The sequence below is a fragment of the Oceanotoga sp. genome, assembly GCF_030445905.1.
In the GTDB taxonomy this organism is placed as follows: Bacteria; Thermotogota; Thermotogae; order Petrotogales; family Petrotogaceae; genus Oceanotoga; species Oceanotoga teriensis.
The window spans coordinates 1-106,015 of sequence record NZ_JASUSU010000004.1 but is presented as its reverse complement, the minus strand read 5'-3'; the positions used below and the strand labels follow the sequence as shown (position 1 = coordinate 106,015).

The window sequence follows — 106,015 nt, the reverse complement described above, 5'->3', positions numbered from 1 at the left end:
CTTAACAATTTAATTATAACCTATGGAGGTAAATATCCCTTTTAACATCGTTTAAAATTACTTTAAATAAACGTTTTTAGAATTTAGAAAGATACTATTGAGACCTATAAAAATAAGGAGGTTTTTCATTATTTTTTGAAATATCAATAACACTTAAATAAAGTAACAATTCAAGTATTTTAATCTGAAAGTACTGTTTTTTAATATCATTTGGTACTGAATATAATTCAGAAAAAATATGTTCAATGGATTTTTCAGATCTTAAAACAAAATAATCAGTTTTATTTAAGAATTTATTTTTTAATGATCCAATATTAATTGGGAATCCGTCAAGTGCTTTTTTTATTGAATATTCAGCTTTATCCAAATAAAAACATATAGTAATACCATGATAATGCTTTATTGGAAATTCAAAAGTTTTTTTATGATTATCTCTATCATCAATTCTTAAGTCTCCTTGTTTTAAGTACATGAACAAATCATCTTTAATATTCCATTGTATTCTTCCTTCTCTACAATGATCAATACAAAAAATATTTTCGGGAGTTTCGAATTTTGATTCAGTTTTTTCCATATAAAAATCATTATACATTAATGATATTCCAGGAAAAACATCATATAAAATCATTTTTCCATCTCCAGTATCATTATGCATTTCAAAAACTGTACAATCTTCATTCTCACAAATTTTATTCACATTATCTCCAAGATTATTTTTATTATAAATCATAAAAATCTCCTTTTATCTTCAATTATTTAAAAATTGTTCATCTGTAAAATTTTTGAACAAGTATTATTCAAAAATTCTATATCATGAGTTATTACAATAATAATATGATTTTTAGAAAGTTTTTTTATCATAGAACTAACTTTAATCATATTATCATAATCTAATCCACTTGTTGGTTCATCAAATATAAGTATTTTTTTATTTGATAAAATACCTGTAGCAATTGCAAGTCTTTGTTTTTGTCCGCCAGAAAGTGACATTGGATGAGAATCTTTAAAATCGATTAAATTAAAATTATTTAAAACATTTTCAATATCCAAATCGTTAGAATGACCATCGATATTACATTCATTCCATACACTTTCACTAAAAAGCTGATGATTAACATCTTGCATTATCATATAACAATAATCTATTCTTTTTTTATGATTCAGTTTAATATCATTGAATTTTATATATCCTTCATATTCTTTAATAAGTCCAGTAATACATCTCATTAAAGTACTTTTCCCAGAACCATTTTTCCCTAAAACTCCAAGAATTTCACCTTGTTTAACTTCAAAAGATATATTATTAAAAATTATTTTATTTTTAATTTTACATGAAAGATTATTAACTTTTAAAATATTTTTAGAATAAACATTAGGAGTATTTTTTAAATTTATAGTTTCTTTATTTATAGATCTTAGTCCCATATCAACTCTATTTTCAAAATTTAAAGAAAAAAATCCTTAGAGTTAAAAATTTTAGAAATATAACCATCTTTCATTAAAACTACTCTATCAACAATATCTTTAAGATAAAAAAGTCTGTGTTCAGCTATTATAATTGTTTTTCCTTCAGATTTTATTTTTTTTAGTATGTTTTTTAAAACTGATATAGATTCTTCATCCAAATTGGCAGTAGGTTCATCTAATACAAATACTTCAGGATTCATTGCAAAAACTGAGGCGAAAGCAAGACTTTGTTTTTCTCCGCCAGACATTTTAAATATATTCCTGTTCAATAATTTCTCGATTTTTAAAGAATTTATAGTTTCTTTTAATCTTAATTCTATGTTTTTCTGAGGTATACCATTATTCTCAAGCCCAAAGACAATTTCACTATTAGAATCAATATTAAAAAATTGAGATTTTGGATTTTGAAATACGGATCCTATAATTCTTGAAATTTCATACATTTTATGATTCTTGATATCAAAGTCATTACATAAAACTTTTCCATTAAAATAAAAATTTTCAGTCAAATGTGGAATTATACCATTTATAAGTTTAGTTAAAGTTGTTTTACCTGAACCACTTTTACCACATAATAAAATACATTCATTTTTTAAGATATTTAAATTAATATTTTTTAAAATTATATTATCTTTATTATAACCAAAAACAATATTTTTTAATTCAATCATTATATCACATTCTCGATTCTTAAAATTATAGACACAAAAAGAAAAATTATACCAATTAAAAGAGAAAAAAAATCAATATAATGAAAATTCAGATCTATTAAAGAAGTTTTTTTTATTGGATTTTCTATTCCTCTTGTCACGGCTGCAGCACTTAATTCTTCTGAAGTATTTGTTGCAGAAATCATAATTGGAACTAAATAAGACTCAAATTTTTTAAATCCTTTAATTCCTCTTAATTTAAAAGCATCTTTAATATGATTTCTTTCTTCTTTTAATGCGGGAAAATATCTTATAGTTATGGCCAAAGGTATTATAATACTTTGTGGGATTTTCCATTTTTGTAAAGCTAAAATAAAAGTTCTTACAGGAGTTTTTTTTATTATCAAAGTTCCAAACATTAAACAAGGGAAAATTTTTCTTGAATACATAACAATTATAGAAAATAAATTAATAAATATACTCGGTGCAATTGGAAACAAAAAATATTGAATTATTAATAAAAATAAAAAAGATAATAACCAATAAAAAGAATGTTTTCTACAGCCACACAAAAAAAGAAGAGTAGCTATAAAAAAAACTAAAGAAGTTTCTATATAAATCGAGCGTTGCATAAATGCAACGCCATTTATAATAAATAAAAGAAGTATTTCTGTTCTTGGATCTAAAGTAAAACTATTGTTTAAATCAAACATCATACAATACCAGCCTTTTTAAAATGTTTATTAAAAAGTTTTTTAGTTATCCAAGCTCCTATAAATGCACCTAAAATTGGTGCAATGAATAAAACTGCAAGCATACCATTGGAAGCAATAGAATTCAATGTACTAACATATTCTTCTGGCATACCTTGACTTGAAATTTGAGCTAAAAAATCTTCTTTAAAAAGCCATATTGGTAAAGGTGATCCAATCATTCCTAGTGAAAAAAATACGAAAGAAAACATATTACCTTTAAAATTTTTATACTTCGAAATATAACGAATTAGTTCGGCAATTCCACAAGAAATAATAAATGTAATTAATATAACAATTGTAAATTGACCAGTTATAAAATATAATAAACCAGTTATTAACCCCATAATAAAAATTGCTCCAAACTTTTGAACTTTAGAAATCATTATCATATAAGGTATACCTGTAAAAATAGCTATTAAACCAGGCATTAAAATCCATATATAAGGTGAAAAACCAGATAATAACATAAACATAAAGTTTATAACGAAATAAATGGCCGAAAAAATTCCTATAGTTATTAAATCTTTACCCTTCATAAAAACCCTCCTAAATAAATTATAGTTAGAATATCATAAATTATTATACTTATTAAAAGGGTTTCTTTCTGCTCCATATTGACTTTTATATACCGAAAAGACAATATTATATATATCTTAAACTAAATTTAAACTCGTCTCCAAAAATTAGTCTGAGCTAACTTTCAAATATTTTCCAGTATAACTATTAATATTTTCAGAAACAATTTTGGGAGTTCCTTGAACTATAACTTCACCACCAAATTCTCCACTTTCTGGGCCTATATCAATTACCCAGTCGGCATTTTTGATAACATCTGGATTATGTTCAATTATTATTATGGTACATCCTTTGTCTGTCAGTTTTCTAAAAAGAGTTAATAAATTTTGAATATCAGAAAAATGAAGTCCTGTAGTAGGTTCATCTAACAAGTAAAGATCATTTTTTCCAGAAGATTTACAAAGTTCTTTAGCAAGGTTAAGCCTTTGAGCTTCGCCCCCAGATAATGTGGCTGAATTTTGTCCTAACTTCAAATAACCTAATCCAACATCCATCAATATATTTAGAACATTGTATATTTTTTTATTTTTATTTTTATGAAAAAAATCAAAAGCTTCTTCTATAGTCATTTCAAGAATATCAAATATATTTTTTCCATCAAAGTCAAAATCTAAAATCTTTTTCTTATATCTTTTACCATCACATACTGGACATTTTGACCAAGTATTTATAAAATCTATTTTAATTTCACCACAACCTTTACAATTATCACATTGTCCATCAGGTGAATTAAAGCTAAAATAACTTGAATTTATATTATTTTTTTCAGAGAAAATATTTCTAATTTCGTCCATTATACCTATATAAGTTGCTGGTACACTTCTTGGAGTTCTTCCAATAGGTGATTGATCAGCAAGAATTATTTTTTTAAATTTTTCTCTTACAGTATATTTACAATTAATCTCTCTATTTTTATTAAAAGTAGGAAATAAAACGCCTTCCAATAAGCTTGATTTACCACTACCACTTACTCCTGTAATACAAGTTAATGATTTAAGTGGAATTTTTATAGATATATTTTTTAAATTATTATATTTAATATCTTCAAATTCTATGAAATTAATATTTTTATGTTTGTTTTTTGGAATAAATAAATTTTTATCATTTTTTATATACTCTATAGTTTCAGAGACATTATTATTATTATTTAAAATATCATTTATTTCTCCATCTAAAACAATGTTTCCTCCATCTTTGCCTGCTTTAGGCCCAATATCGATTATTCTATCTGAACTTTTAATAATAGTTTTATTATGTTCAACAAGTAATATAGTATTTGAATTTTCCTTTAAATTTTTAATTATTTTTATTAATTTTTCATAATCTTTTGGATGAAGTCCAGCTGTAGGCTCATCCATAACATAAAGAACACCAGAAATATTATTTCCAAATTGAGATACTAGTTTTAATCTTTGAAGTTCTCCACCTGATAGAGTCGTAACGGATCTATCTAAAGAAAGATAATCTAATCCAAGTTCTTTACAGGTATTTAAATCATAAATAAGTTTTTTCAAAATAGGAGATATAAAATCATATTGATAATCAGTTATAGTGGAATATAAAGATTCACACCACTTTTTTAGTTCTTTTAGAGACATTGATAATATTTCTGGGTATCTAATTTTATTTATAGTAACAGATCTTCCTTCAATATTAAGTCTTTCACCATCACAATAATTACACTTGATTTCTTTCATATAACCAATATTCGATTTTGAGGCTTTTTCATCCGAAACAAGTCTTTTTATTATATGATAAGCACCCTCAACAGGTCTTGTAATATTCCCGTTTCTTCCACTTTTATTATTACTAAATTTCAAAGTCACATTTCTTCCATTACTACCATAAATCGCTTGTTTTTTAAACTCTTCGGGAAGATCTTTCCAAGGAAGATTTAAATCAATATTCATTTCATTTGCAAGAGCTATTATTTGACCTCTTATCCAATTATGATTTGGATTCTTTAAAAAGACTCCTAGTTTACCCCAAAGTTTTGAAGCTCCATCTAAAATAGAAATTTCTGGATTTTGTATAATTGAGTCAACATCAACATCATAAATTTCACCCTTTCCATTACATACAGGACACATACTTTCTGGATTTGTATAACTAAACATAGAAGGAGAAATATCAAAAAGAATTTTACCGCATTTGCTACAAGTATTATTTGTTTGTAAAACCATTTTTTTATCTGAAGCAAAAATTAAATAAAAAACACCTTTTCCTATATTCAAAGCTAATCTAAAATCATTATGAGTTTTTCCATAAATATCTTCTATTTTATAATTATCTAATTTTAATAATATATTTTCTATAGTATCTTCAGTCATTGGGATAACAGGATTTCCACATTTTGGACAATGTCTTATACCAATTGTTGAAAAAAGTATTCTTAATTGATTTATCATACCAGTTGTAGTACCAACAGTTGAATATATATTTTGTCCTAATGAATTTTGAGAAATTGCTATTGCAGGAATAATACCTTCTATACTATCAAAATCAGAATTATCATTTAAAGAATTTTCACCAGAAGCATCGAGAAATCTTTTTCTACATTCAGAATATAAAGTATCAAAAGCTAAGCTTGACTTACCACTGCCACTCACACCAGTAATACTCGTTATTGTTCCATAAGGAATTTCAACATCAATATTTTTTAAATTATTATGTCTTGCTCCATTAATTTTAAGACTATTTTTTTTATAAAAGTTTTTTTTATTTAGTTCCAATTTTCTCTTTGGATTAGAATAGTTAAAAATAGTATCTTCAAGATAAGAATTTATTATATTTAACTTTCCATCAGAGTATTCATTTTCTTCTATGCTATCTCTCCAATGAGAGAGCCATTTAGGTATTTTAGCATTTAAAATAGAATCATTATTGTTATAAGGCAGTATACCGATTAAAGGAGTATGATCAAAACATTCAAGTTCAGTAACATATATTTCATCTTTTTTTATATCAATTATCTTAGCAATTGTCAAAGCTATAGGAGTAGGTCTTACAGGAGATCTAGAAGCAAAAACACCAGTTTTTGGAGCATTTTCATAAGGGGGATTACAAATTAATGTTTTTCTATATTTTACTTTATCAAATCTGTCAAACCACCAAAATATTTTTATATATGAATTAATTTCAAATAAATTTAAAAAATCATTATTCTCTATTTTTAGTTTATATTTTCCATTTTCTTTTAAAATAAGCCCTTTTTGTTCTATAGAAAGATTTTTAATATTTGAAATATTTTCAAAAAGATTTGGATTAAAATTAAAATCTTTTATATTATCTTCTGAAGGAAAATAAGGCTTTATATCATAAACTAATAACTCTTTATTTTCTAAACCTTCTAATTTTATATATCCAAGTTTTGAATCAATATTCTTTATTTTGAATACTCTTTCTTTTAAAATATACAATTCATCAGAATATATAAGTATCAGATGACTAAAATTTTCAATATATTTTAGACCTTTTAAGAAATCTTTTTTTACTTTTAAAACACCATTTTTTGAAACATCTCCGATTATTTCAAGTTTAAATGATTTATTCAATAAAATCACCTCCGTTTTAAAAACAGTATAACATCTAACATCATGTTAGGGTCAAATTTTTAATACAGGAATTTGTATTTCTGTTAAATAATTTTCAGGGTTTTTATTATAAAAAGGTTCTTCATTTGAAACATGACAAATTTGTCGACTTTTGCCACAAATTTTATAATGATTATGTGAATTAAGCCAATAAATTAAAAATTTATAAGCTTTTTCTAAATTAGTATAAGGACCTTTTACCATCATACATGCCATTAAATTTACCTTTCTTGTATTTCTAAATATCAATTTTTCAAAGTCAATATATTTTTTTTCTATTATATATCCAACTTCTACATCAATACTATTTTTAACAAAATCATCATTATGAAAAATACATAAATTATTTCCTATACCTTTTTTCAAAGTAATATTATATTTATTTACAAGAAAATCTAATTTTTCCCATAACTTTTTTTCATCATTATAAGAAGAAATAGTTTCTCTTATAGAAACTATGTTATATTGTGGAATACTTTTAAAATTTATATTAAAATTAATACAAATATTATTTTTCTTAATATCTTCTATGGCAGTATTTATGTTATTTATTTTATTATATAAAGAATTTATTTCATTTAAAATGATATCTTTTCTTTTGTTTAAATTTTCAATCAAAAAATTATTTTCCCAACTTTCCAGTATTTTTTTTATTTGTTTTATAGAAAAGTTCATATCTCTCAATAAGATTATTTTTTGAATGATAGGAATCTGCTCTACACAATAAAAACGATAACCTGTAAATTCATCTATTTTAAAGGGTTTAAAAATTCCTTGTTCATCATAATATCTAAGCATTCTAATTGATACTTCGGTTAATTTAGAAAAATCTCCAATTTTAAAAAGAACAGAATTATCTTCTATCATTCTATTAAAAACACCTCCAAAAATATAGTTAAATATATCTATTTTTAAACTCATTTTTTGCAATAGATGTATATTTTTTTATAAAATCAGTCTTTGATTCTGTATATGCATTTCTGTTATTTTTATATTTGAGCATAAGAGATAATTTTAATTTTTCATATTCTTTTGCAATGTTAGGATATTTAATTAAATAATCTCTAAAATAAAGTTCGTCATTATCTCCATAAGGTCTTATATGCAGATGATAAACTTTCTTAGCAAATCCTTCTGGTGTATATCCTTTGTTTAAAGATAATCTAAAATCTTTTGAGTTATTGTTTGACATAATAGTCCAATCATTTTTTAAAAGAGGAATTATAAAATTATTTATGTCAATATCATGTAAAGTTTCTATAAGAATATCTATTGTAGGTTTTGCTATTAATCCTTCAACGGCGGTACTTCCAATATGACTTAATCTTTTTATATATTTATTTTCTAATAAACTCAATAAAAGCTTTTTTTCATCATTATACCACTTTTTGTACTCTGGATTATGTTCTTTTAGAATTATTGGAAATAATATCCAAAGTTCTTCTAAAGTCATTTCAGATAATTTTTTATTCATTATTATCATCTCCTGTTTTAATATGTTAAAGTATTCCTTTGTATTATACAACAAATTAAATTTATTTTTTTAAAATAATATAAAAAAATAAAAAATATAGAAGATTAAAAAATCTTCTATATTTTTAAAGAAAAATCTATATAATTTATTTCAGTAGTTAAAATTCCCATTGATATAATATCTATATCATTAGATAAAAATTCCAAATAATTATTTTCAGAAATTCCTCCAGAAACTTCAATTAAAATATTATTATTTAAAGATTTTAATTTTTTAGCAGTTTCTTTTGCTTCGTAAGAATTAAAATTATCAAGCATAATTATATCAACATTATAATTTAAAGCTTCTAATGCCATATTTAAATTGTTTACTTCAATTTCTAATTTTTGAGTGAAGGATTTAAACTTTGATACAGCTTCAATAGAATTCTTGATTCCACCATATAAAGAAATATGATTATCTTTTATCATTATTGTATTATATAAATTAAGACGATGTGTATCTCCACCACCAATCATAACAGCATATTTCTGAATTTTATTAAGTCCAGGAATAGTTTTTCTTGTTGCAGCAATTTTTGTTTTAAATCCCAAATCAAGTATTTTTTCATTGATTTTATTTGTTTTAGAACTTATAGAACTCATAAAAGATAATATATTTAATATAGTTCTTTCACATAATAAAATATTATAAGCATCACCAAAAATACTTCCTATAATACCTTTTTCAGCAATTTCTCCGTCATTATAATTAAAAGATCCATTTAAATTAAAAGATTTTAGAACATCATATATTATATTAATTCCACAAATACAAACCTTATCATCCTTTAAAAAAATTTTAGCTTCAAAATTTTTGTTTTTAAGTTCATAAGAGGCAAGATCAATAAAATTTTCATCATTTCTTATGTTTTTTATAATATTATTTATTTCATCTTTCACTTTATTATACCTCCATAAGCTTAAACATATTTATTATAGAACGTCTTGAATCATTTATCAAATTTCTATCTAATAAAATTTCATTAATTTCAAAATTTAAGACATTATAGATATCTTCTAATTTATTTTTTTTCATATCATGACAAATTGCTTCATTATTAAATGGAATTATTTCAACATTTTCAAACATATTTTTTAATACGTCCACCATACCTATCTCAGTACCGATAATATATTTTTTATCAAGATTTTCAGATATAAACTTAGGCATTTGACCTGTTGAGCCAACTTTAAAAGACTTATCTCTCAAATTTTTTTTACACTCTGGATGAACTATTAAATTAAAATCAGAGAATGATTTGAGATTCAAACTATTGTTTTCTATGGAATCATGCACATAACAAAATCCATCTTCTCCCGGTATAGCTAAAACATTTTTTTTAGTTTTTTCTTTAACATAATTAGCCAAATTTTTATCTGGTCCAAATAAAATATTATTATTATCAATAGCATTAACTATTTCTACAGCATTTGCTGAAGTGCAAACACAATCAGCATATCTCTTACATTCAGCTGTTGAATTAACATATAAAACAATCGAATAATTCGGGAATTTTGATTTAAAATACAATAATTTTTCAGGAGATAATGAATTAGCCATAGGACATGTAGCAGATTTATTGGCAACAAAAATTCTTTTTTCTGGATTAAGAATTTTCATAGTTTCAGCCATAAAATCAACGCCTATAAAAAGAATATTTTTTTCTTTATTAATATTTTGAGCAACCTTAGCAAGACCTAAGGAATCACCATTATAATCACATAAATCAAGAATATTTTTTTCTACATAATTATGACCTATAAAAATAAAATTTTTCTTTTCTTTCAAATAATTAATTTCTTTTAATAAGTCCATTATTAAACACCAACCTTAATACTATTATTAAATTTTTTTAGAAATCCAACTACAGATAATGGTGCCATTAAACTTGTTTTTGGATTATTAGAAGGATTATTTTCAATTTTTATTTCATATTTACCTGCTTTTGAATCTATAAATATTTTATGAATATTTTTAATTATTTTTGGATCAGAAATAATTTTTACTTTAACTTTATCAAAACTTTCAACGGCCATTGAAAGAGTGATAGCAACATTAATATTTTTAGGATAATTTTTAATAGCTTCTTCGGCAGTTCCATAAAAAATAAGTTCTTCTTTTGTATTTATCATATTAAAACTTAATGGGGGTTTACGAGTTTCTATAGTAATAGAATTAATTTCATCTTTCAAAGAATTAATAATATCAATTCCACCAATAGCTCCAGATGGAATAAATATTTGAGACCTTGAATTTTTTAAAATATTTTCAACATTGTTTCGAAAATCAAAATCTGAAAAAGCGCCACTTGATAAAATAATAATATTCTTATTATTCCTAATTATGTTTTCAGTATATTTTTTCACAGCTTCAACACTCGCACATTCCACATAAAAATCAATATCATCAGAAATAAAAAAATCGGATTCAATACAAAAATGAAATTTTTCTTTTAAAAAATTAATTTTTTCAACATCATAATCTAATAAATAAGCTTTTTTTATACAATTCTGCATTTTTTCAAGAATTATTTCAGTACAATTTCCTGCCCCAATAAAAAAAATATTCAATAAAAACATCTCCTTTGTATATACTGTATATACAGTAACATTATACTTCAAAGTATAAATTTAAATAACGAATAAATGAAAATTGTATAAACAAACTGTTTAATAAAATTGTGATATAATATTAAACATAAAAATAAGGGGGATAAAATATGAAAAAAATTCTAATTATTTTAATCTTTATAATTTCATTAAATATTTTTGGAGTTGAATATACTGAATATATCAACAATAACAAAGATTTTTTATCTATGACATCAAAAAATTTTGAGACACTTATAACTTACAAATTAAAAAATAAAGAATATAACTTTTTTATATGGGATATTAAAGAAAGAAAAATTCCTGAACATAAATTTATATTTAGTTCAACAGATAGAACTTATTCGATTTCTGGAGATGGTCAAAAAATAGCTTTTAGAAGTAATAATATGATTCAAATATTCCGTAAAAATGGTATAATGATTAAAAATTTTGTTCCAAACAATTTTTATAAAACTTCTAATATATCGAGTATAAATTTAGATTATAATGCAGAAAAAATAATAATAGCTTTTAAAAATTATAGTATAACGACTAATGATTATATACACTATTTGCAAATATATGATATATCAAGTGGAAATATGATCTCAGAATATAAAGGAAATTATGAAAGTCTTTATGTTAGTGATATAACAAAAGAAAGTTTTATATTATTTCAACAAAATAAAAGCAATAAATATAGCGTTTCAATAATTAGTATAAAGAACCCAAAAAAATTTTTATATTCAGCAAATTATTCAAATTATATACATCCAAAATTTTTTGATGATAAAAATCTAATAATAGAATATATTAATGGCATAAAAAAAATAATAAATATAGAAAATTTTACTGAAAAAACTTATAAAATTGGAGGAGTTTATTATTTTGTAAATGAAGAATTAATATATAGCAAAGAAGAAAATGGGATAAACCAATTCATAACAGATGGTAATTCATTACTAAAAGTAAAAACAATAAAAGGAAATTATTTTATATATACATATGATAGAGAAGAAAAAAACTTTATATTGATAGACAAAGATGGAATAAAAAAATATCCGGCATTTGATTTAAATTTAAAAACATATATTCAAAAATATGATAAAGGAATAGAACTTCTTCAAATTGGATTTGATGATGGAGTGGAAGAAATAAAAGCTGCATTGGAGAAAGAAGAATTAAGTTTTTTATCACAAAATAATGGGATTTTTTTAAGTCAAAATCTTCAAATCGACGAATTTATTAGATCAAAATTAATTGTTATGGAATATTATAATCTAATAAAAAATGGAGAAGTTATGGACATATTATATGCACATAGAAAACTTCTTGAATATATAATGATATCTTGTAAAACAAATAATATAGAACTCGCTGAAAATGCGTTAACAAAACTAAAAAATTTAAAAAAAGAATATCCAAAAACATTAAAATGGGAAAATATAGAGAAACATATAGTTTTATTTGAAGCTTTAATAATATCAACAAAAGATAACTCTAAAGAAGGATATTATCACATTTTAAATAATAATGGAATATTATACAATGATCAAAACTATGTGCTTTTTTATCTCATTGATCATCCAGAATATTTTTCTCCTTTATATGAAGATAAAAAGAAATTATCATATTTTACGAATATACAAGAATCAAATTTAAAAAATCCTAAACCATTTTCTAAAGAACAAAAAGAAATATATAACATTGATGAAAATCCATTTTTGTGACAATTTTGTTGCATTCTTCTTTGTAAATAAATAATTAAAATTAAACGACATTAACGACAAATATTTAAAAAAATCAAAAACAAATCAAACTTTTTTAAATGAATACGATATTATAAAATCATATGACTGAACATTAAATTGGAGGTGTAGTATGAAAAAATTACTTGTATCCATTTTTATTATTATATTAAGTTTGACAATTTTTGCAAATGAAAAAGTTGGTGCATACACAACTTTAGAAGAACCATTAGCGAAAGAACTTTTTGATGAATTTGAGAGAGAAACTGGAATAAAAGTTGAATGGGTAAGATTATCTACTGGAGAAGCAGTTGCAAGAATGGAAGCGGAAGCAAACAATCCTCAAGCCTCTATATGGGTTGGTGGAGTAGGTCTTGGACATATTGAAGCAAAACAAAAAGGATTAACGACTCCATACAAATCACCGATGGCGAGAAATACACCAGATAAATATAGAGATACTGAATCTTATTGGATAGGACTATATGTTGGACCTTTGGCTTTCGGTATTAATACAGATAGAGCAAAAGAACTAGGTATAAAAGCTCCTGAAGGATGGTTTGACATAATAGATTCTAAATATACAAAAATGGTAAGAGTCGCTAATCCTGGGACATCCGGAACTGCATATAATGTAGTTACAAATATAATCTCTCTTTTTGGTGGAAATGAAGATCTTACATTTACATATTTAAAAAAATTAGATAACAGTATAGATCAATATACAAAGTCTGGATCAGCAGGTGGAAAAAGTGCTGCAATAGGAGAAATACCTATTGCAATTGGATACTTACATGATCTTGTAAAACTAAAAGCTGGGGGAGCTCCTCTTGAAATAGTTATACCAAAAGAAGGTACAGGATTCGAACTCGCTTCTATGTCATTGATAAAGAATGGCCCTGATTCATTAAATGCAAAAAAACTTTATAATTGGGTACTTGGTGAAAAAGCACAAGCAATGATAGCTGCATGGTATGTAATTCCAGTATCAAAAATAGCTCCAAAAGACAAAGTAGTTGTTGAAATAGATACCTTAAATACAGTAAATCAAGATTATGAATGGGATGCTTCAAATAAAGAAAGATTAGTTGAAAGATGGAATAAAGAAATAGGCTCTAAATAAAAAATAGCGGCTTTTTATAGCCGCTATTGTAAATATATTCAGAGGTGATTAAATGTTTACTAAAAAAAAGGTTATCATATATATTTTTACAATATTAATAATAGCTATACTTGATATATGGATATTCAACAGTATAAAAAGTTCATTCGCTGATATAACAAATGAAAATAATAAAAATATAGTCTCATTAATAGATACAGTTCATTTAGATCAAGATTATTCTAAATGGGTGAAAAATATATCTGAAAGTTATGAAAATTTAAATCTAATATATTTAAACGGAGTGCCTGGATTTGATGAATTAAAAGCATATGTTAAATCTGAGGAATATTTAAAATTTTATGATGAAAATATAAATACTGATGATTTTCAAAAAGGATTAGAATATGCTTCTTATAGTGAAGTATATAAATTACCTTCTCAATATACTTTTCAAAATAAAAAAATAGATATTTATTTTTCACCTATATTTGATGAAGATGAATATATTGTAGGAGTTGGGATATATCTTTTTGATAATTCAAAAAATAATGATTTTTTTAAACTGCTGGATATATTTTCAATAGGGATATTAATAATTGTATCAGTATTCATATATCTTTCAAGATTTACAAGAGATCCAGTAATGAGTTATATAATACTTGGTTTGTTTATTATAGTTGGCATATTTGTAGTATACCCTTTATACGAAGCGATAAGACTTACATTTATAAAAAATGGTGTGTTTTCATTTGATATATGGAAAACGATATTAACAACCAATCAATATATGCAAGCATTTTGGGGTAGTATAAAACTTGGGTTATTTACTGCAACTTTATCAACAATAATTGGATTTTTATTTGCTTTTACCTTAAGCAGAACATCTATAAAAGGTAAAAAATTTATATCAACTATGGCAACATTACCTGTAATATCACCACCATTTTCTTTAACTTTATCTATAATACTTCTTTTTGGAAATAATGGTTTAATAACAAAGCAATTACTTGGAATAACAAATTTTTCAATATATGGGCTTGGTGGGCTTACACTCGTACAAACAATGGGAATGTTTCCTATAGCATATTTAACAATGGTAGGAGTCTTACAATCTATTGATTCAACACTTGAAGATGCTTCTTTAGATTTAAATGCATCAAAGAGTAAAACATTTTTTAAAGTTACTTTACCATTATCTGCACCAGGAATTTTAAGTGCTTGGTTATTAGTTTTTACAAATAGTCTTGCAGATTTTGCAAATCCTTTAATACTTGGGGGAAGCTACAAAGTCCTATCAGTTGAAGCATATATAGAAGTAACTGGAATGGGAAGACTTGGTAATGGAGCGGCTTTATCTCTGTTATTATTATTACCAACAGTAACAGCATTTCTTATACAAAGATTTTGGGTAAGTAAAAAATCTTTTGTAACGGTTACTGGGAAACCATCTGGAAGATTAACAGAACTCGTATCAAAACCTATTAAAATAACACTCAATACATTAATAATTTTAATAATAATATTTTTAATAGGTCTTTATGGAACTATAATAGCTGGTAGTTTCGTAAAAAACTGGGGAATAGATTATACATTCACTTTAGACAACTTTAAAGAAGCATTGCAAAGAGGAAAAGAAGCAATTGGTGATACAGTTACACTTGCAACAATAGCCACACCAATAGCCGGAATTCTTGCAATGTTAACGGCTCTTGTAGTAGTCAGAAAAAAATTCCCAGGTAAAAAATTGATGGAAATACTTGTTATGGTTCCGTTTGCAATACCAGGAACATTGATAGGTATAAGTTATATATTAGCTTTTAATAAACCACCAATATTAATAGTGGGAACAGCTTTCATAATAATAATAAACTATGTAATAAGAGAATTGCCTGTTGGAGTTGAAGGCGGAGTTGCTGCATTAAGACAAATAGATCCAGCAATTGAAGAAGCTGCAGCAGATTTAGGGGCAGATGTTCCAACAATATTTAAAACAATAGTTCTGCCTCTTCTAAGACCGGCATTTATATCGAGTTTATCATATACATTCGTGCGTTCAATGACAGCTGTAAGTGCAGTTATATTCTTAATATCTGCAAAATGGTATCATATAACAGTTTTAATATATAATTTTTCAGAAAACCTGAGATTTGGTTATGCAAGTGTTCTTGCTACGACACTTATAATTATAGTACTCATAGCATTTGGACTTATGAGATTATTGATAAAAGATAACAAGAACTTAGAAAAAACAATATCTTAAGAGGTGACTGATAATGATAAAAACAAGTGCTTCTGTGAAGCTTGAAAATATAACAAAAATATTTAAAGATCCTGCTGGAAAAGGTGAAGTATATGCCGTAAATGATGTTAACTATGAAATACAACCTGGAGAATTGATAACTCTTTTAGGACCATCTGGATGTGGAAAAACAACAACTTTAAGAATGATAGCTGGATTTGAACTTCCAACAAAAGGAAAAATAATAATATCTAATCAAGATGTAACACAACTTCCACCAAATAAAAGAGATACAGCAACAGTATTTCAAAGTTATGGATTATTTCCACATATGACAGTTTTTGAAAATGTAGCTTATGGATTAAAATTAAGAAAAATAAATAAAAATGAAATAGAAAAAAGAGTAATGCAAACACTCGATATGGTTGGTTTAAAGCATCTTGCACATAGATCTCCATCGAGGCTCTCTGGTGGTCAACAACAAAGAGTTGCACTTGCAAGATCTATAATAGTAGAACCTTCAGTACTTTTATTAGATGAGCCACTTTCAAATCTTGATGCTCTTTTAAGAGAACAAATGAGAATAGAAATAAGAAGAATACAAAAAACACTTGGAATAACTGCAGTATATGTAACTCATGATAGGGTAGAAGCCATGAGTTTATCAGATAGAATTGTATTGATGGATTCTGGTAAAATAATTCAAACAGGTACTCCAAATGAAATATATGAATCTCCAGAATCAAAATTTGTTGCCGGTTTTGTTGGAAAAGTAGCTTTTATAAATATAGAGATAAAAGAAATTTCTGAAAATATAACAATAAAGCTTGAAGATAAAATTTTAAATATAAAAAAATTTCAAAAAAATTTAACATTAGAAGATAAAGCAGTATTAATGTGTAGACCAGAATCCATGAAAATAGCAGAGTTTGGAAAAGGACATATAGATGGAATTGTAAAAAATAATGTGTACCTTGGAAATAGTATTGAAAGTTTTATAGAAACAAAATATGGAGAATTACTCGTTCAAATAGATAATCCTTCACAAAAAACAGTATATTCAGAAGGGCAAAAAGTTGGTATAGAAATAGTTCCAGAACTATCAAAAGTTTTAAAAGATCAAGATTAAAACGACAAATTGGAGTTTATGTATTCATAAACTCCAATTTGTTTTATATATTTATATCAAAACTATATTTTTGTAATAAATTTTTGTTAATATTTTTTTTATACTAAAAAAATGAGAGGGATAAACATGTCGAGTTTTTATAAAAGATTATTTTACTTAGCTTTACCAATAGCAATACAACAACTCATATCTACAGGAGTAAATTTTATAGATACTCTTATGATGGGTCAACTAGGAGACATTGCAATAGCAGCTGTAGGACAAGCAAACAGAATATTTTTTCTTTTTTCATTATTAATGTTTGGAATATCAAGTGCGGGTTCTATATTTATATCACAATATCATGGAAAATCAGAAAAAGAAAACATATCAAAAACTACAAGTTTAATGTTTATATTTGCTTTCTTAGCCTCTCTGATATTTTTTATACCGGCATACTTCAAGCCAGAATTTGTGATGAGTTTTTTTAGTCCAGATTCTGAAGTAATAAACGCAGGAAAGCAATATTTAAAATTAGTATCGATATCATATCCTATCATGTCTATAATATTTGTTTTCGAAACTGCATTTAAAAGTACAGAACATACAACAATTCCAATGATATCAAGTTCTTTAGCAATGGGAATAAATATAATTTTGAATTATATATTCATATTTGGAAAATTTGGAGTTCCTCAAATGAACGAAGCAGGAGCAGCTATAGGAACATTATTTGCTAGAATAGTACAAGCAATATTTTTAGTATATTACATAATAAAATTAAAACATCCTGCCTTTTTTAAATTTAAAAGTATCAAATATATATCAAAAGATTTTGTTATAAGATTTATAAAACATGCAGCACCAGTTACAGGAAATGAATTCTTATGGGCTGCAGGGGTAACAGCATATTCAATAATATTTGCTAATATATCGACAGAAGTAATAGCAGCAAAAAATATAGTAGATACTATTGAGCAATTTATATGGGCATTTTTATTTGCTTTGGGATCATCAACTGCTATAATAATAGGTAAAGAACTTGGAGCATCGAGATTTGAAGAGGCACAAAAATACTCTAAAAAACTTATAAAATTAAATTTTATATTTAGCATCATATTAATATTATTACTAATATCTATATTACCTTTAATATTAAAAGCATTTAACGTATCTCAAGAAGTAAAACAAATGATAAAAACTATATTATATATATCTTTTTTATTCATACCATTAAGATCATTCAATCTTATAAATGGTGTTGGTATACTAAGAGCTGGTGGAGATACTAAAATAATGTTTTACGCAGAAATAATAACTCTTTGGGGACTAGGTGTTACAGCGGCATTTATTTCAGGAATAATTTTAAAACTCGATTATTATTGGGTATATCTCCTTACAATGCTTGATGAAATAGCCAAAGCAATAATACTTGGACATAGATATTTAACAAAAAAATGGGTAAAAAATGTTATAAATTGATCTATAAAATTATTTTAAATTATTATAATAGTTAAAACTCTCCAAAACCTTATACTCAGTATAGGGTGAAAATATAAAATAAAGTTAAAAAGTGGGGATTATAATGGAAAATTATCTAACTATTGGAGAACTATCAAAGTTAACTTTTATAAATAGACAAACAATATTATATTATGAAAAATGTGGTCTCATAAAACCAAAATACAAACATGAAAATAATTATAGATACTATAGTTATAAAGATATGGAAAGAATAGAAGCAATATTAATATTGAGAAGACTTGATTTTTCAATAAAAGAAATAAAAGAATATTTTTTAAATGAAGATATGAAAACTTTAAAAGTAGCTTTAAAAAATAAAAAGAAAAAAATAAAAAAAGAAATATTAACACTTTTAAACAAAGAAAGCATAATAGATGAAATAATGGACAATATGGATATATTGAATGAAAAAAGAAATGAAATACATTTAGAAACTATAGAAGAAATAAATTATATAGAATTCCCAGCAGATTATAAAAATAATATAATAAATTACAATAAAATAAAGGAATTTAATCAAAAAATAGAATATGACAAAAACAGGTTAAAAATAAAAAGTATAATGTTTTTTGATTTAAATGATAAAAGTTATAAAGAAACTTATTTTGGATTTATTTTTGATAAAAATTATTTCATAATAAATAATATAGAATATAAAACAATAAATAAAAAAGAATATTTAACTTATTATTTTTTTGAAAATGAAGAAATAATAGGACAAAAAATAAAAGAAATATTAAAATATATAAAAGATAAAAAATATCAAATAATAGACATACCTTTTGTATTAGATACAACCAATCCTTTTTTAATAAATACTAATGATAGATACTTTGGAAAACTTTGCATACCAGTCAAAAAATTAACTTGACCTTATATCAAGTATATACTTTAAAATCTCAACGGAATAAGTTGAGGTGATAAAAAAATGAATTCAAAAGTTGATATGGGAAGAATGGATATAAAATATTTATTTTTTAAATTTGCAACACCAGCTGTTATATCTTCTATTATAATGTCATTATACACAATAATAGACGGTATATTCATTGGAAGGGGAGTTGGATCTGTAGGGCTTGCAGCAGTAAATCTTGCTATGCCTTTTATATTTTTTATATCTGCTTTTTCTATAATGGTTACAATAGGCGGTGGAACATTCATAGGAGTAAGTTTAGGTCAAAAAAACAAAGAAAATGCTAATAATGCTTTTTCTGTGTCATTTTTCATATTAGTTATTTTCTCCATTTTGATAACAATATTCACAAATTTATTTCTAAATAAAATAACCTTATTCTTAAAGGCAGATGAAATTACATTCGAACATCTAAAAAATTATTTAAAAATATTAAGTTATTTTTCATTTGCTTTTTCAATAACTTATTTGCTCGAATTAAGTATAAGAAGTCAAGGTTATCCGATATTTGCCATGATATTTACTTCTACTGGAGCAATATTCAATATATTTCTTGATTATATTTTAGTGATAAAATATAACCTTGGTACATATGGAGCAGCTTGGGCAACTGGAATATCACAATTCATACCATTCATAGTATTTTTTATATTCATAATATCAAAAAAATCAATAATAAAATTTAAAATTCCAAAATTTCAAAAAAATATGATAATAAAAATATTCTATAATGGTTCATCAGAATTTTTATCTCAAATTTCAGTTGGAATAACAACATTTTTATATAATTGGGTACTAATAAAAAATCTTGGAAATATAGGAGTTAGTGCCTACTCTATAATTTCTTATATAAGTGTATTTATAATATCCTTTATAATGGGAATATCTTCAGGAATAGCACCAATTATAAGTTATAATTATGGCGGTAAAAATATTAAAAGAATAAAAAAATTGATGAAATATGCTGTAATTACTGGTTTTATGATAGGAATAATCTCTTTAATAGTTGTATTACTATTTTCAGAACAAATAACAAAATTATTTATAACTAATAATGTAGAACTTCTAAAGATAACAAGTGAAGCAAATAAAGTATATTCAATAGGTTTTGTTCTTATGGGATTTAATATAATAGCCTCTTCTTTTTTTACGGCAATAACAGATGCAAAAACCTCAATATTAATATCTTCCTTGAGAACATTAATATTATTCATAATAAACTTGTTGATTCTTCCAATTATAATAGGATACTGGGGTTTATGGCTTGTTGTACCAATAACAGAAACTTTCACATTTTTTTATTCAACATATAAATATAAAAAATTCAAATTAAAATATGAAAATTAAATATAAAAAAAGAGCAATAATCATATGATACTTTCAAAGTAAACATATAATTAATGCTCTTTTATTTAATAGATATATTATTAATTTATTAAATAATACTCATAGATCTTTTTAAAGATTCATTGAAAAAATACCAATCATGATTTCCATCAAATTCATCATAAAAAAAATCAAAATTTAAAGACTTCATCTCATTAGCAAGTCTATTACAATCCTTAATTAAACCATCGCTTAATCCACATGAAATATAAATTTTTGGTTTCTCTTCAAAATCATTTATTTTATTCATCAAATCTAATATTTCATAACTTGAATTCCATAAAAGTTCTTCTCCAAAAATAGACTCAAAATCATTTACAATTCTTTCACCAAAAAATTCTCTAACCTTTTCTGGATTATTTCTTTGAAAATCAAGTCCTTCTTTTAGAAATAAACATGCTGGAGAAAATGAACAACATACGCCATATTTTTCTGGAAAAGTTAAAGCTGATTTTAAAGCACCATATCCTCCCATTGAATTACCAATAATTGAAGTATTCTCTCTACTGGTATTTATATTAAAAATATTTTTACATAAAGTTGGCAACTCTTCATTTACGTAAGTGAAATATTTAAGGCCGTATTTCATATCAGTATAAAAACTTCTCGAAGCATCGGGCATTATAAAAATAATATTATACTCTTCAGAAAAAATAGGAAGTTGTGTATAATCCAGCCAATCTCCACTACTACCACATAAGCCATGAAGTAAATAAGAAACTTTACATTTGCTAATATCTTTTGAATTATTTGGAATAACAACAGTTAAATTTGTTTCCATTTCAAAAATGCTTGAAAAAACTTTACCTCTAAATATCATTATTTCATCCCCTTTTATATTATTTAAATTGATTTGGGGAACTTTTTTTACATTTTAAACACCTCGATATTCAATAATTTGAAAATAATTATAATCTAATAATATTATAACTTATTATTTCTAAAATCATCAAGCCATTTGGTAAAAGCTTTTAAAAACATTTTTCTATTTTTTGAAATATCATCTGGTAATTTAGAAACAAGTTCTGCTTTTTTTTCAGCTCCAAAATTACCACATTCCCATATTTTATTAGTAGTTACAAAACACATTGGAATATCAGAATTTCCATCCCAACTTTCTTGGATTTTAAATCCAAGAGAAGACAACTTAGAATCTAAAGTTAAATCTACTTGAATCCATCTATTATTGTTCATAATCATTAAATAATTATGAAAGTCAATAATTTCATATTGATATAAGAAATCTTTAAGGGGCTCAGCAAATTCAATTATTTTATAAGAATCATTTTCAAACCAAGTCAAATCTTTCCATCTTTGAAGACAAATCATATCTTTAGTTTTTATACCTATATAATTAAAAAGATCTCTTGCTAGAAAATGCTTTCCAGAACAAGTACCCATATTATTTTTAAAAACATCATAGGGAGACCTTGAATTTATATTTCCATATGGTATATCTCTCACATTCTCAAAAATTTTTATTATTTTATTATTTATATTTAAATCATTAATATTCCAAAATTTAAAAATTTCTTTTATTTGCGGTTCTATTAGTGAATAGCTCATATATAAACCTCCAAAAAATATTTATTCCAATTTAGTTTATAATGTTTATTAAGTTAGTATTGATTATATATTTCATAATTTCCATCACCCAAAAATTTTAAAATGTTATTATCTCTTAATATTTGTAATTGTTGTCTTATCTTTGCTTTTATGTTTTTATTATTTGGGTGTTTTTTAGCTAATTCATTTTCAAATTTATATATATCTTGTAAATTAAATTTTTTATCAACTTTATTAATACAATTTAATATATCATATAGCCAACCTCTTGCGTTATAATTATCTTTTTTTATTATATTGATGTTTTGCCAATTATTCATTATTATCGTTTTTTCTAGAAATTCATAATTTTTTATATAATATACTTTTGATATAGAGGGTATATTTTTAATTAATATATTACTTCCTATCCATCCAGATCTTTTAGCAGTTTTTTTTAATTTATTTCTTTTTTCTATAATGTCTGATACGAAAAATTTTTTTGGAATTATAAAAATTTCTTCGATTATATAGTCTTTTTTATCATATAATAGAAAAATAAAATTTGGATTATTTAGACTGTTTATTCTTTCAATCATTTTTTTATAAGAACCAGAAGTTATTTTTTTGCCAAAACTTTTACCGCCTTTTGATTTTAATTCAAATTCTTCTTTACAATTTTTACAATAAAAATCAGCTACTGGTTTATTATTTTTAAATTTTTTTAAATTATTTCCACATTTGGGACAAAAAATATTTTTTTCTACCCAGTTTTCTGTAATTATTCTTATCTTTTGACTATTATTTTTATAATTATTTGCTAAGTTTATATTCAATTTATTTTCCATATAATACTCCGATCAAATATATTGATATTAATTAAAAAGTGATCCTCTGTTGAGAGAATCACATTATTTATGATTAGATTACATATATTATTTCATCATCTAAAATAATTATAACACAATTAAATAAAAAGTATTTATTTTTTTAAAACAACAAATTCAAAAGGTTTTAAATCAACAAAATTTTCAATATTTTTTTCATCTATCAAATTAACAAAATGTTTATCAGTATCATACTTTTTGACTTTATTAGAAATATTTAAAATAAATTTTATACTATTATTTCTTTCAAAAGATATAGTTTCATTATCAATATCTAATACTTTCATAGATACAAAAGGATCAAAGTCTATATTATTAGATCTGATAGATAATATTTTTTTCATTTTATGAAATATTTTATATCTTAGAGTTTTTGGGTTTTTTAAATCGATTATTAAATTTTCATAATGAAGTTTTTCTCTATTTATAGATCTATATTGACCAGTTTTTTTAACACCATCAAAAAAATTTTCAGATCCTAATAAAGAATGTATGTATATTCCAGGTACTCCAGGCATAAAACAAGCTATTGCATAAGCTGAAATGAATTTTCTTATACTTAAATCAAGATCATCATCTTTAAAAGCACTGAAAAGGTTTATATTTAATTCATAAGGAGATTTTGAACCGTCAGAATTCTTCTTATAAGAAACGAAACCATTATGTCTTATGATATCTTCGATTAAATTTTTTTTATCATTATCATCTATAATTCCTTCTAAAGGTCTTAATCCAATTCCATCATGTGAAGCAAGAAAATTAAAATAAGTTGCATACTTTGAAGGAGATTTAATAGACTTAAGCCATTTTAAAAAGACTCTACTATCTTGTTTAAAAAATGTATATAAAATGAGTGGTGGTAATGTAAAATTATATATCATATGAGCTTCATTATTACCATTACCAAAATATTTTATATTATCTTCATGTGGTACATTTGTTTCTGTTATTATTAATACATCTTTATAAGTCATTTCAAAAATTTTTCTTATTAATTTTATTATCAAATGAGTTTGATTAAGATGAATACACGTTGTATATTTTTCTTTCCATAAAAAACCAATTGCATCTAATCTTAATAATTTTGCACCTTTTTCAGCATAAAAAATCAATATATCTATTATTTCAAGTAATACTTCTGGATTTTTATAATTCAAATCTACTTGATCTTCACTAAAAGTAGTCCATATTTTTTTAATACCTTCCGATGTTTTAAATTCTGTTAATAAACTATGTGTTCTGGGTCTTACAACTTTTGAAAGTCCTTCATCATTTTCGCATTCTATAAAGTATTTTGAATATATCTTATTTCCATTAAGAAATTCTTGAAACCAATAATTTTCTTTAGATATGTGATTTATTACAGCATCAAACATTAATCTATAATTTTCTGATAAATATTTAATATCTTCCCATGAACCATTTTTTTCATTTATTTTTTTATAATCTATTACTGAAAATCCATCATCAGAAGAATAGGGAAAAAATGGAAGTATATGTATTGTATTAATAGAATTTCCAATAAATTCTTTTGAAAATTTGTTAAGTGTTTTCAAACAACTTTCATTTTTTGTATATATATTATCTGCGTAAGTTATTAATACTGAATCTTTATTTGAAATTTTATAAAAATTATTTCTTTTAGTTTTTATAGAATTTATTTTATTTTTTATTGAATTATATACATAATCAGAGTTATCTCCATAAATAGATAAAATAATATCTTTAATTTCTTTTAAAGTATTTGATTGCACAGGTTAACAACTCCTATTTATCAAATTTTTTTGTTTTTATAACTTTATTTATATTTTCAAAATGCTGTTTAAGATTTCTCTTTTTTAAAAGTACATTATATATAAGATCAAAAATAAACATTTCACCTATTCTAGTTTCTTTAAATTCATTTTCATTTGGTGCATCGGCAACAGTATAAAGTACTTTATCAGCAACAGAAGATAAAGGAGATCTTACACCAGAAGTAATTGCTATAGTATATGCACCAGCATTTTTTGCAACTTCTGTTGATTTAAAAACATCTCTTATAAATCCTGAATGACTAACTGCTATAACTGTATCTTTTGAACTTAAATTTGCTCCAACTATTACTTGCATGTGTGGATCTGAAAAGGCATTTGCTATATAACCTAAAGAATTTAATTTAAGTGATATATCAAGAGCTACTGGATATGAACGACCTACAGCAAATATAATTATTTTATTACTATTATCTATCCTATTTGCAATTTCTTCTATGAGATTTTTATCGAGATTTCTATTTATTGTATCTATTATTAAAGAAACTTTTGAATGATAACTCTCAAAAATATCTTTATCTTGGTTTACTTCCATACTTGGTGAACTCAATTCTTTTACAAGGTCAATTTTAAATTCTTGATAACCTTCATAGCCGATTTTTTTAACAAGCCTGTATATAGTGGTTTCACTAACTCCAGACCAATTTCCAAGTTCTGTAATACTATAATGTATAGCATCATCAGGTCTTTGAATTATATAATCAGCAGCTTTTTTTTCAGTTTTTGTTAAGGATTTATATATTCCTTTTATTTTGTTTATAACCATAAAGTCACCTTCTTAATTTTATCTATTCTTTGACTCCGCCAGCAGTTAAGCCACCAACAAGATATTTTTCCATAGTCATAAATAATATTATAACAGGTATAGAAGTCATTACAGATGCGGCCATCATTTTAGTCCATATTGCATGATCTGAATAAAATATTTCATTCAAACCTATAGGAAGCGTATAAAACTGTGGATAAGGTCTTATAAATATAGAGGCAAATAAATATTCATTCCAACCAATCATAAAAGCATATATAAAAACTGTTATTATAGCTGGCAATGAAAGAGGAATAATTATTTTTGTTATTATTCCTATTCTTGAACTTCCATCAATTATAGCGGCTTCTTCTATTGTTTCAGGTATTGTTCTAAAATAATTTCCTAACATATAAAGTGAAACAGGTAAAGTTTGTACAAGATATATTACAAAAAGAGAAACAAGTCCTTTATAACCATTTCCTGTCATTCCTATTTTAACAAATATTTGGTAAAGAGGCACAGCTAATATTGTTCCACCAAACAGATAAACAAGAAGTACTGATTTTTGAATAGTGCCTCTACCTGGGAACTTTATCCTACTAAAAGCATATGCCCCAAAGATAGAAATTATGACACTAATGAGTGAACTTAATCCTGCTATTAACAGACTATTAAGAAAAAATCTTAAAAATGGAAAAGACTCTTTTTTCCTTTGAGAATATATTTTATCTAATATGGGTTTTTGTTGTTCTTCTGGTAAATCTTTTACAAGATCAAGCAATTGTTTTTCTTCATTAGATAATTCATCTCTTATAGATTCTTTAAGTCCCAAAAGTTCCATATAAGCATTAATTGTTGGTCTTTTAGGAATTACTCCAGGATCAAATGCATCTGAATCATATCTGAAAGATACAGAAAGCATCCATATAAAAGGATAAACTACAAATATAACTAATGCAAATATAGCAAGATAAAATAAAATACTTTTTAAGATGGATTTTCTTTTTACCATTTTAACACCTTCTTGACATAAACGCCGATCAGACTCATCATAAATAAAAATAATAATGTAGCTATAGCGGCTGCTACACCTTGTTGGGGAATTCCAGTGAAGGCTTTTTCATAAATATATATAGGTAATGTATTGGCAAATTTTGACATAAGATAAACTTCATCAAATTTATAAAAATTCCATATACCTCTTAAAAGTGCCACAGAACCAATAACAAAATATAATTCAGGAAGTGTTATATGTAAAAATTTTTGCCATGAATTTGCACCATCAATTTCAGCAGCTTCATAATAATCGTCATTTATAGATTGAAGTTTTGAAAGTATCATAAGATAAATAAAAGGAAAATTTCTCCAAATATTAAATATAGATACAACAATAAATGAATTATTAGGATCATTTATTATATCCATTCCAGAACTAAATCCAAAAAGAGTAAGAAATTTTGTTAAAGGACCATCGATTGGTAAAAGAACATATTTCCAAGAAAAAACTATCGCAATTAATGGAGTTACATAAGGTAATAATAATAAAGATCTTACCAATGTGCGACCAAAAAATTTTTTATTCATCAAAAGAGCCACACCAAGTCCTAATAATATACTTCCAACAACAGTTATAAAAGTAAATAATAATGTAATTCCAAAAGATCTCCAAAACGTTATATCTTTAAGAATATTAATATAATTTGAAAATCCCACGAACTTATTATTTTCGCCTAAAGAAAGAGAAACATCAAAAAAACTAAGATATATATTATAAAATACAGGATAAAGTATTAAAAGAGAAATTAATATTACAGTTGGAGATACGAGCTTCCAACCAAAAATAGCTTCCTTTTTCTTTAGAGGGGAATAATTATCTAAAATTGCCATTTTTAACCTCCCAATCATTAAAAAATAAAAGGGGACAGCCCCTTTTATTTTATTTACCTAAAACTCTTTTTGCTTCAGTTTGAGCCCATGCTGCTGTCTGTTGAGGACTCCAATCATTTGCGAACATATAATTTATAGCCTTTCCTATAACAAAATTTGCATCGAGTTTACTCATATCAGTAAGAACTTTACCATCTATAAACTCAAATCTTTCAACTTCATTAAGAGCTGCAACTATTTCAGCCATCTTTTCTTTACCATATCTTTGAAGTATAGGATTATCTAAAAATTCATCGCTTCCAGCTATACTACTTCTCGTAGGATTCATTCCACCGGGAGCCATATGTAACCAGTAAACATAATTTTTTGGTGACATTAAAAATTTAATAAAATCTTCTGAATTCGATTTGTCTTTTGATGTATTCAAAATACCTATTCCTACCATTTGTCCATAAGAAGTAGGTCTAATATTAATCATTTTATTAGCAAAACCTGTATGTACCACAAGATCGGCATCAAATTTATCAATTCTTGATTTTTGAACTTCTTCAACAGCAATATCATCCATTATATAAGTTGAATAAAAAGTCATTGCAGTTTCTCCAGAAAGATACCCTTTTAATGCATCAAGAACATCTGTATAACCAGGTTTAGAATATTTACCTAATTCTTTATAAAATCTAAAAGATTCAATCATCTCTTTAGAATTAAAAAGAAGATTACCTTGAGCATCCATTGGTCTAGCTCCATTTGCAAGCGCTATTTCAGTAAATACTTGTTGTGTAAAAGCATTAGCTTTTTTAGGAATTATTATTCCATAAACACCCTTTGCAGGATCATTTAAAGCTTTTGCAGCAGTTAAAATGTTATGCCAACTATATGGATTACCTAAATCTCTTGGTTCAAACCAATCTTTCCTATACCATAAACCTTGTACCCAGGCATGAAAAGGTACTGCAAAAGAAGAACCATCAGCATCACTTAAAAGTTTTTTTGCGCCTGGATATATATCTCCAAAACTATCCACTATTTTTGTGTTCAAATCTTTATCCATGAAATTTTCAGAAGCAAGAAGAAGTAAAGGTTCAATACCAGCTTCTAAAATATCTGGAAGTGTACCAGAATTCTTTGCAACTGGAATTTGAGTCATAAGATCATTTTCTTCAATAGGAACTACATTAACTTTAATTCCAGTTTGAGCTTCATAAATAGTAGCTAAAGCCTTAATTCTTGTTTGCCTATTTGATTCTGTTTCTGTTGTCCAAAATGTTAATTCAGCCATTACAGAAATTGATAAAACAAAAATCATGATTAATAAATAAAATTTTTTCATCAGAAAAATCCCCCCTTTTCTTTTTTTTGTTGAAAAAATTATTTTTTTTTAATAAAAAACTGAATATTTTCTTCAAAATTATAAAATATAATTTTCTATAATCAAAACATAATTAAATTATGTTTCGACTAATTAATTAAAAATATACCTAAAAAATCATTAAAATCTTTCTTTTACTAACATATTCATAAATTAACATAAATACGATTTTAAAAGAAATAAAAAGTTAAATATAAATAATTGCTTTATTATAATTAAAAAAGCCAAAAATTCAATTTAAGAAAATTTATTTTTTATTTTATAATTAAAAAGAATATTTTCAACAAAGAGGTGATAAAATGAAAATAGGATTACTTCATTATAGAGTCGGAGAAACAGATGGAGTATCACTCGAAATGGAAAAATGGAAAGATGTTTTAACAAAAATGGGAAATGAAGTTTTTTTAATTGGAGGAGAAATTGGAACAAAAAATGCAATAAAAATCCCTTCATTATCTTATAGAAATGAAGAAAATATGATTTTAAAATCATGGATATTTGAAAAAAATGAAAAATCAGAAGAAGAAATTTTGAAAAAATTAAACGAACTCAAAGAAAAAATATATGAAGAACTTCATATTATTAAAAATTTTGATATATTAATTGTTAATAATCTTTTTTCACTTGCTCATAATATACCTGCAGCACTTGCTGTTTATGAATTTTCTAAAGAAAATAAAATAAAAGTTATAGGTCATCATCATGATTTTTATTGGGAAAGAGATTATTATGATAATATAAATAGTCAAAAAATAAAAAATATACTAATAAAATACTTTCCACCTAAAGAAATAAAACATGTAGTTATAAATTCAATTGCAAGAAATAATCTTTTAAGTAAAAAAAACATTGAATCTAAAATAATACCAAATGTATTTGATTTTTCAACAAAAGAATGGAAAAAAGATAAATATAATTCAAAAATATATAGTGAATTAAATATTGATGAAAAACATGATATAGTATTTTTACAGGCTACAAGAATTGTAAAAAGGAAAGGTATAGAAATGGCGATAGATGTACTTTCAAAACTTAATGATAAAATTCATAATTACAATAATAAAGAAACATATAATAAAAAAATAATAAATGATAAAAGTTCTATATATTTAATTTTACCTGGACTTAATGAAGAATCTGAATATTTTGAAAAATTAATAAAATATGCAAATCAAAAAAAAGTTAAACTCAAATTCTGTTCTAAAATATGTTCAGATAAAAGAGAAAAAAATAAATTTTCTTTATGGGATTTTTATGCTATATCTGATTTTATTACCTATCCAAGTTTGCTGGAAGGTTTTGGTAATCAATTTCTTGAAGCTGTTTTTGCAAAGAAGCCTATATTAATATATGAATATCCTGTTTATGAAAAAGATATATCAAAAATAAATTTTAATATAGTAAGTCTTGGTAATAATGCTTATATAAAGGATAGCTTATATACTGTTAGCGAAGAAAAATACGAAACTGCCGCTGAAAAAATATTAAAAATTATTTTTTCAGAAAATATAAATGAAATTTCAAACAATAATTTTAAATTGGGTAAGAAATATTATTCTTATTCAAGATTGGAAAAAGATCTTAGAAATTTAATAAATTAAACCTTGGAACTAAAATCAGTAAATGTAGTGATAATTAGTGTTTTAGCATATTGATGATTTCTGGAATCCTTTATTCATGACTCTCTCTAACAATAACAAGAATTGTATTTAAATACTTCAATCTTAAAAATCAAGATGGTTTTAGAAAATTAGCGTATCTATATAAAAAAGTTAATTCAAAGTTTGTTTTTGATGAGAATGATTTGGATGATTTTTTAAGTATATAATTTTTCACTTTAGGTAAAGCAACAGCTAACAATCTGCGTGGTCTAGTCATACCTACATAAGCTATTCTCATTAATTCTGAATCTAAGGAACCTTTGTTCAAAAAACTAGGCGTTAATGTTTTTTTAGACTTTGTATATATAACAATAGTGCCTCATAAGTTTCACCTTTGACACCGTGAACTGAGGAACGAGTATAAGTAGTATAATTTTTCTTTTCAAAAAATATTTTTATAGGTTTATTTTTAAAATCTTTAAATTTATTATCTCGACTTTTTATTTTCACAATATTATTAATTTCTTTATCCTTTTTAGGGACAAGTTGATAAATCTCTAGTTGCTTCTTTAGAATACCCTTAAACTGTTCAATCCAATCTCTAATAGGAGTATTTAAATTTGGACACTCAATTAAAATATCTATAATGCATTTTTTCCATTTATCATAAGGAGTCAGTTTATTAATAGCACTTATAATATATTCTGTATCTTTTATATTCCCAATAAGCATAGAATAAATGGCTTGTTCACATAGATTGAAAGTTTTCTTTCTTGAACCAAGATTCCATTCATACGCTGATTTTGCAAACATCTCTATTTTAGAACTTTTCCATAAACCCGTAATATCAGAATCTGAATGAATTCTATCTCTATAAAAAAAGTAGAAAAATAAAATATAGACTTTTTTATAATATTAAATGATATAAAAAATGAATATAACTTTGATTATACTAAAATGTTTTTATGTGTAAAAAATAAAAATATAAAAGATAAAATCAAAGAATACATAGATGAAAATAAATTATCAAAAATATTATTATATGGAAGAAAAAAAGCATCAAGAAAAAGTCAAATAATGTATAAAATAATGAATATTATAAGTATTAGGATAAAAATGAAGACGACAATAATTGGTTAAAACACTATTCAAAAGAAATATATAAAAAAAACCAATAAATTACAAATACTGTTAATAGGTGAATTAGATATAGATTATAAAACTATAATAAATTATGATGATTTCATTATATTGGATATAATAAAAGAAATAGTAAAATATTCTTATTATCCTCAATATGAACAAAAATATTATTCACTAACAGATTCATGTCATTGTGAATATATAATACATCAAAACAATGAAATAAAATATGGCCCATATATAGAATTTGAATTAAATAAAAAAATAAAACTCTTTGATTTTTTATCAAAGAGTTTTATTTTTTTACAATGAATTTATGAAATTTTTTTGGTATATTATCTAAATTATCTGTATCATCCTTATGTATAGCACATGTTCCTGCTTTTTTAGATGTTTCATAAAACCAAGTCTTATAATTCAACATATCTAGCATATCTTGAAATTCTTTTATTTTATTTTCTACAATATTACGCTGTGAACTTATAATATCTAATCTTTCATCAATTTTAGAATCACCTTCCATAGAATAATCTATAAAAACCTTAATATCTTTAATAGACATACCAGTTTTTTTCAAACACTCTATAATATTTAACCAAGGTAAATCTTCATCTTTAAACATTCTAATACCACCTTTTGAACGTTCTACAAAAGGTAATAAACCTTCTTTGTCATAATATCTTAACGTAGAAGCTGAAACTCCCATTTGTTTTGCAATTTCGCCTACTGTATAAATCATATTTTGCCTCCAAATAAAAAAAATACAAAAAACTGCTTGACTTAAAGTTGACTTTAAGTTGTATACTTTAAAAGAACTTGTATTATTTAGTCTATCATTAATTATTGTAAAAGTCAATTACTTTAATTATTCAAGGAAGGAGAATTGAAATGAAAAAACAAACAGCTGGCAGAGATGCTTTAGGAGAATTTGCACCAAAATTTGCACAATTAAACGATGATGTTTTATTTGGAGAAATTTGGTCACGCGAGGAAGAATTATCTTTAAAAGAACGTAGTATTATTACTGTTACCGCATTAATAACAAAAGGAATATTTGACAATTCATTAAAATATCATATTATGAATGCTAAAAATAATGGAGTAAGCAAAGAAGAAATGGTTGAAATATTAACTCATTTAGCTTTTTATGTAGGGTGGCCAAATGCTTGGGCTGGGTTTTCTTTAGCCAAAGAAGTTTATAAATAATATAAAAGGAGAGAAAAATAAATGAATAGAAAAGAATTAGAAATGATATCAGATTTTCCTTTAGGAGAAGAAAATAAAAAATTTGCTGAATATTTTATAGGTAAAAGTTATTTAAGTTTTTTAAATGATAAAGAAGTATATATTTTTAATATTACATTCGAACCTGGTTGTCGTAATAATTGGCATATTCATCATGGTGCTGGTCAAATATTAATATGTACTGGTGGAAAAGGTTGGTATCAGGAACAAGGAAAAGAAGCTAGACTTTTAAAAAGCGGTGAAATAGTTTATATTCCGCCAGAAGTAAAACATTGGCATGGTGCAGTAATTGATGAAGGATTTGCTCACTTATCATTAGCTTTACCAGCAGAAAATTCAAGTAATGAATGGTGTGAACCAGTAACAGATGAAGAGTACGAAAAACTGAATTATAAAAAATAGGAGGTAATTTTATGAATTTTGATTTTACATATGAAAATCCAACAACTATACATTTTGGAAAAAATGCAATGAATAATTTAGAAATAGAGTTATCAAAATATGGAGATAATATACTTTTAGCTTACGGTAGAAATTCAATAAAAAAAATAGGATTATATGATCAAATTATTACTATTTGTAAAAAACTTAATAAAAATGTTTATGAACTTTCTGGAATTATGCCAAATCCAACATATGAAAAAGTACAAGAAGGATCTAAATTAGTAGTTGAAAACAAAGTAGACTTAATACTCGCAGTAGGAGGCGGTTCTGTTATAGATTGTGCTAAGGCTATATCTGTATCAGCTTATTGTGAAGGAGATGCTTGGACAAAATACTGGTTACAATTTGAACCTGTTAATAATAAAATAGTACCAGTTGGATCTGTACTTACCATGGTTGGAACAGGATCTGAAATGAATGGTGGTTCAGTAATTACTAATGAACAAATGAAATTAAAAATAGGAAGAGTATATCCATTTAATGTAAACCCTAAATTTTCTATATTAAATCCTGAATATACTTATTCTGTATCAAAATATCAAATGGTAAGCGGAATTTTTGATATGATGTCACATCTAATGGAAGCATACTTTGCAGGAAATGATGACAGTGTATCAAATTATATAATTGAGGGTATATTACGTTCAGTAATAGTTAATGCAAAAAAAGCTGTTGAAAATCAAGAAGATTATGAAGCTAGAAGTAATCTTATGTGGAGTGCTTCGCTTGCTATGAATCCAATTGTAGGGTTAAGTAAAGCTCAAGACTGGGAAGTTCATATGATAGAACATCAACTTGGTGCTTATACAGATTGTGCTCATGGAATGGGACTTGCTGCTATTTCATTACCTTATTATAGATATATTTATAAATATGGTTTAGATAAATTTGTTCGTTTTGCAAAAGTAGTGTGGGAAATTGAAGAAAAAGATAAAACAAAAGAAGAAATAGCTTTAGCAGGTATAGATGAATTAGAAAGATTTACTAAAGAATGTGGAATCATAACTTCTTTAAAAGATTTAGGAGCTACACAAGAAATGTTACCATTAATAGCTGAATCTACAATAGTACTAAATGGGGGATATAAAGAATTAACAAAAGAAGAAATATTAAATATCCTTAAAGAAGCTTATTGATAAATAAAAATAAAGTTAATGAAGATAATAATATTTTATTAGAAAAAGGTTCATTCATTATGGTAAATGATAATAAAGACTATTATGAAAAATCGGCCCAAAAAGTAACTTTGACATATGATTATTATATAGCAAAACATGAAACAACATTTGAAGAATACTATGAATATTGTGAAGATACTAATAAAAATAAACCGAAAGACTTGGGCTGGAAAAGAGGAAAAAAGTCTGTAATATATGTTAGTTGGTGGGATGCAATAAAATATTGTAATTGGAAAAGCAAAAAAAATGGAATATCAATAGCCTATGATTCAAAAGGAAATTTATTGGATAAAAATAGTAAAATAACAACTGAACTATCAAAAGTAGAAGGATACAGATTACCAAGTGAAGCAGAATGGGAGTATGCCGCAAGAGGAGGGCAAAAAAGTAACTCATACAAATATTCAGGAAGTAATTTAGCAAAAGAAGTTACTTGGTACAGTAAAAACTCAAAATTTAAAACTCATGAAATAGGGAAAAAGTTACCCAATGAGTTAGGATTATATGATATGAGTGGAAACGTTTGGGAATGGTGTTATGATTGGTATACAGATTACAACAAATCAAATCAGATAGATCCATTGCATCATAGTTTAGGAAAGTATCGTGTTGTACGTGGTGGAAGTTGGTTTGTAAATTCTCATAACGTTCGTATTGTTAACAGATATAATAACCTTCCCAATGCTACTGTGAGTGATGTAGGATTTCGATTGGTTAAAACGTTGATAAAAAATAAATAAAATAAAGAAAAATTTAAACATTAACTAATAAATGTATGTATAGAAATATAATTGATAAAATTTGAGTTATAAATTTATAATTCAAAAGAGTTATAATATTAATATAACTTTTTTTGGAGATGTATTAAATGAATAAAAAAAATATAAAAATGAATAAAAATTGATTGACAGTCCTTGAAAAAGGACTGTTTTTTTATTAATTAATCAAGTTGAAGTGATTAATTAACGGATTAGCCTATCAAAGGGGGAATGGGAGAATGGAGAAATATTTTTTTATTATTTTGGAATTAAATTAAAAATGAAAATGAGTACGATAATTTTAAATTGAGATAATGAATTTTATATTTTTATAATATATATTAACTTATTATTATTTTTTAATACTTAATAATATTTTTATTAGTGAATTTAACAATTATAGGTTGATTTTTAGTTGTTTTAAAATTATAAAAGGAGGAATGAAATGGATGAGAAATTTGAAGAAATAATTAAAAAGTGTCAAAAGTACTTAGAGAATATTCCTACAATTATCATTGGTTCAGGATTTTCAGTGCCTTTTGGACTGCCATCGATGTGGGCGTTAGGCGAAGAAATAAAGACTAAACTTAATTCAAAATACTCAAGTGAGGAAGCGTGGATCAGTTTTATTGAATTTTTAGATAGTACGCAAAATCTTGAATTAGCGATGCATAAAGCACCATTAACACCTAATATGTATTCAGATATTATTAGAGTTACTTGGGAGCTCATAAATTCAAAGGACAAAGAGGTTTTTAGTAATATAATGAACCAGACTGAGGGCACTGTGTTAAGCAAAATATTCTATAAGTTGCTTCAAAGCCACCCAAGGAAAGTAAAAGTTATAACAGCGAACTATGATAGATTAGTTGAATACTCTGTTGACAAAATTTCGGCAAATATTGAAACTGGTTTTCAGGGTGAATGTACAAAACAATTTACTGGTTTGCAAAAAAGCAATGAATTGAAAGAGAACACTGTGCTTCTATGTAAAGTTCATGGTTCCTTAGATTGGTTTAAAAATGAAAGAAGTCTTCAATTAGTTTCTATGCCGAACTCATTTAAAATATATGATGGATTTACACCTGCGATAGTTACTCCAGGTATTCAGAAATACCAAGAAACGCATAATGAGCCATATAGATCTTTAATAGCTACAGCAGATGAATTTATTTCAAGTGCATTATCATTTTTATGTATTGGTTATGGTTTCAATGACGAACATTTACAGCCTAAACTGATTGATCATATTCAGCAACGTAGTAAACCGGCTGTGATTGTAACTAAGAAATTGTCTGATAAAGCTAAAGAAATTCTAGAAAATGCAAAAAAGTACATTGTCTTTGAAGAAGATTCTAGTGGGAAGACTAAAATTACAGTTGATGGTGTAGTCGAAGTTGTTGATGGTGATTATTGGCAGTTAGATAAATTTATAGAATTATGGTTATAATTTGAGGAGGTAGATGATGGGAATATTTGACTATGAAAGTGAATACGCAATAGGTACTGTAAATAGTGTTGATACATCAACTGTTGTTATTTCTGTGGAAGATGATAGTAAATTAAAACAGCTTCAGGTTAATCATCTTCTTGTAATAAGAAGTTCAAAAACAAGTCAACACTTGATCGCTATTGTTTCAAAGATACTCAGGAAATCAATGATTGAGCAAATATCAGATGAAGAACAACAGGTTGTTGTTGAAAATATTATCAAAGCAACATTGATTGGAACACATGTTGATAAGGTTGGAACAAAAGATAATGTATTTAAGCGTACTTTGGAAAGTGTACCAGAGATTAACGCTGAATGCTTTGTATTAAATGGGGAAAAACTAACAAGATTTATGCAAGCGATATCGAATCAAGCTGCGTCTTCCGCTACGCCATTATCTTTAGGTAAATACATACTTGATGAAGAAGCCGAAGCATGGCTAGATGGAAATAAGTTTTTTCAAAGACATGCAGTTGTAGTTGGAAGTACTGGATCCGGTAAATCATGGTCAGTGGCACGATTACTAGAGCAAGTATCGGAATTGAAAGCAGCAAATGCATTAGTTTTTGACATCCATGGTGAATATGGTTCTATGAATACGGAAGGATTTCATCATTATAAAGTTGCTGGACCAAATGATCAACCTGATGATAAAACCATTTATCTGCCTTACTGGTTATTAACATATGAAGAAATGCTTTCAATGCTACTCGATCGCTCAGATAATAATGCACCTAATCAAGCGATGATGTTCTCTAATACTGTACTAAAGTATAAGGAAGAGTTACTTAGTAGCAAAGGCTTAATTGAGGAATACTCTAGTTTTACACTTGATAGCCCGATACCTTACAATTTAACAAAAGCTATAAATGACTTGATCAGTATAGATAAGGAAATGGTTCCAGGTGCAAATAATAAATATAAACAAGGACCTTATTTTGGTAAGTTAACAAGATTTATTCAGAGATTAAGCTCAAAAGTTTCTGATAGAAGATTAAATTTCCTGTTTAATCAGAACGAAAGTTTATTGGAGATGAATTATCTTGATGACCTAATCGAAAAGTTAATTGGTTGTAAATCAAGTGTAAAAAAAGGGGTAAAAATTGTTGATTTTTCAGAGGTACCCTCAGATATCCTCCCATTAATCATAGGACTTGTAACTCGAATTATTTTTAGTATTCAGCAATGGACTGAGAAAGAAAAACGTCATCCGATTGCGCTGTTTTGTGATGAAGCCCATTTGTATATTCCATCAGATTCAACAAGTAATATTGATGCAACAGCAAATCAGACATTTGAGAGAATTGCAAAAGAGGGTCGAAAATATGGTGTAGGTCTCGTTGTTATTAGCCAACGACCTTCAGAAGTAAATAGAACTGTACTGAGCCAATGTAATAATTTTGTTGCCCTTAGACTAACAAATATTGAAGATCAAAATGTAGTCAAACGTTTATTACCTGATAGCCTAGGAAACTTTGCGGAATTACTACCAATTCTTGATATTGGAGAAGCTTTAGTAGTTGGAGATTCTTCGTTATTACCGAGTAGAATTAAGATACAAAAACCAGCTCTTAAGCCAACATCTGGTACAATAGATTTTTGGGATGAATGGGCAAAAGATAATATTGAAACGAACGTACCAAAGGCAGTTAAAGCATTAAGAAAACAATCAAAAATGTAAAATTAATAAAAATGTTTTGAATTTGTTTGTTAACTTCAGAATGAAATAATTGAAAATATAAATTATTTTGAAATAAAGGATATATAAAAAAGAAGTGATTTGATAAAAATCGCTGGAGATTGGAGAAGTAATAAGCAGAATTTTGAGTGAATTCAAGGTATAGTATTAGATACAAGATATATTATGTATCAATATATCGGCAGTTCACAGAGATTAAAATAGCATTAGCTGACTGTATTGAGACTGTTTTATCAAGACAAGCCGTACCTCCAAAAGGTGTAAACTTAATAGCAAGAGATGTAAAATCAAGAAGAAAAAGGTTCTTTCTAAAATTAGTTGTATAACTTTGGAAAGAACCTTTTTCTTTTACCATTTACAAAATTAGCAAAGAGTCTTTCTAAATAATTAGAAATCAATATTTTTGTGGTCTTTTGTTATTCAAAGTCCTTAATATTTAAGATTTCTCCATTATAAACCTTACTACTTAATTCATCTAAATTTAGCCTACCTTTCCCAAATACATTTACTAAAAAATCCACCCATTTATCAGTATACAAATAATCTTTATGTGCTTCATCATAATAACAATAATTAGTATTGGTATCAAAGAGGTCTTCTGTATCAGTACTGGGTCTTACATTAAATAACTTCCAGCAATATGTATGATGTGGATTTGATTTAAAATCAGTAATCCCACTTTCCACTACCATTTCTGCTACAATGCTTGGTCTGTATCTTCCAGAATTTACTCCTTCAACTTTAACAACTTTATCTTTTACAATAGCTGTAAGCTTCTGAACGTTTTCTTGCTCTTCTGGAGTTAATGAATCCCATTTTAGAAACTCTACCGATAAGTCATTTCTACTAGCACTAGCAACTTTAGGAATAGCAATCAGCTTCACTGAGTATTCTTGGCTATTAAATACTTCATCTGATAATTCTGATCTATATTTATCGATGTATTCAACTAGGCTTTTTACTTCTTTAGATAATAGATTTTTCTGTGCTTGTCTTTGTTCTTTAGTCATAACTCTTGAGAATTGTAAGGAAAATGCTAGATTCTCATTAATGCTATAATCATCACCGAAAAGCTTTACCAAAGTATTTTCATAATTATAGAGTAGTGCCTGACATTCTCCGAAAATAAGAGTATCAAGAGTCTCTTTCTCGATGTGTCTATGTTCTATTTTATTTCTTAACTTAATAAAGAACTTCAGGTTATCAGACTCTGCTTGTGACAAACCATTATAGTGTTTTAAGCACTCTGTTAATTCCCAAGCTTTCTTTTCATTATCAACTCTTATATAGTTTCCACTTTTATTTTTATAAAAGTATTTCTCACCTATAGTATTATTGAAATGTGCATGAAAAAGACGAGTCCAAGCAATAATCATTAATAATATATAGTTTTCTACTCGAAAAGTGGTTCTAGGCTTATTATATACTTCAACTGCTAATAAGACACTATCGATTGAACTTTCTAGTATAGATTTTGTTTTTCCTTTCCTTAAACTCATAAAATCACCACCTATTTATTTTTTAAGAAGGCTTTTACTTGTTCAATAGTATAAGGTTGTCCTGATTTAGAATGAATTATCATATGACAATTAGGGCATACAGGAACTAAATCTTCTTTTTGATTAAATGGAAATTTCTCTATAAATTCTGTTCTTTTTTTCTCAATTGATTTAAACGTTTTTTCCAAATTATAATATTCAGATTCAAAAAACACTTTTATTGCATCATCGATTTTCATCTTTATTTTCACCTCCAATTTTAAAAGAATAATCCATGATTAAAGGATAGTAGACTAATTACTTTATAGTCGTTACCCTCATTAAGGAATTAATAAGTATTCACCTGACATTAATAAAATTATAAATTATTATTTTTCCACTAAGCCAATCTTTTTCAGTCAAAAACTAATTAGCATATTCCATGTTATTCATAATAAAACCTTCTTTTTAAAATTGTATATAATAATTATATACCTAATTTTTTAATGTTAAAATATGATTATAAAAGAAATTAATTAATTATTTTAAAATAAATATGAATATGAGTTTATATTATTTATGTTTATAATATAATAAAATTAAATAGACAAAAGCAAAATGTATTATTAACTATTAAAAGTAAAAAAATAAAAAACTAATTTAATGATACTCAAATATTAATTTCAATACATGAAGAAAATTTTTCTAGTTATTTGTGTTATAAATATAGTAAGTCAGGTAATAGTTATAAAAAATCAAGATATTGGAAAGAATTGTATGAATTTTATAACAATTGAAATTTATGAATATATTATTGAAAATATTAAAAAATAATCTTTTGGGAGGAATATTTTTTGTATAATATTAATAGAAAACAAGCAGATAGAATTGAACCAGTAACTTTTTCAGATCTGAATATGACTGAAAACGATATAGAAGAAATTTTAAGAAATAGTATAGATATGATTTGTGAAGAAGAAGAATCCATGCTTATTGTAGGAAGACAGGTTAGAAATGAAAAAAATGGAAGAAGCGATTTGACGGCAGTCGATAACAACGGAAATATAGTTCTTATTGAAATAAAGAGAGATCGTAAAGATATTGAAAATCGTAAAGAAGCTTTTGAATTTCAAGCAATAAGATACGCTGCTAGTTATGCAACTATTAATAATTCAGACGATTTAGTTAAAAAAGTTTATTCTTCATATATTGAAAAATATAAAAATGAATTTGAAATTGGAGAATTAACGTCTTATGAATTAGGGGTTAGAAAATTAAATGAATTTCTTAAAGAAAATGATGCAGAGAAAAATTTTAATGAAAAACAAAGAATAATTCTTGTTGCATCGGATTTTGACGAACAAACTCTTTCTGCCGTTGCTTGGCTTAATAGTAATAATGTTGATATAAGCTGTTATAAATTAATACCCTATAAAATAAATGAAAGTATTTATTTGAATGTTGAAAAATTATTACCTATTATAAATTATAATGATTACTATGTAAATTTAATGGGAAATAAAATAAAATCTTTATCAGTGGAAAATGACAAAAAAATTACACGTAGAGCATTACCTAAGATTGATTCTATGCTTGAATGGGGGATTGTTAAAGAAGGAGATGTAATAATAGCTAAAGGTAGGGGAAATGAAGCAACTCTTCTTTCTAATGGTAATGTAATGGTAGATAAAGAAGAAAAATCCATGCAAGCTTGGTTAAAAAAAATATTTGATTGGTCTACTATTAATACTTATATTTTTGCAGTTCATAAAGAAACAGGAAAAACATTATATCAACTTAGAGAAGAATATATGTCACAAAAAGAAATAAATGATATATAAAAAACAAGTGATTTGATAAAAATCACTTGTTTTTAGATTGTAAGAGACAATGGTTACATGCAAATAGAATAAATTTAGAAAATGAAAATGAATTATTGAATATTATGAAAAATATGAATGAATTAATTAAAGGGGATATACCAGAAGTTAAATTAATCAAAGGTTGTAAAAATTGTGCTTTTTATGAATATTGTTTTTTATAGGAGATGTTTTTATGAAAACAAAATATTTAATGAGCATGGGAACATTATCGAAAAAAGATAATTCTTTAGATTTTAAAAATGAAAAAGGTCATAATTATATTCCAATAACAGAAATTAGAGAAATATATTTAGTGAATGAAAATTCTTATACTCTCACAAATAATTTTTTATTTTTTAATAACCAAATTCTATTTTTTTGATTATATTCTTTGAACTCGATATCAAATCTATCTTCTATTTCAAAGTAAGGTGAAATCAATTCATCAAATAAATTGTCGGATATATTATAAAGATATAATCCGCTTGTTTCTTTATAAAAATTCTTTTCTAATTCTTTTTCAAAAGTTTCTTTGTTGTTTAAGATATTTTTATCAGATATAAAATCATTTAATTTAATGAATATTTTTGCATCTTTTTTAAGTATTCTATTTAATTCTTTTAATAATAATTTAGCATCTTTTGGAGATATATTATCTAAAATATTTGATAATATAGCACTATCAAAAGAATTATCTTTTGAATTATATAATGTTTCTATACCGCCATTATTAAAAATAAAATTTTTAGCATTATTTAATTTAGCAGATTTTATACTGGCTTCAATTGCTTTTTTACTTATATCTATTCCCAGACCTGAATTTATACCCAAATAAAAACATCTTAATATTAAAATACCGTTGCCACATCCGAATTCTATAACATTTTTTGAGTCTTTTGATAACCATTCTAATGATTTTTCTATTTCTTTATAGGGCAAAGGTTTTTTTAATTGTATTTCTTTTTTATTTTCAAAAATATTATCCCAAAAATTAGAAATTTCTTCATACATAATTTATCCTCCTGTCTTGAATATAAAATGATTATAACATAATTTTTATCAAAAAATATATATGAAAATTCGATCGTTTTAAAAATAATTATAATATTGAATTTTATTTAAAAATTTTACTTCAATATTGACAGAATTAAGAAATGGAGCAACAAATGCAAATGAAGCAACATTAAAAACGGCTAATATGATAATATATCAGAACAAATAAAAAAATCAGTACAAGCTATGAATCTCCAAACTGAAGGAGTTCAAAATATATCGGCTAATTCTGAAGAATTAAATGTATTAACTGAGGAATTAAAAGAACAAGTAGAAAATAAAGCGTCTTCAAAAGTCTCGTCTTCATAGTCTACTCATAAAATTTTTAATTAAATTATTTTTTATATGTTAACATTTTATTTTTTTGTGTGTTATAATTAAGTAGAATTAATATCAATAATGCAAATGAAATATTAATAATTATATGACTTTAGAGGAGGGAGAATTTTTAAACTCATGAGAAGATGAAAGGTATTTAAAAAATTTATAATAAGAAAGTGAGGATTTAAAGTGATTAGATTGGAGAATATTAGTGAAGATAATTTTTATAAATGTATTAATTCAAAATTTGCTGAATATTGTGCACCAAATATGTATTCATTAGCACAAGCATATTTATATCCTGTAGCAAAACCTTTTTGCCTTTTTAATGATGATGAATATGTGGGTTTTGTTATGTATCTTAGAGATCCAGATGATAATGAGGTTTGGATTTGGAGATTTAATATAGATGAAAAATTTCAAGGAAAAGGTTATGGAAGAAAGGGTATGGAAGAAGTTTTAAAGAGAATTATTGATGAATATGATGACTTAGATAAGATATATTTGAGTACTGAACCAGAGAATGAAAAGGCTATAAAACTTTATGAAAGTCTTGGCTTTATAAATACAGGAAAAGTTGAAGAAGGAGAAGTTGTTTTTATTAAAAAGATTTAATTTTAAGTGTTTCATTTAATAATAAAAAAGTATTGTAATTATTTTAGTTACAATACTTTTTTATTTATTATCAAAGAATAAACCTTTATAATCAGCATCAGAGATATTTTTTATTGTTAATATTATACTTTCTTCAATAGTAGCAATTAAAGATAAAGATATTAAAGTTAATATAATAATATTATTTGTTTTGAATAGTATTATTAATGGAAAAAATACTCCATAAAGTATTCCTATTGATTTATTTAGATAAGTATGATATATTAAAAATTTTTTATATTTTATATACGCTATTATTATATTTAATAATCTTATAAAAACAATTATTAATATATATAATAAAAAATCAAGTATTAAATATGGGTTAAAATAATATATAAAATATAATGTAGATATGTACAGTATTAAATCACCAAATGAATCTAATTTTTGACCTAATTTTGTAATTTTATTAAATTTTCTTGCTATATAACCATCTAATATATCGGTAATGCATGCAATTATATAGAATATCAGGAATAAAAAAATATTTTTTTTGAATAAAAACATTAATATAACAAATAAAATTCTCATTATTGACAAAGTATTTGGAATGTTCATTTTTTTAAATTTTTTGACATTTTGTACAAAAATATGAAGTTGAACCTAATATGCTTTTGGCTTGTATTAAATTGCCACATTTTATACAAGGTTTATTTTTTGCTCTTTTTCCAGGATAATGAATATATTCGCCTTTATTTCCAAATAGATCGGTTTCATCGATACTACCATTTAATTTTATTGATTTTTGTATTATTTCTTTTGTAAAATAATACATTGATTCATAGTCATTATTATTTAAATTTTCTTTTTTCCTTTTTGGATTTATCCCACTATGATAAAGTATTTCTGTCCAATAACCATTACCAATTCCAGCTATTTTATATTTAACACCATATAAGTTCATTTGTTTTACTATTTTTCTTTTATCTTCTTTAAAGCAATTTATAATATAATCTACTGTAAATTTTTCATCTAAAGGAGATATACCTGTAGATTTGATTTCTTTTTTTAGGTTTTTTTTATCAAAAGCATATGCAAGACCATATAACGTTGGATTATATGATATTTTTGTATTATCTTCTAATATTATTATGGCTTTTGAATTTTTAGGGTATTGTTCATTTTCTTTATGAAAGAGTATTTTTCCAATCATTTCTCCGAATTTTAATGCAAAGTTATCTAATTCGAGGAATATATAATCACCATTATGAATGATATTGTTTATTTTTTGATTTTTTATATCTATTTTATGTAAATTTAAAAAGCCCCATTGTATAGTTTTTGTTTTGATATCTGGTATTATTACATCTATAATTTTTTTTCTTAATAAGTTTTTTTTCATTTGATTAGCTATGATCATAGCTTCTGTGAATTCTATAGCCATAATTTCCCCCCTTTTTCTTTTTAAAAAAATTAAACCAAAAAATAGAATATTTTAGATGATATAATGAATATATATAATAAAAGGATGGTGTCAAAATGAAGTTTGAAAATTTTATATGGGATTTTGATGGAACTCTTTTTAATACATATCCAGCAACTCTTGATGCTTTTGAAATCACTTTGAAGGACTTTGGAGTTTTTGAATATTCAAGAGATGAAATTTATGATGATACAAGAAAGACTATAACTTTTGCTTTAGAGAATCTTATAAAAAAGTACGATTTAAATAGAATTTTTGTTGATAAATTTTGGGAAAATGCAAATAAAGTTCATCCGAAATATAATGTGCCTTTTGAGAACGCTATTATCTGTTGTAAAAAAATAAAGGATAATAATTTAAATAATTTCATAATAACTCATAGAGACAAAAGATCTACGCATGAAATATTGAGGTATTATGGGGTATTTGATTTATTTAAAGAAATAATCACTGAAGAAAATGGTTTTGAAAATAAACCTAATCCAGAGAGCTTTCTATATGTTATAGATAAATATGATTTAATTTTGTCTAAGACTTTGTGTATAGGAGATAGAGAACTTGATATAAAAGCTGGTAAGAATAGTAATATAAAAACTTGTTTTATGAATTTTGATAATTCTGATAATTTATTGGAAGCTGATTTTGTTTTTAATAGTTTTAATGAATTTATTAATAAGTTTATTTAGTATTCCTATGTATAAGAATATTATACTACAAAAAAATAATGAATCAAAATAATGATAAAAATACCTCCAAAATAATTTGGAGGTATTTTTTTTCAAGTATTTTTAATTATGAATCCAAGAAGAATTGAATTTAATTCTTTATATTTTTCAAATATTGCTACATGTCCACAATCAGGAATTGTAATATATTCTGAATTTGATATATTATCAGAAATTATTTTAGAGAATTTTTTAGGTTTTAATATATCTTCTTCTCCACATATTATAAGTGATGGACATTTTATTTTTGATAATTCTTTTGTCATTTCAACATCATTTAAAAATGTATTATATAGTTCTATCTGACCTTCGAAATAATCTTTTGATATTTTTTCTAATGCTTCTGCTCTTTTATCAAGCATTTTTAAATTATTTTTTATAAAAGTATTGCTATAAATAGAAGGCATCATACCATAAAAGAAATCTTTTCCATTTTTATTAGCTGCTAATTTTTTCCAACCTTCTAAAAAATATTTTAAAGTTTCATCTAATTCACTTACTGAATCTATTATAGATATACTTTTGACATATTGGGGATAGTCTATTGTAAATCTTAAAGCTACTTCTCCACCATAAGAAGTTCCTATTATGTGAACTTTTTTTATGTCTAATTCGTCCATTAATAGTTTTGATTCATAAGCATGTTCTTTGAATGAATAAGGTCCTTTAGGTTTTTCAGATTTTAATTGACCTTTAAAATCATGTAATAAAATTTTGTAATTCATTTTTTCAAAAATAGGTATTTGATAGTTCCAACTATTTGTTGAAGCCATTACTCCATTAAAAAAAACTATTGTTTCTTTACTTTCAAGATTTCCTTTTAATTCATAATATAAATCAATTCCATTGATATTTTTTATCATAGAATCCCCCTTATATTAAATTGTAATTATTTCATAAATTTATTTATTAAGTCGCAGAACTCTGACATTGTTTCAAAAAATAAAGCATGACCAGTATCTTTTAGTTCTATATATTCAGAATTTTTCATTTTAGAATGCATATCTTTTATATTTTCTGGTGGAGTTATTATATCTTTTTCTCCTGCTATTAATAATATTTTATGATCTATTAAATGAATTTTATTTTTAATATTAAAAGTTTCATTAGAAGAAGCAAGGCGAGTAAAAGATTCAAACCAACTTTTAGTTAAAGAATCTTTAAACATTTTTCTTCTGTTCATTAACCATTCCATATTTTCATTATAGAATTTGGGTGAATATATATAAGGTAAAGATATATCAAAAAATTTTTCTCCATCATTTAAAGAAGCTGCAACTTTCCAAGCATTTCCAATAGAAGATAAATAATTATCTACATGATCTGTTGAATTTGGAAGGATCATTTTTTCTATTCTATTAGGATATTTTAATGCAAATAATTGAGCTACTTGTGAACCATAAGAAACACCAAGTATATTTACTTTTTGTATTTGCAGATGGTCGAGTAATATCTTTAAGTCTTCTACATGAATATCGATATCATAAGTATTGTTTAATTTTGATGATTTACCTTGATCTCTCATATCATATCTAATTATTTTTAAATCTTTATCAAATTTTGGAATTAATTCATTCCAACTTGCAGTACTCATCATTATTCCATTTAAAAATATTAAAGGAGTTCCATCTTTGTTTCCATCAATTTCATAGTATATCCCTGGATTTTCTAAAAACATATGAATCACCTCTCATTTAGTCTTTTATATTTTATCACTTTTAAGATATATTGTTAAATATCAATTTTAATAGTTTTAGGTATTTATAAATAAATATTTATGTTTAAAAGATTAAACCTCGAACTTATTTAATAACTATATTATATAATACTTGAACGAAAGAGTTATTTTCATATAGAGAAAATAACTCTTGGTGAGCTATAAATACCAAGAGTTAGTCTTGAGTTGTATTTTGTTTTCATTTTTTGATATATTTAGAGTTTCAATTTTATAATTTATTTTTTCTATATTGTTTTTTAAGTTATCTATATCTGAGTTGAATAAATCTATATTTTGATCGAGTCCTATTTTTAAGTTTACGTTTTTTTCTACAATGAATAGGTTTATATCTACTACTCCGAAAGTTTGTGTGGGTAATATTAATCTTAATTTACCATAATCTTTGTTTTGACTATAATTTGTGTCATTCTTTACTTTATTATATGAAAAGTATACAGGATAATTCATTATGTTAAATAAAAAATAATTGTTTTCATTATTAGTTTTTATATTTTCTAAGTTTTTATATGCTGATATTGCTTTTTCTAAATTTTTTGATATTAAAGTGCTTTCTGATTTATTATTTAATAATTCATTGGAGTTTTGTTTTATGACTTTTTCTGAATTTTGTTGAATTTCATCAGATTTATGAAATATTAATTTTAAATTATTTTTTAATATATTTTGTTGATCATTTTTTAATGGAATGTTTTGTTCTTTATTTGTTAAAATAAATTTTATAGTGTTTTTTATAGTTTGATTTGCATTTTGATTTTTTATTAATTGTTTTTGATTAGTTTCGGTATTTTGATTTATATTTTTAAAGTTATTTGTATTTTGGTTTTTTATTTGATTTGGTTTTAAAGTTTTTTGAGGATTTGATAGCAATATTTGTTGGTTTTTATTTATATTTGTATTTGTAGATAAATTTTCTTTTAGAGTTTGTTTAGGGATTTTTATATTTAAATTTTCTTTTGATAATGGAAGTAATAATTTTTTTAATGTTTTATTTTTTATGTTTTCAAAATTGTTTTCGTTTGTCGAAATGTTTTTTTCTGAATTTGTTATTATTGTATTTTTCAATAATGATATTAAATCTTTTTTTGAAATATTTTGTAAGATATTTTTAAATTGGTTTATTGAAATTGATTTTGTTTGATTATTTTTATTTACTTCAACATTTATATTTTTTAATATATTATTTGTTTTTTGCTCTGTTATATTTTGAGTATTTAACTTATTTTTATTTATGTTTGTATTTGTTTGATTATTTTTATTTTGAATATTTTGATTTGTTTTATTTGTATTATTACTGATGAATTTATTTTGATTTTTTATATCATTTTTTTGTAGAGTATTAGAATTGCTATTTTGTATTTTTGATTCATTTGTTTTTTTATTTAAATTGTTTTGTTTTGATAATAATTCTTTTTTTTCTGGATTTAATATTGTTTTTTGTTTTTGATTATTTAAATTGTTTTGATCAGATTGGATATTTTTTTGTGCTTCATTATTTTTATTTTGAAGATTAATATTGCTATTAGTATTATTTTTGTTTTGAGTATTGTTGTTATTTTTAGTGTCATTTTCTTTCATATTGTTTTCTTTTTGTATATAATTTGATATCATTTTTCCCAAATTTTTTGCAAAAGTTATAGGATCTGGATAGGTTATTTTGTTTTGTTTAAATACTTTTGAAAAATCATCCATGATTTTTATGAGGAAATTTTTTATATTATTTTTTGTATTATCAGACATATTTTCTTTTATGTTTTCTGGTATTTCATTGTTTAAAGTTTTTATGAAATCTGAAATCCAATGAAGTATTTTATTTTGGTCTGAAAATTTTATTTGTGATAAATCAAATTCAATAGGTATTTTTTGTCCAAGTTCAAGATTCATTAGCAATTTACCATTAAATAATTCTCCCAATTCTTTTGTTAAGATTGCATCTATATTGTTGGAGCTATTTTTATCGAGTACAAGGTTTATGAACTGGCCTTCTTTTAAGCTAATGTTATTTAAATTGTTTAGTAATATTAATTTTCCTTTTAAATCTACTATTGCTGTATCTTTATTGGCAAATATAACTTTCCCAATATTTTTTTCTTGGTTATTCGTATTTAAATATTTTTTTAGCATATTATCTATATTTTTAAGATTTATACTTATATTCATGTTTTAACTCCTTATTTTATAGTCATTATATTATCGTCTTTTATATTTTGATTTGTAATTATATATTATTTTATTATATAATACTTATAAGAAAAAAAATTTTTTAGGAGAGAATTTTATGATAAAAACTTATATTAAGGGTATATTTAATACTTTGTCTGAAAAAGAGAAAGAAATTGCAAATTTTATATTGAATAACTCTGAAGAGATATTAAATTGTACTATTTCAGAGTTTGCCAAGAAAGCTAAAACCAGTGATTCAACTGTTTATAGGTTTATTAGAAAAATAGGTTTTTTGGGTTATCATGATTTTAAATTATCTTTAGTAAAAGAGTTATCTTCCGAAGTCCCTGACTCAGTTTCAAATGATTTGCCAGAGGAACTTGTTAGTGTTATTAATAAAAATATTCATCTTATAGATGAGACTTTATCTATTATAGATTATAAAAAATTAATGGAAACTGTAGATAAAATTTCCATTGCTGATAGGTTGTTCTTTGTTGGAGTTGGTAGTTCAGCTTTTATTTGTGACTATGCATCAAAAAAATTTAATGTTCTTGGTAAAACAGCAATTTATTATTCTGACTTACATACTTTTAATTCATTAATTCCAATAATTAATGAAGATGATCTTGTTATATTTATAAGTCATACTGGAGTTACTAAAGATGTTGTATCACTTGCAAAAGCTGTTCATGATTATAATGTTACTACTATTTCTATAAGTTCAGGAATTGAATCTGATTTGGCAAAAAATACAGATATACTTTTGAGTACTTCTTTTGCTAAGGATGATTCTAAAATTGAATTCTTGAGTTCAAGAATAAGTGAATTTATGGTAATTGAAATATTAATTAATTCTTATTATAATAAAATAGAGAGAAATTCTCCAAAAGAACTTGAAAAAATTCTTTCTAAAATAAATGCAAAAAGGTTTTTATGAATTAATATAAAAAACTTAATCGTTTTTAAAAAATAACATGTTATTAAAATAAAATTAAAGTAACGATTGTATAATTAATTCAAAGCATGCAAATTCCCCTAACCCCCAATATAGTATAAATTATACTTCCCGGCTAAAGCCGGGATTTTTTATTCTTCATCATCAAAAAGTCCAAGTTTTAAAGATTTTTCAATAGATTTATATCTTTTTATTTTTGAAGTGATTATTTTATCTTCATTTACAATCTTTTCTTTTAGCATCATATACCTTACTTTTTCAGGTTCTGTAAAATACCAATTGTTTTTTGCTGAAAATTCTGGAACATTTACTTTGAATTTTGTTCCTATAACAGCTCTTGATTCTATTTTTTCAATAGCTTTTATTTTTTTAAAATATGATATGGCATTATGAGTTCTACCAACTGAAATATTTAAATTTTTTGCTATTTCTCTAACAGATGTATGAAATACTGTATAATTTTTGCCTATTCCATAACTTAAATTGTATAAGTATAAATATACTTTAGCAAATGATGAAGGAGTTAAATTTAATATATACATCATTACTTTTTCAGGGATTTGAATAAAAGGTCTTACAGGTCTGTAATCTGGTTCTAAATTATCTTTATTCATTTTTCCACTCTTCTTTGGTTATCACTGTTCCATTAATTAATTCAAATGATGTTTCTTTTAGGTTTTCTTTAAATGTAGCTTTTAATTGTATTTTGTTATTACAATTACTTCCTATATATTCTTTTTCTATTTTGAATCCTCCGTTTTCATAGTCTCTTAATAAATCATATGAAAGTCTTAGATGACTTATAAATTTTTCATCACATTTATTACACTTGAAATATAAAATTAAAGCATCTTTTTCTCTATAAAAATTTTTTTTAGTTTTGTTTTTTTTGAAGAAATTAAACATTTTATTTCTCTCCCTTTATTTTTAAATTATTATTTATTCTATTGTATATTTTATCATAAAAAATACAATAGCTTAGATTTGATATTATTTTTGAATTATTTAATAATACTTGAACGATATTTATTTTTTCATATTAAAAAAATAATTTTGAGAATATGAAAGAACATTCGTATATAGTATAATAATATTGAGGTGATAATATGATAGATTTTATTGTAAAAAGAGGGTACCCAACACCTGGGGCTACTGTTGATTCTGAAGGCGTTAATTTTTCTATTTTTACAAGAAATGGGACTAAGGTTACATTAGAATTGTATGAGAATTTTTATGATGAAGAGCCAATTTTTAAATATGATTTACAAAAAATTAAAAATAAAACTGGTGATGTATGGCATATTTATGTTAAAGGTGCAAAACATAATATGTTTTATGGTTGGAGAATAGATGGTGTTTATGATCCTGAAAGTGGACATAGATTTAATTATAATAAGTTACTTATAGATCCTTATGCAAGAGCTATTTCATCTACTTTAGATTTTAGTGATGATTATATTTATGGATATTCTAAAGATTCAAAATATAAAGATTTATCTTTTTCTAAAAAGAATTCGGCTATTTCTAATTGTAAAAGTATTATCATCGATGAATCTATTTATGATTGGGGAGAAGATAGAAAACCAGATATAAAAATGAGAGATACTATAATTTATGAAATGCATGTAAGATTGTTTACTATTAATGCAAATTCTGAGGTTGATAATAGAGGAACTTTTGATGGTATTATTCAAAAACTCGAACATCTCAAAGAACTTGGGATTACATCTATAGAACTTATGCCTGTTTTTGAATTTAGTCCTAATTCTAATACAAATATTAATCCACTTAATGGGGAAGCACTTAAAGATATTTGGGGCTATAATCCTTTAAGTTTTTTTGCGGTTTCTGGTAATTATTCTTATGGTGTTAAACTTGGAGAACAAGTTTTTCAATTTAAAGATTTTGTTAAAATATTGCATAAAAATAATTTTGAGATTATTTTAGATGTTGTTTATAATCATACAGGTGAGGGAAGCGAACTCGGACCTACTTTATCTTTTAGAGGTGTAGACAATTCTATTTATTATATATTAGATAATAATAGAAGATTTTATGCAAATTATTCTGGTACTGGAAATACTTTGAATTGCTCACATTCTGTTGTTAAACAAATGATATTAGATTCTTTAAGATATTGGGTTACAGAAATGCATGTTGATGGTTTTAGATTTGATCTTGCAGCTATACTTGGAAGAGATTCTAAAGGTAATTGGATTGGAGATTTATCTTTGTTAAAAGATATAGCAGATGATCCTATTTTATCTGGAACTAAGCTTATAGCTGAGGGATGGGATGCTGCTGGAGGATATTATGTTGGAGAATTTCCAACTGGTTGGGCAGAATGGAATGGAAAGTTTAGAGATACTGTTAGACGTTTTGTTAGAGGAGATAATGGTCAGGTTGGAGATTTGGCAACAAGAATAGCTGGTAGTCCAGACTTATTTCAAAAATCTGGTAGACATCCATGGAGTTCTGTAAATTTTATAACTGCTCATGATGGGTTTACTTTATGGGATCTTGTTTCTTATAATAGAAAACATAATCATATGAATGGTGAAAATAATATGGATGGTGCTAATGATAATTATTCTTATAATCATGGTGTTGAAGGTTATACAGATGATTTAAATATTATTTCTTTGAGAAAACAACAGATTAAAAATTTTATAGTTATTCTTATGCTTTCTCAAGGAGTTCCTATGATTTTAATGGGAGATGAATTTTGTAGAACTCAATATGGTAATAATAATACATATTGTCAAGATAATAATATAAGTTGGGTAGATTGGTCTTTTAAAGATAAAAATTATGATATTTTTGATTTTTATAGAAAAATGATAAAATTTAGAAAAAATTATAGTTCTTTAAGAAGAAAACATTTTTTTACGGGAAAAGATTTGAAAGGTGATGGTTTTGCAGATATTACTTGGCATGGAATTGAACCTTATAAACCAGATTTTGGTTTTTATTCACATTCTTTAGCTTTTATGATAAATGGTGAAGAATATATTTCAAAAGATGGTAATATTAATGATGATATATATGTTGCTCTTAATTCTTATAATGAGCCTTTAAAATTTACTTTGCCAAGATTAAATAATAAAAATTGGTATTTGATTGTAGATACTTCAAGATCTCATCCGAATGATTTTTTAGTTTCTCCGGAATACATTGAGAATGATTACACATTACAACCCAATAGTTCTGTTATAATGATAGGTAAGTAAATATTTTATTAAAGGGGGATAATAAATGTTAAGTGATATTGAAATTGCAAAAAATGCTAAATTAAAAAATATCTATGAAATATCTGAAAGGTTAGAGATACCTGATGATTATATTAATCCTTATGGAAAGAATATAGCAAAGATCTCACATCAGTATTATGATAAGATAAAAGATAAAAAAGATGGCAAATTAATATTAGTTACAGCAATTACCCCTACTCCAGCTGGAGAAGGTAAAACTACCACAAGTATAGGCTTAACAATGGGATTAAATAAAATAAACAAAAAGTCTATAGTTACTCTAAGGGAACCTTCTCTTGGGCCAGTAATGGGTATAAAAGGTGGAGCTGCTGGAGGAGGATTTGCACAAGTCTTACCTATGGAAGATATAAACTTACATTTTACGGGAGATATACATGCTATTACAACTGCTCATAATTTGATATCAGCAGTACTAGATGCACATATAAAATTTGATAATGAACTTGGAATAGATCCAACAGAAGTATTTTGGAAAAGAGCAATGGATATGAATGATAGATCTTTAAGAGAGATAATAATAGGTACGGGTGGAAAAGCCAATGGAGTTCCAAGAGAAGATGGTTTTATAATAACTGCAGCATCGGAAATAATGGCTGTACTATGTTTATCGAGAAATATAGAAGAATTAAAAGAAAAATTATCTAAAATAGTAATAGCAAGAGGATATGATAAAAAGCCAATAACAGTTGGAGATTTAAAAATAGAAGGTGCTCTCGCATTAATTTTAAAAGATGCGATAAATCCTAATTTAGTACAAACAATAGAAAATACACCTGCCATAATACATGGAGGTCCGTTTGCAAATATTGCACATGGTACAAATTCCATAATAGCAACTAAGATGGGTCTTAAAATGTCAGATTATGTAGTTACAGAAGGTGGATTTGGAGCTGATTTAGGGGCTGAGAAATATCTTGATTTTGTAGCACAAAATTATAATTTGAAACCTTCTACTATAGTTATAGTAGCTACGATAAGAGCTTTAAAATATCATGGTGGAATGAAATTAAATGAATTGAAAAATGAGTCATTAGAAAATCTAAAAAAAGGTATAGAAAATCTTGGAGTTCATATAGAAAATATGAAAAAATTTAATATACCAGTAGTTGTAGCAATTAATAAATTTTATAGTGATACAGATAGTGAAATTGAATTTGTAAAAAATTATGCTGAAGATAAAGATGTTTTTGTTTCTGTAAATGAATCATTTGAAAAGGGATCAGAAGGAGCTGTGGATCTTGCACAGAAAGTTGTAAATTCTTGTAATAAAAACAATGAAGAAAAGATGACGTTTGTATACCAAAATACTGATGAATTGGAAGTTAAAATAGAAAAAATAGCTAGAGAAATTTATAGAGCTGGAAATGTAGAGTTTTCTATTAATGCAAGAAAAAAGATAAAATTTTTAAAAAAATATGGATATGATAAACTTCCTGTAATCATTGCAAAAACACAATCTTCTATTTCTGATGATAAGAGCAAGTTAGGAGCACCGAAAGGATATGAATTTACTGTAAGAGATTTTGAACTTTCTGCTGGTGCTGGATTTGTTGTTGCTTTAGCTGGGGATATAATGCGTATGCCAGGACTCTCAAAAGTTCCAAATGCTGTTAATCTCAATATAGATAATTCTGGTAATATAGAAGGGTTATCTTAAGGAGGAATTGATTTGATAATTAAAATAGATAAAGTTTTAGAAAAATTAGAAGATGAAATAGATATTATTAAATCTAAACTCATTAAAACACCAAAAATGATATCTATATCTGATAATTTAACTTCAGCTACAAGATCTTATTTGAAAAGCCAAAAAAAGATAGCAAATAAGTATGGAATAGATTTTTCTGTTATAGAAACAGATGATATAGTCAAAGATTTGAATAAATATAATAATGATAAAAATATAGATGGAATATTTGTATCAAGACCTTTAAAAAATAAGAATTATCAAGAGATAGATATAGCAAGATTATTGAATCCTAACAAAGATATAGAAGGATTGAGTGTTTATAATATGGGAGAAATGGTTTATGAAAACGAATATTTTGTCCCTTGTACAGCAGAATCTGCTATAAAAATATTAGAGAATTGTATGGATTTAGAAGGTAAAAATATAGTAGTTATTGGAAGATCTATTAATGTAGGAAAAGCAGCAGCTATAATGCTTGAAAGAAAGAATAGAAGTGCTACTGTGACAATAACAAATTCAAGGACTAAGAATTTAAAAGAATTGACAATGAAAGCTGATGCGGTTATTGTTGCTATAGGAAAAGCAGAATATTTAACTAAAGATTTTATAAAAGAAGGTACATATATAATAGATGTTGGAATAAATTTTAAAAATAGAAAGCTTTTTGGAGATGTTTCAAAAGATCTGTATGATAAAAATTATTATATAACACCTGTACCTGGAGGAGTTGGAACTATAACTTCAACTATATTAATGAGAAATGTCTTTAGAGCTGCTATAAAGAATATTAAACAATAATTAATTTTAAGGGGGAAATATCATGGAAAAATACATAGATTATTCTATTGATAAGATTATAGAGCTTTGTAAAACTCCAAGTCCTACTGGATTTACAAAAAAAGCTATAAAAAAATTGGAAAAAATATTTAAAGAAATAGGATATGAATATAATATTACAAATAAAGGGTCTTTAATAGTAGATCTTGGTGGGGAAGGAAATGCAGTAGCTTTTGCAGCACATATTGATACATTAGGTGCAATGGTGAGAAGTATTAAAGATAATGGGAGAATAAGGCTTACACGTTTAGGAGGATTCCCTTTAAATTTTGTTGAAACTGAAAATTGTATAATTCATACAAGAGATTTAAAAGAATACAGCGGAACTATTCAAGTTATTCATCCAGCTGTTCATGTTTATTCAGATGCAGGATCTATGAAAAGAGAAGAACAAAACATGGAATTAATTATAGATGAAAAAGTATTTAATAAAGAAGATGTGCAAAAGTTAGGAATTCAAACCGGAGACTTTGTATCATTTGATTCAAGAAGTGTTTATACAGAATCTGGTTTTATAAAAAGTCGTCACTTGGATGATAAAGCATCTGCTGGTATTCTTATAGGAATTTCAAAATATATAAAAGAAAATAATATAAAATTGAATAGAAAAGTTTATATTATTTTTACAACATATGAAGAAGTTGGGCATGGTGGTTCATTTGTTCCGGCTGATATTAAAGAAATGATATCAGTTGATATGGGGGCTGTGGGAGAAGATCTTGAAACTAATGAATTTAAAGTATCTATATGTTCTAAAGATTCTGGCGGACCTTATGATTATGAAGTTACTACAGATTTGATAAATATAGCAAAAAAACTTGATTTAAATTATGCAATAGATGTATATCCATATTATGGTTCTGATGTTGAAGCTACTTTGAGAGCAGGATATGATATAAAACATGCATTAATAGGACCTGGAGTATTTGCTTCTCATGGTTATGAAAGAACTCATAAAGAAGGAATAGAAAATACTTTTAAATTGATTTTAGATTATATAAGCAAATAATGAGAAAATAAAAGGACTGACCTTATTGATCAGTCCTTTTTAAACTAATATTTTTTATTTTTCTTTTAATATTACTTTGTAATATTTTATCTACTCTTTGAACTTTTTTAGGATCTTCATCATTTAAAGAAATGTTTTTTTCTTTTTTTATGAGTATTCTGTCTAAATCTTTATAACTTATACCCATTGCAAATTCATCTGTTATACCAGGTATAAGATCTGGTGATGGAGATTTATTTATTATTTTATCTGGTATATTCAAAAAATTAGCCATTTCTATTACTTCTGTTTTGTATAAATGAATTAATGGCTCTATATCACTGGAATCGTCACCATATTTGACATAAAAACCACTTTTTTCTTCAGTTTTATTTGTAGTGCCTGCAACACAATATCCTTTTTTTTCTGCTTCAAAGTAGAGAAGATTAAGTCTTACTCTATGTTTTACTCTATAATATGCTAATCCTTCTAAAAAAGATTTATTTCCTTCATCTTTTAAGTCTGATATAAAAGTATCTGGAGATTCATTTGCCCATCTTTTTTTTACATATTTTTCTTGAATTTTTCTCGGTATAAAAAACGAAGGAGGTTGTAATTTATAGACTTTCATTGATTTCAATATAGGTTTTAAATTTATTATTTTATATTTTATATTTAGATGATCACATACTAATTTAGAATCAGATATAGTTTGTTTATCAGAATCTCTTTCGGGAAGTAAAAGACCAAAGACAGACTCTTTTCCAACTGAATCAACACATAATTTTGCACATACAGCAGAATCAATTCCGCCACTTATACCTATAATTATTCCATTATATGAATATTTACTATAAAACGAATATATAAATTCTTTAATTTTTTTTACTTCTTTTTCCATAAACAGTCCCCCCCATATTTTATCTATATATTATCTAATAATGATGTATGATTTTCAGATCTTATATATATACCTGTTGTAGATATATTTGTATGTCCAAGTATATATCTAACTTCTTCAAGATTTTTTCCAGAATTTAATAGTTTTTTAGCACAGGTATGTCTAAGAGCATGAGGTGTTGCATTTATATAATTTATATTTTTACCAGATTGTTTTAAAATATCTATTTTTTGATTTGCTATTAGAACATATTTTTTAAATCTTCTTTGCATAGTTCTTTGTGTTGGCAATGAGTCAGATATTTCAAATACATAATCTTTTCCAGAAGTTTTTATGAGATTTTCTGCATATTCTAAAGTTATTTTTAAGATTCTTTCCTTTGAACCTTTACCTGTTATTATCAATTCAGCATGATCATTATAAAAAATTATATTTTCTTTCTTTAGATTTAAAGCTTCTGAAATTCTTAATCCTACTTTCAATAATAGATTAAAAAATATATAGTCAAATTTGTTTTCTTTTTGTATTATATCAAATAGTATTGTTTCTTGAACATTATTTATGCCTTTAGGAGATTGTTCAGGTATTTTAGCATTAGCGTCTTTCCAATAGTTTAAACCATTAATATAATTATTTTCATATAAATAATTTAGAAAAGATCTCAGAACAACAATACGAAGTTTTATAGTTCTTGGCGATAGTTGTGAAGAATCTTCTAAATATTTTAAAAAGGCTATTTTATTTAATCCATATTTTTTCATATACTTATTATAATTATTTAGTATTTTTTTATACTCTTTAATTGTAGAGTCTGCTCTTCTTTTTATAAATTTCAAATGAGATAAAAATTCTTCTATATAATTATCTGTTAATTCATTCATTTTATATACATCTTCCTTATTATAAGTTATAAGATTTAAAATTAAAGATCTTTTATAAATTATATCAAATTTTTTTAAATATAATATTCTTATTTTTATGGTAATATAGTTAAGAATGCTAATTAATATAAATTGTTGGAGGATAAAACTATGAATAATAATAAAATTCTTACAAATAAGTATATGGTTATTTTTCTTGCTTTCATTTGTTGTATTTTATGGGGAAGTGCTTTTCCAGTATTGAAAATATCATATTCTGAGATGAATCTAAACTCTAATGATATTTGGGAAAAAGTAGTTTTTGCAGGTATAAGATTTTTAGGATCAAGTATAATTCTTTTTACATATTTAATTTTTAATAAAAAAGGAATAAATAATCTAAAAATTAAAGATAGAAATATTTTATTTGAACTTTTTTTGTTAGGACTTTTACAAACAACTATTCAATATTTTTTCTTTTATAATGGATTGGCAAATACTTCTGGAATGAAAGGGGCTATTTTACAATCTTCAAGTACTTTTATAACTGTTATATTAGCTCATTTTATATATAATAATGATAAAATAAATTTTAATAAAATTATAGGACTTTTAACAGGCATTTTAGGAATTATATTTTCAAATTGGGGCAAAGACTTTAGTTTTGATTTTAATTTTTTTGGAGAAGGGTTTTTAATTTTTGCTGGTATTATATCTTCTTTTGGTACTTTTCTTGCTAAAAGATTATCTAAAAATATACATCCTTTTTTAGTTTCTGCTTGGCAAATGTTTATGGGATCTATTCTTATGATAATTATTGGTGTTTTTCATATGAAAAAACCACTTGAATTTACTACTTTATCATTAACTCTTTTAATCTATTCTTCTTTTTTATCTGCAATAGCTTTTGGGTTATGGTATTCCTTACTTAAATATAATAAAGCAGGAGAAGTTAGTATTTATAGATTTATGATTCCAGTTTCAGGAAGTATACTTTCTGTTTTGTTTATTCCAGATGAAAAATTTAGTATTCAAATTTTATTTGCACTATTTATGGTAGCAATAGGTATCTTTGCAGTTAATTATAAAAAGAAATAAACCTCCGCTTAAGGCAGAGGTTTATTTCTTGATAATGTATATAGTTTATACCATTCTTTTCTTGTTAATTCTATAGTTTCACAATCTTTAACTAATTTTATCCTTTCTGGATTGCTTGTTCCTATTACAGGATTTATATTTGAAGGATGTTTTAGTATAAAAGATAATACTATGGAATCTGGTGTTGTGTTTTTTTCTTGAGCTAATTTATATATATATTTTTTTGTTTTTGAAATACTTTCTATTGATTCTTTTTCATCGAGAATTTCAAAATTTTTTCCAGTGTATAGACCTCCAGCCATAGGACTCCAAGCTTGTATTTCTATATTGTTTGTCATCATATATTCCAAAAGACCTGGAGTAAAAGAACTTTTGAATCCTTCATCATTGTTTATACCTATTGTAGAATCTAACCAATCAAGTTTTTTTAAACTTATTTCAAGTTGATTTATTGAAATTTCAGTATTAGTTGATTTTTTTATATATTCTATTTGATATTGATTCATGTTTGAAACTCCAATTTTTTTTACTATTTTATGATCTAAAAGATATTGAAAAGCATTTTTTAAATCTTTTATATTCATTAAGGGATCAGGTCTATGTAATAATAATGTATCTATATAATCTGTATTTAATCTTTTTAATGAATCTTTTACAGAATCTATAATATGTTTTTCAGAAAAATCATATCTTGCTACACCATCGATATTTTTTAAAATAATTCCAACTTTAGTTTGAATTATAATTTCTTTTCTGATATTTGAATTGTTTTTTAAAAAAGCTCCGAATACTTCTTCTGATTTTCCATTTTGATATATATCTGCTAAGTCAAATTTTGTTATTCCTATAGAAAGAGCTGTTTGAAGAGCTTTTTCAGCTTGTTCTATACTTTTTTTTGTTATTTTTGGTTCATCCCATCCTCCACCAAGACCCATAGTGCCATAGTAAATTCTTTTTAATTTAGTTTTTGACATTTGAGTACATCTCCTTTTATAAAAATCGTCTCCAAAATATTTGAATAAATGGAGACGATTTATTTTATTTTAATGGTATAGGATTTATATGTTATTTAATTCTTTTAATATAGATTCTTTAAACAATTTAAGTTTGTTTTCTGATTCTTTTAAAGTTTTTCCTTTTGAATATATATAAACTTTTATTTTAGGTTCTGTTCCAGAAGGTCTTACTGCATACCAAGAGCCGTCTTCAAACCAGAATCTTAAAACATTTGATTTTGGTATATCAACTTCTGAATTTTTATTATTTATTATATCATATTCTTTTTCTTCTTGATAATCAACATATTTTATTAGTTTTATATCATTTATGCTTTTTGGAAAATTTTTTCTATAATTTATCATCATATTAGAAATTTTTTCTTTTCCTTCAAGACCTTCAAGAACTATTGAAAAATTATTTTCTCTATAATATCCATATTTTATATATATCTCTTCTAATACATCTAAAAGAGTTTTGCCTTTTGTTTTATAATAAGCAGCTGCTTCAGAAAGGAACATTGAAGATATTACTCCATCTTTATCTCTTACAAATGTACCTGTTACATATCCAATGCTTTCTTCATATCCAAAATGAAATGTCTTGTTTTGTTTTAAAAGTTCATTTTCTTTTCCACATATATTCTTAAATCCTGTTAATGTTTCATATGTTTTTACACCATAACTTTCTGCAATAACTTTTCCGAGATCTCCAGTGACAATAGATTTAACAATAAAACCGTCATTGTTTATCAAATTTTTTTCATTTTTACTTTCAAGAATATAATTTATTAGAATAGCTCCAGTTTGATTACCATTTAATGGAACATATTCTCCATTTTCATCTTTAACTTCAACTGCCAGTCTGTCACAATCTGGATCTGTAGCTATAAGTATTTCAGCATTTTCTTCTTTTCCCAAACTTTCAGAATATTTAAAAGCTTTTGTATCTTCTGGATTTGGATATCCTACAGTTGTAAAGTTTGGATCTGGATTTTCTTGTTCTGGTACAACTATAACATTTTTAAATTTTCTTTCTTTTAATACTCTTCTAACGGGAATATTTCCTGTACCATTTAATGGAGTATATATTATTTTTATATCTTTATCTAATTCTTCATCTCTTATTGCTAATGATTTTACTAATCTTGTATATTCGTCATCTACTTCTTTTCCTATTATTGTTAATAAATTTTCTTCTTTAGCTTTCTCTAAATCTAAATATTTTATTTCTTCAAATGATTTTATATTTTTTATATTATTGGTTATTCCATCTGCAACTTCTGATAATATTTGAGAACCTTCTTCCCAATAAACTTTATATCCATTGTATTCTTTTGGATTATGACTCGCAGTTATAACTATTCCAGAAGCAGCTTTAAAATATCTTATAGCAAATGAAAGTTCAGGAGTTGGTCTTATATCTTCAAATAAATATACTTTTATTCCATTTGCAGTTAAAACGGATGAAGCTATTTCAGAAAATTCTTTAGAAAAATGCCTAACATCATAAGCTATAGCAACACCCTTCTTAGCATATTCTTTTCCTCTAAAATTTATATAATCAGCTAATCCTTGTGTAGCCTTTGCAACTGTATATATATTCATTCTATTGCTTCCAGCACCCAATATACCTCTTAAACCAGCAGTGCCAAATTCAAGATCAAATATAAATCTGTTTTTAATTTCTTCTTCATCGTCTTTTATAGACAACAATTCTTGTTTTGTTTGCTCATCAATTACAGGACTGTTTAACCATTCCAAATATTTTTCTTTGTAGTTCATCATATTAAACCTCCATTTTTAAAAGATGTTTTTATTTTTTTTAATGATTTTAAAAGGATTTCTTTAGGAGTTGCAATATTCATTCTAAAAAAACCTTTTCCATCTTCTCCAAATATACTACCTTCTTCTAATCCTATATTAGCTTTGTTTATTAAAATATCCTTAATTTCTTCTTCAGAAGCAATATTTTTTAAGTTTATCCATAATAAATAAGTACCTTCTGGAGTTATTATTTTTGAATTAGGTATTTCTTTATTAAAAAAATCGATAGTAATGTTAATATTTTCTTTTAGATATTTTATTAAGTATTCTAACCATAATTCACCGTGTTTGTATGCTGCAATAAATGCTTCTTGACTTAATGCATTGATCATTGAATTTCCTATTTTTTCTATAGTTTCATCGAATTGTTTTTTTAAATATTCATTTGGAATTATAGCATTGGAAGCTTGTAATCCAGCAATATTAAATGTTTTACTTGGCGAATAAAAAGTTATAGAATTTTCTTTTATATTATTGTTTAAATTTGCTATTGGTTCATGTTTATTATTTTCATATATTAAATCTGAATGTATTTCGTCGGATATCAATAATACATCATTATCAATACATATATTTGAAATTTTTATTAAGTCATCTTTAGACCAAACTTTTCCAATTGGATTGTGAGGGTTACATAATATCATCATTTTTACATCATATTGTTTTATTTTATTTTCAAGATCTTTAAAATCAATACTATAAATATTGTCTGAATATATTAATGGATTTGTGACTATATTTCTGTTTAAATTTTTTATAACATTAAAAAAAGGATAATAGACAGGAGTTTGAATTAATATATTATCTTTTTCTTTGGTATAAGTATATATTGCAAGTTTTAATCCTGGAACAACTCCTGGTACATAACTTATCCAATTTTTATCTATTTTCCATTTGTGTTTTTTATAGATCCAATTTATAAAAACATCATAATATTCATCAGAGGTTTTTGTATATCCAAATATTCCATGCTCTGTGCGTTTTGATAATGCTTTTATTATATCATTACTTGATTTAAAGTCCATATCAGCAACCCACATAGGAGTAATATTTTCTTTTCCAAATATTTGCTCGAGATTGTCCCATTTTATACAATTGGTATTTTTTCTTTCTATTATTTTATCGAAATTTATATTTTCCATTTATTTTTCCCCCTTTATATAAAGTATATCAAAAAAATTTGTATTATTGAATTTTAAGAAAAATAGAGATATTTAAAGATAAAATGATTTTAAATAAACTCTTTCAATCTAAACAATTTATTTAGAATTTAACTTATCTTTATAAAAATGGTAAAATATAAATGTCTCAGGGTAGATTTCTCTCTTTAAAACATTCATAAAATATAAACAGTGGGATCTGTTAAGTGCTTCTTAAAAAGAAGCACTTTTTTTATAATTATTAATGGAGGTATTTATATGTCTTATGTTTCTGTTATAGGGGGTATTAACATTGATTTAAATGCTAAAACTGATTATAATTATAAATTTAATTCTAATCCTGGAAATATATTTTATTCTGCTGGCGGTGTTGGAAGAAATATTGCGGAAAATATTTCAAAGTTAGGAATTAAAACATATTTATTTGGAATTGTTGGATTGGATATATTTGGGGAGTATGTTATTAATACTACTAAAAATATTAATTTGGATTTAAGTAGAATTTTGAAAACGAAAAAATATAGTACAGGAATTTATCTTTCTATCTTAAATAATGATAATGATATGAGTTATGCTATTTCTGATATGAAAATAAATTCTTTAATAGATAGGAATTATATAAAAAATAATTTAGAAATTTTATTAAATTCAAAATTATGCATTATAGATACTAATTTAGATTATGAAACTATATTATATATTGTACATTTTTTAAATTGCAATAAAATAAAATATATAATTGAACCTGTATCCATACAAAAAATTAATAAATTATATAATATAAAAGAAAATATACAATGTATAACACCGAATATAGTAGAATTAAGAAATTTTATTGATGAAGATTTTGTTTTTAATAATGAGAAAGAGGATAATGATAATGATATAAAAAAAATTTTTGATTTGATAAAATATAAAATTAATTTTATTGATGATATTATAGTAACACTTGGTAAAGATGGTGTATTATTTTTTGATATAATTAATGATGAATATTTTTATGAAAAATCTTTTAGTATAGAGGTTATTAATGCAAATGGGGCAGGTGATGCATTTTTAGCTGGATATTCTTATGGGATTTATAATGAATTTGATAAAATAAAAAGTGTTAGATTGGGTATTTGTAATTCTTTAATAAATTTACAATCTGATGATACTGTTAGTAAGTTATTATCTGAAGATCTTCTTAAAAAAACTTATTGGAGGTTTTATAATGAATTTATTTGAAAAGTATATTGATGTTTTACCAGAAATTAAAGATGCACTTGATAATAATAAACCTGTTGTTTCACTGGAATCTACAATCATATCTCACGGGATGCCTTATCCAAAAAATGTTGAGACTGCTACTGAAGTTGAAAATATAGTTAGAAAAAATGGGGCTATTCCTGCAACTATAGCGATAATTGATGGTAGAATTAAGATAGGACTCGATAAAAAACAACTCGAATTTATGGGGAATTCTGAAAATATTTTAAAAGCGAGTAGAAGAGATATACCTTATATTATAGCGAATAAACTTAGTGCTGCTACAACAGTTTCGGCAACTATGATATGTTCCAATTTATCCGGCATTAGAACTTTTGCAACTGGTGGTATTGGAGGTGTCCATAGAAATGCTTCTGAAACTTTTGATATATCAGCAGATTTACAAGAGTTATCAAGTACAAATGTTTGTGTTATTTGTGCAGGAGCTAAGGCTATTTTAGATCTAAAATTAACTTTAGAATATCTTGAAACTTTAGGAGTTCCTGTATTGGGTTATAAAACGGAAGAATTGCCGGCATTTTATTCGAGAGAGAGTGGTTTAAAGGTTAATTATAAAGTTGAAAGTCCTGAAGAAATAGCTTGTATAATGAAATCTAAATGGGATTTGAATATTAATGGAGGAGTTTTGGTAACTAATCCTATTCCCAAAAAAATGTCTATGAATACAAATTTTATAAATAAAGCTATAGATGCTTCGATTGAAGAGGCAGATAGCTTAGGAATAGAAGGTAAAGAATTGACTCCTTTTTTATTGGCAAAGATAAAAGATTTAACAGGTGGAAGTTCTTTGGAATCGAATATTGCATTAGTTTATAATAATGCTGAATTGGCTGCTAAAATAGCTTTAGAGTATTCCAATTTATTAAAATGAAAACAAAAATAATTTTTAAATGAGATTTTATATCTCATTTTTTTATTTTTATTATATAATTGTATTGTCAACTATTATTTATGAAAAATTAACTCTTTAAAGGGGGGATCTTTTAATGGAAGATAGTTTTAGTATTGAAAATTTTGTAGGTATTTTAAAAAATAAAAAAAAGGATGAAGCTATACTTTATTGTATAGAATATTTAAAGTCTTTTCCTAACATTAATCCTTTAAATGTTTATGAGAAATTTATACTTCCTTTTTTAAGTAATTATCAATGTTTTTATGAAGAAGAGTTTTGTGTTTGGGAAGAGCATTTTATTAGTTCTACTTTTAATTCTATCATAGGGTCTGTTTATCCTTATCTAATAAGTTATAGAAAAGTTTTATTAGATAAAAATGAAGTGACTTTGAAAAATAAAACGATTTTATTTGCTTGTCCAAGTGAAGAATATCATGAGTTAGGGATTAAAATTGTTAGTGATTATTTTTATATGGAAGGATTTAATGTTTATTATTTGGGTGCGAATACTCCACAAGAAGAAATTTTTAGAGGGGCTAAAATTTTAAATGTAGATTTTATAGCTCTTAGTGTTAGTAATCCGTATAATATTTTAACTTTGAAAAGAACTATAAAATATTTAAAAAGAAATATTAATGAAATGAATTTGAATATGAAAATAATAGTTGGTGGAGGAGCTTTTAAGAATAATAAAACTCTTGTTGATGAAGTTGATGCAGATTTTTTTGTAGATGATATATCAAATATTAATGAATTTTCTGATAGAATGTTTAAGGAGGGGTGATATGAGACTTTCTTTTGATATTGCATGGAGATTTTTGAAAAAAAGTGGAGGACAAACTTTTTTAATAGTAGCTGGAATTTCTATTGGTGTTGCTATACAAATATTTATTGGACTGCTAATACAAAGTTTACAGATTAATTTGATAGAAGATCTTATAGGAAATTCACCTCATATTATTTTAAAGGCAAAAGATAATTATATTAAAGATTATAAAAATATTATTGAAGAATTTAGAATTTATGATGATATTACTTTTATTAATGAGAGTAATGTAGAACCTTTAACATTGGTTGTAAATGATGAAAATTTTAATATGATAATGAAAGGAATAAATTTTGAAGAAGGTTATGAAATTTATGATTTAAAGGAAAAAATAGATACTGATTTGAATGAAGAAGGTATATATTTGGGAGCAAGTTTTAAAGATGATTATGGTTTAAAAGTTGGAGATGATGTAGAGTTTTTTGTAGTTAAATTTAGAAAATTATTTAAAGCTAAAATTGTTGGTTTTTTTGATTTTGATAATTCTAATTTAAATAGTTCTTGGATGATCGCATCAAATAAATATATGAGTAGTTTATTTGATTATGATAATAATTTTTCTATAATAGAAATGCAAATTGATAAGCCTCTTGATGTTGAATTGATCTATAATTCATTGATTAATGATAATAATATAAATTATTCTGATTTAGAATTAACTAATTGGAAATTAGAAAATGAAAGTTTTGTTGGAGGTCTTAATGGCCAAAGTGCTTCAAGTTTGATTATACAAATTTTTGTAATTGTTTCTGTAGCTTTAGCTATTTCAAGTGTTTTGACTATAAGCGTGTTGCAAAAATCTAAAGAAATAGGTATTTTAAAGGCAATGGGTATAAACGATAACAGTGCAAGTTTTATTTTTATTTATCAAGGATTTCTTTTAGGGGTTATAGGAGCTATAGTAGGATTAATTTTTGCTTTCTTACTTTTATGGATGTTTTCAACTTTTGCTATTAATTCTGATGGAAGTCCCGTAGTTAAAATAACTATTAATTATTTTTATATTTCTTTATCTGTTTTAATTGCAATTTTTTCATCTACAATTGCCTCAGTAATTGCAGCAAGAAAATCTTCAAAATTAAGTCCAATTGAGGTGATAAAGAATGGATAATGTAATAATTTTAAGTAAAATAAATAAAGAATATGGATCAAAAATTAAAACTAAGGTATTATATGATATAGATCTTGAAATAGAAGAAAAAAGTTTTAATTCTATTGTTGGACAATCGGGGTCTGGAAAATCAACATTATTGAATATAATGGGAACGCTTGATAACCCTACATCAGGGGATGTTATTATAAATGGAAATAATGTCAAAGACTTTGGTAAAAAAGATTTGTCTATATTGAGAAATAGAAATATTGGTTTTATATTTCAATTTCATTATCTTATAAATGAATTTACGGTGCTTGAAAATATTTTGATCCCTTATAGGATGTATAATAGAAAAATAGATGATAAAATAATAAACAAGGCTTATGAGTTGATGGATTATGTCGGTATTTATAAATATAAAAATAATTATGCAAATCAAATTTCAGGTGGTCAACAGCAAAGAACAGCAATAGCGAGATCTTTAATTAATTCTCCTGAAATTGTTCTTGCAGATGAACCAACGGGAAATTTAGATTCTGTTACTACTGAAGAAGTTTATAAACTTTTTAGAACTATATATAATGATTTTGGAACTTCTTTTGTTATAATAACTCATGATAAAAAAGTTGCAGAGAGAACAGATAGAATTATAGAAATTACAGATGGGAAAATTTCTTCTGATATCAAAATTATATAATGTATATTTTTTATACAAAGTATATCTTTTTATATAAAGATATACTTTGTTTTTAATGTATAAATAGAAAAAATAATATATATCATATATATATTGTAAATTAAATAAAAAATAAAATTTTGATTATATAAAATAATTTATCATAAGCGAACCATCTATTCAAACTAATTTCTTAAAGCTGTAGTCGGAAAACCTAAGTTTTCCGACAAAGATTTATAGATTTTATGAAATTTTTTTAATTTTATAAAAATAACCTCCCTTTATATTGCTTTTAGAAAGCTTTTTTTGGTAAAATATGTATAATCTATTTAAAAAGAGGGTGTTTTTGATTTAAAAGCATTTTAAGGCGTTGTTTTGGTTTTTAAAGATTTTATTATATTGATCAATATTTATGTATTGTATAGTTTTTTGTACAATACATAATTGGAGGTTTTTTGATGAAAAAACATTATTCAAAAAAAAGTACTGAAAAAAAAATAGAAAAATTGTATAATTTTTCTAGATCAGAATTAATTGAAAATGGAATTCAAAAATATAATTTTGAAAAGGTCATAAAATATGCCGGACTAAGTAAAGCAACTGTTTATAAAAAATTTAAAAATAGAAAAAATTTTATAATAGAAACTATAAAATTTTTGATTGATGATTACATAGAACCTTTTAAAAAATTATTAGACGATGTTGAGTCTTTTGATGAAGTTTTTGATTTTCTTTATGGTTTAAATATAGATTTTAAAGAAATTTTAGATATTTATCCTATTGAAGATCTTTTTTCTGATTTTGAAATTTTAGATTTTATAAATAATTATTATTATGAAAAATTTGGTATTATTATTAAAAATAAAATTGAAGAATTTAAAATTAAAGGTGAAATTCGTAATGATATAAAAACAGATTTTATTTTTGAATATATTACTTCTGTTACAAAAAGTATTGGAAATCTTTTGTCTAAATATGAGTATAAAGAGGTTATTGAAAGTTTTTCTGTTTTAATAAATTCTTCTTTAAAAAATGATTTTTAATTTATAAGGATGTGATTTTTGAATGAAATTAGTGGCCTTGTTTAATGCGGGTTTAGAAAAATTAGTTAAAAATGAATTGAAGAGTAATGGTATCAATTCTATGGAAAATTCAAGAGGTATGATTTTTTTTGACGGTGATTTAGATTTAATTTATAAACTAAATTTGAATTCAAGATTAATAGAAAAAATTTTAATATGTGTTGGAGAGTTTAAAGCAGAGACTTATGATGAACTTTTTGATAATATATATTCTTTAAATTGGTATGATTTTATAAAAAAAGATGATGGTGTTATTATTAACAAAATTTCATCTAAAAGATCTAAATTATTCTCTGAAAAAACTATTCAATCTATAGTTCAAAAGGCTATTTATAAAAAACTTATGTATAAATACTCTTTAAATTATATACAAGAAAATAGTAAAATAAATATTAGAATTTATTCTTTTAAAGATAACTTTATGATTTTACTTGATACAACAGGTATACCTTTAAGTAAAAGAGGTTATAGAAAGTTAATTTCTCAAGCTCCATTGAAAGAAACTTTAGCTGCTTCTTTATTATTTTTTTCTCATTGGAAAAGGAAATATCCATTATATGATCCGTTTTGTGGCAGTGGAACTATACCAATTGAAGCTGCTTCTTATGCTTTTAATATTCCTCCAGGAATAAATAGAAATTTTGATTTTTCTTTATTAAAAAATTTTGATGTAGATCTTTTTAATATCATAAAAAAAGATCTTAAAGGTAAAATAAATACTTCTTATGAAATAAATATTTTTGGAAGTGATAAAGAACAGCATATGATTGAAACTTCTTTTAAAAATTCTGAATATTATGAAATAAATGATAAAATTAATTTCTATAAATGTTCAATGGAAGAAATCAGAAATAAAGGATTTGATTTTGGTTATGTTATTTCTAATCCTCCTTATGGTGAAAGATATAGAGATTCTAATTATGCAATAAAGATATATGAACAAATGAGATTTTTTCATAAGGAATTTAAAAATTGGAATTATTGTTTTATAACTTCTAGAGATGATTTTGAAAAACACTTTAATTTGAAAGCTACTTTTAAAAAAGGAATTTCAAATGGTAAAATGAATAACATTATTTATTATTTTAAATAATGATGGGAGTGATTTTTGTGAAATATTTTAAAAAAATATTTTTAATTACAATCTTATTATTGATTTCTTTACAAGCTTTTTCTGCCTATATTGAAAAATATAAAAGATATGATGAATATAATGATATTTTAACAGATTCCTTAAAAAAAAATAACTATGAAGAAAATAAAAAAGAGGTTGAAAAAAAATTGGAAGATTTTGATAATAATTTGAAGGTTATTAATAATGATGATATTATAATTGATGAGATTCTTTTAAATAAGTTAAAAAATTTTGAAGGTTTTTCTTCTTTAGAAATCAGAAATATGGATAATGATATTATTTTTGGATATAATAATTATAAATATTTTATACCGGCTTCTTTAACTAAATTATTTACTTCTTACGTAACCCTTGAAAAACATTCTAAAGATTTTTATTTTAAAACTTTTTTATATTCTGATTATAATATAAGTAGTAATTTTACGGGAAATCTTTATATTAAAGGAATGGGTGATCCAGTTTTAAAACTTGAAGATGTTGAAAATATGATAAAAAGTATAAAATCAGCAGGTATTAAAAAAATTTATGGTGATTTTATAATAGATTTTAGTTTATTTAATGATGAAGGTTTTGGAAGAGGTTGGATGTGGGATGATCCTCAACCACAAATTGCTTCTTTTAATATACATTTAAGTTCTCACGAAGTATTTAAATATAAAACTAATATGGAAATTAAAGATTATATTTTATTTGTTATTTCTAATTTATTTGATAAATATGATATTAAATTTTATGGGGAATTTAAATTTGAAAATTTTGATAAAAAAAATTTAAATATTTTATATGAAAATAATTCGGATAATCTTTTAAATATAATAAAAGAAATGCTTGAAAAAAGTGATAATCAAATAGCTGAAATGCTTTTTAGATATAATGGAATTAATAATGGTATTTCTAATATAGAATCATCCATAAAAAATAATTCGAAGATTTTATCAAAAGTTATTGATGATGATTTTATTATTTATGATGGTTGTGGACTTTCTATGTATAATTTAGTAACTCCTAATATGGTTAATGAAATTAATGTTTTACTTCATAAAAATTTTAAAGATGATTATTTAAAGATTCTTGCTTCTCCTTATGAGAATAGTACTATTGAAAATAGGTTTAATTATTCTATATGGGCAAAAACAGGAACTTTATATTCAGATTCTGGAATTAGTGGAATTATAAAAACAAAAAAGAATAATTATTTTTATTTTACAATGATTGAAAATAACTATGTTTTTGATAAGTATGAAGTTAAAAAATTCGAAAATGATATTTTAAATTATATTTATAATAATTATTAAAAAAGAAGAGACTAAAGTCTCTTCTTTTTTAGAGTTTGTAATATAAAGGAATACCATTTTTATATTCCGGATAACTTTCACCTTTTATTAAAGGTTTTGCATATTCTATAAATTTTTCATTTACATCCATACCATCTTCTGTTATATATTCATCAGGTATAAATTTAGTTTGATTTGCTATCATATTTAGATCTATGTAATCGAAAGTTATTTCATATGGTTTATTTGAAATTCTTTTAAAGGTTACCATTTTTCCATTAATGCCTTTTAAAGCATATTCTACCGCGTATTCTCCAGCTTTTATAGCTTCTTTTACATCGCATAAACTTGATATATGTCTTCCAGATCTTTGAAGATAATCAGGTATTGCAACATGAGATTTTTCACCTAATTCTTTCATTAGTATTGTAGATAATGTCTTTCCTACAAAGCCTAATTGAGTATTTCCAAAATTATCATTATAACCTAAATCAGATAAAAAATTGTTTTGTTCATCTTTAATTCCTTCTGAAACAGCTATACTACAATAACCATATTCAGATAATGTTTTTTTTACTTTCATTAAAAATCTTTCTTTGTTAAAGGCTCTTTCAGGTATAAGGATTATATGAGGACCAAAATCGGAATTTAATCTTGCTAAAGCTGTGGAAGCTGTTAACCATCCCGCATGTCTACCCATTGTTTCTAAAATGAAAATTCTTGTTGAATCATAACACATACTTTTTACATCGATACTGCCTTCTAATGCAGATATTGCTAAGTATTTTGCAGTGGACCCATAACCTGGTGTGTGATCAGTAAAACACAGGTCATTATCTATGGTTTTAGGTATTCCAATAACTTTTAAATCGAATTTTATTTTTTTTGAATATTCATATATTAAATTAGCTGTATCCATTGAATCATTTCCGCCATTATAGAAAAAATATCTTATGTTATTTTTTTTGAAAGTATCAAAAATTTTTTTTAAATATCCTTCATCATTTAAAGATAATTTTTTTCTACAAGAACCAAAAGCACTTGATGGAGTAAACTCTAAAAGATTTATTTTATCAATATCTTGAGAGTTTAATATTATTAGATTATTTTCAGCTATACCATTAATACCATTAATACCTATGAATAAATTTTCAATAGTATCTTTATTATCAATTATCTTTCTATAAACGCCTAAAGCAGAAGCATTTATTACACTGGTTACACCACCAGACTGAGCATAAACTGCATTTACCATAGATTTTTCTACCTCCAATTTTTATAAGTAAGCTATATTTTCATCATTTAATTCTATATTATTTGTATTTTTTTCGTCTGCGGGAATTACCATTCCAAATCCTTGAGCATTTTTAGCTCCTAAACCTGAATTTATTGCTAACTCAATCAATTTTTTGTTTCCTACTAATTTAAAATAGCCTGTCCAACCTTTTATAATAATTCCTTTATAAAATAATAATTTCTCGTTTTTTTCTGTTATTCCATAAGGTTCTATACTAAATTTTTCTTCATCAAGTTCAAGATTCATTGCATTAGCTTTTCTTTTTAAATTATCTTCTACAAGTTTTTTAAAATCTGTTGAATATGGAGAAAAATAATGAGTATATCTATTTCCGTTTGGTAGTATAATAGTAGAGTAAGTTGTTATAGGCGATAAGGTTTTAACTAATAAGGAATCTTCAAATTCGTTTACTAATATTTCTGATTTTTCTAAAATAAAGTAATTTTTTTCAATTCTAAAGGTCTCTTCTTTTTCAATTGACTCGTAAATAGCATTTAAGATCTCTCTCATTGGAGATGCAAAATAAACTACAAAAGGACCATAAAACTTCATTCTTTTATTTACTACTTTAAAAGAATCTAAAGGATAAATTCTAGAAAATGTGAATAGTTTTAATTTCTTGTTTTCTATCACAGTACCATCATCGTGATAATCTGGCATTATTTTCCCCATTAAATTGTAAAATAGACCTTGTAATGGTCGGTTATAATGCATAGGTAAATTTACTTCTTCGTTGTTTATAGGCTGAAATACTAACTTCAAAATCATAAAATACCCCCCTTACTGGATTGGTGAAACTTGTTAGCTTTGTTAATTAAAATATACTATTTATTATTCCTATGAAAATTATAACAAATAAAAGATCAAATAAAAATATTTTTTTCTATATTTAATCTATTTGTTATATAAAACAGCATTTCTTAATAAATCCCCAATTAAAAATAAAATTAATAAATTATATTAAAGTGCTTATATTATTTATTATAACATAAAGTTACTTATATGCAAAGCAATATTAAAAGAACTGTTTATAAACAAAAAGGAGCCTTTAAAAGGGCCCCTTTTTATTTAAATTTATTTTAAAATAATGCTTTTTCTGTCTCTTTATCAAATGCGTGTATTGCATTTAAATCAAATACTAAATCAAATTCTTGTTCTGCAACAGCTTCTGTTTTAGGATTTACTTTGGCTGTTATTGATTGACCATCTATATTTACATGAAGTAATGTTTCACTTCCTAATGGTTCTACTACTTCTACTTTTGACTTAATTTCTGATGATGCATTTGATGTTGGATCAACAAAGTTTTTATCATAAATATCTTCAGGTCTTATTCCAAATACTATTTCTTTTCCATCATAATTTTCAAAATATTTTTCAAATTTTTCTGGAACTTTTATATTTACAGAATCACTATTTAGAAAAAATCCATTATCTTTTTTAACTTTTAAATTTAAGAAATTCATAGCAGGCGTTCCTATAAAACCAGCAACAAAAATATTTTCTGGCCTATGGTAAACATCGTGAGGATTTCCTATTTGTTGTATATAGCCATCTTTCATTATAACAATTTTATCAGCCATTGTCATAGCTTCAACTTGGTCATGAGTAACATAAGCTATTGTTGCATTTAATCTTAGATGAAGTTTTTTTAATTCTGCTCTCATCTGTACTCTTAATTTTGCATCAAGATTTGATAATGGTTCATCGAATAAGAAGACTTTTGGATCTCTAACTATAGCTCTACCAACTGCAACTCTCTGTCTTTGCCCACCTGAAAGTTGTTTAGGTCTTCTATCTAATAGATGTTCTATATCTAAAATTTTAGCAGCATTTTTTACTCTTTGATCAATTTCATCTTTCGGAAGTTTTCTTAATTTTAACCCAAATGCCATATTATCATATATTGTCATATGTGGGTATAAAGCATAGTTCTGGAAAACCATAGCAATATCCCTATCTTTAGGTTCTACATCGTTTACAACTTTATCATCAATTTTTATAGTTCCTCTTGATATATCTTCAAGTCCTGCTATCATTCTCAATGTGGTTGTTTTTCCACATCCAGAAGGTCCTAATAGTACTACGAATTCTTTGTCTAAAATTGTAAAATTTGCGTCTTTTACAGCATGGAATCCATTAGGATAAATTTTATTAATATTATCTAATATAACATCAGCCATTTGTTACACCTCCGGATTTTAATCTTCAAAGTTATTAAAAAATTCTTTTATTTGTTTATAGTTTGTCACTTCACTCGCATCTAAAAGAGAGAGATCTTTTATTTCTTCTAAGAAATTCATCATATTTTTAAATTTTTCATAATTCATTATTATAGATTCTGGTTTTCCATTTTTGGTTATTATTATTTCTCCTTTTTTACTCGATTCTATTACTTTTGAAAAATTTGCTTTTGCCTGAGCAACACTTTGAAATTCATAATTGGATAAATTCATAAATATTCCTCCTGACTACAATTATAGTCATTTTATGTTTTTTAGTCAAGTATATTGAATAACAGAAATAACATAATATTTGTTTTTAATCATTAATAATTGAGTATATTCTTATTATTTCAGATACAGACCATGCTTGAGAAAAACATCCTTTTTTATTGTGTGGCCAATTACCTTCTAATATTTCTGGAATTGTTGAACACCACTCATTTTGAATCATATTTTCTAAAGGTTTTAGTAATTCTTTGATTAATTTTTTTATTTCAAATGAATAATTATTAGTTTTTAATAAGGCTTCATAAAAAGGACCTAAAAGCCAAGGCCATACATTTCCTTGATGATAAGAACCATCTCTTGTTGTTCTATTTCCTGTATAAATTCCTATATAAGATGGATCTTTTTGAGATAGAGTTTTTAAGCCAAATGGTGTAAAAAGTTCATCAAATACTTTTTTTACTATTTGTTTAGATTTTTCATCGTTTAATAAATTGAAAGGTAAGGAGACTGAAAATATTTGATTAGGTCTTATGCTTTTATTTTTTTCATTTTCATTTATATAATCATATAAACAATTTTCTTTTTCATTCCAAAATATTTTATTAAAAGAATCTAATATTTTATTAGAAATTTTATTTTTAAATTCTAAATGGAATTTTTCTGAGAAAAATTCCATTATTTTTATACTGTTGAACCATAAGGCGTTTATTTCAACGGCTTTTCCATATCTGGGTGTCACAACCCAATCATCTACTTTTACATCCATCCAAGTTAATTGTGTTTCTTTATTTCCAGTATAAAGCAAATAGTCTTTATCCATATATATATTATATTTTGTACCTTTTATATGTTTTTCAATTATATTTTCCATTTTTTTATAATATTTTTTTATAAAAGATTCATCATTTGTTTTTATATAGTATTTATACATTGCTATAAATAACCATAGTGTACCATCAGCAGTATTATATCCTCCAGGTTTTCCTGTATAATCATCAAAAACATTAGGTATTAATCCTTCTGATTCATTTTCTAGAAACGTTTCCATTATTTCTTTAAATAAAGATATTTTATTTTGAGATAGAGTAAGACCTTCTAAAGCGATCATTGTATCTCTTCCCCAATCAGTAAACCAAGGAAATCCAGCCATTATCGTGTGTTTTTTTGTGCTTTTTCTGTAAGATATAAAATTTTTTGAATTTATTTTTAAAATATCATCAATTTTTTCTGATTTTTGTTTATCTTCGCTTTCTTTTATAAATTTATCTATAAAGTCAAAATTATCTATTTCATATATACTTTCTAATGATGAAAATGTTATATATAGTTTTTCATTAGGCATTAACACTTTTTCTATTTTATTTTTAGATATTATTTCTTCATACGCAAATAATCCTCTTTCATTTTCTTGATCATAAAATATATTATTAATTTTATGATCATTTTCTAATATTAATCCATTTGTATTTATGCAGATCTTATTATTAAAATTGGTATTTATTAAATTAAAATTTTTTTTAGATTCTGTTATTTTTAAATTTAATTGATTTGGTAGAGTATTTTTATGAATATCTCTATCATTTAAATAAGGAATTATTGTTAATTTAGTCGGTTCATTTGAAAAATTTTCATATATTAAAGCAACTAAATTTTTCTTTTCTAACATTATTATTTTTTTATTTATAAATATATTATTTATTTTTATCAACCATTCTGGATAAGATATATGTTTGAAAGAGATTATTTTATCAAAACCTTTTTCTTTATAACCATTTGCATCTTTTAAGGTTGAAATATAGTGTTTTTCATTTTTATTTTCAACTATTTCACTAACTCTTGATACTAATATTCTTCTATCTACAGGAGGATTTAAAGATACAGATAATATAGAATGATATCTACTTGTATTATTTGAAATTCCTGTTGATGATGATGTCCCACCAAGATTGTTTGTTAAAAGGTATTCCATTTGAGAATAATTTGTTAAAGTGTTCATTTTTTCCTCCTTATCCACTTCTATCTATTTTTTTTCTTATTAAGCCTTCTTGTACGCCATAATATCCTTTTTGTATTGCTTTTTTGCCTATTTGTATATTTTTTTGATTGTTTTTTAGAGTATTTATTTTTTCATTTATTTTTTCATTTCTATTTTTATCATTTTCTATTATTTTTTTTATGATTATTTTTACTTTTTCATCAGAAAATTTTTCTATTTTTTTAATTTCTTGAAGACGTTCATCAAGAAGATTGTTGAATTCTTCAAATTTTTCTTCTTGAATAAGGATATTTAAATTTGTTTCTATTTTTTCTAAATTGTTTATTAGTTCATTTAAATCATTCATTTTTTACCTCCATCCTTTTCTTTTTTAAATATAATTTTATTTTAGAAATTTCTTCTTCAGTCATTCCCTTATCCCACCAATAAGGTATGAATGTATTATTTAATAATAATGGGTCTAAATTATCTTGGATTTGTTTGTTTTTAACCATTTTTTTATAGTCTTCTGTACCCGGTATTGGTGTAAATTCATTTACATTTGCCTGTATTCCCAAATCAAAACAAAAATCTATGGCATTATATATATCGTCTATTTTTTGTCCAGGTAAATTTGATATTATATATGCTCCAATATCTTTTAAATCTAAATCAGATTTTTTAAAACAATTTACAGCGTTTATTAAATCTGCATTAGTTACTTTTGCTCCAGTATTTTTTTGCAAATTGGGATCTGAAGTTTCATATCCCAATTTTATAGTTTTGAAATTTGCATTTTTTAGTAAATCTGATATTTCTTGATTAACTCTATGGGCATGTATTCCATTTGGCAAATGATAATTAACTTTTATGTTGGCAAGGTCTTTTAACAATTCTTTTAAATCTCTTCTTAATAAAAATGCATCATCAAAAAAAACTATATTTTTTAAATTTGGCCATTTTTCTTTTATATTATATATATTTTTAATTAAATTTTTTTTAGATCTATAATTGTATTTCCACATATTATGAGTTACACAGTATGAACAGTTATAAGGACATCCTATTGAAGCTGTAATAACTGCATATGGCATTTTTCCATTATATACAGAATAGTCTGGGTCTAATTCTTCAAACCAATTATATTCCTTTAAATCATAATTTAATTCTTTTAACATATTTTTTATTGGTATTAATCCTGTTCCATTTAAAACTTTTACATTTAAATCTTTAAATGTTTTTTTTGCATGTTCTGTATATATATTTGTATATATACCGCCAAGATATATTTTTGTGTCATTATGTATTTTTCTTATGAAATCTATCGTCTTTTTTGCTCCATAATACCAATATGTCATTGTGACTCCAACCAATATTGCATCTACTTTTCCAACTTCTTTTAACTTTTGTTCGAATAGTTCTTCGGGTAATCCATATTTTTTAAATTTTCTTGGTATAAATTGTATAATTTCAGGTTTTTTTACTTCTTTAGATATAAATTTTCCTGTTCCATAATATCTGTCTTTTATATTTTTGCGTTTTTCTAGTTCTTCATCATGTCTATACATTAAATCAATGAAATGAACTTCATGACCTTCTTTTTTTAATATAGAAGAAATATAGAGTAATCCTAAAGGTTTTAACCAAAAATCATATGCTGCAGAGTCATATATCCAGGGATTGATTATCAAAAATTTCAAATTATTCACCTCTTAAATATTTCATATAATATGATATCCCTTTTAAAGTAAGATTTTCATCAAAATTTTTAAATATGTATGAATTTGTTTTTAAGTTTTTTGCCATTCCTCCTGTAGTTATTATTTTGTAATTTATATTATCTTGTTCTTTTATTTTTTCTATTAATGTTTCAAGACCATACAGAATAGTTTTTATTATTCCTATTTGTACATTATCATCAGTATTTGTTCCATAATTATAATCAGGAATATTTAATTCTATTTGTGGTACTTGAGCTGTATTGGAAAATAAAGCCATCATAGAAGTTTTAAAACCAGGAGTTATAGATCCTCCAACAAAATCACCATTTTTTAATACATCTAAAGTTATTGCAGTACCAAAATCTAAAGTTATACAATTTTGACCATATTCTAATTTACTTGCAATTACATTAGATATTCGATCTGCACCTATTTGTGCTGGATAATCAGCCATATATTTTATGTTATATACATTTTGAAATGGAGATACAAATATAGAATCTAAAGAAAAATATTTTTTGGAAAATTTTTCTAAAATATATGTTTTAGAAGGTACAACATTTGAAATACCAATATCTTTAATAGTATCTATTTCAATATTTTTATTATCAAATAATATTTTTATTATAGAGAATAATTCATCTTCCGTTTCAAAGCTTTTTGTTCCTATACGCCATGTTGTAAAATTATTATTATTTTTAACTCCTAATACGGTATGAGAATTTCCTATATCGAATAATAATTCCATAAAAACCTCCTATTTTTATCTTATTATTGTGGATGCTTTTCTTATTCTATTCATTATACCAATACCAATACCTTTGTCTTTTATGCCAGATATTATTATATTCTCAGAAATTTTATCATATTTTCTCAGTAAATAAAATAATTTTACAGATATTTTATAGTATTCGAATCTTTTTGAGATTATTTCATAATTAATGTTATTTTTTTTATAAAATTCTTCTAATTCTTCATAACCTAGAACTATTGAATTAGATCTTTTTTTATATTCTTCTAATATTATTTTTTTTTCATCTTCAATATTATTTTTTTCTTCTATTAATATTACGGGAATATCTGGAGAATAATGTTTGTATTTCATGCCAGGTGCCAAAGCTATATCAGCTTTTACTTTGCCAAAAACAAAATCAGGTATTTTTATAATTCCAAATATTTCTTCAAGTTTTTCAGGTGGAATTGGTCCTGGTCTTAATATTGTTGGTACATCATTTGATAAATCTAATACAGTTGATTCTATTCCGTATTTTAATTCTTCAGCAGTTATAATCATGTCAACTCTATTATTCATATCTTCGATAACATGTTCGGGTCTTGTTGGACTTGGTTTTCCAGATAAATTAGCACTTGGAGCAGCAATTGGTAAATCAGTCATTTTTAATAGTTTATTAGCTATTGGATGTACTGGTATTCTTATTGCAACAGTCTTTCTACCACCAGTTGCAGCATCAGGAACTATATCTTTTTTATTTAATACAAAAGTTATAGGACCAGGTGTTAAAATTTTTATTTTTTTTAATAGTGAATAATCTATATAACAAATTTCTGACATTTTTTCTAATTTATTTATATGAAGTATTAAAGGATTATCTGAAGGTCTTCCTTTTGCATTATATATTTTTTTTATTGCTATTTCATTTAACCCGTTTGCTCCAAGTCCATAAACAGTTTCTGTTGGAAATACTACAGTTCCATTATTTTTTAGTATTTTTGAAGCTTCTTTTAATTCATTTTCTTCGAAATCAAAAGAGTTCATTTTGATTATTTTTGTCATTTTTATAAGTCCCCTTTTTAATTTAATCTATTTATAATTTTATCAAATAAATTTTTCTTTTAATTGAAGTAAAAATAGTTATCTTAATAATTAATCTTTTTTTCATTTTTTATAAATATTGAAATATTTTTCAATATTTATAAAATTTCACCTATATTCAAATCTAATTATTCATATATAAGATTTGAAAACTTTTTCAATGATGATAAAATTTTCATAGTAATTAAATAAAGGGGGAGATTATTTTGGAGTTAAAAAAAATTAATTTTAAAAATTTTGATATAGAGGAATTAGATTTTTTAGATTTAATGATGATAGATATTGAAGGTAATATAAGACATGTTAGCATAGCTAAAGGTTTTATAAATGAAAAATTATTCGAAGAAGGAATAGGTTTTGATGCTTCTAATTTAGGATTTGCTAAAGTAACAAAATCTGATATGGTTGCAATACCAGATAAAAATATGTCTTTTTTGGAATACAAAGATGAGTTTTCTATTTTACATATGTTTTGTGATGTTGTAGATCCTTTTGATAATTCTAATGTTTTTGCTCAATATCCTCGTAATATTATTAAACTTACTCATAAGTATTTATTAGAAAACAATATTGCTGAAAATGTTAAAATGCTTGTGGAACTTGAGTTTCATGTTTTTGATGATGTTTCTTATTCAAGTGATTTTTCACATTCTTATTATCAAGTTATGAGTAGTGAAGGTATTGGTGAATATTATGATAATCAACCAAGAATGCGTAATAATAGGGGTTATCATAATATTTATCCAACAGAAAAATATTTTACTTTTAGAAATCAAGTAGTTAATGTTATGGAAAGTATTGGAATTCCTGTTAAGTATCATCATCATGAAGTTGGAACTTCACAGCTTGAAATTGAATTAAATTTTATTGGCATAGATAAAGTTGCTGATTATGTAACTCTTTCTAGATGGATTATAAAAAATATTGCAGAGGAAAATAATTTGTTTGTTACTTTTATGCCTAAACCAATATATAATATGCCTGGAAATGGAATGCATGTTCATCAGTTTTTAGAAAAAGATAATAAAACACTTTTTGTTGGTGATAAAGAGCATGGACTTAGTGAATTAGCATTAAATTATTTAAGTGGAATATTAGATCATAGTTTAACTGGATCTTTATTAGCTTTTACCAATCCAAGCACTAATTCTTTTAAAAGACTTGTACCTGGATTTGAAGCACCAATAAGTGCTACTTTTGCAAAAGGAAGTAGATCTGCCGCTATAAGAATACCAGGTTATTTAAAAGAAGATAATGTGAGAATTGAATTTAGAACTGGAGATGCTACTGCCAATCTTTATTATTCTTTATCTGCAATGGTCTTGGCAGGTATAGATGGAATTTTGAATAAATCGAATCCTATTGAAAAAGGATATAGTTCTATTGATCATTTAGAAGATAAACAATTTCCTCTTTCTTTAGATAAAGTATTATTAGGTCTTAAAAATGATAATGAATATTTACTTAGAGTTTTTCCGAAAGATTTAATAGAATTATGGATTAATAATAAGTCAAAAGAAGCTTCTTATGTATATAATGCACCAACTCCTCAAGAGTATGAGCTTTATTTTTAAATTTGAAAAGGACTGATAATATTTATCAGTCCTTTTCTCTATTTATATACATTTTTTGAGCTATTTCATCCATTTCTTTTGCTTCTAATATTTTTTCTTGTGCTAAATATTCTTCATATTTTCTAAATTTTAATTTTTCTATTATATCTTTTTCTTTTTTTGCTTCTAAAAATTTTTTTCTGGCTTTTTCTTCTTCTCTTAATTTTTTTTGATATTGTTTTATTAATTCTATTCTTTTTTGTTTTAAAAAATGTCTATATTTGATCAATTCTTGGACTTTTGTAGAGGATAATGAATTTTTTAGTTCATTATCAAAATAAAGTCCATAATCATTTATTTTTTTATCTAAATTTGATATAGAATTTTCTACCTGCATTCTTTCATTTATCTTTTTAGACAGGTTTTCTTTTTCAATATTTTCAAATTTTTCTTTTAAATCTAATATGCGTTGTAAATTAAAATTAAATTTCATTTATTTTATCTCTACTTTATTTTATTTCATATCTATCTAATTTATAATATAAATTTCTAACTGTTAATCCTAATCTTTTTGAAGCTTCTGTTTTGTTTCCATGACAAACTTCAAGCATTTCTAATATTATTTTTTTCTCATAATCTTCAACCATTTCTTTTAAAGTTCCTGTAGATTTTTCAGAACTTTCTAATATTTCTGGAATATGTGATGAAGTTATTATACTATCTTGATTTTCCATATTTAGAATAGCTCTATCTATAACATTTTCTAATTCTCTTATATTTCCAATCCAAGAATAATTTTTTAATTTTGTTAAGGCATCTTCAGTAAAATCATAAATTACTCTACCATATTTTTGATTTAAAGAATGTAATATTTGTCTTGAGAGTGAAGGAATATCTTCTTTTCTTTCTCTTAAAGCTGGTATATGTATAGTCACAACAGATATTTTATAAAATATTTCTCTTGAAAACTTTCCTATACTTACAAGAGTTTTTAAATCTTCTGTGGTTGAAAGAATTAATCTAACATCTGGTTTGTAATTATAATAATCACTTTCGAATTCGCCTTCTTTTAGATATTTTAAAAGTTTTTCCTGTACTTCATCATTTGCAGAGTGTATATTTTCTATAAATAATGTTCCATTATGAGTCTTATGAAAATAACTCTTTTGACCAAAAAGAATATCTTCTTGTTTATCTTTCGGTACTAAAGAAAGATTAATTCTTAAATATGTATTATCTTTTCTATCACTTGAATTATGTATCGCTTGAGCTAAAACTTCTTTTCCTACCCCATATTCTCCAGTTATTAATATGTTTACTTTTGTTGCAGAAGCTTTTTGAGCTTGTTTTATTACTTTTGTCATTTCTATTGAATCTGCAACTATGTCATCAAAATTATATTTTGCTCTTTGTTTTTTTAGCATTCTTTTGGTAGCTTCTAATTCATTTAAAAGTCTTTCTATTTCTGATACATCATGTATTACAGCAACACTTCCTTTGAAATCATTTTTTACAAAATATGGTGTTACCGAAGCAATTACATCTTTCTTACTTGAAGATATTTTTTTCTTTACATTGAATATAGGCTTTTTTTCTCTAGCACATTTAATATGAAGACTTTCACCTTCTGCTAAATCAACTGAAGCTGGTTTTCCTATTACTTCTCTTGGTGTTAATCCGGTTATTTTTGTATAAGCCCTGTTTACCATTACAACTCTACCTTCTTGATCAGCTACTGATATTGCATCTGAAGTAGAGTCTATTATTGATGTTAACATTGCTTCCATTTCTCTAAGATTTGTTACTTCTTCTGCCAATTTTTGAACAGTTGTTATGTCTCTAAATACTGCAGCTGTTGCAATTGTTTCATTATTTTTATTTTTTATTGGAAATCTTGAAGTTATTATAACTTTATTTCCAAGATTTTGAAGCCTGTCTAATTCTGATTCACCTGTTCTAAGAAGAATATGTAGTCTTGTATTTGGAACAGTTTCTACTACATTTTTATTTAAAATATCTTCTTTTTTAAGGTTTAATATTTGACATGCTGAATCATTTATAAAAAATATATTTTCTCTTTCATCAACAGCTATAACCCCTTCTAATAATTGATCTAATATGGATCTTATTAGTTCATCCTGAGTCATTTTTGTTCACCTCAATCCTCTAAAAGTTTATGATGTTGTGTCCATCCATTTTTAAGGTCTAAATCTATCATTGTTTGAACAACTTCTTCATATTCATTTTTTTTCAAAAATCTACCAAGTTTTTCTGAATTTTTTGCTTTATATACAGGTACATATTGATCCATTAAACTTATTCTAATATTTTCAGATATTTCATATTTTAAAAATTTAAGAGCTTCTTTTGCTTGGTTTATATAATTTGGCAATACTAATATTCTTACTATTATCCCTCTTTTTAGAATTCCTTTTTCTTCTATATAATCATTTCCAATTTGTTTATAAATTTCTCTTAATGTAGATTGCATACTATCTTGATAATTTTTAACATTCGATAATCTTTTTGCAATTATATTACTTGTATATCTTATATCGGGCAAATAAATATCTACTATATCTCTTAATAGTTCTATTATTTCAACATTTTCATATGATGAAGTATTCCAAACAATTGGTAACCTAAACCCTTCTTCAATAGCTAATATTAAAGCATCAATTATAAAAGGAAGATAGGCTGTAGCTGTTATTAAATCTAAATTTACAGCTTTTTTATTATTTTGTATATCAAGATATATATTTTTTAAGTCTTCAACTGTTATATTTTTTCCAAGGCCTTCTTGACTGAACTTAAAATTTTGACAATATATGCAATTCATACTACAATTTGAGAAGAAAATTCCTCCAGCGCCCGTATTTCCCGTTAATGGAGGTTCTTCGCCTGGGTATAAAACAAATTCGGAAATTTTTATTTTATCATTTGCTCCACATAACCCATTATTTTTATATCTATTTATATTGCATTTTCTTGGACATAAATCACATTTTTCTAATTTTTTATATAGGACTTCTTTTATTTCTTTTAATTTGCCATTTTCATATAATTTCATATATGATGGTTCAAAATTCATTAAAAAATAACCTCCAATTATAAAGCGCAACATTCATATTTATAGTTTATTTTGTAATTCATATTTTTAATTAATATTTCTGTTTCTTTTAATGGTTGTACTAAACCATCTAAATATGGAATTAAATTTTTTTGAAGCTCTTTTCGATATGTACCTTTTGGATGCATACAACCTAAAATTATTTTTTTATCATCGTACATTTTTTTTGCAATTTTTATGATATTTAATACTTCATCTATTTTTGGTATTAAATTATTTTCATATTTGCTTCCTTTTGTAGGAATAAGAACAAGAAAAATTATCCTATCAAAATATTCTATGTATTTTTCTAATTTTTCTAAAGCTTCTATTTCATGGTAGATTTGTCCTTTATAAAGTCCTATTGTAATATGAGGTTTTATAGGTATTTCATATTTGATAATATTTTCAATAGTTTTAAAAGACTCTTCATAATTTTTTATATGATAAACTTCTTCTAAAGTTTTCTTATTTCCAATTATATCAATTGAAGCTGTGTCAATTATATCTTTTATATCAATAATATTTTCTTCATTCATAAAACCAAAATGAGCATTGTATTTTAAATCGTATTTTTCTTTTAATTTTCTCAATTCATTTTTATGAATGTTGATAGGAATTTCAAGTTTGTTATTCATTCCGCCACTTAAAAGAAATGATTTATAACCTTGTTTGACAAGAGCTTCTATATCTTTTATGGTTTTCATATTTTTTAAATAATGTTTATTGCAATGAGAGCAATTTAAATAGCAATAATCTCCAGTTAAACTTATAGATTTTGTTTTATTTAATTTTATTAGATCTATTGTTTTTTTCATTTTGATTATTCCTTTCTTATTTTTTTACAAGCCTCTCTTGCAGCAATTTGTTCAGCTATTTTTTTTGAATGGCCTTCTCCAATGCCATATATTTTTCCATCAACTTTAACACCAATTTTATAATATCTTATATGGGAAGGTCCTTTTGCTTTTATTATTTCATAATCAGGTAGAACTTTAAATACATCTTGAGTTATTTCTTGTAATTTAGTTTTATAATCTAAAAATAATTCACCAGCTACAGCTTTTTCTATATGTTCATTTAGATTTTTTATTATAAAATTTTGAGTAAATTCGTATCCTAAAGATAAGTAAATAGAAGCTAATAATGATTCAAAAGCATCTGCTAATATTGAATGTTTTTTTCTTCCACCATGTTTATCTTCACCAGTTCCTAAAAATAAAAAATTATTTAATCCTATACTTAAAGCTACTTCTGATAATATTAATTCACTTGCAACTGTGGCTCTTATTTTTGACATATCTCCTTCAGTTAATGAATAATTTGAATAAAGGAACTCGGAGATTACGAGTTCCAAAACTGAATCTCCGAGAAATTCTAATCTTTCATTAGAGTTTAATTTTCTTCCTTTATTTTCTTTTTCAAATACATATGAAGTATGGCATAAAGCATTGAATAATATTTTTTTATCCATGATTTCTGGTAGATTTAAATATTTTATTGCATTTTTAACTTGATTTTTCTCATTTTTGTTTAAATTAAATGATTCTTCACTTTTCATTATCCTAAAAACTCCTTGATTTTATTTGCAAAAGCTTCTGTATCAAAGCCATAAATTTTTCTTATTAATTCAGAAGATCCAGAAGGAGCATATTCATTAAATCCAAAATTTTCCATACCATTTATATTTATATTATTTTTTACTATAGTTTTACTTATTTCATTTGCAATTCCATTTTCTACATTATGATCTTCTAATGTTATTATTTTGTTGTTCATAAGGTATGGTATTAATTTTTCATCATTATAGTGTAAAGGTGAAGCTATACCTATTACATTTATTTTGATACCTTCTTTTTTTAATATATCTGCAGCATCTACAGCTATATGTGCAAATGTTCCATAGGTAATTATAGTTAATTTTTCGCCTTTTCTAAATTCATCTATACTACCATATTCATATTTATAATTTTTGTCAAAGAACGGTTTTCCTTCTTCTGTTTTTATTATATCTATTTTAGACCTTCCCATAGTAATTACTATATTTCCTTCATTTTGAGCAGCATATCTAACTACTCTATCTGTTTGAGTTGGATCTGATGGAACTATTAATTTTGTATTATACATACTTCTAATTAATCCCATATAATTTACTTCTTGATGAGTTTTTCCATCTTCTCCTACATCTGTTCCAGAATGAGTTATAGCTGTTTTTAAATTTGAATGATTTATATCATTTAATCTTTGTTGATTAAAAGGTTCATCTAATCCAAAAACTCCAAAATCAGCAAAGAAAGTTAAAACACCACTCGCAGATAATGAACCAGATATTGTTGCAGCATTGTGTTCTTGTATACCTATTTGTATGTAACCTTCAGGATTGACTTTTTTAAATTCTCCAAGTTTTACCGAAGGTAATAAATCACAATCTATTGCAGCAACAGGAAATTTTTCTTTATTTGATTTTGCTATATCAGCTAAAGCATTTCCAAAAGCACTTCTATTATCTGTTTTTTTATTTTCGTAAGTTATAGGTGTTCCGTATTCAACATTTAATTTTTCATTTGGATAATTTTTTTCAGATTTTTTCAAAGGTAATTTTTCTCTGGCAGTTCTAAATTTTTGAATATCATTTTCTATATTGAGTTCTTTTAAAGCTTTTTCTAATTCTTCATCTGATAAAGGTGAACCGTGATATTCATGCCTGTTTTCCATGAATGATACGCCTTTTCCTATTATTGTATGAGCTATTATAACTGTTGGACCTAATTTATAATTTTCAGCTATTTCTAATGCTTCATTTATTTGTTCAAAATCATGACCATTTACTTCTATTATATTCCATCCAGCAGATTTGTATTCAGCTTTTAAATCAACATATAATACATCTCTTGCTCTTCCTGAAATTTGTATATCATTATAATCAAGTATAACTATAAGGTTATTTAAATTTTCTTTTTTTGCTGTTCTTCTTGCTTCTGCAATTTGTCCTTTAGGACTTTCTCCATCAGAAGAAAAAACATAAACTTTTGAATCTTCATTTTTTAATTTTGCTGCAAGTGCAAATCCTACTCCTACTGATAATCCTTGACCAAGATTTCCGGTAGTCCATTCTATACCTGGTATTCCTCTTGTTACATGGCCTTCAAATATACTTGATGGATGTCTAAAACCAGAAATTACTTCTTCTATATTAAAGAAACCAAATCTTGCCAAAGCAGAATAAACTCCTGGTGAAGTATGACCATGACTAATAACAGTTTTATCTCTCACCTTTTTAAAAGGTTGTTTAGGGTCTATATTTGCTCTGTTAAATACACTTAAGTATAGATCTATCGATGACATAGAACCACCTGGATGACCTGATTTTGATACAGATGTCATTTTTAATATGTCACCTCTACATATTTTTGATAAATCTTTTAATTCTTTAATACTTTGTTTCATTAGAGACACACCTCCGGTTTTTTAAAGTTCGTCTGTTTTATTTTCTTCATTTGAATTTTCATTAAAATATTTAAAAGGTATTTTTATCAATAGTGGTTGATTATCTTCTATTACTTGTAAAGTTACTTCTTTTAAGAATACATTTACAGTTATTACCTTAGCAGGTTTTCCATCATATTCAATAGTAGAATTTTCATTTGGAACATTTTTTAATACTTCTTCATAAAAATCATTTTCATATCTTAAACAACATAATAATTTTCCACATCTTCCAGATATTTTAGCTGTGTTTATCATCATTTGTTGTGTTTTTGCAAGTTCCATTTTTATAGATGAAAACTCTCTTAAAAATCTTGCACAACAAGCAACTTGGCCACATAATCCTAAAGAACCTTTTATTTTTACTTCATCTCTTATTCCAACTTGTCTTAATTCAATTCTTACTTTATATTTTTTTGCAAGTACTTTTACCAATTCTCTGAAATCTACTCTTGAATCTGCTCCAAAAAATATTATAAGTTTAGATCTATCAAATGTATATCTTGCTTGAAGTACTCTCATTTGTAAGTTCATTTCTTCTGATTTATTTTGAGTATATTCTTCTACTTCCTTTATTTCTTGTTTTATTTTTTGAAATTCTTCTTCATCTTCTTCGGTTAAAATTCTTATTATTGGGTTTGGTTCATATCCCATTTCTTCTATTGATAAAAATTTTGTTTTTGTAATTATTTTACCAACTTCTAACCCTAATTCTGAATTAACAAGAACTAATGTATTTATTGAATAATCATCATCATTTTCTTCTTCTAAGAAAGTGTAATAAATTATTGGTTCTCTTTTTTCTAATTCTACCCCTATGACTTTTATTTTTGAATCAGGCATTATTTTCTCCTCCTGAATAAAGAATAACATCTATGTATTCTTAATAGATGTGTGTAAATCTCAATTTCAAATTTAAAATTTGATAATTTTGAGTTTATAATTCCATTATAATATTCATAACTGTCCTCAATATATTTTATATCAAAATTATAATCTTCTATACCAAAAAACTCACTCATATATAATAGATCTATCGTAGACCAATTTTTACTTGTTTTTGTTATTATAGAATCTTTTATTAATACTAATGAAATTTTAGATAGGAATTTTAAAAAAATTCCAGTATTTATATTTTCTTTTTTCTTTATTATTATTTTTGAAATTTTTAATACTTCATTTACATCATTTTTTATAATATTTTTTATTATTTGTGTATATGCAAATGTACTATTTATTTTGTTTAAAGGATTTTCTTGGTTTAAAGTCAATATCTCACAGAGTTCTTCTATATTTTTTTGTTTTATAATATTTATTTGCTCCAATATTATATCTTCAGAATTCTCATATAAAAATTTTGTAATTTGAAAATCATTTTCTACAAAATATTTTATATATTGGTGTGTATTTTTATATTTTTCATATATTTTGTTTTTGAAATTTGAGTCTAATTTTATATTTATTTTATTTAATCTACTTTTTATTGTTGGAAGTAATTTGTTCCATAAATTAGTATTAGTTATTATTATAGTATGTTCTGGAGGTTCTTCTAAAGTTTTTAATATAGCATTGGATGCTTGGATATTCATTTTTTCAATTTCATTTATAACAACTATTTTATATGAAGAATAATTAGGCTTATAAGAAATAAATTCTTGAATATCCCTTATGTAATCTATTTTAATATTAAAATTTTCTGGATTTATTTCTAGTAGATCATATTTATTAAAATCTTTTAAGTTTTTTATTAGATCTTTACAAAAATAAGTGTTTAAATATTTGTCGTTTGATGTAAAACATAAAGACCTACCTTTATAATCCGATATGTTATCTATTATACCATTTAAAATTTTATCATACATTATTTTTTCCTTTCATAAATTATTTATCTGTATAAGTCAAGTAATAATCCATTTATTTCTTCGACTTTAGATGCAAAGTTTAAAGTGTTTTTTTCTTTATTTATTAATGCTTTTGTTATATCTTGTATTTTTTGATCTACTACTTCAGCTATTATATGAAGTCTTGGATTTCCATTATCTATATTTATATCTTCTTTTACTTTATAAAGTTTTTTTTCTATTTTTTTTAAATATTCTTTTATAGATCTTTTATATTGATTTAAATTCATTTGAGTTGGAGATTTTACAAATCTATTCCCTTGATTTAATATTTCATCTACAAGTTTTTTTAATTCTTTTTGAGAAATTTCATATTCTTTTTCTGTTAAAATATCGAAAAAACCTATATCTTCAGTTGAAGAATTTTTTTTTGATGAACCATTTTTTTTAATTTTTTTAGTTTTTCCTTTTGATTCAGATTTTTTATTGTTTCCGAGAGGGTTTATGTTCATTTTGAATCACTCCCATTTATAATTATTTAATAAGTTTATTAATTCGTTTTCTAATTCATCTTTTTTTACATTTTTATAAAACTTTCCTTTTTGATATATTGCTGCAGTTTGTCTTGAACCAGCTATTGCTATATCAGAATGTTTAGCTTCGCCAGGACCATTTACAATGCATCCCATGACAGCAATATTTATATTTTTATTAGTTTGTATATTGTTTGTTAGTTTTTTTACTTTTTTTACTAATTCTTCAATATTAATTTCTGTTCTTGCACAAGTAGGACATGAAATTACTCTTATTCCTTTTTTTAATCCTAATAAAGTCAATAATTTATTGGCTGAAATTACTTCTTTTATTGGATCTCCTGTTATAGAAATTCTTATTGTATCTCCTATATCATTTAATAATAAAGCGCCTATACCAGCTGAAGATAGTATTAATGAATCTTCATATATTCCAGCTTCTGTTATTCCAATATGTAAAGGATAATCTACTTTTTCTTTGATATACTTATAAGCTTTAAATGTTTGAATTGCATCTGATGATTTTGCAGAAATGAATATATCTTCAAATTCAAATTTTTCCAACAATTTTACTTGTTCTAAAGCACTTTCTGCTAGAGCTTTTTCTGGAGAGCTGTTTAAAAATTTTTTTGATATTGAACCTGAGTTTGAACCTACTCTTATTGGAACTTTGTATTCTTTAGCATATTTAACTATTTCTTTTATTTTATCTTCTTTATCGATATTTCCTGGATTTATTCTTATTTTTGAAATTCCGGCTTTTATTGATTCTATGGCTACTTTATAATTAAAGTGAATATCTGCTATTAAAGGTATTTTAACATTCTTTATTATCTTTTTTAAGGGTTCTATATCTTCTAAATCTCTAACAGATAGTCTTACTATTTGTGCGCCTGCATTTGAAAGATTATTTATTTGATTTATAGTAGATAGTACGTCTTTAGTATCAGTATTTGTCATACTTTGAATTACTAAAGGGTTTTCTCCACCAATTTTTATATTTCCAACATTAACTACTTTTTTTGAAAACATTATAAACTCCTTTTTATTTTATTATTCTTGAGATATCATTGAAAGTTACATATATTGCAAATCCCATCAATAGTATAAATCCTATGAAATGAATAATACCTTCAATTTTTGGATTAACTCTTTTTCTTGTTATTATTTCATATAATGAAAAAACTATTCTTCCTCCATCTAAAGCTGGCAAAGGTAATAAATTAAATACCCCTAGATTTATAGTTATTAAAGCTATTAAATTCAGTATGGATTCTAAACCTGCTTTAGAAGCTTGACCAACTATATTAACTATTCCAACAGGTCCAGATAATTCATCTGTAGAAGTTTGACCGGTAAAGAGTTGAGAGAATACCTGTATAACAGATTCTATAAGAGATTTTGCCCAACTAAATGACATAGGAATTATTTGACTTAATGTTGGATGTAATCTTTCTGAATTATCTATAAATCCCGGAATTGATAAATAATTAAATAATTCTTCTTTAGTCATATTTAACTCTATTATTTCATTATTTCTAGATATTTTTAATAACAAATCATTTTTAGAACTTCTATTTATTTCTTGTATTTGATTTCCATATGTCGTAATTAATATAGTGTTTTCTGGTATATTTAGTGTTTGAATTGTACTTATTAATTGTGTTCCATTATTTATATTTTTTTCGTTTATTCCCACTATTAAATCATTTTTTTGAAAAATATCTACATCTTTCATTATTTTATTTGAAAATAAATTAAAGGTTATACCTATTACTGGTTTTTGATCATTTATCATATAATTTGAAATAAATCCAGAATATATAGAGTTTTTATAAGAAATTTTTGTTAAATCATTTTTTTCCATTTTATTTAAAATATTATAAAAATTTGCAGAATCATTTATTTTTAAATCATTTTCAATTTTATTTGATTCTTTTATTTCATAATCATATAAATATATTAAACTCTGTTTTTCTGATAATACAGGAGAAACTTTTAAATCCTTTAATATTCCATTTCTATCTACAGTTAAATTTATTGGTTTATTATTTCTCAATTCTATTGCAAGAATTGAAGGATCAAAAATATAATCACCATTTATTTTTAAAATAGTATCATTTTCTTGTAATCCTGAAATATAAGCTGGCGAATTTTCTTGAACTTGTGCTATTCCAACTTTTGGAAACCCATATCCAATACCTATTATAATAATAATTATAAGTCCAAGTAAGAATGAGAATAAAGGACCTGCAAAAGATATCAAGAATTTTTGCCAAGGTTTTTTATTTAAATACAAAGTTTTATCATTTTCATCATATTCAGGGCTTTCAATATCTTCTCCAGCAAGTCTCACATATCCACCAAGTGGTATTGAATTAAATCTAAAAGTGGTATTTTTCCCTTTTATATTAAAGAGTTTTGGACCAAATCCAACAGCAAATTCTTCTACTTTGGTATTAAACATTCTTGCAAATAAATAATGTCCGAGTTCATGTGCAACAACTATTAAAGTTAATATTATCATAAACCATATTAAAGTCATTATCATAAATAAAAGTATCCTCCTTTGATTTTAATTATTTATATATTGTTTTAATATATTTCTTGATATTTTATCTGTTTCATATATATCTTCTATGTCATTTATTTTTATATTAATTTTATCTATTTCAAGTATACATTTTTTTAGTATATTAGAAATATCGGTAAATTTAATTTTTTTGTTCAAAAATAATTCAACTAATTCTTCATCTATTGAATTATATGCAATATGTAATTTTTGATTTCCCAATATTTCAAATGCTAATTTTAAAGAAGGATATCTTTGATAATCTACTTTTTTAAATTCTATATTTTTTAAAGGAATCATTTCATCTTTGTAAGATCTTTTTGGGTATGTTAATGAATAAGCTATTGGAATTTTCATATCTGGTTTTCCATAATGTAGTTTCATAGTTCCATCTTCAAAATATATTATCGAATGAATATGAGAATTTTCATTTATAATTACATCAATTTTTGGTTTATCAAACAAATAATATGCTTCTATTACTTCTAACCCTTTATTAACCATAGTTGCAGAATCAACAGTTATTCTTTTTCCCATATTCCAAACTGGATGGTTTAATACTTTTTCTATAGTAACATTTTTTAACTCTTCTATAGGAGTATTTCTTAAAGAGCCTCCACTAGCTGTTATTATTAAATTAGAAGGAGATTTTTCACCTTCCAATAATTGAAATATAGCACTGTGTTCAGAATCAACAGGTAGAAGTTCTATATTTTTTTCTTTTATTTTTTTGATTACTATATCTCCACCAGATACTAAAGATTCTTTATTTGCTATACATAATCTTTTTGAAAATTTTATGGAAGTTAATGTATTTTTTAAACCTGCGAAACCAGAGGTTGCAATTAAAGAAATTTCTGGGTTTTTAAATTCTAAATATTCTTCAAGTTTTTGATAATTTGTAATTATATTACAATTTCTATATTTTTGTGGTAAAGACCCTTTTTCTTTATAGTCATTTATATATAAAAATTCTAAATTGTATTTTTCTATAATTTTTTTTGCTTTTTTGAAATTTGAATTTATAGTTCCACCGATGAGTTTGAATTCTTTTTTAAAATTTTCACGATTTAATACTTCTAAAGTTTGAGTTCCTATGGAACCAGTTATACCAAAAATAAATATTTTTTTCATATTTTGTTCACCTCAGACTTGATTATATGTTTAATATGTTTTATAATTAATTTATAAAGCAGTATAAAGTATATTTAATGGGGGAAAACATGTTTAAACTTATAAAATATTTTTATATTAATATTATTATATTAACGATAACTTTTTTGTTATCGGTTTTCTCATTAAAATTATACATTATTATTTGTTTATTAATGTTGATTTTCTTTAACATTTGTTTTTTATTTGAATTTAAAAAGTACATTAAAATTAAGAACAGCAAAGGATTTTCTTCACTAAATTTAACTAAAGATTCTTTTTTGAATTTTATAGTTCAAAAGACTAAAGAGATTTATAATATTGAAGATTTCAATTTTTATGTTTATTATAGAGAAGATAAAATTTTTGAATACTTTTCAAAAGAATATCCATTTAAAAGGAGAATCAGGAGTTTTTTTGATGAAGATATTTATATAATTATAGAAACTCAAAAAGAAAAAAACATTTCTGAAGATTTGTTTTTTGATGTTTTTAATTTCATTAATATATATATTATTATGAATAATTATAAAGATGATTTTAATAAAGTAAAAAAAGAAATTAAATTATCTCAAATACAATTTTTAAGTAAATTAAGACTTTTAGCAGATAGAGTTGATAATCCTTCACATAATAAAAGAATTGGGCTTATGTCAAAAAAATTAGCACGACTTCTTGGAATAAATGAGAAATATGTTTTCGAAATATCTGTTTTTGCTCCATTACATGATATAGGAAAAATTTTTATTCCAGAGAGTATTTTAAAAAAACCTTTTCATCTTAATAAAGAAGAATTTAATATAATAAAAAAACATTCGATATATGGTGCAGAAATTTTACAAGGTATAGATTGGCTTAAAGTTGCTTGGGAAATTTCTTTATATCATCATGAAAAATTTAGTGGTGGAGGATATCCTTTTGGATTAAAAAAAGATTCGATTCCAATCAGTGCAAGAATTGTTTCAATAATTGATGTTTATGATTCTATAAGAAGTGAAAAAGTTTATAAAGCTTCAAGTGATCATATTAAAACTATTGAAAAAATGATTTTAATGCAAAAAAATAATGATTACTTTGATCCAGATATTTTTTCCGTTTTTATTGAAAATAATGAATTATTCAATAAAATATTTGAAGAAAATTAACTTTTAAGTTAATAGAATTTAATGTTTTTTATGTATTCTATACTAAGAACTTTTAATTAGTCCAGAGAGGCTAAAAAGGAGGAGATTTACATGGCAGAATTTACTAAAATTCTTAGAGGTAATGAAAAAGATCTTACAAAAAGGACCATTCTTAAAAGAAGTATTCTTTCCCTACAACACTTTGTTGCGATGTTTGGCGCTACAATTCTTGTTCCTTTATTAACGGGTTTTGATCCATTGGTAACTCTTTTTGCAGCTGGTTGTGGAACTTTAATTTTTCATTTTGTAACTGGCTTAAAAGTACCAGTATTTTTAGGATCCAGTTTTGCATTTATAGCCCCTATAATGGCTGTTAAAGAACAATATGGAGATTTATCATATGCTTCAGGTGCAATAATGATTGCTGGACTTGTTTATTTACTATTTTCATTGATAGTAAAATTAATGGGTTATGATATATTAAAAAAACTCTTTCCTACTACTGTTACAGGTACAATGATTATAATTATAGGTTTATCTTTAGCACCAACAGCCATGAATATGTCTTCTTCTAATTGGGTAATTTCAATTTCCACTCTTATAACAGTTGTAATCTTCTCTACTTTTTTTAAAGGGTTTTTGAGTATGATTCCGGTTTTAATGGGAGTATTAATTGGATATTTGATTTCAGTAATTACAGGAAATGTTGATTTTACAGCAGTTACAACATCTTCTTGGGTTTCTATTCCTTCTTTCTCTTTGCCAAAATTTAGTTTAGACGCAATTTCAGTTACTGTTCCTTTAGTACTTGCAACTTTTATGGAACATATTGGAGATATAACTACAAATGGTGCTGTTGTAGGTAAAAATTTTTTTAAAGATCCTGGATTGCATAAAACTTTATTAGGAGATGGAATTGCTACAGCATTTGCAGGTTTTGTGGGAGCTCCAGCTAATACCACTTACAGTGAGAATACAGGAGTATTGGCAATTACTAAAAATTATGATCCTTCAATAATTAGAGGAGCGGCATTTTTAGCAATAATATTTTCTTTTTTATCAAAGTTTGGCGCTATATTGAGTACTATACCAGAGGCTGTTATTGGTGGAATAGGGTTAATGTTATTTGGTATGATTTCATCTACAGGGATTAGAACAATAGTTAATGATAATGTTGATTTTTCAAATTCAAAAAACATTTGTATAGTTTCCATAATGCTTACAACAGGTTTAAGTGGTATAGCTATAAAACTTGGAAATGTTGAGTTTAAAGGTGTAGCTTTAGCAGCAATAGTTGGGATAATATTAAATTTAATAATACCTGATTTAAATAAAAAAGCAAAAAAAGATAAGATTTGATTAAATCTTATCTTTTTTTTTATTGTATACTTTTTTGATGTATAATATAATTAATAATCATCATAGGAGGTATATATATTATGGGTTTGGGAAATTTTTTATTAGAGATGTCTAATTTATTTACTATAAACAGATGGAATAATAGACCTGCATTATTGAGATTTACTGAGGCTGATAATCTTTTTAATTCTATAGCTTTATCATTATTTACTTATGAAGAATTGGAAAAAAAGGATACTATAAAAATAGTTCATAATAAAATAATAGATGTTATACCCAAAGTGGTTTTATCAGATGTATCTTTGAATACTAAGAATAGAATTAATAATATAGATAAAAATATTTGGCAAAAAGTTAAAGATTCAGCTATAGAAGATATAAAAAATATGATTGAAGATGATAAAGTAGTAGAGATTATTTATAAATATAAATTGAATGAAGATATAGTTGAAACAGAAAAGCTCATATCTTATTTAGTATCTAAAAAGGAAGTAGAATTCAATAGAAGAGTTTTTCCAGAATATTATGATGAACCTTATAAAGAAACTGAAGAAGAAATAAAAAAAATAATAACTCCATATTCCTATAAATTAGAGAAATATAATGATTTTCTTTTAAATACTACATTTAGACTTAGTTCTATGATAAGATGGAATAAGAGTCAAAGGAATATTGAAAGTTCGGTTGCTGCACATTCTTTTTTTGTTTTAACTATTTCATATTTTTTGGCTAATTTATTTGAATTAAATGAGGATCAAATATATGATATTATAATTGCTTCTACATTACATGATTTGCCTGAATCTTTTACCGGAGATGTTATATCACCAACGAAAAGAAAAGTTAATGGTCTAGAAGATATAATTACAGAAATTGAAAATGATTATGTTGAAAAATGGATGATACAAAATTCTTATATAAATCAAGTAATGAAAAGATTTAAAAATTATGTTATAAATCCTTTTGAAAATGATTATGGTCAAATAGTAAGAACAGCTGATTTATTAGCTGCTATTTTAGAATGTTCTATGGAAATTAAAACTGGAAATCAAAATAATCTTTTTAGAAAAGCGTTTTTTTCAACAAAGAAAGAAATAAAGAGTATATGTCCTTATGATATTTCAAGTTTAATAGATGAGATTGAATATAAAACATTTTAAATAAAGCGGCTTTAAAAAGCCGCTTTATTTTTTATTCTGATCTAACAAATTTTTTGCTTCCATCTTGGTATTTAAATTTTACAACTATTCCTTTTTGAGGTTTTTCATAGCCTGAAAAGATTTTGTGTACATTAGTTTCATTTACACCATAATTAACAGCTTCTTCTGAAATGTGTGCTTCAAATGGGTCTTCACTGTAAACAAACACTGTAACTTCTATCTCCTTCATAAGAAAACACCCCCATTAAAAAGTTTTTTTGGATTCTAATATGAAAGTAACCGGTCCATCATTTATCAAATGTACTTTCATTTCTGTCTGAAATTTTCCTGTTTGTAAATTTATATTATAATTACTTTTTACATAATCTAAAAATTGTAAATATATTTCATTAGCTTTTTCAGGCGGTGCTGATTCTGTAAATGAAGGTCTACGACCTTTTCTACAATCGCCATATAGAGTGAATTGTGATACTATCAATAATTCACCACCTGTTTCTAATAAGGATAAATTCATTTTACCATCTTTATCTTCAAAAATCCTTAAATTCATTATTTTATCTGCAAGCCATTTTATATCTTTTATGTCATCATCATTTGAAATCCCCAATAATAAAAGAAGGCCTTGTTTTATTTTTCCAGTAACTTCTTCATTTACTTTGACTTTGGCTTCTTCTACTCTTTGGACTACAGCTCTCAAAATTAAACCCTCCTCACGGAATATACTCCTTTTATTTCATTTATTTTATTTATTATTCTTATTATATGTTCATTATTTGTAACTTTTAGTCTTATTTTTGTTCCTAATATATCTCCTTGTTTTATAATTTCAAATTTTTCTAAGTGACCTTTTTCATTATTTATTATAGTTCTTATCGAATTCATTAAATCTTTATTTTCCATTTCAACTTTTAAAATAGCTATATATATATTATCTGGATCATCAGCCCATTTAACATTAACAGTTTTTTCTTCTTTTACACCTCTAATATTTTTACAATTATTTCTATGTATTACTATTCCTCTTTTACTTATTATACCAATTATATCATCTCCTTGCACAGGAGTACAACATTTAGCAAAGAAAGAATCTACACCTTCTTGGCCATCTATTATCACTGAGATGTGATTTTTTCTATTTTTTGTTTTATCTGGAGTTAATTTTTTTTGTTTTTCTTCTTCAGTATTTATAAATTGGTTTTTTATAGTATTTATGTTTATTTCTTCAAGATCTATTTTTATAAATAAATCTTCATCATTTTTTATATTATATTTTAAATAAAAAGCATTTTCTTGAAGTTTTTCAAGCATTTCGTCCATAGAAAGATTCAATTTTTTTGCCAATTCTCTAAATTTATCTTTTCCTTTATCTATTAAATCTTTTTCATTTTTCTGTCTATAATATTTTTTTATTTTACTTTTTGTTCTTGGTGATTGAGCATATTTTAACCAATCTATACTTGGACCATTAAAATTTCTATTTATTATTATTTCTATTACTTCACCATTATGTATTTTATAGTTTATTGGTACTATTCTTCCATTTACTTTAGCTCCAGCATAGTGATTTCCAACATCCGTATGAATTGCGAAAGCAAAATCAATAGGAGAAGCATCTTTTGGAAGATGTATTACTTCACCTTGAGGGGTAAATACAAAAATTTCTTTTGATAATAAATTTGTTTCTATTTCTTTTAAATCAAAAGCACTTTGGGCTATATCCTTGTGTAATTCCATTAAATTATCGAGAAATTTAACTTTTTCTTTTGATACACCTTCTTTATATACCCAATGTGCTGCTAATCCGTACTCTGCCTCTTCATGCATCTCCCAATCTCTTATTTGAATTTCGAGAGGTTCACCTTTATGAGTGATTACTGTTGTATGTAATGATTTATAACCATTAAATTTTGGAGTAGCTATATAATCTTTTATTCTTCCTGGCATTGGAGACCATATAGAATGAACTATTCCTAATGCGGCATAGCATTGATTTTGATTTTCTGTTATTATTCTTAGAGCAATATAGTCATATATTTCATCTAATGATTTTTGTTTTCTAACCATTTTGTTGTATATACTATATAAATGTTTAGCTCTTCCTGAAACCTCTGCTCTTATTTTATGTTTTTTTAATTCTTTTATTAATATATTTTGATATTCTTCGATACTTTTTTGCCTATTTTTTAACTTATCATCAAGTTTTATTCTTAATTCTCTAAAAATATCTGGTTGAATATATTTAAAAGATAAATTTTCAAGTTCAGCTTTCATTTTATATATACCAAGTCTATGAGCTATAGGAGCATATATTTTTAAAGTTTCATTAGATTTTATTATTTGCTTATTTCTTTTTACATGTTGTAAAGTTCTCATATTATGTAATCTATCGGCTAATTTTACAACTATTACTCTTATATCTGTTGACATTGCAAGAAGCATTTTTCTTATAGTTTCTATTTTTTCAATTGATTTTAAATCGGATTTACTTAATCTTTCATTTAATTTTAAGTTAGATATTTTAGTAACTCCATTTACTATTCTTGAAACATCAATTCCGAATAATTCTTCTATTTTTTCTATTGGAACATCGCAGTCTTCTACTACATCATGTAATAATCCAGAAGTTATTGTATCTATATCCATTCGATAACCTGCTAATATTCTTGCTACTTCTTTGGGATGTTCAAAAAAAGGTTCTCCGGAATCTCTCATTTGTCCTTCATGTGATTTTTCGGCTAATTCATACGCAAGTATTAATTTTTCTTTTTCTTTTTTATTAAGCTTTCTATCTAAAATATCTTCTATTTCTTTTAAAAAATCTTTAGAGTCATTCAAAATTTCCACCTCGTATATATCTTTTTTTATATTATATCACAGTCAAATAAATGGATATATTGAATATCTTAATATTTCTTAATATTTTTTAAAATTACATAAAAAAGTAAGTAATAAAATGAGTGTGTAAATATCATATTTTAAGGAGGGTTTTTAATGAAAAAAGGTCTTTTAATTTTATTAACTTTAGTACTTATGGTAATTGGTTTTTCTGAAACTTTGGTTATTAAAGGTTCAAATACTATATTTCCAGTAGCTCAATTGTGGATAGAAAATTTAAAAGAAATAAATCCAGATTTAAATATTACTTTAGAAGGTGCAGGTTCTTCTACCGGTATATCAGCACTATTTAATGAAACTACCGATATTGCAAATTCTTCAAGATGGCTTAAAGATAAAGAAATTGAAAAAATGCACGAAGAGAAAAAACTTTTTATGCCTATAGTAGTTGGTTATGATGGGATTGCTTTGATTGTAAATAAAGAATTGGGTATAGATTCTATAACTATAGAAGAATTAAAAAAAATATATACTGGTGAAATAAGAACTTGGAAACAATTGAACTCAAATTTACCTAATAGCAGAATAGTTATTTATTCAAGAAATACAGCTTCAGGTACCTTTGAAACTTTTGAAAATAAAGTCTTAGATGGTGCAAAAATGGATCCGACAGTTAAAATGGTTGAATCTACTCAATTTGAAATTGATCAAGTTTCAAGAAATAAATATGCAATAGCTTATGTTGGAGCTGGTTATGTAAATGATTCTGTAAAAGTATTAAAAGTTGAAAATGAATTACCAACAAAATTAAATATCTTAAATTCCATTTATCCTATATCAAGACCTTTATATATGTTTGTAGATGTAACTAATGGTTATCCAGAAACAGGTAAAATAAAAGAATATATTACATATGCTTTATCAAAAGATGGTCAAGAAATGGTAGAAAAAGCTGGTTATGTTGCTGCATATGGATTTTAATTGAAGCTAAAACTAAGGAGTGTATTTAAATGACTAAACGTGATATAAAAGATAAAACAAATAAAGTACTTATCACAGTAGTAGCTTCATTTGGTATATTAATATTAGTAGGTTTATTTTCATTCATAATAAAAGAATCTATACCAGCCCTAACAGAAGTTGGGGCTGAAATTTTTACAAGCTATAATTGGTATCCTACATATTCAGATGCTGAATATGGAATGCTTACAATGATTATAGATTCTCTATTAATAACTCTATTATCTGCTGTGATAGTTTTGCCTATTGGTTATATAATTGCTTTTTTTATGTACGGATATGCAAATAAAATAGAGAAAAATATAATAAAATCTTCTATAGATCTATTATCAGGTGTACCATCAGTTGTAATAGGAACTTTTTTGATAATATATATTTCTCCTTGGATGCTCAAAATCGGGGCTTGGTCGGCAGAAAATATTTTTCTTGGTTCTATAGGTCTTTCTATATTATCATTACCATATACAGCTTCTTTGATGCAAGAAGCTTTAGACGCGATAGATCCAAAATTAAAAGAGTCTGCTCTTGCTTTAGGTTCTTCAAGATTTACAGCAGGTTTTAAAATTGTTTCAAAAGCTGCTATTTCAGGTATCTTTAATTCAATAATTCTTTCAATAAACAGAATAATAGGTGAAACCATGGTTGTTTTAATGGCTGCTGGAGGAGCTAATTTAATTCCAAAATCAATTTTTGATCCTGTAAGACCTTTAACTGCGGCTATTGCAAGTGAAATGGGTGAAGTTGAACTTGGTAGTTTACACTATTCATCACTATTTGTTGCAGGATTAATTTTATTAACTATAAGTTTTTTATTAACTTTAACTTCTAAAAGATTGACAAGGAAGTGGACTAAATGAAAAAAGATATTATAATTTCATATATTTTTAGAATAATTTCATATATATCTGTTTTTATAATTTTACTTATTTTTGGAACTGTTATATTATCTGGTATAAAGTATTTTACACTATCTTTTTTTACTGAATATCCTAAACAAGGTATGACAGAAGGGGGTATATGGCCAGCTATATTAGGATCTTTTATAATGATAGGTCTTACTCTTATATTTTCAATACCAATTGGTGTTTTAACAGGAATATTTTTATCTGAATATGGAAAAAATACCAAACTTGGTAGAATATTAGATATTGCAATAACCTCTTTATCAGGTGTACCATCAATTGTTTATGGATTATTTGGTTTGGCTTTGTTTTCAATAACTTTAGGTTTTAGAACTTCTATATTATCTGGAAGTTTAACATTATCTGTAATGACTTTACCAATAATTTCATCTTCTGTTAGAGAAGCTCTTTTCTCTGTTCCGAATACTTTAAGAGAATCTGCATATGCACTTGGTGCAAAGAAAACAGAAGTTATATTTAAAATTTTAATTCCAGCATCTAAATCAAGAATAATAACTGCAATATTAATAGGTATAGGAAGAGTTATTGGAGAAACAGCTCCTGTTTTATTGACTGGTGCAGTTTTTTATTCATCATATTTTCCTAATAATTTACTTCAGCCCACTATGACTTTACCTACTCATATATATTTTTTAACTATGGCATATGGTGAGGATGCACAGTGGATGGCTCAAGGTTCTTCGGCATTTTTAATGCTTTTAATTTTAGTAATTTATTCTATTGCTTTTAGTATTAGGAGCATTCCTGAAATAAAAAAAGAAAGAGGTTGAAAAAAAAGGAACCTCCCCGTAAAATAAAAGTGTAACAAGAATCCATCAAACATTTTACAAA

At 24.8% G+C, this 106,015-nt stretch carries 102 protein-coding genes; 41 read left to right on the top strand and 61 right to left on the bottom strand.

The window, feature by feature from the left end; genetic code table 11:
- Positions 1-94: 94 nt before the first annotated feature.
- The 11 genes from PWP28_RS02190 to nadX all read right to left on the bottom strand — a co-directional run bounded on the left by PWP28_RS02190 (position 95) and on the right by nadX (position 11,127).
- Complete coding sequence (locus PWP28_RS02190) at positions 95-730, bottom strand: hypothetical protein (RefSeq protein WP_308644185.1); 636 nt, start codon at positions 728-730, stop codon at positions 95-97.
- Between the two features lie 26 nt (positions 731-756).
- Entirely contained in the window at positions 757-1,425 is a 669-nt protein-coding gene (locus PWP28_RS02185) for an ATP-binding cassette domain-containing protein (RefSeq protein WP_308644184.1), read from the bottom strand.
- Positions 1,426-1,445: 20 nt separating this feature from the next.
- Positions 1,446-2,138, bottom strand: a complete 693-nt coding sequence (locus tag PWP28_RS02180) for an ABC transporter ATP-binding protein (RefSeq protein WP_308644183.1) — start codon at positions 2,136-2,138, stop codon at positions 1,446-1,448.
- Positions 2,138-2,833, bottom strand: a complete 696-nt coding sequence (locus PWP28_RS02175; protein WP_308644182.1) for an energy-coupling factor transporter transmembrane component T — start codon at positions 2,831-2,833, stop codon at positions 2,138-2,140. The genes PWP28_RS02180 and PWP28_RS02175 overlap by 1 nt, the downstream gene beginning before the upstream one ends.
- Positions 2,830-3,408: an MptD family putative ECF transporter S component gene (locus tag PWP28_RS02170; protein WP_308644181.1), complete on the bottom strand. Its 579-nt coding sequence runs from the start codon at positions 3,406-3,408 to the stop codon at positions 2,830-2,832. The genes PWP28_RS02175 and PWP28_RS02170 overlap by 4 nt, the downstream gene beginning before the upstream one ends.
- Positions 3,409-3,555: 147 nt before the next feature.
- Positions 3,556-7,002, bottom strand: a complete 3,447-nt coding sequence (locus PWP28_RS02165) for a TrmO family methyltransferase (RefSeq protein WP_308644180.1) — start codon at positions 7,000-7,002, stop codon at positions 3,556-3,558.
- A gap of 51 nt (positions 7,003-7,053) precedes the next feature.
- Positions 7,054-7,908 carry a MerR family transcriptional regulator gene (locus PWP28_RS02160; RefSeq protein WP_308644179.1) on the bottom strand — a complete coding sequence of 285 codons (855 nt, stop codon included), beginning with the start codon at positions 7,906-7,908 and terminating at the stop codon, positions 7,054-7,056.
- A gap of 28 nt (positions 7,909-7,936) precedes the next feature.
- Positions 7,937-8,515: a GrpB family protein gene (locus PWP28_RS02155; RefSeq protein ID WP_109604548.1), complete on the bottom strand. Its 579-nt coding sequence runs from the start codon at positions 8,513-8,515 to the stop codon at positions 7,937-7,939.
- Between the two features lie 116 nt (positions 8,516-8,631).
- Entirely contained in the window at positions 8,632-9,456 is an 825-nt protein-coding gene (gene nadC, locus PWP28_RS02150) for a carboxylating nicotinate-nucleotide diphosphorylase (RefSeq protein WP_308644178.1), read from the bottom strand.
- Between the two features lie 4 nt (positions 9,457-9,460).
- Positions 9,461-10,372, bottom strand: coding sequence for a quinolinate synthase NadA (nadA, locus tag PWP28_RS02145; protein WP_308644177.1), 912 nt, complete (start codon positions 10,370-10,372; stop codon positions 9,461-9,463).
- A gap of 2 nt (positions 10,373-10,374) precedes the next feature.
- Entirely contained in the window at positions 10,375-11,127 is a 753-nt protein-coding gene (gene nadX, locus PWP28_RS02140) for an aspartate dehydrogenase (protein ID WP_206050532.1), read from the bottom strand.
- Positions 11,128-11,276: 149 nt separating this feature from the next.
- On the opposite strand from nadX, the gene PWP28_RS02135 reads away from it, so the two are divergent.
- The 7 genes from PWP28_RS02135 (at position 11,277) to PWP28_RS02105 (ending at position 21,132) form a co-directional block, all read left to right on the top strand.
- Positions 11,277-12,878, top strand: a complete 1,602-nt coding sequence (locus tag PWP28_RS02135; protein WP_308644176.1) for a hypothetical protein — start codon at positions 11,277-11,279, stop codon at positions 12,876-12,878.
- 151 nt (positions 12,879-13,029) lie between these two features.
- A complete protein-coding gene (locus PWP28_RS02130) occupies positions 13,030-14,019 on the top strand; it encodes an ABC transporter substrate-binding protein (protein WP_308644175.1) in 990 nt (329 codons plus the stop codon).
- A 52-nt stretch (positions 14,020-14,071) separates the two neighbouring features.
- On the top strand, positions 14,072-16,261 hold the full coding sequence (locus tag PWP28_RS02125) for an iron ABC transporter permease (protein WP_308644174.1): 2,190 nt from the start codon (positions 14,072-14,074) through the stop codon (positions 16,259-16,261).
- Positions 16,262-16,274: 13 nt separating this feature from the next.
- Positions 16,275-17,369 carry an ABC transporter ATP-binding protein gene (locus PWP28_RS02120; protein WP_109604555.1) on the top strand — a complete coding sequence of 365 codons (1,095 nt, stop codon included), beginning with the start codon at positions 16,275-16,277 and terminating at the stop codon, positions 17,367-17,369.
- 126 nt (positions 17,370-17,495) lie between these two features.
- Positions 17,496-18,830, top strand: coding sequence for an MATE family efflux transporter (locus tag PWP28_RS02115; protein ID WP_308644173.1), 1,335 nt, complete (start codon positions 17,496-17,498; stop codon positions 18,828-18,830).
- Positions 18,831-18,933: 103 nt separating this feature from the next.
- On the top strand, positions 18,934-19,743 hold the full coding sequence (locus tag PWP28_RS02110) for a MerR family transcriptional regulator (protein WP_308644172.1): 810 nt from the start codon (positions 18,934-18,936) through the stop codon (positions 19,741-19,743).
- 57 nt (positions 19,744-19,800) lie between these two features.
- Positions 19,801-21,132, top strand: a complete 1,332-nt coding sequence (locus PWP28_RS02105) for an MATE family efflux transporter (RefSeq protein WP_109604558.1) — start codon at positions 19,801-19,803, stop codon at positions 21,130-21,132.
- An 88-nt stretch (positions 21,133-21,220) separates the two neighbouring features.
- On the opposite strand, the gene PWP28_RS02100 is transcribed toward PWP28_RS02105, so the two are convergent.
- The 8 genes from PWP28_RS02100 to PWP28_RS02065 form a co-directional block, all read right to left on the bottom strand.
- Entirely contained in the window at positions 21,221-21,991 is a 771-nt protein-coding gene (locus tag PWP28_RS02100) for an alpha/beta hydrolase family protein (protein ID WP_264150252.1), read from the bottom strand.
- Positions 21,992-22,095: 104 nt separating this feature from the next.
- A complete protein-coding gene (locus tag PWP28_RS02095) occupies positions 22,096-22,737 on the bottom strand; it encodes a hypothetical protein (RefSeq protein WP_308644171.1) in 642 nt (213 codons plus the stop codon).
- Between the two features lie 53 nt (positions 22,738-22,790).
- Positions 22,791-23,564, bottom strand: a complete 774-nt coding sequence (locus PWP28_RS02090) for a DpnI domain-containing protein (protein WP_308644170.1) — start codon at positions 23,562-23,564, stop codon at positions 22,791-22,793.
- 134 nt (positions 23,565-23,698) lie between these two features.
- Positions 23,699-25,357 carry a sugar phosphorylase gene (locus tag PWP28_RS02085; protein ID WP_308644169.1) on the bottom strand — a complete coding sequence of 553 codons (1,659 nt, stop codon included), beginning with the start codon at positions 25,355-25,357 and terminating at the stop codon, positions 23,699-23,701.
- A 13-nt stretch (positions 25,358-25,370) separates the two neighbouring features.
- Positions 25,371-26,183, bottom strand: coding sequence for a MurR/RpiR family transcriptional regulator (locus PWP28_RS02080; RefSeq protein WP_308644168.1), 813 nt, complete (start codon positions 26,181-26,183; stop codon positions 25,371-25,373).
- A 22-nt stretch (positions 26,184-26,205) separates the two neighbouring features.
- Complete coding sequence (locus PWP28_RS02075) at positions 26,206-27,177, bottom strand: carbohydrate ABC transporter permease (RefSeq protein ID WP_109604563.1); 972 nt, start codon at positions 27,175-27,177, stop codon at positions 26,206-26,208.
- Positions 27,171-28,052, bottom strand: coding sequence for a sugar ABC transporter permease (locus tag PWP28_RS02070; RefSeq protein ID WP_308644167.1), 882 nt, complete (start codon positions 28,050-28,052; stop codon positions 27,171-27,173). The genes PWP28_RS02075 and PWP28_RS02070 overlap by 7 nt, the downstream gene beginning before the upstream one ends.
- Positions 28,053-28,101: 49 nt before the next feature.
- Complete coding sequence (locus tag PWP28_RS02065; protein ID WP_308644166.1) at positions 28,102-29,385, bottom strand: extracellular solute-binding protein; 1,284 nt, start codon at positions 29,383-29,385, stop codon at positions 28,102-28,104.
- Positions 29,386-29,723: 338 nt separating this feature from the next.
- On the opposite strand from PWP28_RS02065, the gene PWP28_RS02060 reads away from it, so the two are divergent.
- On the top strand, positions 29,724-31,025 hold the full coding sequence (locus tag PWP28_RS02060; RefSeq protein WP_109604566.1) for a glycosyltransferase family 4 protein: 1,302 nt from the start codon (positions 29,724-29,726) through the stop codon (positions 31,023-31,025).
- Between the two features lie 130 nt (positions 31,026-31,155).
- On the opposite strand, the gene PWP28_RS02055 is transcribed toward PWP28_RS02060, so the two are convergent.
- Complete coding sequence (locus tag PWP28_RS02055) at positions 31,156-31,302, bottom strand: hypothetical protein (RefSeq protein ID WP_308644165.1); 147 nt, start codon at positions 31,300-31,302, stop codon at positions 31,156-31,158.
- 62 nt (positions 31,303-31,364) lie between these two features.
- Positions 31,365-31,838, bottom strand: a complete 474-nt coding sequence (locus PWP28_RS02050; protein ID WP_308644164.1) for a hypothetical protein — start codon at positions 31,836-31,838, stop codon at positions 31,365-31,367.
- 144 nt (positions 31,839-31,982) lie between these two features.
- Here PWP28_RS02050 and PWP28_RS02045 point away from each other — a divergent pair, with 144 nt between their 5' ends.
- On the top strand, positions 31,983-32,165 hold the full coding sequence (locus PWP28_RS02045; RefSeq protein ID WP_305082113.1) for a hypothetical protein: 183 nt from the start codon (positions 31,983-31,985) through the stop codon (positions 32,163-32,165).
- 298 nt (positions 32,166-32,463) lie between these two features.
- Here the strand turns inward: PWP28_RS02045 and PWP28_RS02040 are convergent, their stop codons facing one another.
- On the bottom strand, positions 32,464-32,907 hold the full coding sequence (locus PWP28_RS02040) for a MerR family transcriptional regulator (RefSeq protein ID WP_308644163.1): 444 nt from the start codon (positions 32,905-32,907) through the stop codon (positions 32,464-32,466).
- A 149-nt stretch (positions 32,908-33,056) separates the two neighbouring features.
- Here PWP28_RS02040 and PWP28_RS02035 point away from each other — a divergent pair, with 149 nt between their 5' ends.
- From PWP28_RS02035 to PWP28_RS02010, 6 genes are all read left to right on the top strand, one after another.
- Positions 33,057-33,374, top strand: a complete 318-nt coding sequence (locus PWP28_RS02035; protein WP_109604570.1) for a carboxymuconolactone decarboxylase family protein — start codon at positions 33,057-33,059, stop codon at positions 33,372-33,374.
- Positions 33,375-33,395: 21 nt separating this feature from the next.
- Positions 33,396-33,815, top strand: a complete 420-nt coding sequence (locus PWP28_RS02030) for a cupin domain-containing protein (protein WP_308644162.1) — start codon at positions 33,396-33,398, stop codon at positions 33,813-33,815.
- An 11-nt stretch (positions 33,816-33,826) separates the two neighbouring features.
- Positions 33,827-34,993: an iron-containing alcohol dehydrogenase gene (locus PWP28_RS02025; RefSeq protein ID WP_305082101.1), complete on the top strand. Its 1,167-nt coding sequence runs from the start codon at positions 33,827-33,829 to the stop codon at positions 34,991-34,993.
- The gene (locus PWP28_RS02020; RefSeq protein ID WP_308644161.1) at positions 34,990-35,775 is read left to right on the top strand and encodes an SUMF1/EgtB/PvdO family nonheme iron enzyme; all 786 of its coding nucleotides are present in this window, start codon (positions 34,990-34,992) and stop codon (positions 35,773-35,775) included. The genes PWP28_RS02025 and PWP28_RS02020 overlap by 4 nt, the downstream gene beginning before the upstream one ends.
- 463 nt (positions 35,776-36,238) lie before the next feature.
- Positions 36,239-37,243 carry an SIR2 family protein gene (locus PWP28_RS02015; protein ID WP_308644160.1) on the top strand — a complete coding sequence of 335 codons (1,005 nt, stop codon included), beginning with the start codon at positions 36,239-36,241 and terminating at the stop codon, positions 37,241-37,243.
- A gap of 16 nt (positions 37,244-37,259) precedes the next feature.
- The gene (locus PWP28_RS02010) at positions 37,260-38,966 is read left to right on the top strand and encodes an ATP-binding protein (protein WP_308644159.1); all 1,707 of its coding nucleotides are present in this window, start codon (positions 37,260-37,262) and stop codon (positions 38,964-38,966) included.
- Between the two features lie 434 nt (positions 38,967-39,400).
- Here PWP28_RS02010 and PWP28_RS02005 read toward each other — a convergent pair whose 3' ends face one another.
- Positions 39,401-40,483, bottom strand: a complete 1,083-nt coding sequence (locus PWP28_RS02005; protein WP_308644158.1) for a DUF3644 domain-containing protein — start codon at positions 40,481-40,483, stop codon at positions 39,401-39,403.
- 11 nt (positions 40,484-40,494) lie between these two features.
- Positions 40,495-40,722: a hypothetical protein gene (locus PWP28_RS02000; protein WP_308644157.1), complete on the bottom strand. Its 228-nt coding sequence runs from the start codon at positions 40,720-40,722 to the stop codon at positions 40,495-40,497.
- Positions 40,723-41,316: 594 nt separating this feature from the next.
- Between PWP28_RS02000 and PWP28_RS01995 the strand changes: the two genes are divergently transcribed.
- Positions 41,317-42,303, top strand: coding sequence for a hypothetical protein (locus tag PWP28_RS01995; RefSeq protein ID WP_308644156.1), 987 nt, complete (start codon positions 41,317-41,319; stop codon positions 42,301-42,303).
- A gap of 26 nt (positions 42,304-42,329) precedes the next feature.
- Positions 42,330-42,506 carry a Dna2/Cas4 domain-containing protein gene (locus PWP28_RS13800; RefSeq protein ID WP_374045476.1) on the top strand — a complete coding sequence of 59 codons (177 nt, stop codon included), beginning with the start codon at positions 42,330-42,332 and terminating at the stop codon, positions 42,504-42,506.
- 145 nt (positions 42,507-42,651) lie between these two features.
- Here the strand turns inward: PWP28_RS13800 and PWP28_RS01990 are convergent, their stop codons facing one another.
- On the bottom strand, positions 42,652-43,335 hold the full coding sequence (locus PWP28_RS01990; RefSeq protein WP_308644155.1) for a class I SAM-dependent methyltransferase: 684 nt from the start codon (positions 43,333-43,335) through the stop codon (positions 42,652-42,654).
- A 228-nt stretch (positions 43,336-43,563) separates the two neighbouring features.
- Here PWP28_RS01990 and PWP28_RS01985 point away from each other — a divergent pair, with 228 nt between their 5' ends.
- The gene (locus tag PWP28_RS01985; protein WP_305082091.1) at positions 43,564-43,686 is read left to right on the top strand and encodes a hypothetical protein; all 123 of its coding nucleotides are present in this window, start codon (positions 43,564-43,566) and stop codon (positions 43,684-43,686) included.
- Between the two features lie 201 nt (positions 43,687-43,887).
- On the top strand, positions 43,888-44,313 hold the full coding sequence (locus tag PWP28_RS01980; protein WP_264150239.1) for an N-acetyltransferase: 426 nt from the start codon (positions 43,888-43,890) through the stop codon (positions 44,311-44,313).
- A gap of 60 nt (positions 44,314-44,373) precedes the next feature.
- On the opposite strand, the gene PWP28_RS01975 is transcribed toward PWP28_RS01980, so the two are convergent.
- Positions 44,374-44,913 (bottom strand): CDP-alcohol phosphatidyltransferase family protein, encoded by a 540-nt coding sequence (locus PWP28_RS01975; protein ID WP_305082090.1) that lies wholly within the window; start codon positions 44,911-44,913, stop codon positions 44,374-44,376.
- A gap of 4 nt (positions 44,914-44,917) precedes the next feature.
- Positions 44,918-45,739: a zinc finger domain-containing protein gene (locus PWP28_RS01970; protein WP_308644154.1), complete on the bottom strand. Its 822-nt coding sequence runs from the start codon at positions 45,737-45,739 to the stop codon at positions 44,918-44,920.
- 95 nt (positions 45,740-45,834) lie between these two features.
- Between PWP28_RS01970 and PWP28_RS01965 the strand changes: the two genes are divergently transcribed.
- On the top strand, positions 45,835-46,464 hold the full coding sequence (locus tag PWP28_RS01965) for an HAD-IA family hydrolase (protein WP_109605231.1): 630 nt from the start codon (positions 45,835-45,837) through the stop codon (positions 46,462-46,464).
- Positions 46,465-46,556: 92 nt separating this feature from the next.
- Here PWP28_RS01965 and PWP28_RS01960 read toward each other — a convergent pair whose 3' ends face one another.
- The 3 genes from PWP28_RS01960 to PWP28_RS01950 form a co-directional block, all read right to left on the bottom strand.
- Positions 46,557-47,366, bottom strand: coding sequence for an alpha/beta hydrolase (locus tag PWP28_RS01960; protein WP_308644153.1), 810 nt, complete (start codon positions 47,364-47,366; stop codon positions 46,557-46,559).
- Positions 47,367-47,392: 26 nt separating this feature from the next.
- Positions 47,393-48,181, bottom strand: a complete 789-nt coding sequence (locus tag PWP28_RS01955) for an alpha/beta fold hydrolase (RefSeq protein WP_109605233.1) — start codon at positions 48,179-48,181, stop codon at positions 47,393-47,395.
- Positions 48,182-48,379: 198 nt separating this feature from the next.
- Positions 48,380-50,398, bottom strand: a complete 2,019-nt coding sequence (locus tag PWP28_RS01950; RefSeq protein ID WP_308644152.1) for a hypothetical protein — start codon at positions 50,396-50,398, stop codon at positions 48,380-48,382.
- A 118-nt stretch (positions 50,399-50,516) separates the two neighbouring features.
- Between PWP28_RS01950 and PWP28_RS01945 the strand changes: the two genes are divergently transcribed.
- Positions 50,517-51,341: a MurR/RpiR family transcriptional regulator gene (locus PWP28_RS01945; RefSeq protein WP_109605235.1), complete on the top strand. Its 825-nt coding sequence runs from the start codon at positions 50,517-50,519 to the stop codon at positions 51,339-51,341.
- 149 nt (positions 51,342-51,490) lie between these two features.
- Here PWP28_RS01945 and PWP28_RS01940 read toward each other — a convergent pair whose 3' ends face one another.
- Together PWP28_RS01940 and PWP28_RS01935 are read right to left on the bottom strand one after the other, a co-directional pair.
- A complete protein-coding gene (locus tag PWP28_RS01940) occupies positions 51,491-51,973 on the bottom strand; it encodes a hypothetical protein (RefSeq protein WP_109605236.1) in 483 nt (160 codons plus the stop codon).
- Positions 51,966-52,265: a hypothetical protein gene (locus tag PWP28_RS01935; RefSeq protein WP_109605237.1), complete on the bottom strand. Its 300-nt coding sequence runs from the start codon at positions 52,263-52,265 to the stop codon at positions 51,966-51,968. Before PWP28_RS01935 ends, PWP28_RS01940 begins: the two co-directional genes overlap by 8 nt.
- 200 nt (positions 52,266-52,465) lie before the next feature.
- Between PWP28_RS01935 and glgX the strand changes: the two genes are divergently transcribed.
- From glgX to PWP28_RS01915, 4 genes are read left to right on the top strand one after another with little or no spacing between them, the layout of a single operon-like run.
- Entirely contained in the window at positions 52,466-54,589 is a 2,124-nt protein-coding gene (glgX, locus tag PWP28_RS01930) for a glycogen debranching protein GlgX (protein WP_264150231.1), read from the top strand.
- A 25-nt stretch (positions 54,590-54,614) separates the two neighbouring features.
- The gene (locus tag PWP28_RS01925; protein ID WP_109605239.1) at positions 54,615-56,288 is read left to right on the top strand and encodes a formate--tetrahydrofolate ligase; all 1,674 of its coding nucleotides are present in this window, start codon (positions 54,615-54,617) and stop codon (positions 56,286-56,288) included.
- A gap of 12 nt (positions 56,289-56,300) precedes the next feature.
- Positions 56,301-57,119 (top strand): bifunctional 5,10-methylenetetrahydrofolate dehydrogenase/5,10-methenyltetrahydrofolate cyclohydrolase, encoded by an 819-nt coding sequence (locus PWP28_RS01920; RefSeq protein WP_308644151.1) that lies wholly within the window; start codon positions 56,301-56,303, stop codon positions 57,117-57,119.
- Positions 57,120-57,141: 22 nt separating this feature from the next.
- On the top strand, positions 57,142-58,167 hold the full coding sequence (locus PWP28_RS01915; protein WP_308644150.1) for a M42 family metallopeptidase: 1,026 nt from the start codon (positions 57,142-57,144) through the stop codon (positions 58,165-58,167).
- 22 nt (positions 58,168-58,189) lie between these two features.
- Here the strand turns inward: PWP28_RS01915 and nadE are convergent, their stop codons facing one another.
- Both nadE and PWP28_RS01905 read right to left on the bottom strand, forming a co-directional pair.
- Complete coding sequence (gene nadE / locus PWP28_RS01910; protein WP_305082082.1) at positions 58,190-59,047, bottom strand: NAD(+) synthase; 858 nt, start codon at positions 59,045-59,047, stop codon at positions 58,190-58,192.
- Between the two features lie 23 nt (positions 59,048-59,070).
- A complete protein-coding gene (locus PWP28_RS01905) occupies positions 59,071-59,928 on the bottom strand; it encodes a tyrosine-type recombinase/integrase (protein ID WP_308644149.1) in 858 nt (285 codons plus the stop codon).
- 150 nt (positions 59,929-60,078) lie between these two features.
- Between PWP28_RS01905 and PWP28_RS01900 the strand changes: the two genes are divergently transcribed.
- The gene (locus PWP28_RS01900; protein ID WP_109605244.1) at positions 60,079-61,005 is read left to right on the top strand and encodes a DMT family transporter; all 927 of its coding nucleotides are present in this window, start codon (positions 60,079-60,081) and stop codon (positions 61,003-61,005) included.
- Positions 61,006-61,013: 8 nt separating this feature from the next.
- Here PWP28_RS01900 and PWP28_RS01895 read toward each other — a convergent pair whose 3' ends face one another.
- The 3 genes from PWP28_RS01895 to PWP28_RS01885 all read right to left on the bottom strand — a co-directional run bounded on the left by PWP28_RS01895 (position 61,014) and on the right by PWP28_RS01885 (position 64,969).
- On the bottom strand, positions 61,014-61,979 hold the full coding sequence (locus tag PWP28_RS01895) for an aldo/keto reductase family oxidoreductase (protein WP_109605245.1): 966 nt from the start codon (positions 61,977-61,979) through the stop codon (positions 61,014-61,016).
- Positions 61,980-62,063: 84 nt separating this feature from the next.
- Positions 62,064-63,785 (bottom strand): phospho-sugar mutase, encoded by a 1,722-nt coding sequence (locus tag PWP28_RS01890; protein ID WP_374045477.1) that lies wholly within the window; start codon positions 63,783-63,785, stop codon positions 62,064-62,066.
- Entirely contained in the window at positions 63,785-64,969 is a 1,185-nt protein-coding gene (locus PWP28_RS01885; protein WP_109605246.1) for a MalY/PatB family protein, read from the bottom strand. The genes PWP28_RS01890 and PWP28_RS01885 overlap by 1 nt, the downstream gene beginning before the upstream one ends.
- 276 nt (positions 64,970-65,245) lie before the next feature.
- Between PWP28_RS01885 and PWP28_RS01880 the strand changes: the two genes are divergently transcribed.
- The 8 genes from PWP28_RS01880 (at position 65,246) to PWP28_RS01845 (ending at position 73,258) form a co-directional block, all read left to right on the top strand.
- Positions 65,246-66,214, top strand: a complete 969-nt coding sequence (locus PWP28_RS01880; RefSeq protein ID WP_308644147.1) for a carbohydrate kinase family protein — start codon at positions 65,246-65,248, stop codon at positions 66,212-66,214.
- Positions 66,201-67,127 (top strand): pseudouridine-5'-phosphate glycosidase, encoded by a 927-nt coding sequence (locus PWP28_RS01875; protein ID WP_305082071.1) that lies wholly within the window; start codon positions 66,201-66,203, stop codon positions 67,125-67,127. Before PWP28_RS01880 ends, PWP28_RS01875 begins: the two co-directional genes overlap by 14 nt.
- 115 nt (positions 67,128-67,242) lie before the next feature.
- Entirely contained in the window at positions 67,243-67,932 is a 690-nt protein-coding gene (locus PWP28_RS01870) for a B12-binding domain-containing protein (protein ID WP_109605249.1), read from the top strand.
- 1 nt (position 67,933) lies between these two features.
- The gene (locus PWP28_RS01865) at positions 67,934-69,085 is read left to right on the top strand and encodes an FtsX-like permease family protein (protein WP_308644146.1); all 1,152 of its coding nucleotides are present in this window, start codon (positions 67,934-67,936) and stop codon (positions 69,083-69,085) included.
- Entirely contained in the window at positions 69,078-69,767 is a 690-nt protein-coding gene (locus PWP28_RS01860; protein ID WP_264150218.1) for an ABC transporter ATP-binding protein, read from the top strand. The genes PWP28_RS01865 and PWP28_RS01860 overlap by 8 nt, the downstream gene beginning before the upstream one ends.
- A 437-nt stretch (positions 69,768-70,204) precedes the next feature.
- Positions 70,205-70,789, top strand: a complete 585-nt coding sequence (locus PWP28_RS01855; protein WP_305082069.1) for a TetR/AcrR family transcriptional regulator — start codon at positions 70,205-70,207, stop codon at positions 70,787-70,789.
- 22 nt (positions 70,790-70,811) lie between these two features.
- Positions 70,812-71,921: a class I SAM-dependent RNA methyltransferase gene (locus PWP28_RS01850; protein WP_308644145.1), complete on the top strand. Its 1,110-nt coding sequence runs from the start codon at positions 70,812-70,814 to the stop codon at positions 71,919-71,921.
- 17 nt (positions 71,922-71,938) lie between these two features.
- Positions 71,939-73,258 carry a D-alanyl-D-alanine carboxypeptidase gene (locus PWP28_RS01845; RefSeq protein ID WP_308644144.1) on the top strand — a complete coding sequence of 440 codons (1,320 nt, stop codon included), beginning with the start codon at positions 71,939-71,941 and terminating at the stop codon, positions 73,256-73,258.
- 28 nt (positions 73,259-73,286) lie between these two features.
- Here PWP28_RS01845 and PWP28_RS01840 read toward each other — a convergent pair whose 3' ends face one another.
- The 9 genes from PWP28_RS01840 to PWP28_RS01800 all read right to left on the bottom strand — a co-directional run bounded on the left by PWP28_RS01840 (position 73,287) and on the right by PWP28_RS01800 (position 82,478).
- Positions 73,287-74,492 (bottom strand): 6-phosphofructokinase, encoded by a 1,206-nt coding sequence (locus tag PWP28_RS01840; protein ID WP_109605255.1) that lies wholly within the window; start codon positions 74,490-74,492, stop codon positions 73,287-73,289.
- 21 nt (positions 74,493-74,513) lie between these two features.
- The gene (cas6, locus tag PWP28_RS01835) at positions 74,514-75,302 is read right to left on the bottom strand and encodes a CRISPR-associated endoribonuclease Cas6 (protein ID WP_308644143.1); all 789 of its coding nucleotides are present in this window, start codon (positions 75,300-75,302) and stop codon (positions 74,514-74,516) included.
- 311 nt (positions 75,303-75,613) lie between these two features.
- Positions 75,614-76,717, bottom strand: a complete 1,104-nt coding sequence (locus PWP28_RS01830) for an ABC transporter ATP-binding protein (protein WP_109605257.1) — start codon at positions 76,715-76,717, stop codon at positions 75,614-75,616.
- A gap of 18 nt (positions 76,718-76,735) precedes the next feature.
- A complete protein-coding gene (locus PWP28_RS01825) occupies positions 76,736-76,990 on the bottom strand; it encodes a type II toxin-antitoxin system Phd/YefM family antitoxin (RefSeq protein ID WP_109605258.1) in 255 nt (84 codons plus the stop codon).
- A gap of 85 nt (positions 76,991-77,075) precedes the next feature.
- Positions 77,076-78,983, bottom strand: coding sequence for an amylo-alpha-1,6-glucosidase (locus PWP28_RS01820; protein ID WP_109605262.1), 1,908 nt, complete (start codon positions 78,981-78,983; stop codon positions 77,076-77,078).
- Between the two features lie 10 nt (positions 78,984-78,993).
- The gene (locus PWP28_RS01815) at positions 78,994-79,329 is read right to left on the bottom strand and encodes a hypothetical protein (protein WP_264150212.1); all 336 of its coding nucleotides are present in this window, start codon (positions 79,327-79,329) and stop codon (positions 78,994-78,996) included.
- The gene (locus tag PWP28_RS01810; RefSeq protein WP_308644142.1) at positions 79,322-80,662 is read right to left on the bottom strand and encodes a radical SAM protein; all 1,341 of its coding nucleotides are present in this window, start codon (positions 80,660-80,662) and stop codon (positions 79,322-79,324) included. The genes PWP28_RS01815 and PWP28_RS01810 overlap by 8 nt, the downstream gene beginning before the upstream one ends.
- Position 80,663: 1 nt before the next feature.
- The gene (locus PWP28_RS01805; protein ID WP_264150210.1) at positions 80,664-81,431 is read right to left on the bottom strand and encodes a type III pantothenate kinase; all 768 of its coding nucleotides are present in this window, start codon (positions 81,429-81,431) and stop codon (positions 80,664-80,666) included.
- Between the two features lie 15 nt (positions 81,432-81,446).
- Positions 81,447-82,478: an L-threonylcarbamoyladenylate synthase gene (locus PWP28_RS01800; protein ID WP_264150209.1), complete on the bottom strand. Its 1,032-nt coding sequence runs from the start codon at positions 82,476-82,478 to the stop codon at positions 81,447-81,449.
- 245 nt (positions 82,479-82,723) lie between these two features.
- Between PWP28_RS01800 and PWP28_RS01795 the strand changes: the two genes are divergently transcribed.
- Complete coding sequence (locus tag PWP28_RS01795; RefSeq protein WP_264150208.1) at positions 82,724-84,091, top strand: glutamine synthetase family protein; 1,368 nt, start codon at positions 82,724-82,726, stop codon at positions 84,089-84,091.
- Positions 84,092-84,116: 25 nt separating this feature from the next.
- On the opposite strand, the gene fliJ is transcribed toward PWP28_RS01795, so the two are convergent.
- The 12 genes from fliJ to dxr are packed head-to-tail and all read right to left on the bottom strand — an operon-like array spanning position 84,117 to position 96,745.
- Positions 84,117-84,563, bottom strand: a complete 447-nt coding sequence (gene fliJ / locus PWP28_RS01790; RefSeq protein ID WP_308644141.1) for a flagellar export protein FliJ — start codon at positions 84,561-84,563, stop codon at positions 84,117-84,119.
- 16 nt (positions 84,564-84,579) lie between these two features.
- Positions 84,580-86,217, bottom strand: a complete 1,638-nt coding sequence (locus PWP28_RS01785; protein WP_109605271.1) for a sigma-54-dependent Fis family transcriptional regulator — start codon at positions 86,215-86,217, stop codon at positions 84,580-84,582.
- An 11-nt stretch (positions 86,218-86,228) separates the two neighbouring features.
- Entirely contained in the window at positions 86,229-87,161 is a 933-nt protein-coding gene (locus PWP28_RS01780) for a radical SAM protein (protein WP_109605273.1), read from the bottom strand.
- 17 nt (positions 87,162-87,178) lie between these two features.
- Positions 87,179-87,997 carry a radical SAM protein gene (locus PWP28_RS01775; protein WP_264150206.1) on the bottom strand — a complete coding sequence of 273 codons (819 nt, stop codon included), beginning with the start codon at positions 87,995-87,997 and terminating at the stop codon, positions 87,179-87,181.
- Between the two features lie 5 nt (positions 87,998-88,002).
- Positions 88,003-88,740: a ribonuclease III gene (gene rnc / locus PWP28_RS01770; RefSeq protein ID WP_109605277.1), complete on the bottom strand. Its 738-nt coding sequence runs from the start codon at positions 88,738-88,740 to the stop codon at positions 88,003-88,005.
- Positions 88,740-90,626, bottom strand: a complete 1,887-nt coding sequence (locus PWP28_RS01765) for a transketolase (RefSeq protein WP_109605279.1) — start codon at positions 90,624-90,626, stop codon at positions 88,740-88,742. Before PWP28_RS01765 ends, rnc begins: the two co-directional genes overlap by 1 nt.
- A 21-nt stretch (positions 90,627-90,647) precedes the next feature.
- A complete protein-coding gene (locus PWP28_RS01760) occupies positions 90,648-91,508 on the bottom strand; it encodes a regulatory iron-sulfur-containing complex subunit RicT (RefSeq protein ID WP_264150204.1) in 861 nt (286 codons plus the stop codon).
- The gene (locus tag PWP28_RS01755) at positions 91,508-92,527 is read right to left on the bottom strand and encodes a hypothetical protein (protein ID WP_109605283.1); all 1,020 of its coding nucleotides are present in this window, start codon (positions 92,525-92,527) and stop codon (positions 91,508-91,510) included. The genes PWP28_RS01760 and PWP28_RS01755 overlap by 1 nt, the downstream gene beginning before the upstream one ends.
- Positions 92,528-92,550: 23 nt before the next feature.
- Positions 92,551-93,018 carry a YaaR family protein gene (locus tag PWP28_RS01750; RefSeq protein ID WP_264150202.1) on the bottom strand — a complete coding sequence of 156 codons (468 nt, stop codon included), beginning with the start codon at positions 93,016-93,018 and terminating at the stop codon, positions 92,551-92,553.
- Positions 93,019-93,024: 6 nt separating this feature from the next.
- On the bottom strand, positions 93,025-94,071 hold the full coding sequence (ispG, locus tag PWP28_RS01745) for a flavodoxin-dependent (E)-4-hydroxy-3-methylbut-2-enyl-diphosphate synthase (protein ID WP_308644140.1): 1,047 nt from the start codon (positions 94,069-94,071) through the stop codon (positions 93,025-93,027).
- 13 nt (positions 94,072-94,084) lie between these two features.
- Positions 94,085-95,590, bottom strand: coding sequence for an RIP metalloprotease (locus PWP28_RS01740; protein WP_109605289.1), 1,506 nt, complete (start codon positions 95,588-95,590; stop codon positions 94,085-94,087).
- Positions 95,591-95,614: 24 nt separating this feature from the next.
- Positions 95,615-96,745 carry a 1-deoxy-D-xylulose-5-phosphate reductoisomerase gene (dxr, locus tag PWP28_RS01735; protein WP_308644139.1) on the bottom strand — a complete coding sequence of 377 codons (1,131 nt, stop codon included), beginning with the start codon at positions 96,743-96,745 and terminating at the stop codon, positions 95,615-95,617.
- Between the two features lie 299 nt (positions 96,746-97,044).
- Here dxr and PWP28_RS01730 point away from each other — a divergent pair, with 299 nt between their 5' ends.
- The 3 genes from PWP28_RS01730 (at position 97,045) to PWP28_RS01720 (ending at position 100,406) form a co-directional block, all read left to right on the top strand.
- Positions 97,045-97,908, top strand: coding sequence for an HD-GYP domain-containing protein (locus PWP28_RS01730; protein WP_264150198.1), 864 nt, complete (start codon positions 97,045-97,047; stop codon positions 97,906-97,908).
- Positions 97,909-97,998: 90 nt separating this feature from the next.
- Positions 97,999-99,246, top strand: a complete 1,248-nt coding sequence (locus PWP28_RS01725; protein ID WP_264150197.1) for a uracil-xanthine permease family protein — start codon at positions 97,999-98,001, stop codon at positions 99,244-99,246.
- An 80-nt stretch (positions 99,247-99,326) separates the two neighbouring features.
- Positions 99,327-100,406 carry a YfbR-like 5'-deoxynucleotidase gene (locus PWP28_RS01720; protein ID WP_109605296.1) on the top strand — a complete coding sequence of 360 codons (1,080 nt, stop codon included), beginning with the start codon at positions 99,327-99,329 and terminating at the stop codon, positions 100,404-100,406.
- Positions 100,407-100,437: 31 nt separating this feature from the next.
- On the opposite strand, the gene PWP28_RS01715 is transcribed toward PWP28_RS01720, so the two are convergent.
- The 3 genes from PWP28_RS01715 to PWP28_RS01705 are packed head-to-tail and all read right to left on the bottom strand — an operon-like array spanning position 100,438 to position 103,241.
- A complete protein-coding gene (locus PWP28_RS01715) occupies positions 100,438-100,635 on the bottom strand; it encodes a hypothetical protein (RefSeq protein WP_109605297.1) in 198 nt (65 codons plus the stop codon).
- Between the two features lie 15 nt (positions 100,636-100,650).
- A complete protein-coding gene (gene dtd, locus PWP28_RS01710; RefSeq protein WP_109605299.1) occupies positions 100,651-101,103 on the bottom strand; it encodes a D-aminoacyl-tRNA deacylase in 453 nt (150 codons plus the stop codon).
- A 2-nt stretch (positions 101,104-101,105) separates the two neighbouring features.
- The gene (locus PWP28_RS01705; RefSeq protein ID WP_374045475.1) at positions 101,106-103,241 is read right to left on the bottom strand and encodes a bifunctional (p)ppGpp synthetase/guanosine-3',5'-bis(diphosphate) 3'-pyrophosphohydrolase; all 2,136 of its coding nucleotides are present in this window, start codon (positions 103,239-103,241) and stop codon (positions 101,106-101,108) included.
- Positions 103,242-103,397: 156 nt separating this feature from the next.
- Between PWP28_RS01705 and PWP28_RS01700 the strand changes: the two genes are divergently transcribed.
- The 3 genes from PWP28_RS01700 to pstA are packed head-to-tail and all read left to right on the top strand — an operon-like array spanning position 103,398 to position 105,954.
- Positions 103,398-104,222: a phosphate ABC transporter substrate-binding protein PstS family protein gene (locus PWP28_RS01700; protein ID WP_109605301.1), complete on the top strand. Its 825-nt coding sequence runs from the start codon at positions 103,398-103,400 to the stop codon at positions 104,220-104,222.
- 29 nt (positions 104,223-104,251) lie between these two features.
- A complete protein-coding gene (locus PWP28_RS01695; protein ID WP_264150195.1) occupies positions 104,252-105,118 on the top strand; it encodes a PstC family ABC transporter permease in 867 nt (288 codons plus the stop codon).
- Entirely contained in the window at positions 105,115-105,954 is an 840-nt protein-coding gene (gene pstA, locus PWP28_RS01690; protein WP_305082058.1) for a phosphate ABC transporter permease PstA, read from the top strand. The genes PWP28_RS01695 and pstA overlap by 4 nt, the downstream gene beginning before the upstream one ends.
- The last annotated feature ends 61 nt before the right edge of the window (positions 105,955-106,015 follow it).

What these genes read in the sequence shown, in the direction of transcription:
- PWP28_RS02190 (WP_308644185.1), bottom strand. Translation starts at nt 730, where the DNA reads ATGATTTATAATAAAAATAATCTTGGAGATAATGTGAATAAAATTTGT.
- PWP28_RS02185 (WP_308644184.1), bottom strand. Translation starts at nt 1,425, where the DNA reads ATGGGACTAAGATCTATAAATAAAGAAACTATAAATTTAAAAAATACT.
- PWP28_RS02180 (WP_308644183.1), bottom strand. Translation starts at nt 2,138, where the DNA reads ATGATTGAATTAAAAAATATTGTTTTTGGTTATAATAAAGATAATATA.
- PWP28_RS02175 (WP_308644182.1), bottom strand. Translation starts at nt 2,833, where the DNA reads ATGATGTTTGATTTAAACAATAGTTTTACTTTAGATCCAAGAACAGAA.
- PWP28_RS02170 (WP_308644181.1), bottom strand. Translation starts at nt 3,408, where the DNA reads ATGAAGGGTAAAGATTTAATAACTATAGGAATTTTTTCGGCCATTTAT.
- PWP28_RS02160 (WP_308644179.1), bottom strand. Translation starts at nt 7,908, where the DNA reads ATGATAGAAGATAATTCTGTTCTTTTTAAAATTGGAGATTTTTCTAAA.
- PWP28_RS02155 (WP_109604548.1), bottom strand. Translation starts at nt 8,515, where the DNA reads ATGAATAAAAAATTATCTGAAATGACTTTAGAAGAACTTTGGATATTA.
- nadA (WP_308644177.1), bottom strand. Translation starts at nt 10,372, where the DNA reads ATGGACTTATTAAAAGAAATTAATTATTTGAAAGAAAAGAAAAATTTT.
- PWP28_RS02135 (WP_308644176.1), top strand. Translation starts at nt 11,277, where the DNA reads ATGAAAAAAATTCTAATTATTTTAATCTTTATAATTTCATTAAATATT.
- PWP28_RS02130 (WP_308644175.1), top strand. Translation starts at nt 13,030, where the DNA reads ATGAAAAAATTACTTGTATCCATTTTTATTATTATATTAAGTTTGACA.
- PWP28_RS02125 (WP_308644174.1), top strand. Translation starts at nt 14,072, where the DNA reads ATGTTTACTAAAAAAAAGGTTATCATATATATTTTTACAATATTAATA.
- PWP28_RS02120 (WP_109604555.1), top strand. Translation starts at nt 16,275, where the DNA reads ATGATAAAAACAAGTGCTTCTGTGAAGCTTGAAAATATAACAAAAATA.
- PWP28_RS02115 (WP_308644173.1), top strand. Translation starts at nt 17,496, where the DNA reads ATGTCGAGTTTTTATAAAAGATTATTTTACTTAGCTTTACCAATAGCA.
- PWP28_RS02110 (WP_308644172.1), top strand. Translation starts at nt 18,934, where the DNA reads ATGGAAAATTATCTAACTATTGGAGAACTATCAAAGTTAACTTTTATA.
- PWP28_RS02105 (WP_109604558.1), top strand. Translation starts at nt 19,801, where the DNA reads ATGAATTCAAAAGTTGATATGGGAAGAATGGATATAAAATATTTATTT.
- PWP28_RS02100 (WP_264150252.1), bottom strand. Translation starts at nt 21,991, where the DNA reads ATGATATTTAGAGGTAAAGTTTTTTCAAGCATTTTTGAAATGGAAACA.
- PWP28_RS02095 (WP_308644171.1), bottom strand. Translation starts at nt 22,737, where the DNA reads ATGAGCTATTCACTAATAGAACCGCAAATAAAAGAAATTTTTAAATTT.
- PWP28_RS02090 (WP_308644170.1), bottom strand. Translation starts at nt 23,564, where the DNA reads ATGGAAAATAAATTGAATATAAACTTAGCAAATAATTATAAAAATAAT.
- PWP28_RS02080 (WP_308644168.1), bottom strand. Translation starts at nt 26,183, where the DNA reads ATGGTTATAAACAAAATAAAAGGAATATATAAATCCTTAACAAAAACT.
- PWP28_RS02075 (WP_109604563.1), bottom strand. Translation starts at nt 27,177, where the DNA reads ATGGTAAAAAGAAAATCCATCTTAAAAAGTATTTTATTTTATCTTGCT.
- PWP28_RS02070 (WP_308644167.1), bottom strand. Translation starts at nt 28,052, where the DNA reads ATGGCAATTTTAGATAATTATTCCCCTCTAAAGAAAAAGGAAGCTATT.
- PWP28_RS02065 (WP_308644166.1), bottom strand. Translation starts at nt 29,385, where the DNA reads ATGAAAAAATTTTATTTATTAATCATGATTTTTGTTTTATCAATTTCT.
- PWP28_RS02060 (WP_109604566.1), top strand. Translation starts at nt 29,724, where the DNA reads ATGAAAATAGGATTACTTCATTATAGAGTCGGAGAAACAGATGGAGTA.
- PWP28_RS02055 (WP_308644165.1), bottom strand. Translation starts at nt 31,302, where the DNA reads ATGACTAGACCACGCAGATTGTTAGCTGTTGCTTTACCTAAAGTGAAA.
- PWP28_RS02050 (WP_308644164.1), bottom strand. Translation starts at nt 31,838, where the DNA reads ATGTTTGCAAAATCAGCGTATGAATGGAATCTTGGTTCAAGAAAGAAA.
- PWP28_RS02045 (WP_305082113.1), top strand. Translation starts at nt 31,983, where the DNA reads ATGTTTTTATGTGTAAAAAATAAAAATATAAAAGATAAAATCAAAGAA.
- PWP28_RS02040 (WP_308644163.1), bottom strand. Translation starts at nt 32,907, where the DNA reads ATGATTTATACAGTAGGCGAAATTGCAAAACAAATGGGAGTTTCAGCT.
- PWP28_RS02035 (WP_109604570.1), top strand. Translation starts at nt 33,057, where the DNA reads ATGAAAAAACAAACAGCTGGCAGAGATGCTTTAGGAGAATTTGCACCA.
- PWP28_RS02030 (WP_308644162.1), top strand. Translation starts at nt 33,396, where the DNA reads ATGAATAGAAAAGAATTAGAAATGATATCAGATTTTCCTTTAGGAGAA.
- PWP28_RS02025 (WP_305082101.1), top strand. Translation starts at nt 33,827, where the DNA reads ATGAATTTTGATTTTACATATGAAAATCCAACAACTATACATTTTGGA.
- PWP28_RS02015 (WP_308644160.1), top strand. Translation starts at nt 36,239, where the DNA reads ATGGATGAGAAATTTGAAGAAATAATTAAAAAGTGTCAAAAGTACTTA.
- PWP28_RS02010 (WP_308644159.1), top strand. Translation starts at nt 37,260, where the DNA reads ATGGGAATATTTGACTATGAAAGTGAATACGCAATAGGTACTGTAAAT.
- PWP28_RS02005 (WP_308644158.1), bottom strand. Translation starts at nt 40,483, where the DNA reads ATGAGTTTAAGGAAAGGAAAAACAAAATCTATACTAGAAAGTTCAATC.
- PWP28_RS02000 (WP_308644157.1), bottom strand. Translation starts at nt 40,722, where the DNA reads ATGAAAATCGATGATGCAATAAAAGTGTTTTTTGAATCTGAATATTAT.
- PWP28_RS01990 (WP_308644155.1), bottom strand. Translation starts at nt 43,335, where the DNA reads ATGTATGAAGAAATTTCTAATTTTTGGGATAATATTTTTGAAAATAAA.
- PWP28_RS01985 (WP_305082091.1), top strand. Translation starts at nt 43,564, where the DNA reads ATGAATCTCCAAACTGAAGGAGTTCAAAATATATCGGCTAATTCTGAA.
- PWP28_RS01975 (WP_305082090.1), bottom strand. Translation starts at nt 44,913, where the DNA reads ATGAACATTCCAAATACTTTGTCAATAATGAGAATTTTATTTGTTATA.
- PWP28_RS01970 (WP_308644154.1), bottom strand. Translation starts at nt 45,739, where the DNA reads ATGGCTATAGAATTCACAGAAGCTATGATCATAGCTAATCAAATGAAA.
- PWP28_RS01965 (WP_109605231.1), top strand. Translation starts at nt 45,835, where the DNA reads ATGAAGTTTGAAAATTTTATATGGGATTTTGATGGAACTCTTTTTAAT.
- PWP28_RS01960 (WP_308644153.1), bottom strand. Translation starts at nt 47,366, where the DNA reads ATGATAAAAAATATCAATGGAATTGATTTATATTATGAATTAAAAGGA.
- PWP28_RS01955 (WP_109605233.1), bottom strand. Translation starts at nt 48,181, where the DNA reads ATGTTTTTAGAAAATCCAGGGATATACTATGAAATTGATGGAAACAAA.
- PWP28_RS01950 (WP_308644152.1), bottom strand. Translation starts at nt 50,398, where the DNA reads ATGAATATAAGTATAAATCTTAAAAATATAGATAATATGCTAAAAAAA.
- PWP28_RS01945 (WP_109605235.1), top strand. Translation starts at nt 50,517, where the DNA reads ATGATAAAAACTTATATTAAGGGTATATTTAATACTTTGTCTGAAAAA.
- PWP28_RS01940 (WP_109605236.1), bottom strand. Translation starts at nt 51,973, where the DNA reads ATGAATAAAGATAATTTAGAACCAGATTACAGACCTGTAAGACCTTTT.
- PWP28_RS01935 (WP_109605237.1), bottom strand. Translation starts at nt 52,265, where the DNA reads ATGTTTAATTTCTTCAAAAAAAACAAAACTAAAAAAAATTTTTATAGA.
- glgX (WP_264150231.1), top strand. Translation starts at nt 52,466, where the DNA reads ATGATAGATTTTATTGTAAAAAGAGGGTACCCAACACCTGGGGCTACT.
- PWP28_RS01925 (WP_109605239.1), top strand. Translation starts at nt 54,615, where the DNA reads ATGTTAAGTGATATTGAAATTGCAAAAAATGCTAAATTAAAAAATATC.
- PWP28_RS01915 (WP_308644150.1), top strand. Translation starts at nt 57,142, where the DNA reads ATGGAAAAATACATAGATTATTCTATTGATAAGATTATAGAGCTTTGT.
- nadE (WP_305082082.1), bottom strand. Translation starts at nt 59,047, where the DNA reads ATGGAAAAAGAAGTAAAAAAAATTAAAGAATTTATATATTCGTTTTAT.
- PWP28_RS01905 (WP_308644149.1), bottom strand. Translation starts at nt 59,928, where the DNA reads ATGAATGAATTAACAGATAATTATATAGAAGAATTTTTATCTCATTTG.
- PWP28_RS01900 (WP_109605244.1), top strand. Translation starts at nt 60,079, where the DNA reads ATGAATAATAATAAAATTCTTACAAATAAGTATATGGTTATTTTTCTT.
- PWP28_RS01895 (WP_109605245.1), bottom strand. Translation starts at nt 61,979, where the DNA reads ATGTCAAAAACTAAATTAAAAAGAATTTACTATGGCACTATGGGTCTT.
- PWP28_RS01890 (WP_374045477.1), bottom strand. Translation starts at nt 63,785, where the DNA reads ATGAACTACAAAGAAAAATATTTGGAATGGTTAAACAGTCCTGTAATT.
- PWP28_RS01885 (WP_109605246.1), bottom strand. Translation starts at nt 64,969, where the DNA reads ATGGAAAATATAAATTTCGATAAAATAATAGAAAGAAAAAATACCAAT.
- PWP28_RS01880 (WP_308644147.1), top strand. Translation starts at nt 65,246, where the DNA reads ATGTCTTATGTTTCTGTTATAGGGGGTATTAACATTGATTTAAATGCT.
- PWP28_RS01875 (WP_305082071.1), top strand. Translation starts at nt 66,201, where the DNA reads ATGAATTTATTTGAAAAGTATATTGATGTTTTACCAGAAATTAAAGAT.
- PWP28_RS01870 (WP_109605249.1), top strand. Translation starts at nt 67,243, where the DNA reads ATGGAAGATAGTTTTAGTATTGAAAATTTTGTAGGTATTTTAAAAAAT.
- PWP28_RS01865 (WP_308644146.1), top strand. Translation starts at nt 67,934, where the DNA reads ATGAGACTTTCTTTTGATATTGCATGGAGATTTTTGAAAAAAAGTGGA.
- PWP28_RS01860 (WP_264150218.1), top strand. Translation starts at nt 69,078, where the DNA reads ATGGATAATGTAATAATTTTAAGTAAAATAAATAAAGAATATGGATCA.
- PWP28_RS01855 (WP_305082069.1), top strand. Translation starts at nt 70,205, where the DNA reads ATGAAAAAACATTATTCAAAAAAAAGTACTGAAAAAAAAATAGAAAAA.
- PWP28_RS01850 (WP_308644145.1), top strand. Translation starts at nt 70,812, where the DNA reads ATGAAATTAGTGGCCTTGTTTAATGCGGGTTTAGAAAAATTAGTTAAA.
- PWP28_RS01840 (WP_109605255.1), bottom strand. Translation starts at nt 74,492, where the DNA reads ATGGTAAATGCAGTTTATGCTCAGTCTGGTGGTGTAACCAGTGTAATA.
- cas6 (WP_308644143.1), bottom strand. Translation starts at nt 75,302, where the DNA reads ATGATTTTGAAGTTAGTATTTCAGCCTATAAACAACGAAGAAGTAAAT.
- PWP28_RS01830 (WP_109605257.1), bottom strand. Translation starts at nt 76,717, where the DNA reads ATGGCTGATGTTATATTAGATAATATTAATAAAATTTATCCTAATGGA.
- PWP28_RS01825 (WP_109605258.1), bottom strand. Translation starts at nt 76,990, where the DNA reads ATGAATTTATCCAATTATGAATTTCAAAGTGTTGCTCAGGCAAAAGCA.
- PWP28_RS01820 (WP_109605262.1), bottom strand. Translation starts at nt 78,983, where the DNA reads ATGAACACTTTAACAAATTATTCTCAAATGGAATACCTTTTAACAAAC.
- PWP28_RS01815 (WP_264150212.1), bottom strand. Translation starts at nt 79,329, where the DNA reads ATGAATGATTTAAATGAACTAATAAACAATTTAGAAAAAATAGAAACA.
- PWP28_RS01805 (WP_264150210.1), bottom strand. Translation starts at nt 81,431, where the DNA reads ATGGAATTATTATTCGATATAGGAAATTCTCATACCGTATTAGGAGTT.
- PWP28_RS01800 (WP_264150209.1), bottom strand. Translation starts at nt 82,478, where the DNA reads ATGACAAAAATAATCAAAATGAACTCTTTTGATTTCGAAGAAAATGAA.
- fliJ (WP_308644141.1), bottom strand. Translation starts at nt 84,563, where the DNA reads ATGAAATTTAATTTTAATTTACAACGCATATTAGATTTAAAAGAAAAA.
- PWP28_RS01785 (WP_109605271.1), bottom strand. Translation starts at nt 86,217, where the DNA reads ATGACTCAGGATGAACTAATAAGATCCATATTAGATCAATTATTAGAA.
- PWP28_RS01780 (WP_109605273.1), bottom strand. Translation starts at nt 87,161, where the DNA reads ATGAATTTTGAACCATCATATATGAAATTATATGAAAATGGCAAATTA.
- PWP28_RS01775 (WP_264150206.1), bottom strand. Translation starts at nt 87,997, where the DNA reads ATGAAAAAAACAATAGATCTAATAAAATTAAATAAAACAAAATCTATA.
- rnc (WP_109605277.1), bottom strand. Translation starts at nt 88,740, where the DNA reads ATGAAAAGTGAAGAATCATTTAATTTAAACAAAAATGAGAAAAATCAA.
- PWP28_RS01765 (WP_109605279.1), bottom strand. Translation starts at nt 90,626, where the DNA reads ATGAAACAAAGTATTAAAGAATTAAAAGATTTATCAAAAATATGTAGA.
- PWP28_RS01760 (WP_264150204.1), bottom strand. Translation starts at nt 91,508, where the DNA reads ATGCCTGATTCAAAAATAAAAGTCATAGGGGTAGAATTAGAAAAAAGA.
- PWP28_RS01755 (WP_109605283.1), bottom strand. Translation starts at nt 92,527, where the DNA reads ATGTATGATAAAATTTTAAATGGTATAATAGATAACATATCGGATTAT.
- PWP28_RS01750 (WP_264150202.1), bottom strand. Translation starts at nt 93,018, where the DNA reads ATGAACATAAACCCTCTCGGAAACAATAAAAAATCTGAATCAAAAGGA.
- ispG (WP_308644140.1), bottom strand. Translation starts at nt 94,071, where the DNA reads ATGTTTTCAAAAAAAGTAGTTAATGTTGGAAATATAAAAATTGGTGGA.
- PWP28_RS01740 (WP_109605289.1), bottom strand. Translation starts at nt 95,590, where the DNA reads ATGATAATGACTTTAATATGGTTTATGATAATATTAACTTTAATAGTT.
- dxr (WP_308644139.1), bottom strand. Translation starts at nt 96,745, where the DNA reads ATGAAAAAAATATTTATTTTTGGTATAACTGGTTCCATAGGAACTCAA.
- PWP28_RS01725 (WP_264150197.1), top strand. Translation starts at nt 97,999, where the DNA reads ATGGCAGAATTTACTAAAATTCTTAGAGGTAATGAAAAAGATCTTACA.
- PWP28_RS01720 (WP_109605296.1), top strand. Translation starts at nt 99,327, where the DNA reads ATGGGTTTGGGAAATTTTTTATTAGAGATGTCTAATTTATTTACTATA.
- PWP28_RS01715 (WP_109605297.1), bottom strand. Translation starts at nt 100,635, where the DNA reads ATGAAGGAGATAGAAGTTACAGTGTTTGTTTACAGTGAAGACCCATTT.
- PWP28_RS01700 (WP_109605301.1), top strand. Translation starts at nt 103,398, where the DNA reads ATGAAAAAAGGTCTTTTAATTTTATTAACTTTAGTACTTATGGTAATT.
- PWP28_RS01695 (WP_264150195.1), top strand. Translation starts at nt 104,252, where the DNA reads ATGACTAAACGTGATATAAAAGATAAAACAAATAAAGTACTTATCACA.
- pstA (WP_305082058.1), top strand. Translation starts at nt 105,115, where the DNA reads ATGAAAAAAGATATTATAATTTCATATATTTTTAGAATAATTTCATAT.